The 115,343-nt window shown below is 40.7% G+C and carries 100 protein-coding genes and 2 tRNA genes (2 of these 102 running past the window's edge); 42 read left to right on the forward strand and 60 right to left on the reverse strand.

Annotated features, from left to right (window positions below; translation table 11 throughout):
* Window positions 1–455: the 5' end (the start) of a Gfo/Idh/MocA family protein gene (locus QE382_RS14595; RefSeq protein WP_307186547.1), read on the reverse strand. 904 nt of this gene lie to the left of the window's left edge; 455 of the gene's 1,359 nt are visible here — the first part of the coding sequence; the start codon lies at window positions 453–455; the stop codon falls past the left edge of the window.
* Between the two features lie 223 nt (window positions 456–678).
* Here QE382_RS14595 and QE382_RS14600 point away from each other — a divergent pair, with 223 nt between their 5' ends.
* On the forward strand, window positions 679–1,269 hold the full coding sequence (locus QE382_RS14600) for a hypothetical protein (protein ID WP_307186548.1): 591 nt from the start codon (window positions 679–681) through the stop codon (window positions 1,267–1,269).
* A 175-nt stretch (window positions 1,270–1,444) separates the two neighbouring features.
* Here the strand turns inward: QE382_RS14600 and QE382_RS14605 are convergent, their stop codons facing one another.
* The 4 genes from QE382_RS14605 to QE382_RS14620 form a co-directional block, all read right to left on the reverse strand.
* Window positions 1,445–2,542, reverse strand: coding sequence for a DUF2891 domain-containing protein (locus QE382_RS14605; protein ID WP_307186549.1), 1,098 nt, complete (start codon window positions 2,540–2,542; stop codon window positions 1,445–1,447).
* Window positions 2,543–2,565: 23 nt separating this feature from the next.
* The gene (locus QE382_RS14610; RefSeq protein ID WP_307186550.1) at window positions 2,566–3,255 is read right to left on the reverse strand and encodes an SIR2 family NAD-dependent protein deacylase; all 690 of its coding nucleotides are present in this window, start codon (window positions 3,253–3,255) and stop codon (window positions 2,566–2,568) included.
* Between the two features lie 74 nt (window positions 3,256–3,329).
* Window positions 3,330–3,785: a hypothetical protein gene (locus tag QE382_RS14615; RefSeq protein ID WP_307186551.1), complete on the reverse strand. Its 456-nt coding sequence runs from the start codon at window positions 3,783–3,785 to the stop codon at window positions 3,330–3,332.
* Between the two features lie 64 nt (window positions 3,786–3,849).
* Window positions 3,850–5,601 carry an alpha-L-fucosidase gene (locus tag QE382_RS14620; RefSeq protein WP_307186552.1) on the reverse strand — a complete coding sequence of 584 codons (1,752 nt, stop codon included), beginning with the start codon at window positions 5,599–5,601 and terminating at the stop codon, window positions 3,850–3,852.
* A 363-nt stretch (window positions 5,602–5,964) separates the two neighbouring features.
* On the opposite strand from QE382_RS14620, the gene rnhA reads away from it, so the two are divergent.
* Complete coding sequence (gene rnhA, locus QE382_RS14625; RefSeq protein WP_307186553.1) at window positions 5,965–6,459, forward strand: ribonuclease HI; 495 nt, start codon at window positions 5,965–5,967, stop codon at window positions 6,457–6,459.
* A 45-nt stretch (window positions 6,460–6,504) separates the two neighbouring features.
* Here rnhA and trxB read toward each other — a convergent pair whose 3' ends face one another.
* The 7 genes from trxB to QE382_RS14660 all read right to left on the reverse strand — a co-directional run bounded on the left by trxB (window position 6,505) and on the right by QE382_RS14660 (window position 13,452).
* Window positions 6,505–7,461: a thioredoxin-disulfide reductase gene (trxB, locus tag QE382_RS14630; protein ID WP_307186554.1), complete on the reverse strand. Its 957-nt coding sequence runs from the start codon at window positions 7,459–7,461 to the stop codon at window positions 6,505–6,507.
* Window positions 7,462–7,489: 28 nt separating this feature from the next.
* A complete protein-coding gene (locus QE382_RS14635; RefSeq protein WP_307186555.1) occupies window positions 7,490–8,443 on the reverse strand; it encodes a 3'-5' exonuclease in 954 nt (317 codons plus the stop codon).
* Window positions 8,444–8,516: 73 nt separating this feature from the next.
* Window positions 8,517–9,836, reverse strand: a complete 1,320-nt coding sequence (locus QE382_RS14640) for a M16 family metallopeptidase (protein ID WP_307186556.1) — start codon at window positions 9,834–9,836, stop codon at window positions 8,517–8,519.
* On the reverse strand, window positions 9,826–11,088 hold the full coding sequence (locus QE382_RS14645; RefSeq protein ID WP_307188033.1) for a M16 family metallopeptidase: 1,263 nt from the start codon (window positions 11,086–11,088) through the stop codon (window positions 9,826–9,828). Before QE382_RS14645 ends, QE382_RS14640 begins: the two co-directional genes overlap by 11 nt.
* A gap of 19 nt (window positions 11,089–11,107) precedes the next feature.
* On the reverse strand, window positions 11,108–12,004 hold the full coding sequence (gene hemF, locus QE382_RS14650) for an oxygen-dependent coproporphyrinogen oxidase (protein WP_307186557.1): 897 nt from the start codon (window positions 12,002–12,004) through the stop codon (window positions 11,108–11,110).
* A 19-nt stretch (window positions 12,005–12,023) separates the two neighbouring features.
* Window positions 12,024–13,028: an NAD(P)H-dependent glycerol-3-phosphate dehydrogenase gene (locus tag QE382_RS14655; RefSeq protein ID WP_307186558.1), complete on the reverse strand. Its 1,005-nt coding sequence runs from the start codon at window positions 13,026–13,028 to the stop codon at window positions 12,024–12,026.
* Window positions 13,029–13,116: 88 nt separating this feature from the next.
* A complete protein-coding gene (locus QE382_RS14660) occupies window positions 13,117–13,452 on the reverse strand; it encodes a Rieske (2Fe-2S) protein (protein WP_307186559.1) in 336 nt (111 codons plus the stop codon).
* 68 nt (window positions 13,453–13,520) lie between these two features.
* Between QE382_RS14660 and ychF the strand changes: the two genes are divergently transcribed.
* Entirely contained in the window at window positions 13,521–14,621 is a 1,101-nt protein-coding gene (ychF, locus tag QE382_RS14665) for a redox-regulated ATPase YchF (RefSeq protein ID WP_307186560.1), read from the forward strand.
* Window positions 14,622–14,906: 285 nt separating this feature from the next.
* On the opposite strand, the gene QE382_RS14670 is transcribed toward ychF, so the two are convergent.
* Window positions 14,907–15,203 (reverse strand): YgaP family membrane protein, encoded by a 297-nt coding sequence (locus tag QE382_RS14670; RefSeq protein WP_209579990.1) that lies wholly within the window; start codon window positions 15,201–15,203, stop codon window positions 14,907–14,909.
* A 132-nt stretch (window positions 15,204–15,335) separates the two neighbouring features.
* Between QE382_RS14670 and QE382_RS14675 the strand changes: the two genes are divergently transcribed.
* Complete coding sequence (locus tag QE382_RS14675) at window positions 15,336–16,181, forward strand: ATP cone domain-containing protein (protein WP_307186561.1); 846 nt, start codon at window positions 15,336–15,338, stop codon at window positions 16,179–16,181.
* 15 nt (window positions 16,182–16,196) lie between these two features.
* Here the strand turns inward: QE382_RS14675 and ispE are convergent, their stop codons facing one another.
* From ispE to QE382_RS14700, 5 genes are all read right to left on the reverse strand, one after another.
* Window positions 16,197–17,012: a 4-(cytidine 5'-diphospho)-2-C-methyl-D-erythritol kinase gene (gene ispE, locus QE382_RS14680; protein ID WP_307186562.1), complete on the reverse strand. Its 816-nt coding sequence runs from the start codon at window positions 17,010–17,012 to the stop codon at window positions 16,197–16,199.
* A 30-nt stretch (window positions 17,013–17,042) separates the two neighbouring features.
* Window positions 17,043–17,570 carry an adenine phosphoribosyltransferase gene (locus QE382_RS14685; RefSeq protein ID WP_307186563.1) on the reverse strand — a complete coding sequence of 176 codons (528 nt, stop codon included), beginning with the start codon at window positions 17,568–17,570 and terminating at the stop codon, window positions 17,043–17,045.
* Window positions 17,557–18,402 carry a ComEA family DNA-binding protein gene (locus QE382_RS14690; protein ID WP_307186564.1) on the reverse strand — a complete coding sequence of 282 codons (846 nt, stop codon included), beginning with the start codon at window positions 18,400–18,402 and terminating at the stop codon, window positions 17,557–17,559. The genes QE382_RS14685 and QE382_RS14690 overlap by 14 nt, the downstream gene beginning before the upstream one ends.
* A gap of 228 nt (window positions 18,403–18,630) precedes the next feature.
* The gene (locus QE382_RS14695; RefSeq protein ID WP_307186565.1) at window positions 18,631–19,935 is read right to left on the reverse strand and encodes an efflux RND transporter periplasmic adaptor subunit; all 1,305 of its coding nucleotides are present in this window, start codon (window positions 19,933–19,935) and stop codon (window positions 18,631–18,633) included.
* A 22-nt stretch (window positions 19,936–19,957) separates the two neighbouring features.
* The gene (locus QE382_RS14700; RefSeq protein WP_307186566.1) at window positions 19,958–21,322 is read right to left on the reverse strand and encodes a TolC family protein; all 1,365 of its coding nucleotides are present in this window, start codon (window positions 21,320–21,322) and stop codon (window positions 19,958–19,960) included.
* 55 nt (window positions 21,323–21,377) lie between these two features.
* Between QE382_RS14700 and QE382_RS14705 the strand changes: the two genes are divergently transcribed.
* A complete protein-coding gene (locus QE382_RS14705; RefSeq protein ID WP_307186567.1) occupies window positions 21,378–21,989 on the forward strand; it encodes a polysaccharide deacetylase family protein in 612 nt (203 codons plus the stop codon).
* Here the strand turns inward: QE382_RS14705 and QE382_RS14710 are convergent.
* The 4 genes from QE382_RS14710 to QE382_RS14725 all read right to left on the reverse strand — a co-directional run bounded on the left by QE382_RS14710 (window position 21,986) and on the right by QE382_RS14725 (window position 27,061).
* Window positions 21,986–22,783 carry a DUF4249 family protein gene (locus QE382_RS14710; protein WP_307186568.1) on the reverse strand — a complete coding sequence of 266 codons (798 nt, stop codon included), beginning with the start codon at window positions 22,781–22,783 and terminating at the stop codon, window positions 21,986–21,988. The two genes, QE382_RS14705 and QE382_RS14710, sit on opposite strands and share 4 nt — an antisense overlap.
* 6 nt (window positions 22,784–22,789) lie before the next feature.
* A complete protein-coding gene (locus QE382_RS14715) occupies window positions 22,790–25,114 on the reverse strand; it encodes a TonB-dependent receptor (RefSeq protein WP_307186569.1) in 2,325 nt (774 codons plus the stop codon).
* A gap of 138 nt (window positions 25,115–25,252) precedes the next feature.
* Window positions 25,253–26,176: an alpha/beta hydrolase gene (locus tag QE382_RS14720; RefSeq protein ID WP_307186570.1), complete on the reverse strand. Its 924-nt coding sequence runs from the start codon at window positions 26,174–26,176 to the stop codon at window positions 25,253–25,255.
* Window positions 26,177–26,179: 3 nt separating this feature from the next.
* On the reverse strand, window positions 26,180–27,061 hold the full coding sequence (locus QE382_RS14725) for a hypothetical protein (protein WP_307186571.1): 882 nt from the start codon (window positions 27,059–27,061) through the stop codon (window positions 26,180–26,182).
* 40 nt (window positions 27,062–27,101) lie between these two features.
* Here QE382_RS14725 and QE382_RS14730 point away from each other — a divergent pair, with 40 nt between their 5' ends.
* Window positions 27,102–27,995 carry a DUF4377 domain-containing protein gene (locus tag QE382_RS14730; protein ID WP_307186572.1) on the forward strand — a complete coding sequence of 298 codons (894 nt, stop codon included), beginning with the start codon at window positions 27,102–27,104 and terminating at the stop codon, window positions 27,993–27,995.
* Window positions 27,996–28,247: 252 nt separating this feature from the next.
* Entirely contained in the window at window positions 28,248–29,201 is a 954-nt protein-coding gene (locus tag QE382_RS14735) for a glycoside hydrolase family 43 protein (protein ID WP_307186573.1), read from the forward strand.
* Between the two features lie 81 nt (window positions 29,202–29,282).
* Here the strand turns inward: QE382_RS14735 and QE382_RS14740 are convergent, their stop codons facing one another.
* Window positions 29,283–31,502, reverse strand: coding sequence for an NADP-dependent isocitrate dehydrogenase (locus QE382_RS14740; protein ID WP_307186574.1), 2,220 nt, complete (start codon window positions 31,500–31,502; stop codon window positions 29,283–29,285).
* 273 nt (window positions 31,503–31,775) lie between these two features.
* On the opposite strand from QE382_RS14740, the gene QE382_RS14745 reads away from it, so the two are divergent.
* Window positions 31,776–32,615: an aldo/keto reductase gene (locus tag QE382_RS14745; protein ID WP_307186575.1), complete on the forward strand. Its 840-nt coding sequence runs from the start codon at window positions 31,776–31,778 to the stop codon at window positions 32,613–32,615.
* A 59-nt stretch (window positions 32,616–32,674) separates the two neighbouring features.
* Here QE382_RS14745 and QE382_RS14750 read toward each other — a convergent pair whose 3' ends face one another.
* Complete coding sequence (locus QE382_RS14750; RefSeq protein WP_307186576.1) at window positions 32,675–33,325, reverse strand: peptidylprolyl isomerase; 651 nt, start codon at window positions 33,323–33,325, stop codon at window positions 32,675–32,677.
* 208 nt (window positions 33,326–33,533) lie between these two features.
* On the opposite strand from QE382_RS14750, the gene mgrA reads away from it, so the two are divergent.
* Window positions 33,534–34,574, forward strand: coding sequence for an L-glyceraldehyde 3-phosphate reductase (gene mgrA / locus QE382_RS14755; RefSeq protein WP_307186577.1), 1,041 nt, complete (start codon window positions 33,534–33,536; stop codon window positions 34,572–34,574).
* Between the two features lie 57 nt (window positions 34,575–34,631).
* Here the strand turns inward: mgrA and QE382_RS14760 are convergent, their stop codons facing one another.
* From QE382_RS14760 to QE382_RS14770, 3 genes are all read right to left on the reverse strand, one after another.
* On the reverse strand, window positions 34,632–34,982 hold the full coding sequence (locus QE382_RS14760; RefSeq protein WP_307186578.1) for a hypothetical protein: 351 nt from the start codon (window positions 34,980–34,982) through the stop codon (window positions 34,632–34,634).
* A gap of 94 nt (window positions 34,983–35,076) precedes the next feature.
* Window positions 35,077–35,379 carry an MGMT family protein gene (locus QE382_RS14765; protein WP_307186579.1) on the reverse strand — a complete coding sequence of 101 codons (303 nt, stop codon included), beginning with the start codon at window positions 35,377–35,379 and terminating at the stop codon, window positions 35,077–35,079.
* A 202-nt stretch (window positions 35,380–35,581) separates the two neighbouring features.
* Window positions 35,582–35,655: transfer RNA gene (locus tag QE382_RS14770), tRNA-Arg, on the reverse strand.
* 185 nt (window positions 35,656–35,840) lie between these two features.
* Between QE382_RS14770 and QE382_RS14775 the strand changes: the two genes are divergently transcribed.
* Together QE382_RS14775 and QE382_RS14780 are read left to right on the forward strand one after the other, a co-directional pair.
* Window positions 35,841–36,359: a YceI family protein gene (locus QE382_RS14775; RefSeq protein ID WP_307186580.1), complete on the forward strand. Its 519-nt coding sequence runs from the start codon at window positions 35,841–35,843 to the stop codon at window positions 36,357–36,359.
* A gap of 55 nt (window positions 36,360–36,414) precedes the next feature.
* Window positions 36,415–36,499 (forward strand) — tRNA-Ser (locus tag QE382_RS14780).
* Window positions 36,500–36,602: 103 nt separating this feature from the next.
* On the opposite strand, the gene QE382_RS14785 is transcribed toward QE382_RS14780, so the two are convergent.
* From QE382_RS14785 to QE382_RS14805, 5 genes are all read right to left on the reverse strand, one after another.
* On the reverse strand, window positions 36,603–36,968 hold the full coding sequence (locus QE382_RS14785; RefSeq protein ID WP_293952650.1) for a response regulator: 366 nt from the start codon (window positions 36,966–36,968) through the stop codon (window positions 36,603–36,605).
* A 69-nt stretch (window positions 36,969–37,037) separates the two neighbouring features.
* Window positions 37,038–37,868 (reverse strand): CheR family methyltransferase, encoded by an 831-nt coding sequence (locus QE382_RS14790; protein WP_307186581.1) that lies wholly within the window; start codon window positions 37,866–37,868, stop codon window positions 37,038–37,040.
* Window positions 37,869–38,240 carry a response regulator gene (locus QE382_RS14795; RefSeq protein WP_307186582.1) on the reverse strand — a complete coding sequence of 124 codons (372 nt, stop codon included), beginning with the start codon at window positions 38,238–38,240 and terminating at the stop codon, window positions 37,869–37,871.
* Window positions 38,241–38,254: 14 nt separating this feature from the next.
* Window positions 38,255–41,791: a response regulator gene (locus QE382_RS14800; RefSeq protein WP_307186583.1), complete on the reverse strand. Its 3,537-nt coding sequence runs from the start codon at window positions 41,789–41,791 to the stop codon at window positions 38,255–38,257.
* A 52-nt stretch (window positions 41,792–41,843) separates the two neighbouring features.
* A complete protein-coding gene (locus QE382_RS14805) occupies window positions 41,844–43,331 on the reverse strand; it encodes a hybrid sensor histidine kinase/response regulator (protein ID WP_307186584.1) in 1,488 nt (495 codons plus the stop codon).
* Window positions 43,332–43,476: 145 nt separating this feature from the next.
* Between QE382_RS14805 and QE382_RS14810 the strand changes: the two genes are divergently transcribed.
* The 4 genes from QE382_RS14810 to pdeM are packed head-to-tail and all read left to right on the forward strand — an operon-like array spanning window position 43,477 to window position 49,206.
* Complete coding sequence (locus QE382_RS14810) at window positions 43,477–44,475, forward strand: ligase-associated DNA damage response exonuclease (RefSeq protein ID WP_307186585.1); 999 nt, start codon at window positions 43,477–43,479, stop codon at window positions 44,473–44,475.
* An 8-nt stretch (window positions 44,476–44,483) separates the two neighbouring features.
* Window positions 44,484–46,064, forward strand: a complete 1,581-nt coding sequence (locus QE382_RS14815; RefSeq protein WP_307186586.1) for an ATP-dependent DNA ligase — start codon at window positions 44,484–44,486, stop codon at window positions 46,062–46,064.
* Window positions 46,065–46,081: 17 nt separating this feature from the next.
* Complete coding sequence (locus tag QE382_RS14820) at window positions 46,082–48,544, forward strand: ligase-associated DNA damage response DEXH box helicase (protein ID WP_307186587.1); 2,463 nt, start codon at window positions 46,082–46,084, stop codon at window positions 48,542–48,544.
* The gene (gene pdeM, locus QE382_RS14825) at window positions 48,541–49,206 is read left to right on the forward strand and encodes a ligase-associated DNA damage response endonuclease PdeM (RefSeq protein WP_293952635.1); all 666 of its coding nucleotides are present in this window, start codon (window positions 48,541–48,543) and stop codon (window positions 49,204–49,206) included. Before QE382_RS14820 ends, pdeM begins: the two co-directional genes overlap by 4 nt.
* A 14-nt stretch (window positions 49,207–49,220) precedes the next feature.
* Here pdeM and QE382_RS14830 read toward each other — a convergent pair whose 3' ends face one another.
* The 4 genes from QE382_RS14830 to QE382_RS14845 all read right to left on the reverse strand — a co-directional run bounded on the left by QE382_RS14830 (window position 49,221) and on the right by QE382_RS14845 (window position 52,993).
* A complete protein-coding gene (locus tag QE382_RS14830; RefSeq protein ID WP_307186588.1) occupies window positions 49,221–50,183 on the reverse strand; it encodes a helix-turn-helix transcriptional regulator in 963 nt (320 codons plus the stop codon).
* 90 nt (window positions 50,184–50,273) lie between these two features.
* Complete coding sequence (locus tag QE382_RS14835) at window positions 50,274–51,065, reverse strand: heme ABC transporter ATP-binding protein (RefSeq protein ID WP_307186589.1); 792 nt, start codon at window positions 51,063–51,065, stop codon at window positions 50,274–50,276.
* A gap of 33 nt (window positions 51,066–51,098) precedes the next feature.
* The gene (locus tag QE382_RS14840; RefSeq protein ID WP_307186590.1) at window positions 51,099–52,130 is read right to left on the reverse strand and encodes a FecCD family ABC transporter permease; all 1,032 of its coding nucleotides are present in this window, start codon (window positions 52,128–52,130) and stop codon (window positions 51,099–51,101) included.
* A gap of 5 nt (window positions 52,131–52,135) precedes the next feature.
* Window positions 52,136–52,993: a heme/hemin ABC transporter substrate-binding protein gene (locus QE382_RS14845; protein WP_307186591.1), complete on the reverse strand. Its 858-nt coding sequence runs from the start codon at window positions 52,991–52,993 to the stop codon at window positions 52,136–52,138.
* Between the two features lie 311 nt (window positions 52,994–53,304).
* Here QE382_RS14845 and QE382_RS14850 point away from each other — a divergent pair, with 311 nt between their 5' ends.
* The 9 genes from QE382_RS14850 to QE382_RS14890 all read left to right on the forward strand — a co-directional run bounded on the left by QE382_RS14850 (window position 53,305) and on the right by QE382_RS14890 (window position 63,565).
* A complete protein-coding gene (locus tag QE382_RS14850) occupies window positions 53,305–55,683 on the forward strand; it encodes a TonB-dependent receptor (RefSeq protein ID WP_307186592.1) in 2,379 nt (792 codons plus the stop codon).
* 47 nt (window positions 55,684–55,730) lie between these two features.
* Window positions 55,731–56,486 (forward strand): HmuY family protein, encoded by a 756-nt coding sequence (locus QE382_RS14855; protein ID WP_307186593.1) that lies wholly within the window; start codon window positions 55,731–55,733, stop codon window positions 56,484–56,486.
* 29 nt (window positions 56,487–56,515) lie between these two features.
* A complete protein-coding gene (locus QE382_RS14860; RefSeq protein ID WP_115048471.1) occupies window positions 56,516–57,208 on the forward strand; it encodes a hypothetical protein in 693 nt (230 codons plus the stop codon).
* 222 nt (window positions 57,209–57,430) lie between these two features.
* Window positions 57,431–58,171 carry an HmuY family protein gene (locus QE382_RS14865; protein WP_307186594.1) on the forward strand — a complete coding sequence of 247 codons (741 nt, stop codon included), beginning with the start codon at window positions 57,431–57,433 and terminating at the stop codon, window positions 58,169–58,171.
* Window positions 58,172–58,212: 41 nt separating this feature from the next.
* On the forward strand, window positions 58,213–59,199 hold the full coding sequence (locus tag QE382_RS14870; protein ID WP_307186595.1) for a hypothetical protein: 987 nt from the start codon (window positions 58,213–58,215) through the stop codon (window positions 59,197–59,199).
* Between the two features lie 67 nt (window positions 59,200–59,266).
* Window positions 59,267–59,836, forward strand: coding sequence for a hypothetical protein (locus QE382_RS14875; RefSeq protein WP_182332226.1), 570 nt, complete (start codon window positions 59,267–59,269; stop codon window positions 59,834–59,836).
* Window positions 59,837–59,941: 105 nt separating this feature from the next.
* Window positions 59,942–60,925, forward strand: a complete 984-nt coding sequence (locus QE382_RS14880) for an SGBP N-terminal domain-containing protein (protein ID WP_307186596.1) — start codon at window positions 59,942–59,944, stop codon at window positions 60,923–60,925.
* 25 nt (window positions 60,926–60,950) lie between these two features.
* Window positions 60,951–62,120, forward strand: a complete 1,170-nt coding sequence (locus tag QE382_RS14885) for a cytochrome-c peroxidase (RefSeq protein ID WP_307186597.1) — start codon at window positions 60,951–60,953, stop codon at window positions 62,118–62,120.
* 197 nt (window positions 62,121–62,317) lie between these two features.
* The gene (locus tag QE382_RS14890; RefSeq protein WP_307186598.1) at window positions 62,318–63,565 is read left to right on the forward strand and encodes a S41 family peptidase; all 1,248 of its coding nucleotides are present in this window, start codon (window positions 62,318–62,320) and stop codon (window positions 63,563–63,565) included.
* A 96-nt stretch (window positions 63,566–63,661) separates the two neighbouring features.
* Here QE382_RS14890 and QE382_RS14895 read toward each other — a convergent pair whose 3' ends face one another.
* Both QE382_RS14895 and QE382_RS14900 read right to left on the reverse strand, forming a co-directional pair.
* Entirely contained in the window at window positions 63,662–64,516 is an 855-nt protein-coding gene (locus tag QE382_RS14895) for a hypothetical protein (protein WP_307186599.1), read from the reverse strand.
* A gap of 60 nt (window positions 64,517–64,576) precedes the next feature.
* Window positions 64,577–66,142, reverse strand: a complete 1,566-nt coding sequence (locus QE382_RS14900) for an MAC/perforin domain-containing protein (RefSeq protein WP_307186600.1) — start codon at window positions 66,140–66,142, stop codon at window positions 64,577–64,579.
* Between the two features lie 320 nt (window positions 66,143–66,462).
* Between QE382_RS14900 and QE382_RS14905 the strand changes: the two genes are divergently transcribed.
* Together QE382_RS14905 and QE382_RS14910 are read left to right on the forward strand one after the other, a co-directional pair.
* Window positions 66,463–67,026 carry a biliverdin-producing heme oxygenase gene (locus tag QE382_RS14905; protein WP_070566475.1) on the forward strand — a complete coding sequence of 188 codons (564 nt, stop codon included), beginning with the start codon at window positions 66,463–66,465 and terminating at the stop codon, window positions 67,024–67,026.
* A gap of 29 nt (window positions 67,027–67,055) precedes the next feature.
* Window positions 67,056–67,190 (forward strand): hypothetical protein, encoded by a 135-nt coding sequence (locus tag QE382_RS14910; protein ID WP_257786987.1) that lies wholly within the window; start codon window positions 67,056–67,058, stop codon window positions 67,188–67,190.
* Window positions 67,191–67,524: 334 nt separating this feature from the next.
* On the opposite strand, the gene QE382_RS14915 is transcribed toward QE382_RS14910, so the two are convergent.
* From QE382_RS14915 to QE382_RS14935, 5 genes are all read right to left on the reverse strand, one after another.
* Window positions 67,525–68,511 carry a metallophosphoesterase gene (locus tag QE382_RS14915; RefSeq protein WP_307186601.1) on the reverse strand — a complete coding sequence of 329 codons (987 nt, stop codon included), beginning with the start codon at window positions 68,509–68,511 and terminating at the stop codon, window positions 67,525–67,527.
* 27 nt (window positions 68,512–68,538) lie between these two features.
* Complete coding sequence (locus QE382_RS14920) at window positions 68,539–70,188, reverse strand: RagB/SusD family nutrient uptake outer membrane protein (protein ID WP_070567086.1); 1,650 nt, start codon at window positions 70,186–70,188, stop codon at window positions 68,539–68,541.
* A 94-nt stretch (window positions 70,189–70,282) separates the two neighbouring features.
* A complete protein-coding gene (locus tag QE382_RS14925) occupies window positions 70,283–73,321 on the reverse strand; it encodes a SusC/RagA family TonB-linked outer membrane protein (RefSeq protein ID WP_307186602.1) in 3,039 nt (1,012 codons plus the stop codon).
* A 5-nt stretch (window positions 73,322–73,326) separates the two neighbouring features.
* The gene (locus tag QE382_RS14930) at window positions 73,327–74,385 is read right to left on the reverse strand and encodes a FecR family protein (RefSeq protein ID WP_286769369.1); all 1,059 of its coding nucleotides are present in this window, start codon (window positions 74,383–74,385) and stop codon (window positions 73,327–73,329) included.
* An 83-nt stretch (window positions 74,386–74,468) separates the two neighbouring features.
* Entirely contained in the window at window positions 74,469–74,993 is a 525-nt protein-coding gene (locus QE382_RS14935) for an RNA polymerase sigma factor (protein ID WP_286769370.1), read from the reverse strand.
* 939 nt (window positions 74,994–75,932) lie between these two features.
* On the opposite strand from QE382_RS14935, the gene QE382_RS14940 reads away from it, so the two are divergent.
* The 3 genes from QE382_RS14940 (at window position 75,933) to QE382_RS14950 (ending at window position 78,892) form a co-directional block, all read left to right on the forward strand.
* Window positions 75,933–76,124 (forward strand): cold-shock protein, encoded by a 192-nt coding sequence (locus tag QE382_RS14940; protein WP_046676064.1) that lies wholly within the window; start codon window positions 75,933–75,935, stop codon window positions 76,122–76,124.
* An 846-nt stretch (window positions 76,125–76,970) separates the two neighbouring features.
* Entirely contained in the window at window positions 76,971–78,521 is a 1,551-nt protein-coding gene (locus tag QE382_RS14945) for a PAS domain-containing sensor histidine kinase (protein ID WP_307186603.1), read from the forward strand.
* Window positions 78,522–78,526: 5 nt separating this feature from the next.
* Window positions 78,527–78,892: a response regulator gene (locus QE382_RS14950; RefSeq protein ID WP_293952593.1), complete on the forward strand. Its 366-nt coding sequence runs from the start codon at window positions 78,527–78,529 to the stop codon at window positions 78,890–78,892.
* Window positions 78,893–78,987: 95 nt separating this feature from the next.
* Here QE382_RS14950 and QE382_RS14955 read toward each other — a convergent pair whose 3' ends face one another.
* The 3 genes from QE382_RS14955 to QE382_RS14965 form a co-directional block, all read right to left on the reverse strand.
* Entirely contained in the window at window positions 78,988–79,350 is a 363-nt protein-coding gene (locus QE382_RS14955; RefSeq protein WP_307186604.1) for a response regulator, read from the reverse strand.
* A 218-nt stretch (window positions 79,351–79,568) separates the two neighbouring features.
* Complete coding sequence (locus QE382_RS14960) at window positions 79,569–80,426, reverse strand: helix-turn-helix domain-containing protein (protein WP_307186605.1); 858 nt, start codon at window positions 80,424–80,426, stop codon at window positions 79,569–79,571.
* A gap of 122 nt (window positions 80,427–80,548) precedes the next feature.
* Window positions 80,549–82,732 carry an ATP-binding protein gene (locus QE382_RS14965; protein ID WP_307186606.1) on the reverse strand — a complete coding sequence of 728 codons (2,184 nt, stop codon included), beginning with the start codon at window positions 82,730–82,732 and terminating at the stop codon, window positions 80,549–80,551.
* Window positions 82,733–83,010: 278 nt separating this feature from the next.
* Here QE382_RS14965 and QE382_RS14970 point away from each other — a divergent pair, with 278 nt between their 5' ends.
* Window positions 83,011–83,259, forward strand: a complete 249-nt coding sequence (locus QE382_RS14970; protein WP_209579862.1) for a hypothetical protein — start codon at window positions 83,011–83,013, stop codon at window positions 83,257–83,259.
* A 438-nt stretch (window positions 83,260–83,697) separates the two neighbouring features.
* On the opposite strand, the gene QE382_RS14975 is transcribed toward QE382_RS14970, so the two are convergent.
* The 4 genes from QE382_RS14975 to QE382_RS14990 all read right to left on the reverse strand — a co-directional run bounded on the left by QE382_RS14975 (window position 83,698) and on the right by QE382_RS14990 (window position 89,507).
* Entirely contained in the window at window positions 83,698–85,557 is a 1,860-nt protein-coding gene (locus QE382_RS14975) for a TonB-dependent siderophore receptor (RefSeq protein WP_307186607.1), read from the reverse strand.
* Between the two features lie 166 nt (window positions 85,558–85,723).
* Window positions 85,724–85,942: a hypothetical protein gene (locus tag QE382_RS14980; RefSeq protein WP_307186608.1), complete on the reverse strand. Its 219-nt coding sequence runs from the start codon at window positions 85,940–85,942 to the stop codon at window positions 85,724–85,726.
* 327 nt (window positions 85,943–86,269) lie between these two features.
* Window positions 86,270–88,516, reverse strand: a complete 2,247-nt coding sequence (gene ggpS, locus QE382_RS14985; RefSeq protein ID WP_307186609.1) for a glucosylglycerol-phosphate synthase — start codon at window positions 88,514–88,516, stop codon at window positions 86,270–86,272.
* 1 nt (window position 88,517) lies between these two features.
* Complete coding sequence (locus tag QE382_RS14990; RefSeq protein WP_307186610.1) at window positions 88,518–89,507, reverse strand: NAD(P)H-dependent glycerol-3-phosphate dehydrogenase; 990 nt, start codon at window positions 89,505–89,507, stop codon at window positions 88,518–88,520.
* A gap of 167 nt (window positions 89,508–89,674) precedes the next feature.
* On the opposite strand from QE382_RS14990, the gene QE382_RS14995 reads away from it, so the two are divergent.
* A complete protein-coding gene (locus QE382_RS14995; protein ID WP_307186611.1) occupies window positions 89,675–90,994 on the forward strand; it encodes a mechanosensitive ion channel family protein in 1,320 nt (439 codons plus the stop codon).
* A gap of 63 nt (window positions 90,995–91,057) precedes the next feature.
* On the opposite strand, the gene QE382_RS15000 is transcribed toward QE382_RS14995, so the two are convergent.
* From QE382_RS15000 to QE382_RS15015, 4 genes are all read right to left on the reverse strand, one after another.
* Window positions 91,058–93,181: a cation:proton antiporter gene (locus QE382_RS15000; RefSeq protein WP_307186612.1), complete on the reverse strand. Its 2,124-nt coding sequence runs from the start codon at window positions 93,179–93,181 to the stop codon at window positions 91,058–91,060.
* On the reverse strand, window positions 93,178–93,750 hold the full coding sequence (locus tag QE382_RS15005) for a hypothetical protein (RefSeq protein WP_307186613.1): 573 nt from the start codon (window positions 93,748–93,750) through the stop codon (window positions 93,178–93,180). The genes QE382_RS15000 and QE382_RS15005 overlap by 4 nt, the downstream gene beginning before the upstream one ends.
* A gap of 114 nt (window positions 93,751–93,864) precedes the next feature.
* Window positions 93,865–95,868 (reverse strand): BCCT family transporter, encoded by a 2,004-nt coding sequence (locus QE382_RS15010; RefSeq protein WP_307186614.1) that lies wholly within the window; start codon window positions 95,866–95,868, stop codon window positions 93,865–93,867.
* Window positions 95,869–95,934: 66 nt separating this feature from the next.
* Complete coding sequence (locus tag QE382_RS15015) at window positions 95,935–96,783, reverse strand: mechanosensitive ion channel family protein (RefSeq protein WP_307186615.1); 849 nt, start codon at window positions 96,781–96,783, stop codon at window positions 95,935–95,937.
* 520 nt (window positions 96,784–97,303) lie between these two features.
* On the opposite strand from QE382_RS15015, the gene QE382_RS23590 reads away from it, so the two are divergent.
* The 6 genes from QE382_RS23590 to QE382_RS15040 all read left to right on the forward strand — a co-directional run bounded on the left by QE382_RS23590 (window position 97,304) and on the right by QE382_RS15040 (window position 101,796).
* Window positions 97,304–97,669: an alanine:cation symporter family protein gene (locus tag QE382_RS23590; protein WP_503167754.1), complete on the forward strand. Its 366-nt coding sequence runs from the start codon at window positions 97,304–97,306 to the stop codon at window positions 97,667–97,669.
* Window positions 97,584–98,096 (forward strand): alanine:cation symporter family protein, encoded by a 513-nt coding sequence (locus tag QE382_RS15020; RefSeq protein WP_370877879.1) that lies wholly within the window; start codon window positions 97,584–97,586, stop codon window positions 98,094–98,096. The genes QE382_RS23590 and QE382_RS15020 overlap by 86 nt, the downstream gene beginning before the upstream one ends.
* Window positions 98,089–98,586, forward strand: a complete 498-nt coding sequence (locus tag QE382_RS15025) for an alanine:cation symporter family protein (RefSeq protein WP_307188034.1) — start codon at window positions 98,089–98,091, stop codon at window positions 98,584–98,586. Before QE382_RS15020 ends, QE382_RS15025 begins: the two co-directional genes overlap by 8 nt.
* Window positions 98,587–98,951: 365 nt before the next feature.
* On the forward strand, window positions 98,952–100,055 hold the full coding sequence (gene msrB, locus QE382_RS23645) for a peptide-methionine (R)-S-oxide reductase MsrB (RefSeq protein ID WP_307186617.1): 1,104 nt from the start codon (window positions 98,952–98,954) through the stop codon (window positions 100,053–100,055).
* Between the two features lie 161 nt (window positions 100,056–100,216).
* Complete coding sequence (locus QE382_RS15035) at window positions 100,217–100,942, forward strand: ferritin-like domain-containing protein (protein WP_307186618.1); 726 nt, start codon at window positions 100,217–100,219, stop codon at window positions 100,940–100,942.
* Window positions 100,943–100,962: 20 nt separating this feature from the next.
* Entirely contained in the window at window positions 100,963–101,796 is an 834-nt protein-coding gene (locus QE382_RS15040; RefSeq protein WP_293888739.1) for a ferritin-like domain-containing protein, read from the forward strand.
* Between the two features lie 84 nt (window positions 101,797–101,880).
* Here the strand turns inward: QE382_RS15040 and QE382_RS15045 are convergent, their stop codons facing one another.
* Window positions 101,881–103,074 carry a DUF1501 domain-containing protein gene (locus QE382_RS15045; RefSeq protein WP_307186619.1) on the reverse strand — a complete coding sequence of 398 codons (1,194 nt, stop codon included), beginning with the start codon at window positions 103,072–103,074 and terminating at the stop codon, window positions 101,881–101,883.
* A 17-nt stretch (window positions 103,075–103,091) separates the two neighbouring features.
* Window positions 103,092–104,468, reverse strand: a complete 1,377-nt coding sequence (locus tag QE382_RS15050) for a DUF1800 domain-containing protein (protein ID WP_307186620.1) — start codon at window positions 104,466–104,468, stop codon at window positions 103,092–103,094.
* Between the two features lie 224 nt (window positions 104,469–104,692).
* Here QE382_RS15050 and QE382_RS15055 point away from each other — a divergent pair, with 224 nt between their 5' ends.
* On the forward strand, window positions 104,693–105,160 hold the full coding sequence (locus tag QE382_RS15055) for a DUF6265 family protein (protein ID WP_307186621.1): 468 nt from the start codon (window positions 104,693–104,695) through the stop codon (window positions 105,158–105,160).
* A 42-nt stretch (window positions 105,161–105,202) separates the two neighbouring features.
* On the opposite strand, the gene QE382_RS15060 is transcribed toward QE382_RS15055, so the two are convergent.
* From QE382_RS15060 to QE382_RS15075, 4 genes are all read right to left on the reverse strand, one after another.
* Window positions 105,203–105,895: a CPBP family glutamic-type intramembrane protease gene (locus tag QE382_RS15060; protein WP_307186622.1), complete on the reverse strand. Its 693-nt coding sequence runs from the start codon at window positions 105,893–105,895 to the stop codon at window positions 105,203–105,205.
* A gap of 68 nt (window positions 105,896–105,963) precedes the next feature.
* Window positions 105,964–106,545: a Crp/Fnr family transcriptional regulator gene (locus QE382_RS15065; protein WP_307186623.1), complete on the reverse strand. Its 582-nt coding sequence runs from the start codon at window positions 106,543–106,545 to the stop codon at window positions 105,964–105,966.
* Window positions 106,542–107,189, reverse strand: coding sequence for a histidine phosphatase family protein (locus tag QE382_RS15070; RefSeq protein ID WP_307186624.1), 648 nt, complete (start codon window positions 107,187–107,189; stop codon window positions 106,542–106,544). The genes QE382_RS15065 and QE382_RS15070 overlap by 4 nt, the downstream gene beginning before the upstream one ends.
* A gap of 124 nt (window positions 107,190–107,313) precedes the next feature.
* Window positions 107,314–109,542 (reverse strand): HEAT repeat domain-containing protein, encoded by a 2,229-nt coding sequence (locus QE382_RS15075; protein WP_307186625.1) that lies wholly within the window; start codon window positions 109,540–109,542, stop codon window positions 107,314–107,316.
* Between the two features lie 236 nt (window positions 109,543–109,778).
* Here QE382_RS15075 and QE382_RS15080 point away from each other — a divergent pair, with 236 nt between their 5' ends.
* The 4 genes in view from QE382_RS15080 to QE382_RS15095 are tightly spaced (at most 11 nt apart) and all read left to right on the forward strand, a layout consistent with a single transcriptional unit that may run on beyond the window.
* The gene (locus QE382_RS15080) at window positions 109,779–110,399 is read left to right on the forward strand and encodes a hypothetical protein (protein WP_307186626.1); all 621 of its coding nucleotides are present in this window, start codon (window positions 109,779–109,781) and stop codon (window positions 110,397–110,399) included.
* The gene (locus tag QE382_RS15085; RefSeq protein WP_307186627.1) at window positions 110,389–113,217 is read left to right on the forward strand and encodes a TonB-dependent receptor; all 2,829 of its coding nucleotides are present in this window, start codon (window positions 110,389–110,391) and stop codon (window positions 113,215–113,217) included. The genes QE382_RS15080 and QE382_RS15085 overlap by 11 nt, the downstream gene beginning before the upstream one ends.
* Before the next feature lie 4 nt (window positions 113,218–113,221).
* Window positions 113,222–114,433: a DUF4876 domain-containing protein gene (locus QE382_RS15090; RefSeq protein ID WP_307186628.1), complete on the forward strand. Its 1,212-nt coding sequence runs from the start codon at window positions 113,222–113,224 to the stop codon at window positions 114,431–114,433.
* A gap of 11 nt (window positions 114,434–114,444) precedes the next feature.
* Window positions 114,445–115,343: the 5' portion of a DUF6850 family outer membrane beta-barrel protein gene (locus QE382_RS15095; protein ID WP_307186629.1), read on the forward strand. Its footprint extends 649 nt past the window's final position; the window shows 899 of its 1,548 coding nt (coding positions 1–899); the start codon lies at window positions 114,445–114,447; its stop codon lies beyond the right edge, outside the window.

The following is a 115,343-nucleotide window of genomic DNA, read 5'->3' on the forward strand; positions in this document are numbered from 1 at the left end:
GCACGCCAAATCGCATCGCCCTCGAGCACATCAACACTGATAGGTTTTTGCAAATAAAGATGGGCACCCGAACGTATTGCGTCAATAGCCTGTCTTGCATGCCAATGATCTGGAGTTGCTATTAGAACGAGATCAAATTTGTGATTAGCCAGCATTTCCCTGTAGTCATTGTAAAGTTTCGGAACCTTTTTCGAAACCTGACGATCACTAATTAGGCGCCCCGCTTCATGTAAGTGATGGTTATCAACATCACATATCGCAACGACATCGACATCACGAACCTGAATTAAACGACACAAATCACTTCTCCCGTACCAGCCTGCACCAATCAGCCCAACCCGAAATTTTTTCACGATATCTTTAAATGACAAGGCTTTAACTTGCAAGGCTGACAAGGTTAGGACTGCTCCTGCTCCTTGGATAAATTTCCTGCGATTTAAATTGAAAGTACTCATAATTTAATGGTTTATTACCTAATATAAGAATAATAGGAAATAAACCATTAAAAATCTGTCATTAATAGCCCTTTACATGAATATTTAATTGCTTTTAAATAACACTTTTACTATCTTAGATAGCGATTAAGACCATTAAATAACCATTATGCTGACAAATAAGGTTTTCTGTTTTGCTCTACTCTACTTTTTACTTTAGCAGACACATGCTCAAAAAATCAAATTGACACCAAATAATGTATTGCCTTCGCAGGTAGCTACTCAGTTAACAAACTTCAAGGGACAAAATGCACTACAGGTAAAAGGACCTACAGATGGTGAAAAGACAATGGCACTGTTAAAAGATATCGACTTCCATAACGGAGTGATCGAGGTAAGCATTGCGGGCCAGCCAATGGATCAAGCCGGACAAGCTGCCCGTGGGTTTGTCGGCGTTGCTTTTCGAACAAGTACCGACATCTCAAAAACAGAAATCTTTTACCTACGTCCTACAAATGGCCGGGCTGAAGAACAATTGCGTAGAAACCATGCAACGCAATATATCTCTATTCCGGGATATCCTTGGGAAAAATTAAGGGAAGAGACTCCTGGAAAATATGAAGCTTACGCCGATATGGAACCTGGAGAATGGATAAAAGTAAAAATAGAAGTCAATGACGAAAAGGCAAAACTTTATTTAAATGAATCTTCTCAGCCAACTTTGATCGTTAATGATCTCAAACAGGGCAAAGACTTGCGGGGAAGCATTGGACTTTGGGTCGGCCCTGGTACTTTAGGCCATTTTAAAGATCTCAAATTAGTTAAAGCAGATTGATAGTACACCGTTAACTAAACGTAAAAAGCCCTAGAGCGGGGAACTCTAGGGTCTTAGCCATATATTAACCTATTTTATGAAAAGTATTTGTATTAATAACGTTCAAATCCTCTATTTATTTTATACAAAATAGCGATTTCTTACTTTTTATTTTACCAAAATTTATCTTCTAAAATCAATGCTTTGATAATGCATACAAAGCGAATGTACCTAGCCAATGCGAACCCATATAGTCATCATTGTTTGTAATATTAGGCAAAGAGTACATTAAATGTTTATTAGCCAATTTGTGTAAATAACTTAACTCAGGAAGAGCCGTTGCGATACCATTCAAACAATTTGCACGACTAAAATTAAGTCCGTCCAAATGAACTAAATGCCCATCTGTCCGGTCTTTCACAATACCGGGTTCAAGATTGAAGCCTGCACTAAACAGCTCTGGCATAAACTCCTTCAACCATTTGCGGTAATCCTCTTTCTGAAGTACCAAACTCATACATAGCGCTTCCTCAAGACAGGGAGAAAGAAAATCACTTCCACTTGGTTCAAAAGAAATGTTGCAGCCTTTGTCTTGGCTAAATAATCGTGAAGCATTAGTCATCAATGATTTTTCAAATGTCACATTCCCCGTGCTTCTCGCGTAATCTAAAGACAATGAAAGACCAAATGCAGAATTATCGTGGTATCCTGTTCTGATCGGATAAACCAATTTGGGCAGATACTCCACATATGATCTTACGACATGATTCACCAAAGGTTCAAGATTCATGGCCCAGCGTTTTGCATCTGCATCTTTCCAGGTTAACAACTCTTTATGTAACTGTAACAACCAAGCCCATCCATACGTACGCTCAAAATTTTTATTATTCTTATCTTTGAAAAAGGCTAGTTCGATCGCAACATTTTCTGCTGTTATATTTCGGTTTAATTTTCGCCGAATTTCTCCAGAACTATCCAGATTGGGAAACTCCTTCAAAATATGGACGATTGACCAATAACCATGTACAGAAGAATGCCAATCAAAACAACCATAAAAAATTGGGTGTAGTATGCGCGGTGATTTCAGATCGAGATCATTACCTAGCACCTGTCCGAGTTTATTGGGATACTCCACTTCGATGCAATGTAATGGTAAACTGAGCAAGTGCTTCGCTTGCATACTATCCAAAACTAAAGGCTGATTATATGTGCTTGTGTTTACTTTAATTTGCGAATTATTATGGCAGGCTATAACAGCAAATGATACACAAAGAATTCCTATTGCTTTTTTCATATTTTTTTTAAACTGTCCGTTAGCTAATCAAGTAATTCCTTTACTAATTTGGGAACAGCGACAGTAGCTGCCTCCTCAAAAAAGGTTATATTATGCAAGAATTTATTGTTCGGTATTCTTTTATCGATTAAGAATGTTTTGCAATGATTGGGTGCAAATTCCTTGAGTCCCGCTGCAGGATAAACTTGCAACGAGGTGCCTACAATTAACAAAATATCAGCCTCCGAAACGAAAACGACAGCCTCCTCAATCGATGGTACAGCCTCTCCAAACCAGACAATATTAGGTCTCAACTGACTACCTTTTTGACACAGATCCCCCATTTTGATCTCATCACCGACAATTGGATAAACCAGTCGGTCATCAATAGAGGACTTTGCCTGGTCTAGGCGACCATGCAAATGAATAACTCGAGATGACCCAGCTTGCTCGTGTAACAAGTCAACGTTTTGTGTGATAACAACTACATTGTATTTAGATTCAAGTTTTGCTAAAGCAAGATGCGCGAGGTTTGCTTGTGCCAACGAAGCAGCCCTCCGTCTCAGATTATAAAACTCTTGGACCAGTGACGGATTTCTACGCCAGCCCTCAATAGAAGCTACTTCCATCACATCATGCCCCTCCCATAATCCGTTTGCATCCCTAAAGGTTGGTATACCACTTTCTGCCGAAATACCAGCTCCACTTAATACTACGATATTTTTCTTTTTCATCTCAATTTACTTCCTAATGGATTTAAAAATAGCCCTCTTAGATGACCATCTGGAGGAAGAACGCCTGCCATCGATCATTCCGCTATCAGCAAAGTCGCATAGTCATTGGGAAGCTTTAACCGAATAGAATCTTTACTCGTCGCAGCCCGCCGATTCATTTCCTCAAATGAACGTTGGTAATAGACAAAAGCTTTATTTGGAATATGCAATTGCCTGGCATTTTGAATATGAAACCGATACCGATTGTTCTCCAGTTTAACATGCTGATATATTCTATAGGTCACCACTTGAATTTGTATTTTATCAAACTTTGAAATAATCTTTAAATTTGCAGGCTCATAAAAATATTTATCCTTAAAATACATGAATTCATTAGACTCTGCCAAACTTAATAAAGATAAATTTCCTTGAACCACTTCCCTCACCAAAGAATCAGCCCGCAAGCGTTCAGTCTTACTTCCATCTCCAGAATAGCAACAAATAAAAAGAAGAGCGAAAAGTGGAATTAATGCAATTTGAAAAACATTCATAGGACTAAATTAATTAAAAATGCTATCGTGTCACAAACCAGGGGAAATATCGCGTACCCCTAGTTTAAAGATTACTCTCAATAGCACCGACTTTCTCCCGATAGAGTTCTATAGGGGCATCCAATAATATAGCAATAACCGTCATGTTTTTATCTAATCGTTCTGCAGGAGTTTCGATATAGATAATCCCGGGAATAGTACTCCAGTATAGCTTATTAAAGACTTCATGGTTGATCATTGAGCCTTGGCCAACTAAACGCACTCTCGCTACGCCATTCTTGATGCCTTTTAGCGCAATTGGTCCTGTTGGTTTCCCCTCGACAAAAAGATATAGGGTCTGACGATCTTTGGAATGTGTACTGAGCCCTTCGTAATGTCCCTCAGGCAATCCTTCTCCAGTTTCGTAAAGTGCTTCGGCATGATCTTTAATCCAATTCAGTACCGTTGAATTGATCTCACTGTTACTCCCTAGTTGGGTATCCATACCATCCACAGTCAATCCTGAATTATTAAAAATATTGTTACCGACATGCAGTGCTGAGGCAATCTGAAGCAACGCTCTATCCGTAACCGGGTTATCCAACACAGATTTCAATGTAACTTTGGTATCTTTCGGTGCCTCCCAACGAAGCGCCTCGGCAAAATTCAACTCGAGTACGGTAACATCCTGATCGAAATTTACCTTGGTCAAATCCAGCTGAACAACTCCATCCGCTGATTTAAGGTTCACTTTCGAGGCTATATCTCCAACAACTGAAACAGTTTTGATGGCTGTATAATTGACCAGACCTTTGAGCAAAAGCTCAGGTTTCTTTTCGTAAACATATAGATAAAGTGTTTTTCTGTCTTTCGATAAAGCAGACTTCCCACTGTAGTTTGCAAACGGAATACCAGCCCTTGTACCGTAGATTGCGTCGGCATGTTTACGTGTCCATCGTCCAAGCTGCTTTAAAATCTCTAATTGCTCCCCAGGAATCGTTCCGTCAGCCTTCGGACCAATATCCAATAAAAGATTTCCTCCCATGGAAATGCAGTCTACCAATGTTCGAATAATCATATTGGATGATTTGTATCTCTTATCAAAGGGTTGATATCCCCAGGAATCATTCATGGTATAGCAAAGTTCCCAAAACTTGCTATCTGGACGCGTTACCGGGATCCCCTGCTCAGGAGTTTCGTAATCGCCATGATGGTTCAATCGCGAGTTTATAATAATATTCGGATTATATTTTCGCAAAAGATTCAGCGTCTCTTGCGATTTCCATTCTTCTGCCGTATGTTCCCAGTCACCATCAAACCAAATTAAATCCGGTTTAAATTGTTCAGATAATTCGCTTAGTTGCTGTTGGTAGTATTTGACGTAGTTATTCCAACGGCTAGGCTCATTTGTCATCTGATAACGTTTTCTATAACGCGTAAAAATGTCATAATATGGATGACTCCAATCGGGTAATGAATAATACAGTCCAGTGTGTAATCCTTCTTGCCGTATCGCATTGACAAATGGTGTGATTAAATCTTCCTTTGTTGCTGCATCTTGCAATGTAGTGATTGCTTTATCTGCTTTGGTATTCCACATCGAAATTCCGTCATGGTGTTTAGCGGTAATCACGCTATATTTGGCACCAGCTTCTTTAATCAATTTCGCCCATTCCTTAGGCTTGTATTCCTTTGCTGTAAACCCAGCAAGCTGTTTGATATAATTATCATGACTCATGTAATTATTAAAAAAAGACCAGGACTCTGAGACGCCGTCCACTGAATAAATTCCCCAATGAATAAAAATTCCCAGTTTAGCATCTTCAAACCAATCCATTTTTTGCATTGGTCTATTGTCTTGAGCAGATATGTCTAAATACGCGGACACAAAAAAAACAAAAAGAGAAATCTTTCGATAGTTCATAAGGTAATTTTACAGTTTACATGACAAGTTTATGCCGGAAAAGTACATATAATTTTACAGAGTTATATATTTTAAGAGATAAATTGTGCATACAACAAACAAATTGCTTCAATATTTTACAAGCAGCACAATTTAATCTCGTATTCCAAGAATCGCTTACAATTAGCAACATATGGATAATAAACACGAGGATATCCAGAAAGTTACTTATAACCTATCGCAATAGATGTTCCTTATTATTGGATATAAAAGCAAATTTATCTATGTTTGAGGGGTATGATCGAATTATATACAGATGGTGCTTCAAGTGGGAATCCAGGCCCAGGAGGTTACGGAACTATTTTAAGAACTATTTATACGGGTGATAATGAAACCTTTAAAGGCAAACTTATCGAAAAGGAGTTTTCGGGCGGTTACCGCAAAACGACCAATAACAGAATGGAACTAATGGCGGTTATTGTCGGACTTGAGGCCTTAAAAAACTTGCATCAGCAAGTTACAGTATATTCTGACTCCAAATATGTTATTGATGCCATTGATAAAAAGTGGGTATATGGCTGGATTCAAAAAGGTTTCGCTGGGAAAAAGAATAAGGATCTCTGGTTACGGTTAATGAGCGCTTATAAATTGCACAACGTACGACTTATATGGGTAAAAGGTCACGCTGGTCACCCTCTAAATGAGCGTTGCGATCGTTTGGCTGTTGCTGCAGCCAAGGACAAAGCGAACTGGAAAATTGACAGTGTCTTTGAAATGGGGGAAGGCAAATAAAAAAGGGACATACTTTTGCAATGCCCCTCTTTTATTTCAATTTAATTATTCGCCGCTTTCTCTAGCCGCTAGATATCTTTCAGCTTCTAAAGCTGCCATACAACCTGTACCCGCAGCGGTGATAGCCTGACGGAAGACATTATCCTGAACGTCTCCACAAGCAAACACTCCTGGTATATTGGTAGCTGTACTATCGGGTTTGGTGATCAAGTAGCCTGTTTCATCCATATCCAATACACCTGTGAAAAGCTCGGTATTAGGCTTATGCCCAATAGCAACAAAGAAACCTGTTACTTCGAGATCTTTTTCAGACTGATCCTTGTTGTTAATAACACGTATTCCGGTCACCACTTGACCATCTCCTAGAACTTCTTTTGCTTCAGAATTGTAGTGAACTTCGATATTTGGCGTGTTCATAACACGATGTACCATTGCTTTAGAAGCACGAAACTCGTCACGGCGCACCAACATATGTACTTTTGAGCATAATTTTGCAAGATATGTTGCTTCTTCTGCCGCTGTATCCCCAGCACCTACAATCGCAACCTCCTGGTTTTTAAAGAAGAACCCATCGCAAACGGCACATGCAGAAACACCAAAACCATTATATTTTTGTTCAGATTCCAGACCTAACCACTTTGCGGTTGCTCCTGTTGCGATAATGACTGTATCTGCAGTAACTTGTACAGTTCCGTCGATCTCAATACGGTGTACCTCGCCTGTAAAATCCACTTTAGTCACATATCCAAAACGAACTGAAGTACCAAAGCGCTCGGCTTGTTCACGCAGATCTTCCATCATCACGGGGCCTGTAATACCTTTTGGATAACCTGGAAAATTGTCCACTTCAGTGGTTTGTGTCAATTGTCCCCCCGGAACAATACCGGTATAAACCACTGGTTTCATATCCGCACGTGCTGCATAAATTGCTGCTGTATAGCCTGCTGGCCCCGAACCAATAATCAAACACTGTATATGCTCAACTTCTTGTTTGAATTCCATAATACTTTTTCTAAGCTATTAATTAAAGTTATTTTTTAAATTTATCTTGCAATCCTTTCAACATATCCAAAGAAATGCGCTGTGGCGCCTCTTCATTTTGTTTGTTGAACTCCTTTTTCGCAAGTTTTTTATCTTCTGCAGAATGAGCTACAGCCACTTTAGTTTTTTGCTCATTCTTTTCCTTTTTGTACCTCTTCCAGATGTTTTCTAGCACTTTTTTGGTATACAATGGAAAATCTCCATTTTGCATCCAAGCGTAGTAGCTCGGCTCCTGCTCAAATACCTCTACAATTGGTTTTCCTTTATGTTTTCCAAAATTGATCGTTTCCAACCCGTCGGCATTGTAAACAAGACGTCCGGCAAAATCCACTGGCTTACTTAAATTTGTAAATGCATGTAACGCTTCCACATCGTTGACGACAGGATGAGACACCACACCATGTTTATCTTCAAAAGGTACACCTTCATACTTAGTCAGCTGAGCTTTCAAAACTTCGTAAGTTGCGCGTACATCCGCTTCAGCAGTATGTGCATTTTCGAGGTTTTCATCGCAATAAAACTTGTAGGCAGCTTTCAAGGTCCGTTGTTCCATTTGATGAAAGATATTTTGAACATCCACAAATGCCCTACCCTCCAATGAAAAATCAACACCAGCCCGTAAAAACTCCTCCATCAACATCGGCACATCAAACTTATTGGAGTTATATCCCGCTAAATCTCCATCCGCAATGAAAGAAGCTAGTTCGACTGCTATCGCTTTAAAATTAGGAGCATGTTTTACATCCTCATCGTAGATACCATGGAAAAAAGAGGATTCTGCCGGAATAGGTATCTCCGGATTAATCTTCTTAGTATAGACTGTTTCTTCTCCACTGGGCATCACCTTCAGAAATGACACTTCAACAATACGATCGGAAGCCACATTAACGCCTGTAGTTTCCAAATCGAAAAATACCAATGGCCTTTTTAATTTTAATTCCATGCTGGATAGTTCACTTTTTTTTGTCAAAAACCAAAAATACAAAGTAGTATTCGATTTTCGTAGTCTAAGAAATTTAATTTACAACCGCTTGATGAATTGGTTCTTTCTGGCTTATTTTACCAACAACAACTTTCACCATTGCGTTAAAGTCCAAATATTTATTGGCAATATCATACACCTTTTCAGGTGACATATTTCTAATCTGATCCATATAATAAGAATAATATGTTAACGTCATCTCATTTAACAATACACTTTTAAACTTATCAGCATGCGAAAAGATACTTTCCAATGATCCTAACATTGAACCTTCCATATAGGTTTTAACAAGATTTACCTCGTCTTCTGAGGCCAATTTTGCTTTCAGCAAGTTGATCTCCTTTTCAATCTCTTCCAAAGTCGCTTGCGTTACATCCACCCCAACTTCGGTTACAATGGTCATGAAGCCTGTATGTTTGAGGGTAGCTACGGCTGAACCAATACTATAGGTGTAGCCTTTTTCTTCTCGAATATTACGCATGAGACGGGAACCAAAAAAGCCTCCTAACAAGGTATTAACAAACTGTAAAGCAGGATAATCAGGATGAGTTCTTGAAATGGTTTGACAACCTAAGCGAATAGCAGACTGCAAAGCGCTATCTTTCTCCACATAGGATAGTTCAGAGGAACCTTGGACCAATACAGGTTTCTCTAACGATACCGAAGGCACCCCATGCCACTCCGCTCCAAAAATCTGCTCGAGTTCTTGTAAAAGCTCGTCGGAAACGTTTCCAGAAACAATTAACGTGCAATTGCCAGGTACAATTTCTTTCTGGTACAATTCGATTAACTGCATGCGAGTAATTGCGTCATAATCTTCTAGCTTCGGTGTCCGTCCATAGCGATTACCCGTACCGAAGATCAGGTTATAAAATTTACGCCGGGCCAGATAATCATTTTTCTGAATAGAAACTTGAAACTTCTGTTTGTTGTTACGTAAATAGGTATCCAGCTCCTGCTGTGGTATCGATGCCTCCGTAAGAATATCTTTTACAAGAGGCAGAAGTATTTGGCTATGTCTATTCAAGGTATAAAGGGATAGAGAAGTCACGTCAAAAGAGTATTCTGGAACTAGAAATGCGCCATAAAAATCCACTTTATCCGCAATCTCTGCACTGGACATGGAGTTGGTCCCCTCTTTAAGCAAAGCACTTAAAGCGCTATTTAACAAAGGGTTCTCTATCTCTCCATCAAGATAGGCATTTTCAAAAATCCATTCGATACGCACCAGCTCTTGCTCAGGAGACTGGAATATATAGACTGGCAAACCATTTCCAAACTGTTTCTTTATCGGTTCTTTTAAACTGATGTTTCCAATTTCTCGAAACACAGGCCTTTGCGTTCTATCCAACATGTATAGCCTCCTCCTCCATTTTTGATTTATATAGTAATATCGAAGCATTTTCAGGTCTAAAAATTGCTTGCGCCTGGCGCTGAACCTCCGCGGCACTTACCAACAGGTATTTTGAGACCTCTGTGTTGATACCATCTGCATCGCCTAGCAACTCATGGTAAGCTAGATTCATCGCTTTATCCAAAATGGACAATTCCGCAAAGACATTGGTCGATTCGATCTTATTTTTCACCTTTTCCAACTCATTCTGAGTTACTAATTCGGATTTTAAAATGTCCAATTCAGACCACACCGCCCGCTCCGCTTCTTCTAGCGAAATGCCCGCAGTTGGTTTTCCTTCTATAATGAAGAGGTTACTATCGATGCTTCCCATTACATAAGCGTTTATCTCGCTAAATAACTTTCCTTCCTTAACCAACCGTCGATACAAACGTGAAGAAGAACCTCGAGATAAAATATCTGATAAAAGATCCATAGCAAAATAACCTTCTTCCAATCGTGACGGCCCATGAAATGCTATGTAAAGTGCATCCAAAGGTACCTCCGCCCAAATAGTTTCACGCCGCATTGCTTTCTGTTCTGGTTCTTTCGGCAATTGACGATTATATTTTACACCGGGTTCAATATCACCAAACCATTTTTGGGTTAAAAACTTAACTTCTTCAAAATGTACATCACCGGAAACAACCATTATTGCATTCTGCGGATTATAATGTAATTTGAAAAAGGCTTTCACATCTTCCATTGTAGCTTCTTCGATATGACTCAATTCCTTGCCGATCGTTGCCCATCGATAAGGATGTACCTGATAAGCTAAGGGGCGCAACTTAAGCCATGCATCCCCATAAGGTTGATTCAAGTAACGCTGCTTAAATTCTTCGATCACTACATTCCGTTGTACTTCAAGACTCTGTGCTGAAAAAGCCAAACTCAGCATCCGGTCCGACTCTAACCACAACGCTGTCTCTAGATTTGATGAGGGCAATGTGATGTAATAGTTGGTGATATCGTTGCTTGTGAAAGCATTATTCTCTCCTCCAACTTTTTGCAGTTCAGTATCAAAATTAGGAATATTGATACTGCCGCCAAACATCAGGTGCTCAAATAAATGGGCGAATCCGGTTTGCTCCGGCGACTCATCCCGTGCACCCACATCGTATAAAATGTTGACACAGGCCATAGCCGTATTGTGGTCCTCGTGAACCAAAACACGGAGCCCGTTTTCTAATATAAATTTTTGATAAGAAACCATCTCATTTTTTTCGGCGTTTTTAAATCCAGTTAATACCTTTTCGTAATAATGATAAGGTCTTGGCTTCTTCAGAGCCGGCTTCAGGATGATAATCATATGCCCAATTGGCTTGGGCCGGTAAACTCATCAATATCGATTCTATACGTCCATTCGTTTCCAACCCGAATTTAGTACCCGAGTCCCATACAAGATTAAATTCGACATAACGACCGCGACGTATTAGCTGCCAATTTTTTTGTTGTTCGGTAAACGTTTTATGCCGGTTCTTTTCAACTAGTGTTGTGTACGTCGGAGCAAAAGTGCGGCCTAGATCGCATGAAAAAGCAAAAATCTCATCCATACTAAGCCCTGTATTTTCACTATTTAACTTGTCATAAAATATCCCCCCCACGCCGCGCGTTTCTTGCCGATGACGAATATAGAAATAGTCGTCGGCCCATTTCTTAAATTTACCGTAAAATGTGCTATCGTGCTTATCGCATACCGCCTTTAGTTGTTGATGGAAATAACGGGCATCTGTCTCATCAACATAGTGCGGTGTCAGGTCTATTCCTCCACCGAACCAGCGAATCTGATCGTTTAACTCAAAATAGCGAATATTCATGTGTATAATCGGCACCAGAGGGTTATTGGGATGAATCACAATCGAAACACCTGTAGCAAAAAAATCATCTTCATCTACTCCGAACGATTTTTTAAGCGTTTCAGGCAACTTCCCATAGACAGCAGAAAAATTAACTCCGCCTTTTTCTAAGATACGACCATTTTGAATAATTCTAGTACGACCGCCCCCGCCGCCTTCTCTCTCCCACAATTCCTCTTCAAAACTCGCCGAACCATCTAATTTTTCCAGCGTCTGGCATATTTCATCCTGAATTTCTTTATAAGCTAAAGCAATTGCTTCTTTTTTTATCATCTATTTTCTTACAAAATTTTTATGTTAATTTTTCGCTCAAAGCTTGAATAATTTTAGACGAAGGAAGATGCTCATATAAAATTTGATGTACAGCATCACATATGGGCAGTTCAACATCATATTTTTTAGCGTATTCCTGAATACAAGCAGAAGCATAGTACCCTTCAGCTACCATATTCATTTCTAATTGAGCAGACTGTACGCTATACCCTTTTCCGATCATATTCCCAAAAGTCCTATTTCTGCTGAACTGAGAATAAGCTGTCACTAAAAGATCTCCCAAGTAGGCTGACGTATTTACGTCACGAGAGGTATCTCCATCCACTTTGCCCACAAATCGTCGCATCTCCCGGATTGCATTGGACACCAATACAGCCTGAAAATTATCTCCATAACCTAATCCATGACAAATACCGCCAGCCAAAGCATAAATATTTTTTAGTACTGCTCCAAACTCTATTCCAAGTACATCGACAGACAAAATGGTTTTGATAACACGTGAGGATAAAAACGAAGCGACCAAAGCCGCACTATCTAAATTTTTGCATCCGAAAGTTAAATAAGACAATTTACCTAAGGCCACCTCCTCGGCATGGCAGGGACCTCCTACCACACAGATCTGATCTATATTAACCGAATAGCGCTGTTCCAAAAACTCACCGATGATCAAATTATCTTTAGGAATGATCCCTTTGATAGCCGAAACAACAATTTTATCACTGAAATCTTCTTTCGTGACATTCGCTAAGGCCTCTTTCAAATAAGCAGCGGGAGTATTCAAAATCACTATATCTGAATTCGCAATCACGTTTTTTGCATCAGTATCAATCGTAGTAATGTTAAGGTCAACTGATACGCTGCTCAAATACGTAGGATTGTGCTTAAACTTCTGAATATATTCTGCATCCTCCTCTTTTCTTACCCACCAAAAAATATGTTTATCTTGGTCATTTTCGCATAGCATCTTGATCATAGCTGTAGCCCAGCTTCCGCTACCAATTATACCAATCTTTTTCCCCTGCATGTCTTTAATTTGTTTTCGGAAGCAAATATACTTATTTACTGGCTAGATATATGATTCACGCGGCGAGATATGATATTTTAGTTACTTTCTACGTAAATAAACCTTGCCAAAAACCAATCTCCAACCCTACAAAATACTCGTCATCCTCCATTTTTATAGGATATATATGTATAAAATTATATTGTTCCGGATTGCCCTTTCCCGTTGTGAGGTCGAATTCATGGCGATGAAAAGGACAGATTATTTTTCCTCGCTCACACCAGCCATTTTTCAACATAGCGCCAGCATGTGGGCATTTTCGAGAGAAAGCATAGATTTGATTTTCGAACCAAGTAATACAGATAATTTTCCGACCGAATTTATGCTCGCTGACACCATTATTTTTTAGAATTTCGGCGTGTTCAATTTTGTACCAATGAACCATGTGACAAGATAGCTAAAAATTACGGTGAATTTTCTATCTTTGTGGAATTTCAAAAATTTGCACTATATATGGCTTTACAATGCGGTATCGTGGGTTTACCAAACGTCGGTAAATCAACATTATTTAACTGTTTGTCGAACGCGAAAGCGCAGGCAGCAAACTTTCCATTTTGTACAATTGAACCAAATGTTGGGGTTATTACCGTACCGGATGCCCGTCTTAATAAATTAGCTGAATTAGTCAACCCACAACGAATTGTTCCAAATACAATAGAAATCGTCGATATCGCCGGTCTTGTTAAAGGAGCATCAAAAGGTGAAGGATTAGGCAATCAGTTCCTAGGAAACATTCGTACGACCAATGCGATTATACATGTTTTAAGATGTTTTGACGATGGTAATGTTATTCACGTCGATGGCTCTGTAGACCCTATCAGAGATAAAGAAATCATCGACACTGAATTACAACTCAAGGATTTGGATACGGTTGTAAAACGTATTCAAAAGGTTGAGAAAATGGCTAAAACAGGTGGGGATAAGGATGCAAAAAGAACGTTTGATATTTTATCAATTGTGAAAGATCATCTCGAAGCCGGAAGATCTGCACGTACGGCAGCGATCGACACGGAAGATTTTGAGTTTATACAGGATCTAGCGCTGTTGACAGCCAAGCCAGTACTTTATGTATGCAACGTGGACGAAGGATCAGTCAATACAGGAAATGCTTATGTAGAACGGGTTAAAGAAGCTGTTAAAGACGAAAAAGCCGAAGTATTGGTGATTTCGGCGCAGATCGAATCGGAAATTGCCCAACTGGAAAGCTATGAAGAGCGAAAGATGTTCTTGGACGATCTAGGTTTGGAAGAATCTGGTGTGCATAAATTGATCCGTGCAGCGTATTCTCTCTTAAATTTAGCGACGTATTTTACAGCTGGCGTACAGGAGGTTCGTGCTTGGACGATCGAAAATGGCTTTACAGCTCCTCAAGCTGCAGGCGTTATCCATACTGATTTCGAAAAGGGATTTATCCGGGCTGAGGTAATAAAATACGACGATTTCGTCACACTCGGATCAGAGAGTGCCGTGAAGGAAGCTGGAAAATTATCTGTAGAAGGAAAAACATATATTGTCCAAGATGGTGATATAATGCACTTCCGCTTCAACGTGTAAGTCTATGCATTTTAGAGACATTAAAAAAATAGGCGGTAAATAATTCACCGCCTATTTTTGTTTTTACCGCCCACGTCTTTTTAAAATAATTAGTTTACACTACATTTCCAATTAATGAGAGTACGTCGGCGAGCGTCTCATTGATCACTATACCCCATACGGCCGAATTTATGGCCCATAGCACTATAATTATAATACCGGCTTACCTGGCGAACGTGCATCACCCTAAAATTCTAGCATGCGTATCTTAAGAGCTTCCTTTGAGTGAGCTTCACCATATGATGGTTATTTTACAAAATAGCGATGTTCGATTACCTCAACTTTTTTTATGTCTTTGTCTTCCAAAACTTTTTTCACATCGCAATGACCAGTTACTCCTCGGTAAATCAAAGCGCCACCAAGTGTTAATCCAGAAAATCCTGTCAATGGCGACTTAATTAATTTTTTGACACCCATACCTAATATAAAGCCTCCGGCAATCACCGATAAAACCCGTTCAGAGGTACCAATATTCTCTTCGATGCAATCGTCTTCTATCTTCGTCTTGATCTTGTCAAATGCAAATGTTAGTAGGTTACTCATAATTCTCTATGTTTTTAAATCTGTTTATTATATAAACAAATCACAGTCCAAAAAAGTTTAAGAATAGCATATAGATTTTATGTTGTTTCTCCAATAACAACTCTTATATTCGTATTTAACAATTTGAAATACATGCAAATCAAAAAATATTCAGGTGAAATAGTACCTTTCAACGGTGAAGCTTTACGCAAATCACTGACTCGTTCTGGTGCCGATATGGATCAGGTCAATCAAGTTTACAATAAGGTTCTCAACGAAATATATGATGGAATTTCAACTAGAGAGCTCTATCAGCTTGCATTTGACACGCTGAAAACTGTTCGAGCATCCTATGCAGCTCGCTATAGTTTAAAGAAGGCACTTCGAGATCTTGGACCAGAGGGTTTTTATTTTGAAAAATACATTGCACATCTTTTACAGTCAATGGGCTACGAAAGCACGACCGGACAAACCGTGCAGGGGCATGCTGTTTCCCATGAATTGGATGTTGTGGCATATAAAGATGGAAAATTGATTACTGCAGAATGCAAGTTTCGCAATGATATTGACGCTAGAATTTCGGTGACAACTCCGATGTATTACCTGTCAAGATTTAAAGATATCAGCAATATCAATTATCAGTTCTTTGGAAAACAGCTGCAGTTTCATGAAGGGTGGCTGATCACCAATGCGTACTTTACCTCCGATTCGATTGATTTTGCCGAGTACTATCAAATTAACTTGCTATCTTGGGATTATCCGAAAGACAATAGCATCAAAAAAAGAGTAGACAAAGCTGTCTTCTATCCGATTACATGCCTAACAACACTTTCTGACGCAGAAGAGCAGCAACTACTCAAAAACCAGCTAATTTTGGTAAAGGACCTTGTCAACAATCCGGAAAAACTTGACCTCTTAAATCTCGCAAAAAATCGCAGAGAAGAGGTTTTAAATGAAGCTCATGAACTCTTGAACTACGAAGTGGAAGAAGAGTATTAGTAGTTATTATTTTTTCTACAGCTTGGTAGGATGGTAGATCTTGCCATATTTCTCAAGTTCGGTTAAATCCGTCTTTTTCCAAAATATACCATAAATAGCCGCTCCTGATCCAGACATGGAAGCGTACACTGCACCTTTTTGATATAAGGCTTCTTTAATTTCTTTCAACAATGGGTAACGCTCAAATATACCATCCTCAAAATCATTTCGAATGTGAAACTTCCATTCCTGAATAGGCAGACGTATTGCTTCTTCCAATTTAATTTCGGACATTTTAGGTTGTACACCTGAATAGGCTTCAACAGTGGAAATATGGATATTAGGCATGATTACCGCGATATGGTAGGCATCAAGGTTCAAATCCAAAGGCTTAAAATCAGTACCGATGCCTGTTGCAAAAACAGGATTATTCGCAACAAAAAAAGGACAGTCTGCGCCAAGTCTTGCCGCATAACCTTCTAGCTGCTCATTGGTAAGATTCAAATGGAAAAGCGCATTAAGTCCTTTTAATACAAAAGATGCATCTGCAGAACCTCCACCCAATCCCGCTCCAATTGGAATTTGTTTGATCAAATCGATTGAAACACTTGGAATATCATGATCCTCTTTTAGCAATAGAAAAGCTCTTAAACAAAGATTGTCAACACGATTTCCTGGAATATGTTCTCCTTGCATATTTAATATAGTTTCCGCCGAGCCAATCTCCGATAATTCGATAATGTCGTAAATTGGCAGCGGATAAAGAACACTATTCAGCTCGTGATAGCCATCTGGGCGCTTAGCAATTACTTGCAGACCGATATTTATTTTTGCGTTTGCAAAAAGTATCATTTGAGTTTATCTAGATTCTATATTTCAAAATTAATAGCTCACCAATGAATAGATGTTGTCACTAAACCTGGATAATCTACCTTTCGCTTTTAAAAAGTCTAAAGAGATAATAAAGCTATAAGCGACAATCTCTCCTCCCAATCTTTCAATAAGCTTACTAGCTGCAACTACTGTTCCCCCTGTAGCCAAAAGGTCGTCATGAACCAATATTCGGCTTCCTTTTTTGAATGCATCTTCATGAATTTCAATTGTAGCTTGACCATATTCCAGTGCATAGGACTCAGATACTGTCTTAAAAGGTAATTTGCCTTGCTTTCTAATTGGAATAAAAGGCAAGCCCAATCTGTTTGCCAGTAAAAACCCAAATAAAAATCCTCGGCTCTCAATTCCAGCAATCGCATCAATCGCTACACCTTTTAATTGATCAACAATCGAATCAATCATTTCACTGCACAATGCCGCATCTTTCAATAAAGGCGTGATATCTTTAAATACAATACCAGGTTTAGGAAAATCCACTATATCCCGGATTTCCAGTTTCAATTTATCTTGAATCATTTTCAAATATTAAATAAGGTGCGATCTTGGCAATAGCTAAATCGGAGAGCGTTCCTACTTTTGTCAGATCCTCTATATTAACATAATTTCCATGCTGATCCCGATAATTGATGATCAGTTTCGCATCTTTGCCGCTAAGATACGGATGTTTGGCCAATGAAGTTGCATCTACCTTATTAATATTGATTTTTTTGATTCCATCTAAACTTGATACAATGATATGATCTTTAATTAGATCGTAAGTTTCTGCTGGAACGCCATAAACTTCTTTTAACTGTTCAATACGGTAGAATCCTCCCAATACATCTTTATATTTTAAAATGCGTTTGGATAGAACAGAACCTATCCCTTTGAGAGTCATCAAAGCCGTAGTGTCACAGGAGTTTATATCAATAAGTTCAGCTGTATTTCTTTCGAATTTATCATACAACAAAGGCGTTCTTCTTTGCTCTTTGGTTATTGCTGTATCGGGAATTGCTTTGATGCGGATATAGGGTTCTAGTCGTCTGTAAAGTCGGTCATTAATGGAATAGATCTTCTTTAGATCAGTCTTTTGTTTAAATCGTCCTCCTTTATTTTCATAGTTTTTCAATACCGCAATCTGTTTATCTGAAAGCCCCAGTTTATGCCAATCAGCATGTGGTAAACCATTTGGGTCGAAATAGAATAGTTTTCCTTCATCTAAAATGTTATTTGGATTTACCGAGAACTCGCTTTCATTATTAGTTAAATGGGCTGCATTTTCCACCTCTTTTTTTGTCGAACTTGATAGCTCAAGAGAGTCATGGAAGGATTGTTCGAATAACTTCGCCTGATTTGGAATCGTATCCATTGTATTGGTTTTAAGCAAGGCATAAATTGTAAAAAACAATACGATAATCACCAAAATAATGAAAAACCCATTTTGTTCTGTTTTATTAAATTTAAAATATGTCAATAGCCTCTTCATAAGCCGCTGATAATTGGGTTTTTTAAATTTAATAAATTATAAGGAAAATAAAAAGGGGGTTATTAAAATTAATAAACTCCCCTTTTCAACGATTATTATCTACAAAGAGATTTACAATTTTGATTTATCCACTTTCTCTACTTGGCTACCATCCTTTAAAGTCTTTGAAATTGCATCAAATGGTCTGGAAACAACCTCATCTCCTTTTTTTAATCCGGAAATGACGATGATATTTTTATCATCCTGAATCCCTGTTTTCACCAAAACCTGTTTAACCGCTTTATCTTTTAACACAAATACATACTCTTCAACTTTCTTATTAGTAGTTGTAGAATCCTTGTCATCAGAGCGTACAGTTACCGATTGGATGGGAACGACCAATCCTTTTGCATGTTTTGTAAATATCTGAACAGTTGCCGAAAGCCCCGGTTTAAACGGAGAAGCAACATTCTCTCTCATCAAATCCTGATAAGATTGTGCACTGATGCGAACCTTTACATTAAAATTTGTCACTTGGTCGGTGGACGACGTAGAAGCGGTAGTCGTTGCTATGTTTTTAGATGAACTAGCTATTTCGGTCACTACGCCTTTAAACTTTCTGTCCTTAAACGCATCAACTTCGATCTCAGCTTGATTGCCTACCCTTACATTATTGATGTCATTTTCATTTACATCAACATTCACCTCCATCGAACTCATATTGGCTATGCGCATAATTTCGGTACCTGCCATCTGTGCCGTACCCACCACACGTTCTCCTTTTTCGATAGATAAAAGTGATATGATGCCATCAGATGGCGCATAAATGGTCGTCCGATTCAGATTGTCCTGCGCTTCTTTTACCGAAGCTTGCGATTGGTCAATACCAAACTTCGAAGACCGTACTGTTTCCCGCTGCGCCTGAATAGATGCCTGTGCAGCGAAATATTCAGCTGAACTTTTATCCATCTCCGCCGCAGAAATAACACGCTTTTCAAAAAGTTCCTGATTCCGTTTATATGTAGCGGCCACATTCTTAAAGTTCTCTTCCTGTTGTTTTAATTGCTGTTGTGCCGCTGCTAGGTTAGCGCGCTGTGAATTCATAGCTGCTACAGACCTATCGTAGCCAGACTGCAATATATCGGGTTTTATGCGGCAGAGAACTTGCCCCTTTTTAACTAAATCACCTTCTTTTATATTAAGTTCAACCACCTCGCCTGACACTTCGGAACTTAACTTCACCTCCACTTCGGGTTGAATTTTTCCACTTGCGGAAACTAACTCATCGACATCCATTTCTTTTACCACATCGACTGCGACTTTAGTAATATCTCCTTTACCAAACCATCCTACTTTAAAACCTATAAAGCCAAGGATCGCCAGCAGTACGATCACGATCAATATAATTTTTCCTATGCTACGTTTTTTCTTTGCCATTTCTTTTGTTGGATCAAATAGGTTAATTGTTATCGAATTGAATTGGATTTCCTACGTAATAATCGATGATCTTTGATCGGAATATTACATTATATTTTGCTTGAATAAGATCAAATTCAGCTTTGTTTCGTTCCGTTTGGGACGTAAATAACTCTAATGAATTCGCCATACCGATATCATAACGCTCTTTGGTTGCTTTAAATGCTGTTTCAGCGCTCTCAAATGCCACAGTTGCCGAACTGTAGCGTTGCTTCGCTGAATTAACATCCAAAACAGCTTGATTTACAGCTTTGTTCAAATTATTTTTCGCTAACTGCTCACTGGCTTCAGCTTGCTTAAAACCAATCTTTGCTTTAGCAACATTCACTTTGTTTTGATTATTATTGAAAATTGGAACTGTTAGATTTAACGTCGTACCCAACGCTTTGTTTCGCCCCAATTGCTCATTAAATGATAGCCTTTGTCGCGTCAAATAGTCTATCCCTTCTGAGGAATAGTTTGTTCCATAACTTACGTTGAAATCCAACGATGGATAATATCCCCCTTTTGCAATTTCTATTTGTTTAGCAGCAACATCTTTATCCCATGCCGCTTTCTTGATGTCCGGTTGATAGCGTAATGCTGTTTCATATACTTCAACTGCATTATTATTTTCGACCTTTAGGATAGAAAATTCAACATTTGGCCTAACCAACGAGATTTCTGTCTCCGGTGACATCTCCATCAATTGCTTCAAAGTCAAAAGAGAAAGCTGATAGGAATTTTGTAGATTAACACCGTTTAGTTGGTCTGTTGCTACTTGATTTTTAGATTTAGCAATGTCAGCTATTGTTTTATTCCCTACAGCAAACTGAATGGAATCCAATTTATATTGCTGTTGAGAAAGTTTAAGTTGGCCTTCACTAGCGGTAAAGAGTTCATAATTAGTGATTGCATCAAGATAAGTAATCAAGACATTTAGAACCAGATCATTTTTTATCTTTTCAACCTGAGTTGCAGCGGATTCCAACTGTGACTTTGTCGCCTTAATCTGATTAACTTGTTGAAAACCTTTGAAGAGATTTACACTAGAACTGATGGACCCACCTGCTGAATTCGTCCATTGATTTCCATTAATGGGTTGACCTGCAACTTGATCAAAGAAAAATCCGTAATTTAAACGTTGTGTAATTCCAGCATTTAAGTTCGGATACAAATTAGACTTTGCCTGAAATACATCTTGAGCAGCTAAATCTTTATTCAATTCCGCTTGTTTTATTTGTACATTGCGTTCCAGGGTCATACGAATAGCATCAGCAACCCCAACCACCTGTTGCCCGCGAACCAAGTCATTAGTTCCTAAAAGTAATCCAGTAAATACTACTGCAGAATAATAAAATCTTTTCATGTCCATATGTAGAACCATACATTTTTTCTTTAGATTTGAGCTTCATTTATCGGTTATGTATTTTGTCAAATCTCCATTCTTCCTAAGATGGCTATATTCCAAATCAATATGGCATATGCCACGCCACGATAAAAAAGTCTACCTCACATTTGATGATGGTCCAATTCCTGAAATTACACCTTTTATACTCGATATCCTAAAAAAATATCAGGCAAAGGCAACATTTTTTTGTGTTGGTGAAAATATTAAAAAAAATCCACATTTGTTTCAACGAATTTTAGCTGAAGGACACCAGGTGGGCAATCATACTTACAATCATCTTAAAGGGTGGGAAACAAATGATGAACAATATTTGATGAATGTTGCGCAATGTCAGGAACTGACACAGACCGATCTTTTTCGTCCTCCTTATGCCAAAGCAACAAAATCACAACTTCGACAACTCTATCAAAGCTATAGGGTTATTATGTGGGATATTATGTCTGGCGACTTCGATCTGAATTTGAGTCCGCAGAAATGCCTAGCAAACGTTTTACCAAATATTAAAAATGGCTCTGTTATCATTTTTCATGATAATATCAAAGCCATTCCCCGTGTCAAATATGCCCTCCCTAAAACCATAGAGTTTTTGTTAAAAAACAACTACCAGCTTGCAAGGATAGATTAAGGTTTACCTCGGGCGAAAGTGACCTCGGATTCGTAGTACTTGCCAATACTGACACTAAAATAACCCAGCGCATTATTGCTCAGATTTGAAATAGGATTCGACGGTGAAGCCGCACCAGGATTAATCATCTGAAAACTATTCCAGTAATTATAGGCCCCTACATCGATACACTGACGGAGAATACGTATCCGATCACCAACTTTTAGATCTCTGTCGCGGTCTATTATATCGTGCTGTACTTCAAGTCCATTATTAAATTTATCGCTAAAAACATCTATAAAACGTAATTTGCCACTATTCACCGACATTTTATACTTATAATAATTACCTTTCTCTGGTGGATCAATAAATACAAGTGTCGGGTAGTAAATTGTGTCTGTAAAGATAACCCGTTCCGATAGCCCTATAGAATCCACATCTACATAACTTGGCACCTTTGATGTTCCAACGATTTCCTTTCCATCGGCTGTCCGTACCTTCATCTGGTATGTGACCTTCTCTTGCAAACGTAAGCTCTTATTGGTATAAACCCCATCTTTCCCCGCCAAAAAGGTGTAAGTGCGATTATTCTGCATATTTGTAATGATCACCTCTGCGTCAGTTATCGGTGAAAACAGAGAATCTTTGATGCTTACGACCTTTTGAATACTAATTTCATGCTGCTGATCCGAGACCATCAGGTCGGCTGTAATAACCAACTGACCGGTATTTTCTGGCACCTGCAGATCGATCTTATCCTCACAGCCCCATAGTGTGACTAGGGCAACAACGACCGCACCTAATATCTTCTTCATTCTTTGCTAAAATTTAAAGTTCCAAGTAATCGATGGTATAGTCCCAAATAATGCTATTCGATAAATCTCCGTGACATTGGATTGTCCTTCTTTTTCTCTAAAGTCAATCAAATAGGCATTTTTTCTATTATAAGCATTGTATAGCCCGAAAGACAAGCTGGAATAACTATTCTTTGTGCGCTTGATATCATACGTTGCCGCCAAATCGAGACGATGATATGCAGGCATCCGCTGACCATTCCTTTTATCGTAGTAAAAAATTGTACGGTCGTCAACAAAATATTTACCCGCAGGCATGGTAACGGCATCCCCTGTATAGTAAACGAAATTAGCACTAAGGTTCCACTTCGGATTTAGTTGATACTGTCCGACAAGGGCTATATTATGGGTTTTGTCCTGACGTGCGTTAAACCATTCGCCATCATTGATCTGCTCAAATTGTCTTTCACTTTTCGACAAAGTATAACTAAGCCAACCACTGAATCGTCCTAATCTCTTTTTCAGGAACCACTCAATTCCGTAAGCTCGACCTTTTCCAAACAACAATTCTCCTTCCAACAATTCATTTGCCTGCAAATCGGCTCCGTTTCTATAATCGATCTGATTTTTTAACTCGCGATAATAACCTTCCACAGAGAATTCATATCTGTTGGAGGCGAAATTCCGAAAGTAGCCAAGCGAATACTGGTTAGATAACTGCGGCTTAATGGTATTGTTACTTAACACATATTGATCAGTTGGTAGACTGCTCGTGGTATTACTCAATTGATGCAGATATTGAACATTTGTATTAAATGAAGCCTTTAGTGTGGCTAAATTACTCATAGCGTAATTCAGCGATACACGAGGTTCGAGATAAAAATACTTTTTTCCTATTTTGTTGTTACCTACGTAGGTCGAGTCTACAGCCTCTCCATTATTATCGAATGCATAGAAAGTTCCTGGCCCCAAAGTGGCATAAGCAGAAGCCCGCAGCCCGTAATTTAATTTTAAGCGGTCGGTAACGGACCAGTCATCTGCTAGATAAACAGCTAGATCTGCTCCCTTGCGATGTTGGATTTGCAGCGAATTAACTTTCGAGTCCTTGCCGGCTTCGATACTTGCTGGTCGAACCTCTTGTAACGCTCCCTGCAATCCGAATTTCAGATTGTGACGATCTGAAAGACTGTATTGAAAGTCTTGTTTAAAATTATAATTATAGATGTCAGAACGAATTTTAAAGTTGTTATCATTTTCAATTTTGACCTGATAATTAAATTTGCTAAAAATAAACGTCGTATTGCTGAACAATCTATTGTTCCAAACATGGTTCCAACGCATCGTTCCGGTAGCATTTCCCCAATTGAAATCAAACAAATCATGATAAGCCATAGCATCCTTGCCAAAATATCCCGAGATGTAAAGGGTATTTTTATCATTGATTCGATAATTTAATTTTGCATTTAGGTCGTAAAAAAATAATGCACTCTTCTTTATATTTTCATCGTTTGAAAGTTTTAAGAAAAGATCTGCATACGTGCGCCTCCCGGAAATCATAAATGAGCTCTTCCCTTTTTGGATCGGCCCCTCCACTTTAAGTCTCGAAGCGATAAGCCCCAAGCCCCCTTCTACATTGAAATGCTGATTATTTCCATCTAGGGTTGTTATTTCCATTACAGATGATATTTTACCTCCATATTGCGCAGGAACACCTCCCTTATAAAAATTGACATCTTTTATTGCATCTGAATTAAATGTAGAGAAAAAACCGAACAAATGGGAACTGTTGTAAACAGGAGCTTCATCCAACAAAATGAGATTTTGATCACCGCCGCCGCCCCGCACATAAAAGTTACTACTTCCTTCTCCGCCACTTGTCACTCCTGGAAATAACTGAATAGTTTTTAGAATATCCTTTTCTCCAAAAAGCACAGGAACTTTTTCAATCTCTTTTGGACTGAACTGAGTAAGGCCGGGAGTCAAATCTTTAATTGATTTTCGCCTACTCCCTGTCACTGTGACTTCCGCTAGTTGATTGTCCTCTGGAACCAGCTGAACGATATACGTTGAATCCCTATTAAATTGAACAGAAATGGCCTTTGTCTTATAGCCAACAGACGATACTTCCAGCAGTTTGTTTTCATCACGGATAGAGAAACTAAAGAAACCATATTTATTTGAAGCTGTAGACTTCTTCTCCGTATCACTTCTTATAACAGCACCAATAATATTTTCACCGCTGATACTATCCCTTACAAATCCTGAAATAGATTTAGACTGTTGACCATACGTCTGCTGTACGCAAAATACAAGGGAAGAAAAACAAAAAACAACCTTTATAGGTCTAAACATAATCGAGTAAAATCAAAAATTTTGCTGAAAATAGTAAAAAAGCCTCACAATTCGTAAGGCTTAATAATAAGTTTATAATTTGTTAGTTAAGGTCTGTTTAACAAAAATAGTAATTTATTCATTTAAGCCAAATATTTATTATTTTTTATTTGTACTTTTTTTAGATTCATCAAAATACTTCTTAAAAAAAGCCATCTGATAAACGATTGATCTCGACCAGTATTCCCAATTGTGCCCCCCTTCACTTGTAATAAAAGTATGATTAATGTTGTGGTACATCAATTTATCGTGGAGTGCAACATTAACGCCATAGAAGAAATCCTCTTTTCCACAATCTATTATTAAGCGAAGTCTGTTATTCACTAATTTGGGAATCATATTGATAACAACACGATTATCCCATTCTTGTGGCACATCGGCATAATTCCCAATACGGTCTTTAATTTCCCAGTTTAACGGAAAAGGCCTAAAATCTACTCCGCCGGCTGTACTGCCTGCTGCACCATATGTATCTTGATGCCTAATCGCCAATGACATAGCCCCATGCCCTCCCATGCTCAATCCCGATATTGCTCTTCCACTACGGCTTTTGACCGTAGAATAATGCTGATCCATATATGCAATTAACTCTTTTGACACAAAAGTTTCATACTGATAATTCTTATCGTTCTGCGCATCCCAATACCAGCTTCCATAACCACCATCTGGACATACCACCATATATCCATAGTAATCGGCTAATGTGCTTATGCTGGAGTTTTTCACCCAATTACTGTAATTCCCTGAATATCCATGTAACAAGTAAAGCACTGGATAACTGACTTCCTCCGAATAATTTTGAGGAAGAATGACAACAGTTTTAATCGATTTATTCATTGAGGCACTGGGAATAGACAAGGTATCCACTTTGGCCGCATATGACAACGTACACGAAAAAAAGAAAACAATAGAGGCCAGAAGTATTGCAACGACCTTATTCTCACGGGTAAACCGATTTTCAGCAACATCGCCAATACGAAATCGATCATCTGAATTTGCCGAAATAAATGTAGTGTTTATCATAAATTATAGCGTTTGTTCAAAAAAATAAAGATAGGACTTTAAACCAAATGGGCGTTCACTTATCGTGTAAAATCCGCTTCCCTTACTGTCAAATGTGATGGCTTCTCCCTGTGGCTCCACCTGATAAGGTAAAATAGTGGGCCTTCGCTTAAACACCTGCTCCCAAGATTCCTTAGTTTGCCTCCGCCAGTAGAATATATGTGTAATGTTCTTTACAAGAACTTGAGTCCCTGTCGGATCTATAGCCGCTCCTGTTGCAAAGGTTAAGGGTAATTCGACGACTTTATCCAAAGTAAAATATTGCCGTTTAGTATTATTAAATACTGGAGCACTATAAACAGTCGATCGAAATTCACGTTTAGATATAACATACAACATGTTGTCTATGGGATCTATCATCACCGATTCTGCATCCAAGCGTTGGTGATTGGGAAATTTTAGATAAATTACACGAATTGATTTTTTGGGAATAAGTTCAGGATCTTCCGCCTGGGGCTCAGGAAACACGTAAAGACATACCCATGTTCTTTTTCCGAGATTATTGCCGATATCCGCAAGAACAAGGAAATAGGTGTCACCAATCTTCACCCGATCAATATCCTCGCAATCAACCACAGACATCCCTTCGAGTGTTATTTTTTTTAATAGCTGTGCTTCACGATTAATTAAATAAACATGTGCCCCATCGCCACTATCGTTATGTACCCAAAAATTCCCTAGACCAGTGGCCGGTGTAATACCCGACACTTCTTTCAATTGTGGATCGGTTAGTTCTCCAAGGGCTATTTGTGTTTTAAAATAATCCTTCCTATTTTGGCTATAGACCTGCAGAACTAACAGAAAAAAAATGAAAAGCAGGTATACTTTCACTCGTGCAATATTCATGTTTAAAGATACGTTTTTATTGATATTTACTTTACAGTTTATGAAGAAGTCCTCAATACAGCATTTGTTATTAATGTTTTTAGCGCTCTTATTACCATACCAAAATTTACTTGCCCAACGCTCTTCTTTTCGGTTAAAAGTAAAATCAGGCCTTTCGAAAGCCCCACCTTATCTTGTCAAATACTACAATAGCAATCAGTGGGAGAAATTCTATGCTAAAATTCTCAAGTTTGATTATGACCCAAAATTTGAATACCATATCAAAGTCCTTAAGCACAAAAACGATTCGCATCCACGATATAGCTTGATGAAAATAATCTCCAAATCGCTAATGCAAAATACCGAAGTCCGCATATGGGAGGTTGGAGAAAATTATGTATATGCGCCAAAGCATGAACAAATGAAATGCCTTCAAATAAAATCGGACAAATCGAATAAGTGGGAATATCTAAGTGCACCAATTCATGGTTTTGATTATCAGGAAGGCTACCGCTATCGTGTTCGAGTAAAGAAAACGAAACGAGGAGATACTGATTCTTTTAATTACAGTTTAATTGACATCCTTTCCAAAGAACGTACAAATGAATTGCCCAGTGTAGCGGCCTTTCTAGCTCGGTTTAAATGGAATTTACTTCAATTGAATGGAAAGGATGTGAGCTCAAGTAAGGCGAGTATGGGCTTCGATGCCAAGAATGGTACGATCGAAGGCACGACGGGCTGTAACATTTTTTGGGGCGCATTTCACATTAAAGGCAATAAAATCACCTTTAACCACATAGCAAGTACTATGCGTTCCTGTAATACCATACATATAGAAAATGAGTTCTTCCAAATATTCGAACAAAAGAAAATCCAATTCGATATCGCTGAACAGACTCTAAACTTGTATTATGACGGTAAGCTAGTGATGATGTTTGGGTTGGAGCGAGAATAAAAAACACCCAAAGTCTGGGAAACTTTGGGCGCCTTAGCCATATTATTAACCTATTTTATGAAAAGTATTTATGCCATTCGGAAACGACATAAACAAAATTGTGAAATAAATCGGAAACAATCGAAAGCAGGACTTTATTTTAACAAAATTTTAACAAAGAGGTAGCTTGTGAGACAAATGAGCATAAAATTGATCCATTTTGTTAAATCACTATCAATTGGATTCTGTATCTTTTCCATTTAAAACCATACAATGATTAAAACACTTTTAACATCAACAGCACTACTTTTATCCGCTACAGTTTTTGCTCAAAAGAATCCCGTTATAACTGGAAATTACGCTGATCCTGAAGGCATTGTATACGGGGACAAATATTGGATATTTCCAACCTATTCGGCACCTTATGAAGAGCAGATATTCTTCGATGCCTTTTCATCATCAGATTTAGCTTCTTGGACAAAGCACAGCCGCATTTTGGATAACAGTAACGTAAAATGGGCAAAAAAAGCCATGTGGGCACCCGCAGTATTGGAAAACAAAGGCAAATATTACCTGTTTTTCGGAGCCAATGATGTACATCAGGGTGAGATCGGCGGCATCGGGGTTGCTGTGGCCGAAAAGCCAGAAGGTCCCTATACCGACCTATTGGGCAAACCCTTAATCAACGATATTATCAATGGCGCTCAACCGATAGATCAGTTTGTTTTCAAAGATAAAGACGGAACTTTCTATATGTATTACGGCGGCTGGAAGCATTGCAATATGGTTAAGCTCAAGCCAGATTTCACAGGCTTGCTCCCTTTTGATGATGGTAGCTTTTATAAAGAAATCACCCCTAAAGATTACGTCGAAGGACCATTTATGTTCATAAAAGATGGAAAATATTATTTCATGTGGTCGGAAGGCGGCTGGACAGGCCCCGACTACAAAGTCGCTTATGCCATCGCCGATTCGCCATTTGGGCCTTTTGAGCGCATCGGGACCATATTAGAACGAGATCCCGAAGTCGCTGTTGGAGCCGGACATCATTCGGTTATCAAAGTACCTAATGAGGACAAATATTTTATAGTTTACCACCGTAGACCACTCGGCAAAGATGGAGCTAACGAGCGAGTAACTTGCATAGAAGAAATGAAATTTGACAAAAATGGCCACATCATACCTGTGAAGATGACCTTTACGGGTGTCAAATATCCATTAAAATAGGAAAATACCCGTTTTCACAAACAACAAAAAAAGCCCAGATCAATCGAAATGGGCTTCTTTTTTTACATCAGCAATTACCGCTTAAATGCTAGAAATTGCATTATTTAAAGTTTCAGATGGACGCATTGCTTGTGTTGCCAATTCATCGTTCGGAAAATAATATCCACCGATGTTTTGAGCACGACCTTGCGCAGCGATCAATTCTTCATTGATTTTCGCTTCATTTTCTGTTAACACGTTTGCAACGGTCGCAAATTTCTTAGCTAATTCAGCATCTTTTGTCTGTGTTGCCAAAGCTTGGGTCCAGTATAACGTCAAATAGAAATGTGATCCACGATTATCAATTTGACCAACTCGACGTGCCGGAGATTTATCGTTCGCTAAGAATTTTTCTGTTGCTTCATCCAAGGTCTCCGCCAATACAAGCGCTTTGGGATTATTCTGCGTTTGAGACAAGTGTTCTAACGAAGCACCAAGTGCTAAGAATTCGCCTAATGAATCCCAACGCAAGTAACCTTCTTGAAGAAATTGCTCAACGTGCTTTGGAGCCGAACCACCAGCACCTGTTTCAAATAGACCACCGCCATTCATTAACGGAACAATAGATAACATTTTAGCAGATGTACCAACTTCCAAAATTGGAAATAAATCCGTTAAATAATCACGCAATACGTTACCTGTTACCGAAATCGTATCTTCTCCCTTACGGATACGGTCCAAAGTGAGCTTCGTCGCTTCAATAGGCGATAAGATTCGAATATCTAAACCTGATGTATCAAATTCAGGCAAGTATTTCTCTACTTTTTTGATGATCTCTCTATCATGAGCGCGGTTTTTATCCAACCAGAAAACAGCAGGTGTTTCAGACAAACGAGCACGATTTACAGCCAATTTCACCCAGTCCTGAATCGGTGCGTCTTTGGTCTGACACATACGGAAGATGTCACCAGCATCCACTTTTTGTTCCATAAAAACACCACCTGAAGCGTCTACTACTCGGATGACCCCATTTCCCGCAGCCTGGAAAGTTTTGTCATGTGAACCGTACTCCTCCGCTTTTTGCGCCATCAAACCTACGTTTGGCACAGAACCCATTGTTTTTGGATCTAGAGCACCATGCTCCTTACAGTCTTCAATTGTTGCTTCGTAAACGCCAGCGTAACAACGATCAGGAACCATCGCAATAGTATCTTCTTCTTGACCGTCTTTATTCCACATTTTACCACCAATACGAATCATTGCTGGCATAGAAGCGTCAATAATAACATCAGAAGGCACGTGGAAGTTGGTAATTCCTTTGTCCGAATTAACCATCGCTAAAGCAGGACCGTTTGTAATAGCATCATCAATGGCAGCTTTAACTTCGGCCTCTTTTGAATGACCAGCGATTTTAGCATACACTTCCCCCAATCCGTTGTTTTTGTTAATACCCAACTCCTTAAACAAGTCACCATACTGCGCAAAAACATCTGCAAAGTAAGTTTCCACAATAGCACCAAATATAATCGGGTCAGAAACTTTCATCATTGTGGCCTTTAGGTGCGCAGATAATAATACACCTGCCGCTTTCGCTTCTGCGATAGCATCTGCTACAAACCCTTTCAATGCTTTTAAACTCAAGGTTGAAGAATCAATGACCTCACCAGCTTTTAACGGTGAAAGCCCCTTTAATTCAGTTACTGCACCTTGTTCATCTACAAACTCAATTTTAAATTGACCATCATTTTCAACAGTTACAGATTGCTCGGAACCATAGAAATCACCTGACGTCATCGAAGCAACCTTTGTTTTGGAATCTTTCGCCCAAGCACCCATTTTATGCGGATTTGCTTTTGCATAATTCTTAACTGCTTTAGGCGCGCGGCGATCTGAGTTTCCTTCACGTAATACGGGATTCACAGCAGAACCTAATACTTTCGCATACTTAGCTTTTGCTGATTTTTCCTCGTCTGTTGTTGCTTCATCCGGATAATTGGGAACAGCGTACCCTGCTTGCTGTAGTTCAGCGATAGCACCTTTCAACTGCGGAATTGAAGCGGAGATATTGGGTAATTTAATGATGTTTGCCTCAGGAGTCGTTGCCAACTGCCCTAACTCGGCCAATGCATCACCAATTCTTTGATCTTCTTTTAAAAATTCTGGAAAGCTAGCAAGAATACGGCCTGCTAAGGAGATATCTCTCAATTCAACATCGATATCAGCTGTAGCTGTAATCGCTTGAACAATAGGCAAAAACGAATAAGTCGCTAATAAAGGAGCTTCATCTGTTTTTGTCCAAACAATTTTTGATTTGTTTGACATAGTAATCTATTAGAAATATGTTTAATTTTTAATGCTATGTGAATTCTCTGAAAAATCTGAATTTCTCAAAAATTCGCCTAAAGATAACAATTAATGCCATATTTAACGAGAAATCGCACCCCTTTTGACAATAAAATTGTGAAAATAAATATATTTTGGCAATACAGAATAAGTCGCCCCTCCTCTGCCCAAAAGTATTTCCTCTTGACATTTCAGTGACCAGATACTACAGGCGAAACCCTATTTTAGCTTCAATCAAAAACAAAACAGACTATGAAATCAATTCAATTGAACAATGGAACTGAAATTCCATCCATTGGCTTTGGAACATGGCAAATTCCAGATGGAGATGAAGCTTATCAGGCAGTCAGAGAAGCACTTGACGCTGGCTATACACATATTGATACCGCAGCTATTTATGGAAATGAAAAGAGTATTGGAAAGGCGATAAAAGACAGCGGGATCGACCGCCATTCGTTATTTGTTACCACAAAGCTCTGGAACACTGAGCGCGGATACGACAAAACGATTGCAGCTTTTGAAAAATCGCTAAATGATCTACAAATGAACTATGTCGACCTTTACCTGATCCATTGGCCAGCCAATGAGACACAATTTGAGCATTGGGCCAAAATCAATGCCGATACATGGCGAGCCTTTGAAGATTTATATGAAAAAGGGAAGGTAAAAGCCATTGGCGTAAGTAATTTTCCAAAAGACTACCTTGAAAAATTATTGGAGACAGCCAAAGTAGTACCTGCCGTGAACCAAATTGAATTTCATCCGGGCTATCTTCAGAAGGATACTGTAGCGCTATGTCAGTCCAATGGCATTCTCGTTGAGGCTTGGTCGCCGCTCGGTTCTGGAAGAATATTGCAGGATGAAACACTACTTGAACTGGCAAAAGAAAAAAATACGAGTGTTGGACAAATCTGTATTAAATTTGCGCTGTCTCAAGGAATCTTACCCCTGCCAAAATCGACCAATCCAGATAATATAAAGAGAAATTTAGTGATCGACAGTTTCGATCTGACAGAAGACGATATCGAAACTATTCGCTCATTGCCAGAAATTGGATTTTCTGGATCGAATCCTAAAACAGTCGCCTTTTAACTTCACAAAGGGTCCTTTGCTGGATTCGCTCCATGCGACATCCAGTAAGGGTTATACAATTATTTACTTATCTCGATAATCTCGAAAGGCACCTTTTGAAGTGGATAATCTTGATTGTCCGTTTTTAGCTGGCTGATTTTCATGATTACCCCAAAACCTTCATAAATTTCACCAAAAACAGTAAAATCGTGATCCAGTCTCGGCTGCCCACCCTTGGCAAGGTACTCTTTCCTTTGTGCAGCAGTATATTTTATACCTTTCTTTAATTCCAAATTATGGAGTTCCGCTGCTGTAATTTTCTTCCCGACAACAAAATAGATCTGATTTAAAAAAGATGCCTTTTCAGGGTTCCCGTCGCGTCCGGCGCCAAGTGCTCCCATTTTATGAAAAGCACGATCGTCAAATTCCGCCGCCAGTCGCGGCTGTTGATGAAGAGGATCTGCAGCCTCACGTTTTGCAATATCTACATCATGCTCTCCGCCCTGAACAACAAAATTTTCGATAATCCGATTAAATAAAGCGTCGTGATAGACATGATCTCGAATTGAGCGCAACATTAAATCACGATGATGAGGTGTATAGTCATAAAGAACAGCTTTAAAATTACCGAATTCGGTCTTAAAAAGCAGATGTTTTGACTGTGCATAACCATTGAATACAGTAATCAAGACAAAATATAGCGTGATTTGAACTTTCCTTATCGCTTTCATAAAACAGTTTTTTAATTTGTATAAAAATACATTAAATTTAGTTTTGCGAAAGCCAAATTCGAACAGTTTTCTCTATGTCTCGTAACAAAAATAGCACACGATTTATCCTAAAGTTTCCTCACTCCAAAAACTTGCGAGCCAAGCTTGCAATTAAAATTTGCAAATAAGCAAAAATTTATCTTAGTTTATAGGAAACTTATTCAATACTATGCAGTATACACCAAATCCAGACCGATACCATAATATGATCTATAACCGCTGCGGCCAATCCGGCCTTTTATTGCCAGCAATATCTTTAGGCATGTGGCATAATTTCGGAGACGACACTCCGCATCAAACCAAAGTAGATATCTGTACGACGGCATTTGACCTCGGCATTACGCATTTCGATCTTGCAAACAATTATGGACCACCTGCTGGAAGTGCTGAAAAAGCCTTTGGACGAATTTTACATGAACAATTTCACGGCCTACGGGACGAAATCATCATTTCATCAAAAGCAGGTTATCACATGTGGAGTGGACCATATGGAGAATGGGGTAGCCGTAAATATCTAATCTCAAGCTGCGAACAATCACTTAAACGACTGGGTATCGACTACGTTGATATCTTCTATTCCCATCGTTTCGACCCTAACACCCCATTAGAAGAAACCATGTTGGCGCTGGATCATTTGGTCCGTAGCGGAAAAGCGCTTTATGTAGGTATTTCATCTTATAATTCCCAAAGGACTAAGGAAGCTTATGCGATCCTAAAATCATTAGGGACACCCTTCATTATTCACCAGCCCAGCTATTCCATGCTTAATAGATGGGTAGAAACTGACGGCTTACTTGATACCTTGGAGTCGATTGGAATTGGCTCTATTGTATTTTCGCCACTTGCGCAAGGCATGCTCACCGACAAATACTTGCATGAAGTCCCTCAAGACAGTCGTGCTTCGCAATCTAAATCACTTCATAAAAAATTCCTAAATGAAGAGAATCAAAAAAATATCCTTTCTTTACATGCTATCGCACAGCGTAGAGGACAATCTTTGGCGCAAATGGCTATCGCTTGGGTCCTACGTAAGAAACAGGTAACATCTGCGCTGATCGGTGCATCAAAACCGCAGCAAGTTAAAGATTGTGTAGCTGCACTAAAAAATTTGTTTTTTAGTCAAGACGAGATTCAAGAAATTGATCTCTATGCAAAAGACGGTCATATTAACATCTGGGCACAATCCGCAGAGATTGATCAAGAACGATAAATCAACACTGAGAAAAGTATTGAAAAGATAAAGAGCCCAATTAGAAATGGGCTCTTTTTATGATTCGCCCATTTTTTTCAATATCTTTCCAAAAGTATTTATATTACGGCTTGTCAATTTATTTTTTAAATTCTTTTTCCCCAACACATTTTCAAACGCCGAACCCAATGTATTCCCTTTGGGTACTTGCCAATAAAAAATAGCATGAACTATTTCAGCGTTCTCCCCTGGCAAATGGATTATATTGTTGAATCCGTCCATCAATATCCTTTCGATGCCGTAGAGTCCAACAAAAGCATATACATTACAATCGTCAGGCATGTCGAAAGGAGTATTTTTCTCGAGCAAACACACTTCTTCCTTTGACCGGATAAACAAGGATGCATTATAGAATAAATGTGTCGACATGCATTTTTCCATTAACCGCTTCATCCGCCATCTTCATAGTAGTTCATTTCACATTCACTCCAAGTAGAGAAGCACAGTATCTCATTTCTTTAAATTAATCAATTAATTCCTTCATTGGATCCCAGAAAAACTTTTTAAAATCCTTAACTCGAGAATTCTGTACAACGAGTCCTTCCGATTCCAAACGTTCCTGAAATCCAGGCACTGCTAGCACCCCGCCACTTGAAATCACTCGGTGGGCCGGAACATCGGCCGGGCATCCACCCATTGCCTTGCCAACATGCCGCGAATGATTGGGATAACCTAAGGCCTTGGCAATCGTCCCATAGGTGGTAACCCGTCCCTGTGGAATCAGTTTAGCCAATTCATATACTTGTTTTTTGAATTTCTCCTCCATACTAACGCCCTTTTTAGTAACCCAAATATTAATATGGAGAGTCAGACGACAGCGCTCTATATACGACACATCAATCATTTCGCCAAAACTTTTGATATGATCCTAATGATCCCCAATTCTTATAAGATTTGAAAATATTCGGCAATACATGATAGTAATATACATAAAAAGCCCCTCTATATTAAATAAAGGAGCTCTTTAGTACGCCAATCAGGATTCGAACCTGAGACCGTCGGTTTAGAAAACCGATGCTCTATCCAGCTGAGCTATTGGCGCGTTTCTTTTGGTAATGCAAAAGTAGACATTTGCTTCATATTTCCAAAATATCACTTCGATTTTTTTGTGGTTTGTCAATAACTAGTTGCATTTCAACAAGATTATTTTATTGATGTAGGTCAAACAAAATAAATAAAACAGCTGTTACCTTTGTGTTATTAAACAAATAATAAAAACATAAAATTATGGCACAAGGAAAATGGGAATTAGACGCAGCACATAGCGAGATAGAATTCAAGGTAAAACACATGATGATCACAAACGTTAAAGGGAACTTTGACATTTTTAAAATAGAGGTTGATGCAGCTGGAGAAGATTTTAAAAATGCGCTTGCGAAAGTTGTTATTGATACGGCATCTATCAACACGCGTAATGAACAACGCGATGGCCACCTAAAGAGCGCCGAATTCTTTGATGTAGAAAAATATCCTGAGATTACTTTCGAAGCAACGAGTTTAGAAAATGATGAGATTAAAGGAAATCTGACAATACGTGATGTTACTAAACCCGTATCATTCGACTTAGAGTTTGCAGGCCTACAAAAAGATCCTTGGGGCAACACCAAAGCTGGATTTATCGTAGAAGGTAAAATAAAACGTTCGGAATTTGGACTTAGCTGGAATGCTGCACTGGAAACGGGCGGCGTGATGGTAAGTGATGAAGTAAAATTTAGTGCTGATATTCAGCTTATAAAAGCTCAATAAGCTCAATTTGTAAAATAAAATTTGGTGGAAGAGTAAAAATTCGTACTTTTGTCGCGGAGAGTTGGCAGAGTGGTCGAATGCGGCGGTCTTGAAAACCGTTAACTGTCACAGGTTCGGGGGTTCGAATCCCTCACTCTCCGCAGAAAAAGCCTTTCAGAAATGAAAGGCTTTTTTATTTTGTAAGGAACTCTGCCAAGTAAACAACTAAACCATAGCTGGTAGCAGATCCGCATACCAATTATGTCAAGCGATATATTTATGTACAATATTTTCCAGATCTTCCAAATCAAATGGTTTAGATAGAAAATCATCTGCTCCGGCGCGATCAGCCAGCGATTGAATATCGTTGTTGGCTGAAACATAAATTACGGGAATATGGTTAAATCGAACATCGGCTTTCAGCAACCTAGTGGCTTCCACACCTCCTATATTAGGAATCCAATTGTCCATCAAGATGAGATCAGGTTTAGAGGATTCTACCCGTGGGATAATATCATGAGAAGTTTCGGAAACTTCAACATTCAACCCTAAATCCATTAATACGACAGTTATGACTTCCAAAATAATGGTATCGTCATCAAATATTAATACAGTCTTTGTTTTACTCATAAAATAGTTAAAATACTTTGCTCCCTACGTTTAATATCGGATAAAAAATTCATATCTACATGCATACAGCTACAAGGTATAAAGTTTTTTCCAAATTTTTTGATTGCCAACAGCCGTAAAGTTATGCTGAATGCTAGAAAATCGTATCGTTTCTTTACTACCTAAACCCAAATATCCTAAATTTTCAAGACTCGAGTCGAATAATTTAAAAACTCGTTCCTGCAATTCCTTGTTAAAATAAATTAATACATTGCGGCACAAAATTAATTGAAAACTGTTAAACGAAGTATCTGACACCAAATTATGCGTTGATATAATCATCTTTCTTTTCAATTCATCATCAAATTTTGCACACTCATAATTGGCAGTATAATAATTCGAAAAGTCCTGCTTTCCCCCTGATTCCATATAATTTTCGGAGAAAGTCTTGACCAAGCTCAATGGATAAACGCCATTACGCGCAATCTCAAGAACCCTCGGGTTAATATCTGTCGCATAAATCAACGACTTATGGTATAGATTAGCTTCTTTTAGCAAAATGGCCATTGAATATGCTTCTTCACCTGTAGAGCAGCCAGCAACCCAGATCCGTATTAAAGGATAGGTACCCAATTGAGGAAGAATTTCTTCTCGAAGTTCACGAAAAAACAGCGGGTCCCGAAACATCTCTGTCAAATTTACCGTAATCTCTTCAACGAAATGTTGTAGAAATTCGGCATTGTCTTTCAAAGCAAATCGCAGTTCAGCAAAGCTTGCCAATCGGTCGTTGGTCATTATTCGATTGATCCTTCTCTTGATGGAAGCTCTACTGTACTGCAAAAAATCATAGCCATATTGACGGTATATATCCTCAAGCAAGATATCAACCTCATGGTCTCTTATCATATTATAGCCCAACATCTAAATCAGTCTTTCAATTTCAAGCGTCAATTTATCAACGTCAATAGGTTTCGAAACATAAGCTTGCGCCCCGGCGTTTAAACATTTTTCCCTATCCCCACTCATCGCCTGTGCCGTCACAGCTATAATAGGTAACTGACTATTGGAATTCAACTTTCGGATTAACTGTATTGTTTCATAACCGTCGACCTCAGGCATCATCATATCCAGTAAAACGAGGGCAATCTGATGGTCCGTTTCCAATAGTCGGATCGCATCAAGAGCAGAATTACTGCTCAACACCCGATATCCTTTGGCCTTTAGAGTCAAACGCAACGCAAAGATATTTCGCTGATCGTCATCTACAATTAGTATCACTTTATTTTGATCCATATATTCAACTTTCCTTAATTATCATATAACCACACACGTAATAAAGACAACAATTGATCAATATCCACCGGTTTGGAAATATAATCAGACGCACCAGCCCGAATGCATTTCTCCCGATCGCCAGTCATCGACTTTGCCGTAACAGCAATAATTGGTAGTGCTACGTATTGGGCATCCTGACGGATATTTTTGATTGTCTCATAGCCATCCATCTCCGGCATCATCATATCCATCAGTACGATATCGACGGATTCCCCCGAAGCAAGGACATCTAGGGCCTCTTTGCCATCCATTGCCGGAACGACCTTTACTTGAAATTTCTCTAAAGCTTTTGTCAAGGAAAAAATATTGCGAACATCATCATCAGCTACGAGTACCTTCTTTCCTTTCAACACATCACTTAATGACCCTAATCCATTATTTTTTCTTTTTATATCATCTACATTATTGACCTCTATTAAATGCAAAAACAACCCGACTTCATCAAGAATACGCTGATAGGAATGTGCAGTCTTCACCACAACGGAATCTGCATATTTCTTTATCTTGAGTTCTTCAGATTTAGACAGATTTTTTCCGGTAAAGATGATGATAGGTAAGTTTTCAAGACCTTCATGCTGCTTAATAGCCTCCAAGGTATTGTACCCCATTTCATCGGGCACCCCCATATCCAAAATTACACAATCAACATCTGCGGTGCGCAAAGCCTCGATACTGTCTTCAACATTATTTTTAACTTCAAGGGAGATATTAAAACTACTTAAAAAATAAGATAGTGCACTGGCATGTTTGGGATTTTCCTCCACAATAAGTACCTTCTTCGGCGAGGACTTTAGAGCCAATTCAATCTTTTGAAATATGTTTGTCATTTGCTCTAAGGCAACAGGCTTATTTATGAAATCAATCGCTCCTTTTAATAAACTTTCTTTTTTTACCGCTAGGGAGGACATGATATGCACGGGGATATGACGTATTTCCCTGTTCTCCTTCAATCGATCCATCACTGCCCATCCATCCATTACGGGCAATTGTATATCCAATAAAACAGCAGCAGGTTTGTATTTTAATGCTGCCGGCAAAGCGTGGTCACCACGCACCACCACCACTCCCTTATATGTTTGTTTGCGTGTATACTGCAAAAGGGCCTTAGCGAAATTAACGTCGTCCTCTACAATCAATATTACCTTATCCCCCCCTTTAATCGTATCCCGGTCATCAGGTATTTCCTCTGGGATAGGAATCGTTAATGGATCATAACCATCCTCTCTAATCAGCTCAATGACATCCTCCACCTCTGAAGATATCTCATCAACGAGCTGCTCTTCTTTCGACAGTACCTCACTGACCTCAATTTTATATTTTGGAATAACAAACAAAAATCTACTACCTTTACCCTCCTCACTCTCCAACCTAATTTCTCCACCCAAAAGACGAGCAATCTCGCGGCTAATAGACAGTCCTAAACCTGTACCACCATACTTTCTTCTTGTCGATCCATCGGCCTGTTGAAAAGCTTCAAAAATTATTTTTTGTTTATCAAGAGGTATACCGATACCAGAATCAATAACAGCAAAAACCAATTTATCCTTATCTTGGGAATCTTCGTAAATATCCAAACGTACCTCACCTTCCTTCGTAAATTTAATTGCGTTCGATATCAAATTGCGAAGGACTTGGTCTATCCGAAGACGATCGCCATCAAATCTTGCAGGCACCTCCTCGCTGATATTCGTTTTGAAAACCAATCCCTTTTCTTGGACAACTGGCAAAAATAAACTATTTAAATCTGATAAGATATCGTTCAGATCCAACGTCGTATATTCCAAAGTCATCTTGCCAGATTCAATTTTAGAAAGGTCTAAGATTTCATCAATAAGCGTTAACAAACTTGATCCCGAACTCTGAATGACTTTGGCAGACTCAATCTGATCTGAATTCAGATTTTCGTCAACGTTCTCTCCCAGTAACCGCGAAAGTAGCAAAATTGAATTGAGCGGCGTACGGAGTTCGTGCGACATATTGGCTAAAAATTCCGATTTATATTTCGTACTCATTGCCAACTCTTCAGCCTTCACTCGGATTTCCTTATTGCGTTCTGCAATCATGAGATTTTTATCCTCAAGCAATCGAGAACGCTCTTCCAGTTCTTGATTGGATTGTATCAGTTCCTCCTGTTGAACTTTCAATTCCTCTTCCGAAGACTGAAGGCGTAGCGTTTGAGCCTCCAGTTCTGCATTTAAATTCTCGAGTTCCGCATGTTGTGTCAACAGCTCTTCAGACTGTACTTGGGTCTCTTCCAATAATGCCTGAATCTTTGCACGTCCTTTGGCAGACATAAGCGCAATGCTTATCTGCCTTGCACACTCATGGAGAAATGTCAGTTCAACGGCAGTAAAATTATTCATTTGACCGATTTCTAATACCCCTAGCACTTTATCTTCAACCAATAAAGGTAAGAATTGAATATACGGCACATTAACTTTTCCATTGGCAAAACTTACTACATATTCCCCCGTATTAATATTATTTAGTGCTTTTGTTTGCCGGTCAATATACACCTGACCAATATACCCTTCGCCAGGTAAAAAAGATTTCTGCACCTGACTATCCAGTCCATAGGTACCCATTAAGATCAATCTCTCTTCATTAAAAATATACATTGCACCACTAACCGCTTCCATATAGCTCACGAGGGTTTTAATGGAATCAGCAGCAATAGCATTTTCTTTTTTATTCCCCATTAATCCTATATAGAGTTGAGCATAACCCGCATGCAGCCAGTCATTATCGGTAAGTTGTCCAAAGGATTTTTGCAGCGCTTTAGACATCCTGTTAACAGATTTCGCTATCGCTCCAAGATCGTCATCCTCCACCTCTTCCACCTTTACATCGTATTCCCCCAAGGCGATACGATTAGTAATCCTTTGGATTAAATTTAAACGTTTTGAAATTACTTCATCCTTTTCCCGAAGTGATTTTTCAAGCGTTAGGCGCTTTTTGAAATCTCTTCGTAACCGAACATAAAAATAACTGGTAATAATAAGAGAAAGTAAAGCACTAATTACAATAAATAATGTCGTAATTAAAGAGGAATTATCCACTTTGGCCGATTTTCGGTCAATATTTTCATCCTCATATTGAATAATTTCATCGATAATCTGACGGCATTTGTCCATCACCATTTTACTGCGATCCAACTGCGTAGCACTAACCACCCCACCCTTTCTTTTGGTAGCTACCGATTCCTTTAAAATTTCCAACCTCAAGGTTGCTGCTGTTAGGAAGCTATCCACCTTAACCCCTTGTACCGGGTTCTGATGAGTTAGTATCTCCATTTCCTTTAATTCGGCAGGTAAATTTGCTAATGCATTATTAAAGGGCTCTAAATAGCTCTCCTTTCCAGTTAATAGAAACCCCCGATTCCCAGTTTCAGCTCCTTGCAAAGAATTAAGGGCGCTATTCGATAGATTGATAATCTTTCTTGTCACAGCAAGCTCCCGACGATACCTGTTTTGTTCCTGAATTCCGATATAGGAAGCCGTAGAACTCATGAGCAGCACTATCAAAGAAAAACCGATTCCCCAAGTTATATTACTGATTATCTTAGCATTTGGCATCCTCGGGTTTAGTTACAGGTAAAGTAAAAGAAAACGTAGCTCCTTGTCCACCCGAACTCTCAACAGAAATCGTTCCTTGGTGAGCACGAATAATTTCAGCACAGATATAAAGCCCTATACCGAGTCCCTGAAAATCAAAAGACGTTTCTTCTACACGATAAAATTTCTCAAAGACATCGGCCTGCTTTTCCACGGGTATTCCTATTCCGAAATCAATTACACTGATTTTTACAGTATCGCCAATAACAGTACAGTCGACAATTACTTTTTCCGTACCAGCAGCATATTTATAGGCATTGGTCAAAAAATTTACCAGCACCTGTTCAAGGCGGATCTCATCACCATAAATCTGTACATCTGTAATATCACCTGTTCGTAGCAGTTTCATATTGCTTTGCTCATGCGTCTGAACAATGGAGTCTATCGCACTTTTCACCATATGCTCAAGCGGAAATACTTTTTTATTAATCAACAACTTCCCATTATCGATCTTTGAAAGATCCAAAAGGTCAGAAATTAGACTATTAAGTTTGTCTACCTGCCCCTGCACCCGAGTTACATATTTTGCTTCGGCACTCTCTTCATCTAATTTTAGCTTTCGATCCAGTAATTGCATGTATGCCTTTATGCTTGTCAATGGTGTTTTCAACTCGTGACTCGCGATACTAAGAAACTCATCTTTTTCCTTTTCTGCCTTTTTCTGTGCGTCAATATCTGTAAATGTTCCTACCCATTTACTTTCGCCTTTTTCTAAAATAGGCCACACACGCAAGAGTTGATACAGATATTCACCACAAGTACGTCGTTGAATACGAACCTCCATTTCCAGTGGTTTTCCCGAACGAAGACTGGCATGAAGCTCCTGCTCAATAGACGGATCGCCAGGATATGTCTGCGGAAACTTTACAGCATCATCAGAAAACTGAAACCAGCGACCATTTACAAAATCAATAGTCCCCTCATGATTACATGTAAATGCAATTTGTGGTAGAGACTCTAGAAGTGTATGCAAATAGTCTACCTTCGAACTTAACTCTTTCTGTGCCTGCTTTCGCCGTTCCACTTCCAGTTCTAATGTTTGTTGAACATCTTTAAGTGCTTGCGTCTGTTCATATAACCGATAAAATGTCTTTACTTTCAACAGGAGAATATCAGGATCAACAGGCTTGGTCACATAATCCAAACCGCCCGAATTGTACCCTTTCGTGATAAAACGCTTATCCGTATTTACAGCCGACAAAAATATTATCGGGGTTTCTTTCGTTTTGCTAAATCCTGCAATATTTTCAGCGACTTCAAAGCCATCCATATCCGGCATCTGAACATCCAGTATAATTAATGCATAATTATATTTTAAAATCTTCTTTAAAGCTTCCTCCCCAGAATGAGCGGTATCAACTTCAAATTTTTTGGATTCAAGTAACTTTTGTAACGAGTAAATATTATCCGGATTATCATCAACAATTAATATCATAGTGTATTTGAACTTAGCATCAAGGTTAACAAATCTAAAAAAATTTAACTGAATACCACTAATCGAATTGAGGAATCCCAAAAGCATGATATATAGGAATGAAATAAGTAAAACTTTAGTCTATCAATGGCTGTTTTATTGATATATGATACGTTTTACATCGAAAGGTATATATTGTATTCCGGGTAAATTTTATCTTGACCCCTGGAAACCTGTTGATCTGGCAGTTATCTCCCATGGTCATGCAGATCATGCTCACTGGGGAATGAAAAAATACCTCTGTCATCATTTTACAGTAAATATCCTTCGAAGCCGTATAGGTCCTGATATTCAAGTTCAGGGACTAGCTTACAATGAACCGATACATATTAATGGTGTACGTGTTTCTTTGCATCCCGCGGGGCATATTATTGGCTCCGCCCAGATCCGACTCGAATATAAAGGGAAAGTGGTTGTATTTACGGGGGATTATAAATTACAGGACGACGGCCTATCGACACCATTTGAACCAATTAAATGTCATGAACTTATTACAGAAAGCACCTTTGGTCTACCTATTTATCGTTGGGAGCCAGTTGCTACGCAAAATGAACGCTTGCAGTCTTGGATTAAAAACAATCAGAGCAATAAAAAAACTTCAGTATTTATAGGTTATTCACTCGGAAAGTCGCAGCGCATTTTAAATGCAGTTCATGAAATGGGTCCAGTATTTGTTCACTATAGTATTGCTAAACTTAATGAAGCATACCTTAAAGAAGGAATAAAATTACCGCCCTATCAAATTGTAGATCTAAAGGAAGGACTCAAAGTACTGGACAATCAGATTGTGTTACTTCCACCCGCCTTATTGGATAGCCATACGCTTCACAAGATACCGAATATGGCTTATGCAATCTGTTCGGGCTGGATGCAAATCCGCGGTGCACGACGATGGCGTAGTGCTGATGCAGGATTTGCAATCAGTGACCACGCCGATTGGTCTGGTTTACTGCAAGCTGTACGCGGAAGTGCAGCCGAAAAAGTATATGTCACACACGGCCAGACGGCAACATTCGCCAAATACCTCAATGAAATCGGTATCGAAGCTGAAGAAGTCACGACTCAGTACGGTGACGAAGAAGATCCTCAAGCCCAAACGACTTAAGATAGCCCATGAAAGAATTTGCGAATTTAATCAATGCACTGGACAGCAGCAATAAGACGAACTTGAAAAAAGATGCTATTTTGGAGTTTTTTAATCGAGCCTCTGAAAAAGACAAACTTTGGTTTTTAGCCCTGATGACAGGAAAAAGACCCAAACGTAGCATTGCAGTAAAGGATCTCAAGACTTGGACATTAGAAATAACGGAAATTCCTGAATGGTTATTTGTCGAATCTTACGCAGCTGTAGGAGATTTGTCCGAGACCTTATCCCTACTTTTACCACCTGCATCGCAACTGATAGAAAAAAGCTTAAGTGAATGGATGGATGAAATTAGCGCCCTGCAGCATGCCACCTTTACGGAAAAGAAAACTTTTGTTCTACATTCTTGGAATGCCCTGACTACAGTCGAGCGTTTTATCTTTAACAAACTTCTGGGCGGAAGCTTCCGTTTGGGGATTTCCGCAAAAGGCCTTATCAATACCATAGCGCAATATACAGGTACCGAAGCCAGTGCCGTAGCACATAGCATTATGGGCGAGTGGAATCCGAATGAAGTCGAATTCGAAAAGCTTGTTCGCGGTGCATATAGTGACACAAACTTGTCCAAACCTTACCCTTTTTGCCTCGCTTATCCCATTGAAAAAGATGCTGAGCAGCTCGGAAAGATTACCACATGGCAAGCTGAATATAAATGGGATGGTATCCGTGGACAACTGATCAAACGCAATGAAGATATCCACATTTGGTCTCGTGGCGAAGAGCTCGTCACGGCCCAGTTTCCGGAAATTACAGCAGCACTTAGTCAATGGGAAGGAGATTTCGTGCTGGATGGAGAAATTCTTGCTGTTAAAGACGGACAGGTACTCAACTTTTCCGAACTTCAAAAACGGATCAATCGCAAAACCATTCCAAAAGCGCTTCGAGACGAAGTTCCTATTTCAGTTTACCTTTATGATCTATTGGAACTCCATGGTAACGATCTCCGCGATGAGCCGCTAGCTTATAGGCGATCCTTGCTAGAACAACTCCATACAGAAAATCGGGATACCATCTTACAATTGTCACCCTTGATACATGCTGAAAACTGGACAACACTCCAGCACATTCAGGCGGCAGCACGTGAAATCAACAGTGAGGGTATCATGCTTAAGAGAATTGATTCCACGTATCATGCAGGCCGCAAAAAAGGAGATTGGTGGAAGTGGAAAGTAAATCCCATGAGCATCGATGCCGTACTCATTTACGCACAAAAAGGAAGCGGCCGCCGAAGCGCTCATTACACAGATTACACCTTTGCCGTAAAGGATGGAGATCAGTTAGTCACTATTGCCAAAGCTTATTCAGGACTTACCGACAAGGAAATCCTTGAGGTAAGCCGATTTGTGAAAAAGAATTCAATCGAAAAGTTTGGCCCGGTGAGAACGGTTAAACCCGAACTAGTTTTTGAAATTGCTTTTGAAGGAATAGGTTACAGTAAACGGCACAAATCAGGTGTAGCATTGCGATTTCCGAGAATACTACGCTGGCGAAAAGATAAAACTGCTAAGGAGATCGACGAATTGGATAACGTTAAAAAATTGATACAATAAAAGTTTGATAGCATACTGTGAGCGATAAAATAGTACATAGCGAAGGGTTTCGAATTGTAAATAATTATTTTGAATCCCAAGGAAATAGCCCTTTTAGCTTTCAGACAAAGGCCTGGGAGAAGTATGCACAGGGATACAGTGGACTGGTTATCGCCCCCACAGGATTTGGAAAAACCTTTTCGCTATTTATGGCGGTATTGATAGATTTTTTAAATAAGCCAGAACGCTATCAAAAGGGATTAAAACTACTGTGGATAACTCCGTTGCGCTCGTTAGCGAAAGATCTTGCCCGCGCCATGCAAAAAGCCATAGACGATATCGGACTGGATTGGGTAGTCGAGGTTCGCAATGGGGATACCGATGCCAAGGTGAAAGCCAGGCAGACACGATCGATGCCTGATATACTCCTTGTTACGCCAGAAAGTTTGCATTTGCTACTCGCGCACAAACAACGTGAAAAGTATTTTAAGAATCTCAAATGCGTAACAGTCGATGAATGGCATGAACTTATGGGAAATAAACGCGGTGTTATGGTCGAGCTCGCTCTCGCATTCCTCAAATCACAATATAGAAAAGTGCGTGTTTGGGGTATCACAGCGACAATTGGCAATCTCGACGAAGCAATGGAAGTTCTATTACCGACAGAAAAAAAACGCATTCGAATTATTGCCAAAGAAAAAAAACGGATTGCAATCAAACCGATTTACCCCAGCAAAGTAGAATTACTGCCCTGGGCCGGTCACTTAGGAGGAAACCTGGCCGATCAAGTCGTTCCTATTATACTTAACAGTAAAAGTACCATTCTCTTCACCAATACACGCAGCCAAAGTGAGATGTGGTACCAGCTTCTTTTACAGGCGCACCCCGATTTTGCCGGACAAATTGCCCTCCACCACAGCTCAATCGATGCGCACATACGTGAATGGATCGAGGAGAATCTTAGTAGCGGTAAACTTAAGGCTGTTGTATCAACCTCTTCATTGGATTTAGGCGTAGATTTCAAGCCTGTGGATACAGTTATTCAAGTAGGATCAAGCAAAGGTGTAGCTCGATTTATGCAACGCGCTGGCAGAAGCGGACATAGTCCTTTCGAAACATCAACCATCTACTTCGTTCCAACACACTCACTGGAGCTGATCGAAGTTGCAGCGCTGAAAGATGCTGTGAAAACCCAAACCATTGAAAACCGCGACCCGATGGTGCAGACGTTTGATGTGCTTGTTCAATTCATGGTAACGATCGCTTTGGGCGGAGGATTTCGTTCGGAAGAACTGCATGCGACTATTGCTAATACCCATGCCTTTAGATACATGGAAGAGCAAGAATGGCAATGGTGCATGTATTTTATCACCGCAGGCGGAAAGATCGGTAAACGCTACGAAGAATTCCACAAAGTTATACAAGATGAAGACGGAAATTGGATTATCAAAAACCGTCGTTTGGCTTTGTTGCATCGACTCAATATTGGTGCCATCGTAGGCGACGCCATGATGCGTGTCAAATTTCTTTCGGGCGGCTACATTGGAATGATCGAAGAATACTTCATAAGCAAACTCAAAAAAGGTGAGCGGTTCATACTCGCAGGACGAATCCTAGAACTTATTATGGTTAAGGACATGACTGTATTTGTAAAAAATTCATCCGGAAAAGCCATAACGCCAAGCTGGCTTGGCGGCAGACTACCGCTGTCGTCCAATCTCAGTCACTTTCTTCGAAAAAAGCTCTCCGAATCTCAAACTCCCCCCTCAAACGAAAAAGAACTGCAATTTTTAGCTCCTCTTATAGCAAAGCAATCCTCCCTTTCTGCAGTACCGAGTGAATCGGAATTCTTGGTTGAGCATATCAAAACGAAAGAAGGTTATCATCTCTTTTTCTATCCTTTGGAAGGTAGGTTAATACATGAGGTGATGGCTGCCCTCGTCGCTTATCGTATCAGCAAATTGTATCCCATCAGTTTTTCCATGGCCATGAATGACTATGGTTTTGAACTCTATTCCGATAAAGAAATTCAACTGACCCAGACTCAGCTCGAAGCAGTCTTGAGTCGTAAAAACCTAATGGAAGACGTTATTAGCAGCATCAACTCTGCCGAAATGGCCAGCCGCAAATTTAGGGATATCGCTGTTATTTCGGGATTGGTTGTTCAAAACTACCCGGGCACACAGCAAAACAACAAATCCCTGCAAGCATCATCAGGAATTATTTTCCGCGTACTGATGGAACACGATCCCGACAATTTACTACTTAAACAAGCTTTTAGCGAAGTATTTAATCAGCAGTTGGAAGAATATCGTTTAGTAAAAGCGTTCGACAGGATTAATAATAGCAAAATACGTTATACCTTTGCCGAAGAATATACGCCATTAAGCTTTCCCATTAAGGTAGACAGTCTCCGGCAGTCGTTGTCGAGTGAGGCACTGATTGAACGTATTCAACGGATGGAGAAGAGCAACGCGCAAAAAAAGAAACGTAGAAGATGAAGCTTTCTGAACAAACAATCACATTCAATAAACAACAATTAACACTTAACAATCAAAGGTCTATATTTTGGCAAGCAGAAAAAGCATTGATCCTATCAGACCTCCATCTTGGCAAAGCTGCACATTTCAGAAAAAACGGCATTGCCATCCCTACTGATACAGCTATTGCCGATCTTAAACGACTTGAAGGCTTAGTAGATCACTATAAACCCGATCAAGTTATTGTGGTCGGTGATCTCGTTCATGCAAGTATCAATAGTGAAGTCCTGTTACTGGAAGAGTTCAGGAAAAGATATACAGGACTCAAGCTCCACCTGGTCAAAGGAAATCATGATCGGCTATCGAAAAATATCACCGAGCAATTTGCTATCCAACATCATGACGAAGTTTTTGCTCTACAGCAAATACAATTTAAACACCATCCTTCCGACGCAATCGATCCATCATCGTTCCGGATTAGTGGCCACTTACATCCGGGGGTGAGTATCGTTATACCACCAAAGCGACAACTTCGCCTACCTTGTTTTTTAGTCTCTGAGCATCAGATCATACTACCTGCATTTAGCAAATTTACAGGAATTGACAGCAGGGAACTATCCATTAAATATAAATGTTACGCAATCTCAGAAGACCTCATTTTTCCTATTCAAAAAGGCAGGTAGCAATGAAAATTTAATTACATTTTGAGCTCGCCAGGCGAAATCCCATAATATTTTTTAAAAGCGCTGCTAAAGTTATTCTGATGTCCATAGCCCGTTAATAATGCAACCTCGTAAACTGTCATTTTGTCTTCCAAAAGATAGCTTTTGGCCTTTTCCATTCGTACCCGTATAAGGTAATCGTGGATAGTAACCGAAAAATACTCTTTAAAATCCTTTCGGAGTTTACTCTCACTGGTGAGTACCTCTGCAGCGAGTTCCTTTTGGGTTGGTGGATTTGCAATGCGTTGTTCCAAGATTTGCCGAGCCATCTCCAGGCGTTGCACGTCCTCTTCGTGGAATAATGAGTTACTACTTTCCTTCTTCTCGTTATATTGCTCAAATTGGTACATCAATAATTCAACAATACGCGATTCAGTATGCAATCGGCGGATCTCACCTTTCTTTTTGGATTCAATCAATTCAGCTATGGTATGCTGCATCTCGTAAGTTGCTATCAGGTCCTCTTCTGAGTACGATGTATACTCTCCCTTTTCGATCTCGCGCACAAATTGTTGGTGCAACAGCGAGTCACGTTTAATCAGATTGAGATAATATTCCTTGGATATAACGGCTATAAAGTAAGTATATTCGATTCCAGGCTCTACCTCATGAATAGATTTAATCGAAGGAATATAACGGATATTGTGTCTGCTCATACCATAGGGTAGTTTACTGTCTGTCGGCTTAAAAAATATAAACTGACTTGTGATTGTCTCCCCTTCAATCTCCGTAAGCACTTGTACAGGCCGATCAAACTGCATCTTTGAATGCAAGATAAACAATCCTGAAGTGGATAGCTGGAAATTCTTCATATGCACAGGATCCTTGGATATGAATACTCTATTTTCCACTAAAGGTTTGTCAGGAACATAACCATCCGGAATCTCCTCTTCAAAAAGCCAATCTGATAACTCTACTATTTTACTTTTAACCAACATGATTACAAATCCAAAATATGTCCGAAATACACAAAATTAAAGAAATAAGTTGGCACGTTAAAATTATTTATAATCTTTCTAAATAAAAACCTAACCCAGATCAATATCCATTTCCTCCAACTGAACATACGGTTTCAGTGTTCTTGGATTCATAATGACGTTTGATTCCACCGAAAAGATGGTATAAATTTCCTTTTGGGCGAGCACCTCTACAGGCGTTCCATGAAAAAGCTTACGCCCATTTTTTAGCATGAGGATACGATCGGCATACATTGCCGCAAAATTGACATCATGCACAATCAGCACTACCATAAATCCTTTACGGGCAAGCGCACGGGCTATCGCAAGGACTTTCTGCTGATAGTGTAAATCGAGGGCAGAGATTGGCTCATCCAATAACAGCAGTGAATCCGGATTGTCCCAGACCTGTGCCAAGATGCGTGCAAGATGGACACGCTGCTGTTCGCCACCCGATAAGCTCAGAAAATCCCGCTCAGCGAAAGCCGACACCCCACAAAGCTTCATGGTTTCCGCAACGACACTATAGTCATGTTCCTTCGGTGTATTCTTGTAATGAGGATACCTTCCCATCAGCACAATTTCCTTCACGTTAAAGCTTAGCGTCATCTGCTGCTGCTGGCTCAACAGCGCCCTGCATTTAGAGAGCGTCGCTGGGTCATATGTCGATAAAGCCCTTCCATTAAGATGAACAGCTCCCGAATCAGGCTTCTTTTCACCACAAAGCACCCCCATCAGCGTCGATTTACCAGCGCCATTGGCTCCGAGGATTGCCAGAATTTCACCTTTACGTACCTGAAAGGTAATATCCTTCAGGAGCTTTCGTCCGTTTACTTCGTAGTTGATCTTCTCTACACGTAGCATAATGCAATTATTTTTAAAGCCTCTGCCAAAAGACTATTTATCTTTGATTAAAATATACAAAAATACCGGTGTACCCAATAAAGCTGTAATGACGCCGATGGGCAATTCAATGGGTGCAACAGCAACCCGGGCAATCACATCTGCCAACGTCAGCACCAACGCCCCCAATAACAATGAACCAGGAAGTACAAATCGGTGATCCGCCCCGCCCATCAGACGAACGGTATGAGGAACAATCAATCCCACAAAACCAATGATCCCCGATACCGCAACGGATGCTCCCACAGCAAGTGTGGATAAAACAACCACCCAGCGTTTGACGCGATCGGTACGCATACCCAAAAGATCCGCCTGCAACTCCCCGAGGGAAAAGGCATTCAGCGACTTTCCAAAAAAAGGTAAGATTAGCACCGGGATTAAAATAAATGGCGCCAAAGCCCTTAAGTTATCCCAAGTAGCCCCACCAAGACTACCCAGCATCCAAAAAGTGATGGTACGTAACTGTTGCTCTGTAGACATATAGGTCATCAAACCTGTCAGCGCACCCGCAAAGGCATTGATGGCAATACCTGCCAACAACATCGTCGTCACATTGGGGCGGCCATTTTTACTGGCAATACGGTAAACCAAAAAAGCGGTCAAACCAGCGCCCACAAAAGCGCCAAAAGCCAATATATAATAGCCAATCCAAGCAGCCAAAGAGGTAAAGAGAAAAGTCTCAAAGGCAATGATCAGTACCGCAAAAAGAGAAGCTCCAGATGAAATGCCAATTAATCCGGGCTCCGCTAAGGGATTGCGGAATATACCCTGGATCGCAGCACCCGATATACCCAATGCTGCACCCACCAAAAGTCCGAGCAAAAGACGCGGCATACGAATCTCAAAAAGAACATCTTCGTGCATATTATGCACACCTCCCGCACTTCCGAAGTGCAATTTTTGCGTCAACATCCTCAAGATATCAGCGGGTGGAATATGGTAAGCCCCCATCCCCAAGGCAACAATACTGACGACACCCAATACCAGGCCCAAAGTCAATAGAATAAATTTCTGTTTCTTTTGCACCGGCTTTATTTTGAATCCATCATTTCTCCAAATCCACGGTGCAATGCTAAGATTGCGTCTGGCAGCCGATTACTGAAATTGACCAGCAGCGAGGCATTCATCACCAAGATACGTTCGTTTTTACCCGCATTCGTAATACGCATCCCCGGCAATTTGAGGATAGCATCCTCACCGCCAAGACTACTTGCGCCAAAATCAAATAGCAACACAATATCTGGATTGGCCTGCACCAGCGCTTCCGTTGTATAGGGTTTGAAATCCGAAAATTCCTGAACCGCGTTTTTACCACCAGCCAGATTAATCATCGCATCCAGACTACTGCCTTTACCCGCTACACTCATGGTACCCGTACCACGGGCATATAAAAACAATACTTTGGGTGCCGCTTTACCCTGATTTTCCTTTTTCACCAATTCCATGGTATGATCCAAGCTTACTTTCGTGCGGGAAACCAGATTTTTACCTGCAGCAGATTCACCGACGGCGTCTGCGACCTCCTGGATGTAACGAAGTGCACCCGGAACAGAATAGTTTGGTTTAATGGAGACAAATTTCACACCAGCCGCACGAATCTGCTGAATGACCGATTTGGATACATCTCCCTCATTCGCAATAACGATGCTTGGCTTAAAAGATAATAAACCTTCGGCCGATACCGAACGGTTCTTGCTTACCCTCGGCAAGGCCGCCGCTGCTTTGGGCGATATACTTGTCACATCGGTAGCGATCATGCGCTCACCTATTCCCAGTCCATAGATCGTTTCGGTCAACGAACTGTTTAACGTAATGATTCTCTGCTGTGCCCTCGCCCATCCACCGATTTGCATCACAAAACACAGTATAATAACATAAAATCTACTCATTGTAATTCTTTATCTCCACTATGGCGATAGCGGATCACCAGGAATGGTTTTACCTCTCGCCGTTCAACTTGAGTACAAAACAAATCAATAATCAGTCTAAATACAAATTATATTATTTCTTTTAGAACAGCATACTTCAACATAAAAACCCTGACAAACCATTAATAAACAGCAACATACAACTAAATCCAAACTACTTTTCAGTCCATAAAAAACGGATTAAATAGAATTTATGACATTTTGCATAGAGAAAAATCCAATAGGATTACCTTTTTTTGTAACATTATTTAGAATTATTAAAAATAAAAATAGTGTTTAAAAACAGCTCACCTATTCGAACAAGCACCCTGATCGCCCTTTGCGCCTGCCAGATCTACACTGTGCAAGCACAGGAAAAATGGAAAATCTCCGGTGTATTGAAAAACGAATCCAATAAAGGCGTCGCCAATGCGACTATCTATCTTTATCCAGATAAATATGCTTTTAAAACAGATACTGCAGGGAGATTTCAATTCTCCCAACTCTATGCGGGGCGCTACGAATTACAGGTACAGGCCATGGGTTATCAACAGTACCGTCAAGTTATCGATTTGGAAGACAAAAATCAGCAATTGACCCTTGTGTTAAAAGCTGAAGAACGGCAGATGGATGTAGTTGATGTGCAGGGTAAAGTGCAGGCTGTAGACAATCTCGTTAAGGCTGAAAATGCAGCCATGCCCGTTAAAGTTATTACCAAACGGGAGATCGAGCTTATGGGCAGCCGTCGTCTGGATGAAGTTTTAAAAGAACAGACGGGTATCGCCATTGTTAACGATATCGCCGGAGGCTCCAGAGCTGTCGGTGTGCAGATCCAGGGATTCAGCAGCAACTACGTGATGGTTCTGGTAGATGGGCAACCTATGCTGGGGCGCAACAGTGGCAACTTTGACCTGTCCCGTATTTCGGTGACCAATATTGAGCGTATCGAGATCATCAAGGGAGCTTCTTCCTGCTTATATGGAAGCGATGCATTGGGTGGTGCGATCAATATCATTACACGCCATGGTGCTATCACACCACAGGCACAGGCTTCCCTCCTCTATGGCAGTCTCAATACCGTCGATGCCACTTTGGAAGCTGAGACACCTTTTGCTAATCAACGCGGCAGCGCAGTGTTTTCGGGCAATTACTACCGCACGGATGGTTTTAATACCGACAAGCAATACCTGGACTCCAAGAGCACCACTTTTCCGCCTTATACCAACTATAGTTTCCAGGGGCGAGTGCGTTATCGTACAAGCAAAAATGGCACCTTGGGCGTTACAGGGCGTTATGCAGCCCGGGAATCTGAAATGATCAATGCATGGTCCGAATCGGCCACACTACAGGATAAACAAAAAGATCAGGACATCAACCTTTCGGCAAGTTACGACCATAATTTCGAGTCGGGACTGCGCAGTATGACACGTTACTATTTCTCGCGTTTCCACTCCCAGATTGCCGCACAATGGTTGCAACAAGGTATTGTTGCCAGTGCCGAGCAATTCGGTCAAAATGTACACCGCATTGAACAGCAATTTGCGTATAGCCCCGCACAACAGGTTAAACTCACCGGTGGTATAGGCGGTAGTCTTGAACTGATGGACAACCAGGATCTGGATGCCAAGCGCTCTTTGAACAGCGCATTCGCCTATTTGCAGACCGAATGGAAACCTGTAGACCGCTTATTGACGACGCTGGGTCTACGCTACGATCAGACCAATGTCTACAATGGCCATCTGAGTCCAAGTTTCGGCCTGCAATATCATCTCAGCCCTAAGCTTTTGATCAAAGGTGGTATCGGAGCAGGATTTAAAGCACCCGACTATAAGATGCGCTATCAGGTCTTTTTCAATCCAGCAGCCAACTATTTGGTCGTGGGCTCAGAGCGCGTAGCCGATGTGATTGCAGCTATGGATCAAGCCGGAGAACTGAGTTATAAAAACAGTTATATACTCAATTTGGTAGCGGGTAATCTCAAAGCCGAAACCAGCATTTCAAACAATATTGGACTTACCTGGAGTCCGTCCAATAGATTTCAGGCCGATTTCTCGGTCTTCTACCATAGGATCAACAATCAGATCAACACAGTTAGTGTAGGTAACGGAACCAAAGTCGCACAGATCTATAGCTACCGCAACCTGCCGAAAGCCATGAATAAAGGTTTCGAAGTTTCATTGACCTATCAGGCAACCAAAGATCTGCAACTGTCGATGGGCTATCAATATTTGATTGCCAAAGACCTGAGTGTATTGGATAGTATTGCCAAGGGAAGTTATCCCTATAACCAGATCAACGATCCCGCTACAGGCGAATATCGCCAGAGTAAAAAATCGGATTATTGGGGTATTGAAGACCGTTCGAGACACATGTTCAACGCAAAAGCCCAATATGAATATAAACCCTGGGGCGTTAATGTCAATGCGCGTGTCAATTTCAGAAGTGCCACACCTTTTCAGGAATATAATGGCAACCAGTTTATCGACAAATATGACATCTTTATTCCCTATCACACATTGGTGAATATGACGGTAGAAAAGAGTCTGATGAACCGCAGATTCACACTGCGTCTGATCGGTGACAATCTATTCAATTTTACAAGCCGTTATCTACTCGGGCAGCCTGGACGGGTTATTATGGGTGGTGTCAGCTACCGTTGGATAAAAGAATAATAAGCACTAATGAACAAGAATTTAGCACACCAAGTACAAGATAAAAGATGAGAACGATTCGCATGATTATAGGAGAATGTAGCATCTGGCTTTCCTTTCACAAGATTGGCCGTTGTATTTTTTCAGCACTATTGCTATTGACAGTCGTATCCTGCGGGAAAGACAAAGACTATACGATCGGATTAGAAGATGGCAAAAGTACTCTGATCAAAGATCTTGCTGGCGATACCGATGCAGCCATGGGAGAAGGTACTGAAGGAAAAGAGCAAAGACCATTTTTTATGTTTCTTTTTCGTTTTAAAGACCAAAAGCAAATATGGGTTAAAACCAAAGCCGATTCTGCGCAGTGGCTTAAAACAAAAGATTGGGATATTGCCTTTACAGGTCCTTACAATTCGGAGATCTATGTGAACAATTCCCAGCATGAATACAATCCAGGTTATGGCGGCCAGGCAAATAATACCGCTGTGGTTTTACTGCGACAAGCCTATCAGAGTGTCACTATAGCCCCCTCGGATGAAGAGTTTAATAAAAGTGAAGTAAACAAAATTGGCTGGGCAGCAACCGATGGTTCTGATGGATGGTTTCGCTATAGCTTAAGCACCCATATTATGCAGGCGCTCCCCAATCGTACCTATGCGATTCGCTTACCCGATGGCAAATATGCCAAATTGCAACTGATCAATGCCTATAAGGGAAATCCAGCGGCGGTAACCAACCTCAATTGGCCTGCCCCATACTATACATTTAAATATTATGTACAGCAGGATGGCAGTAAAGATTTAAATACAAACACATTATAATAAGGAAAAATTACACAATTAAATTAAAGATGAATAGATTATTTACAACAGCAGCACTACTATGTGCATTGAGTTTAGGTTTTACTTCTTGTAGCAAGGATGATGATAAGGTGGAGCAAGTCGAGCCGGAATACCAAGCTAAGGTTATGGTCAAAGACGGTGAAACTGTTGATTTAACAAAGGTTTCCAAAACGATCAATACACAAGGAACAATCAAGCGTACAGGCAATACCTATTCACTTCGTAACTTTAAACAATTTACAATCGGTGAAGATGGAAAAGCAACAACAACTGCAGCGCAAACCTATTATTTTGATTTTAAAGAGAATGATGGCTTAAATGCGAGCGATTTTATTGTTTCTTTTAACGCGAAAAGCTCCAATGTAGATTTAATAACAAATAATGTTAAAGGCTACACCTTATCCTTTATTGACAAAGCTTTTGAAGATGTAAAATCTACCGACCAGTTTACGTCTGCTTCAAATAATCTTTTAGGACTTCAATCGTCTTACGCCCCAAATGTAATTGGTTGGGCGAATTATACAGGACAACCAAATCACCAAGTTCTAGCTGTAGCAAATCGAACAATTATCATTTCAAAGGAAGGTAAACCCTTTTTTAAAATTAGGATGAATAATGTTTATGAGAATGAAACGATGAATCGTGAAATCGCACCAAACAATTATTTTTTCTACTCCATCGATTACCAAGAATTTAAATAGTATCAAGATAGCAGCTGGTATAAAATTCCAGCTGCTTTTGTTAACCAAAAATCAAAAACCGAAAAAAATATATTAAATACCAATTTTCATACACACTTTATCAGCAAAAGATTTTATCTTTACTATTATTTAGAATCAATTTAAATAAAAATAACATACTAATACGCCTACTGCATGTATAGAAAAGGGACAAGTTATCAACTAACAAAAAAACGAGTAACAATGACAATAAAGAAACGCAGTAAACTATTAAAATTCATACCGGTATTGGCATTTTTAATTGTGTTGGGGTCTTGCAGCAAAAGCGAGCCCACAGCAGTAGAGCCTGAACCAGATCCTGTTGCACCAGAAGCTATGTTCAACCGCTTGATTACGGTTAAGAATTTTGGCGAAGACTTACCTGCTGGAAGTGCACCAACCACGGCGCAATCACCAATATATTACAGCCTGGAACAGAACAAAGCTGTGACACCGGATTATAAACTAACCGCACGATGGGATATCTCCTGCTCAGAAATATACCGCAGTTTTATCAATTGCAATAATACAGCAAACGGATTTGGTAAAGGTGGCCCAGGGAAAGGTGGTATACTCATTGTGAAGAAAAAATTTGAAGATGTAATCGATATCCCTTCAGACGCCGAGTTCCGCAAAGGTGAAAAAGCATATGGTACAGATGATTCAGGAGCATTTGGTGAAGGTCTAGGTTGGTATTTATATGATTTTGATGGCGTAATCAAAGGTGGTGGAGCCGAAAACAAAAAACACGTTTGCTATCCCATCGAAAGCAATACATTGATCGTCCGTACAGCTCAGGGAAACTATGCCAAGATCAAGATACAAAGTATCTATAAAGACCTCTTGGATCCAAAAGATTGGTTTAAAGATTCACCAACACCATTCTTTACATTCCAATATATGCTTGCCAAAGCTGGCAGTACCAAATTTGTGATTGCTAACTAAATAATATAAGCTAAGCATTCTGATTTAGACACTAAACTAACATGAAAAGAATATACAGCATTTTAAGCTTCCTTTTTTTAGGATTGCTGCTAACCCGCTGCACCAAAACGGAAGAATTAGCCTTACTTCCTGCAGATAAGATACTCGAATACAAGGTCACCAACCTCCCTAATGATGAGGTTATCTATGGCGCTATAGACAATGAAAAAAATGTCATTACGGTATATCTTCCCTATTATTATGGGTTGCTCGTCATCGACCCTACTATTAAGGTCGCGAATGGTGCTAGTTTAACAGAAGAAATTTTGCCTGTTAAAACAGATGAAAAGAACCAGACGTATACCGTAAAGTCCGCTACAGGTACCACAAGAACCTATAGCTTAAAAATTGAATTACAAAGTACACCATCTTTTGAAGCGACTTTTGCATCGACATCTTCTATTTCGCTTACAAAAGGCCCTGGAGCTGGTTTTCCAGCGATAAATGGGACCTTTATGCATACCAACCCTGCATTGGTGAGTATTGCACTGATTAATCAAGAAACGAAAGAACGGTATCAAATGGCTACGCCGAATAGCCTGAAAGTATCGGGGATTGGATACCAATTAAGCTATACGGGTACCGAACGGGAAAACCGCATTCCATCCGATATTAAAGCAGGTACCTATGATGTAGAGGTAACCAACATCAACCATATAATTACATTAGCCAATCCGCTCAAAATTACATACCGTCAACCTGACGTAATTGTTAGCTTATTGGGTCTAAATTTCGCAAAAAATAAAGATTGGACCATAAAAGCTGGCCTAGATAAGGTTATTCTAGATCCTACGGCCGTTATCATGACACTCAATGGAAAAGATTATCCATTGACTATTAAATCTTATAACCGTACCGAAATGACAGTTTCATTACCAGCGACTCTTCCAATCGGAACCTTTGATAATTTGCAGATCAAATTCCAATTTAAAGACTGGGCCGATGTTGTAAAGACACAGTTGTCTCCAAGTACAATAACGGAATCATAAACAAGCATCCACAGTATGCCATGGTGGCATCAAAATTAAATAAATTAAAACAAGAGGAGATCTCAACATGAACTCAAACATCAAAACTATCTTAAAATCAGCGATGGCCGTGACTGTGCTATCGGCAGCAGTATGGGCAGCAGCCCCAACAACAGAATCAGCAACAGCTCCTTTAGCGCTGAACCAAGCTAAAGCAAATAGTAACTACACTGTTGTAGGTCAATGGTGGAGCCCAGCAGCTGCAGCAACTTGGCCTGCAGTATATGTCGACCTTGCTACAGGTGCACAAAGCTTGAGTAGCTCTGGTCAAGTTGCATTCTTTAGCCATGTAAATGGTTCGATCAAGGCTAATGGATCTTATTCGATCAGAACGGTAGCAAAAGACATCGCTTCCGTTACAGCATCAGATTGGGCAACAGCGACTTCAGTATCATCACAGGGTAGTGGCGAATGGTATGAATATGATTTAGATAGCCATGCAAACCAAGCAATCCAACCTTTGACCGTGTTGGTCGGAAATTCTTCCGGAGCTTCGTATGCTGTTAAGTTAATTAATTTTACAAATGTTGGCCAACAAGTAGTGGCAGGTCAATTACAAGTAAAAGCAGATACCAATATCGAAGTTAAGGCATTATAGTCCCTCCTATTTAATGAATGAAAGATTCCGCAACCTGGTGGATGGGTTGCGGATCTTTTTAGCCTAATCAACATCCGCATAACGATTTTTTTAACCAAAAAAATTATGCAACACTCATTTTTGAAAAAACAAATACATATCCTTCAATTTCTAGCGATTTTTATGCTAGCACTAACATGCTGGTCCTGTAAAACGGAATACCCAAGCCTACCCTACAATGACATTGAATCTTTTAGCATTCAGGATGCTGATGGCAAAATCTTGTCAGCCAGCATTGTGAATGACCAGATTATCTTATATTGGCCTCCATTGGTTGAGCAGCCCGAAAACATTACACCTACGATTAAAGTTTCGGAATTAGCGACTATTACGCCTGCATCGGGTACACCGATAAAACTCCAATCCGAAAAACCCATCACCTATACTGTTCGGGCACAGGACGGATCCAGCAAAAACTATACATTGACCTTCCAATACAATCAGCCCATAGTACAAGCTACATTTAACAGTTTATCGTCTGGTCAATACTATATCACTGATCCGAATATGTTTACTTTTATTGGAGAAAACATTATACCCAACGAGACACAAACTAAAGGCTATTTAATAGATAAAGATGGAAAAGAAACATTACTTTCGTTTAGCAAAAATATAGTACCCACTAATTTTGCTGTTACTTTTGCTGCTCCAGATGACTTCAAAGCAGGTATTGGCTATAAGGTCAAATTGGTGTCAGGCCGTTATTCCATCGTAAGCGATTCATTTGAGGCTGTCTTACCTAGCATCCTCAATCTATTAATAAAGAGTAATCTGTTATATAGCGTTAAAAAAGGAGAAAACTTTGTGGCTCCTTTGCAAAGTAAAGTCCTTTACGAGCGTTATTTTAAAAGCGATTTTGACCATTTCATCGCGGTGGACAATCTGAATAAAGAATATACTATAAACAATGCGGTATTTGATGTGAACGCAATGACGGTTACCATCCCTATACCGTCCAATGTAGCGGGTAGTGGAATCAACAAGCTAAAAATGGTAGACAAATCAGGAAAAGTATTATTAGAGGATACTTATTATATCACGCTAAACTAATACGCCTTACCAACTCATTTTAATCGTGTTTGTCGCTAATCAAACAAAGCAGTTTATCATAATCGCATTAGCAGCTATCATTGTATACAGCTGCCGCAAAGGTAAGTCTACACCAGAAGAGCCAATGATTGTCCCTCAACCTGAAGAAACCTTACGCCAACAATATAGTAAATCGGTAACGCAATGGCCAGCTGCTGCTTGGTACAGCAATATCAAGGTACATGAACTGGCCGCTTTACCCGAAAACCCATCGAAAGATAAGGCCGAGCTAATCGCACTTGGCAAAGCCTTATTTTTCGACCCCCGCACCGGTAATGGCATGAAGACTTGCGCTTCATGTCATCATCCGGACACCTACTGGATCGACCAAAAAACAACGGCAGATGGTATCGCACTGCATCACCGCAATACACCTTCCCTAGAAAATGTCTGGTACCTGGAAGGCAAACTCTTCCACGATGGCCGCGCAAAGACTTATCGGGAGCAGATTGCCGAAGCCATCAACTCCCCGATCGAAATGGGCGGAAATACGACTGCTTTACCCGCTAAGCTGCAAGCTATACCAGGCTATCTTCGTTTATATGAGGCGGCTTACTCGAGCCAGACGATGAGCGTCGAAGGATTGCTAGATGCCATAGCAGCGTATTCAAGATCAATTAGCAGTGGTGAAACCGTCTTTGACCGTTTTATCAAAGGAGATTACCAGGCATTAAACGATGCACAGCTCGAAGGTCTCCATCTGTTTCGCACAAAAGGGAAATGCATCAACTGCCATAATGGTGCCTTCTTTACTGATCTCGATTTTCATAACCTGGGTTATGCTAATGGTGCCTTCTTTACTGATCTCGATTTTCATAACCTGGGTTATGCTGTTACCAGCAAAGGTGCCTTGGACAATGGTCGCTTTGAGGCGACAGCACTGGAAACAGACAAAGGTAAATTTCGCACGCCAGGTCTGCGCAATGTGATCCATACTGCACCCTACCTGCACAATGGTAGTATTTCGAGCTTAAGTGAACTGATCAACCTACTGAGTCAAGGGATGCCCCAAAAGACAGGACAACAGGTAAATGGCACCTTATCGCCACATATCCAAAATGTCCGATTAAGTAGTAAAGAACAGGAAAATATCTTGGCTTTTTTGGAGAGTTTATCCAATGTGCCAAGCAAAACAGAGCGACCTGTATTACCCTAAAATAAAAAATCCCAAAGGGGATACCTTTGGGACATTTTGAGTACTCCACAGTAGCGGAGGCATCAAAAATTAAATAAATTGGCACAAAATTAGGCTTTTATATGAAATAAAAAAGTAAAAAAGTATTAAATTTCAGATAATTACCCATTTTGTAGCGAAGCTACTACGGACATAAGGAACAAAATGCGCATCAAATCATGAGTCGAATCCGCCCAATAGTTGGTCTATTAGTTACAATAACTGCTATAACAGCTTGTCAGAACGGCAGTAAAACAACAACTCTGCCCGATGAATTTATTAGTCCAAAAACAGGAACAAAAAAAGAATTGACGCTCGACTCAATCTACCTATACGCCAAACAGCTATACCGCTGGCAGGAAGCTCTCCCTTCATATACTACTTTTGATCCGCGGACGAAATATGCACAGATAGACCCCGAACAAACGGCTTATGAGCGGGCACTTTTTGCCCTCAGCCAATACGCTTTGCACAAGAAAGATAGACCTTACGAATTGTCGACCATCCCCAATAAACCCAAATATTCATATCTGGAGCGTCGTCGTAACGACAAGAAAAGTAGCGGTCACATGGCCAGCATAGAAACACCCTACAGGTATGCTACACACCTGTCCTACTGGTCTGCGGGAAACAAACGGATTGCTTATGTTTACATTCCCTCTTTTCCTCAGCTCCAGACAGTGAAGGCCGAACTGGATCAACTTGCGGCCGAACTCGCACAGCAGCAAGTTACTCACTTAATCCTCGATCTACGACATAACGGTGGCGGTTATGTGGAAACGGCAGAATATTTAGCCAACCTCATTAGCCCAGCCAAACTGGATAAAAAAGTTATGTTCAGCGAACAATTTCATCCGACTGTACAGCAAGGCAAAGCAAAACTACTCCTCAACCAACCCTATCTGGATGCAAGTGGCAACGTGGTCCAATACAAAGGACGCCCTGCCACCCTCGCCGATGTGGATTATAGGGAAAAAGCCAATACGCATTACTTTATCAAAAAGGGACATTTCAATTCTTTACAGCAGCTGTCATGCATTGTATCGGAACGCACGGCTTCGGCAAGTGAATTACTGATCAGCAGCTTCAGACCTTATATTCCGATACGCCTTATTGGTCAGCAGACGTTTGGTAAACCCGTCGGCTTTTTTTCCATACGCGTAGGAGCTTTCGATATTTACCTAGCCTCATTTCTCATCCGGAATGCTGATGGATGGTCCGATTATTTTGATGGCATACCTGTAGACCTGCCTTTAGCTCCGGTCGAAAGCTCCCGCCATCCCGGAGACCCAAAGGAAGCCTGGCTTGCAGCAGCGCTAAAGGACATTACAAAAGATGAAAATCTCACAGCAGTTTCGTCGGCTACTTATTTTTCGATGCCAGCAGACGAAAATTTGCTACTTAAAACAAATTTTAGGTTAAAGTAGTTAGGAGCAATCCGAGTTTAGATGTTAATATTAAAAATGTGATTATCAATATGGACAATCACATTTCTCACTACCGGCTTAAACCAAGAGGAGGTCTTAGTTTTTAAAATAAACAGAGTATAACACTGACAGTCCAGCAGATATGGAATGAGACTTAACTTCATTTAATCTCGTAAAACTTATATGGCCATCATTGTAATACAATTTATCTATTCCTTTGCCAATATTGTTATAGCTAGAAAAACCAGTAAAAACGCCAATCTTTAAAAAATTAGTGAGTCTGTAATTAAGCCTAACTTCATTATCCCATTCCACAATAGGTATATCATGCTCAAAACTTTTCGGATGAGCAAAATCACTTCTTGAATTCCAATTTGCATCCGCATTATATTGGCTCATTCTAGCTTGAAAGAGGATATTGAAGTCAAACGAACCAGAAAATGGAAGAAAAAAAATTGCTCCGATACCAGCACCTAAAATTCGGTTATTATAAGTACTAGATAACTTTTCCATGTTATCAATAAGGGAATAACTGTTTTTTTGTAGTTGCATAACAGCGTAAATGTCTAGCTCTTTACGCTGCATGTGTACATTATACCCTAGCTTTATATTAAAGGTCTGTCCATTTCCCACATCGCTATCATAGGTTTCATTACTAGTTATTCCTTTACGATTATCTGCAGAGTAATCGATATCCCTAACTATTCCGGATCTAGTTTTTGCAAAATCATAAGTAATTTCAGCTGTAAATTTTCTTTTTAACTTAATCCCTAATTGTAAATCAGCGCCAACACGCATGTTATTTTTCCACAACAATTCTGACAAAATATTTGGCTTCTCACCTTGGGAATTGCCGGCGATATTCCACGAGAAATTTTCACGAGAAACTTTAGGCCTTAATGAGTAATCTAAAACTACTTGTGAAAAAGAATCTTTCCAAGTTATGTTCATTAGGAGAAAACAGAGTAATATTCTAAATATCATAACTAGGAAAGATGGACGATTTTAAGCTTAAAAAGATTTGCCTATTGTAGCAGTTCCTGTACTAGAAATCTGCTTTAAATATTGTTTACTAAATCCATATCGAGCGATGTCGGCATCCACTATAGGGTACAAAACTTCGATAAAATTTTGATAATCATTTGCATTAGCCTTAGTATACTGTCTCCAACGAACATAATATTTACTTGTAGAAATAACTTGAACTAAATCCAATCCCCAATCTTTTTGTGGGAAAATATTTAAATTGAATTGGCTCATTAATGATATTATTCCGTTAGACTGAAACGTTTTATCAAGATTGTCACCTGCTTCAAACCACTGTTCCAATGAAAGTTGGCTATCAGATGCATTTGCAGGAATCAATGCATTAAGAAATGGATCTTTTACATTGTACTCAACATTATTAGCCCCAAATAAATCAACTTTTGAAAAGAAGCTTTTATTAAAAGTGTGAGTGTGACTGTTAGTATAAGAAATGAACTTATAGCCATCAGGGAAATTTAACAATAAAAAATGATGAGGAATATTGACTGGCCAAGTCGTTTGTTCATAATAGACCATTTCACCTACATTAAGAAAATCAACTGTCCTAGTTAATTTATTGATATTTTTCATAAAATATTCCTTTACCAACACGCCTTTATAACCTGGTACTAGCTCATATATTGGTATCAAACCATCTTGTGCTATATCAATTAAATGCGAGTTACTTAAGTCAACACTATTTTGCCAAGCCGTTAAATCTATTGTAGGTATTGTGGTTCCTGGAGCCAAGTTTACTGTACCAGCAATATTTATTGAAGGGTTTCCACCCACTGCAGAATAAGTTAAGGTTTGATTTTTATTCTCAGTCAATTCACTCTCATTAATATTTGTACCACCCCCTACGGACATTCCTAAGCCAAAAACTTTAAATACGCCAGCTTTTACACCAATTTCTACTTTGTGCTTTTTGTCACTACTACTTATTTGGGATCTATAGGTCGCGGAAATTTTCCCGCCTAATGTAATATCACGCAATACATGTGTCCCATAATATTTAATAATATCTTGCGGGCTCATTGTCTCACAGTCACTCAAAAAATTGGCAGAGAGATAATTACTTTTTATTTCATCTATCCCCATAATAATAGCCAATTTCTTTGTAATTACTAGCTTATCAACCGAAGCATAAGAATAAGTGGTTTCAGTAGAATCGTAATCCGTAAATGTGCTTCTCAGCGTCGAGCTAAATAGTAAATATTTTGTATCTATATTTATTTTAGTTAATATATTCTTAATATACGTTCTTGAGTCTTCAGCCGAATTGACATTAAAATTTTGATAGCTTAATGTCCCTACTTCAATTCTATTCGCTTGTTCAGACCTGATTTTCTTTACATCAATTACCAATCCTTTTCCATCCTGCTCATTAGCAAATCTACCTAAAGCATTGTATCCATGCCCTAATAAATCAAGATCTTTATCCCCTGCAGACCGTTGGCTTGTTCCGATTACATCACTAGGAATGTCCTTTTTACAAGAACTAAAACATGATAGCATAAGCAATGCTACACCAAAAAATATCCTTTTCATTGTTTAAATAATTATATGTTAACTTGGTCAAATATACACTTATTTATAATCATTCCAATTAAAAATTAAATTAAAATAACATTAAATTATCACATAAATTTAATAACACTAAAATATATATATACATATCCTACTTTATTAAAAAAAATAGTTTATTAAAAATAAAAACTCCCTTACATTAATAACATCGAATATATAACAATAATATTTCCAATTTAAATTAAAAGCGTTTTTCATAGATGATAAAGCAGAAAACAGCATACATTTGTAGAAATAAATACGAATCTTTGTATAGAATCGTTATAAATAAAAACAAGAACATGTTAAGTCAACATATCAAAGAGCAAACGCACGCAGCTCACCAAAACGTAGAAGGAACGATCGTGCGCCAATTGAAAAATATTCGTTCAGAAGCAGATTACGCAGAAGTATTGAAAGGCTTCTATGCTTATTTCCGTGCTGTAGAAGATCGCATCGCTCCTTTCGTAACCGCAGAAGTATTGCCAGATTTGGCCGAACGCCGTAATTCATCGTACATTAAAAGCGATATCGAAGCTTTGGGTGGTAACGTAGACAACCTTCCAGAAGCAAACGCTCCAGCGGTAGCCAATGTACAGGAAGCACTTGCATCATTATATGTTTTGGAAGGTTCAATCATGGGCGGCCCGTATATCGTGCAGATGCTCAATAAATATGGCGTTACCAAAGGAACTTCTTTCTTCGAAGGTTATGGCGAAAATAGCCGTGACATGTGGGCTGGATTTACAGCGGTATTAAACAAATATTCAGAAGATCCGGCAACTTATGATCGCGCAGTAGAGATTGCTAACCAAACTTTTTATAACTTTGGCGAAGTATTCACTCCTATTGCCAGTGCGAACTAAAATTGGAGTGTTCGTGTTTAATCCCATAAATGGAGCAAAAAGACAACAAATCTAAATGGCTTAAGCGTGCCGGAATTGGAGCATTTCTCTTCTTTCTGGCCAAAGGACTTGTATGGCTCGCTGTATTCTTTTTCGCAGCGAAGTCCTGCAGCATATCTATTTAACACAACGTATGAAGCATTCATCTAACGCTCAAAAAAGTATGTTAGATGAATGCTTCTATTCAATCAGACCTTTTTCAATCCAATCCGCTTTTTTAGCCCAGACTAGTCTGTTTTTTTTACCTCAAGCGCCAATGTATTCGGGTTGTATTCGTATTGTGTTCGGACCACCTTCGGAGCTCCACAATCTGCTGATCATTATTGACCAAATTCTGACCAGGTAATTCCTGTTCAGGGTCTGTACAATAGCTGTTCAGCAGCTGTACAATATCTGTATCGCATCCGAATAAGGTACGAAGCAGGTACGAATCTGCTCCACACCTCCTGCCCTCTGACCTTATACTTTTGTAAGCACTGTCCGATACAGCTCCATCCCCTCATGACTGATAACCTGACAAGCTATTTCTTCGCTACTGATCGAGAAAGAGAAGAACCCGTATTGATCTTTCGCAAAACGGCCATACGGTAGATCTGTCTTCACCGGGGTTACTTCGGATCCCGCTCCCGAGATAAACTGATGAAACTTCTTGCCTTCAACTTTCAAATGCTGCAGGGAATGCTCATGTCCAGAAAGGTAAATATCGACTCCCCGCTTTTCAAAAATAGATTCCAGGACCTTTCGTACAGCCAGCGTATCATAATTCGTTGTACGCGGTCCTGCCGTATACAAGGGATGGTGGCCGATGACAATTTTCCAATGTTCATCCGAATTTTCCAGTAGCTGATCCAGCCAGGCCAGCTGTTTCTCCGGTTGCTGTCCCGCTACATGCGGTCCATACTCGCTGTTACTGTAAAATTCAGGAATCATCGGGTTAGTATCGATAAAGGCCATCAGTACTTTTTTTCCATCCTTAAGCGCAAATGTCTTGCTGTAATAACGCGCAGGCATCTTCCAACGTCTGCTGATCGTACTATAACGTACCTGTGCATCGGGATCTGATTTATAATCGTGGTTTCCCAAAATGGGATACCAGTCCCATTGCAGCGAAAATGCGGTATAGATATTTTCAAACGAATAATGCCACAAGGGATCATGTTCGCTTACCACGCCGGAAGGATAAAAATTATCACCGGTAGAAATGATAAAATCATTGGGATGCTGATCGGCCCATTTGCCCATCTGTTCTGCTACGGCCAACTGATGGTCAGCACCGTTACGTCCCCAGTCGCCTACAGCCATAAAATGAAGATCATAAGCATCTTTGGGCTTTAAAAGCTGTCGTATATCTTCGCTTTCAAGTTGCGTGGGTTTTGTCAGCCCCAAGCTGCTGAGCGTAATTCCTCCCAGGCCGGCTGTAATCGCCGTGCCCAGGGAATTTTTCATAAAAGTTCTGCGTTTCATCAATAGATCTTAATAACCCGGATTCTGTTGCCAGTGGGTGTTTACGTTTAATACAGTTGTCGGTACGGGAAAAATACGACGGAACTTCTCGCTCATGCCGGCAGGATACAGCGATCGGAATCCCCAGTTATCTTCAAATTTTCCGTAACGGATCAGATCATTTCTACGCCAGGACTCATCGGCAAACTCTCGTGCACGCTCATCCAATAGATCTTGCAGATTTGGGGCTGCCGTGAGTACAGGTGCATTGACATAGGTACGGATCTGATTAATCAGGGATTGTGCAGTCTGACCATTGGTGGCAGCAGCCCCACGGAGTATAGCCTCCGCTTTCATCAACAAGATATCGGCATAGCGAAATACAGGTACATCATTGCTCTGATTACGCTGATTGGCTGATGTAACGGCTACGTCCATATAAAACTTAATGGATCTGTACCCCATTGAGCGCCCCTTTTGGTCGTTACCCACATTCAGCGTGGCCGCACCATCCGAACGCAAAGTAATTTCTTTAGTGGTCTCCAGGTGCCAATCAAACTGCGCATCTGCATCCGCAGCATTATAATCCTGATCTATGCCGCGTTTGGAAGTTCTGATCAGAAAAGGCCGAGTCTTATCTTCTGTATAATTTGACCAATAATATTGCTTACCACCGATGTATGAGGCGTTCCTTTCGTCGCCTGCCAGATTAAATTTCTCCAAATAACTCGGTAATACACGAAAAGTCCCCCCAACACTTTGAGGCAATGTTGCAAACTGATTTTGAGCACTGCGATGTATCCAGAAGCGCGAATAAGTCATACCCTGCTGTTTTTCACGATCATAGGGTATGGCAAATATAAAATCCTTTACCTGATAACCATTATCGGGGCGAAACTTGGCCATAAACTTATGGCTTGTCAGGTTAAACTGTCCTGAGGAAATAATCTGGTCGCACATCGCAACCACATCATTTAATTTTTCATTTTGTGTACTTGGATTGTAATTGGCTACATCGGTAGCCGTATAAACAGCCCAGTTGAGGTACAACTTAGCCAGCAATGCTTCGGCCATATATTTCGTTGCTTTTCCATAGGTTGCTACAGAAACCGTGGTCGGTAACAAATCCTTCACCGCAAGCAATTCGGCCTCAATAAAACGGCAAATTTCAGCACGGCTTGAACGTGCGGGGACAGCATCAACAGGCCCTGTGATCAACGGTGCGGCGCCAAAATTATCCATCAGTATAAAATAATAATAAGCACGGATTGCGCGAGCAGGTGCCGTCAGCTTTTCTTTATCTTCCCCGAATAATGCAATGGCATTATTGGCTAAGGTGATTCCAGTGGAAGCATCGTTCCAGATACTTGGTAAGAGGCCGTTGTCTGCGTTCCAATTGTGCAGATGGAATTCGCGGTATCGACCGCCATCAAACCAGTCTGTCCCCATGGAAACACTCACGGCCTCATCTGCTGAGAGTGTTTGGGCCATCCAATGATCGCGCCCCATTGCGCCACGGTAAGCTGCATATACATCAGCAAGAATTGCCTCCGCTGCACGTTCCGAATCTGGAAATTCCGTCAGCTGTGATTTTATATCAACATCCAGATCGGTACAAGATCCCAGCGAAAAACTCAATGCCGATAAAGTAAATAAGCGAATAAATAGTGTTGGTTTCATATAAATTATTTCTTGTTCTATAGGCCATGTGGCATACTCCATTTATGTCAACAGGATTGTTTCGATAAGAAGTTTTCCATCCCACAGCGCCGTCTTATAAATTAAAATTAAGGCCAAACATAAACGTACGTGTACGTGGGTAGGTCTGGCGGTTATCGATCCCCGGTGTCAAGCCTCCCAAGCCCACCTCGGGATCAATGCCTTTATACTTCGTCAGCATAAACACGTTATTCATCGTTGCATATACCCTTAGGTTTTTAATCGGTATATTTTTCATCGGTATCGTATAGGCCAACGTAACATAAGCCAGGCGCAGGTAGCTTCCATTTTCCAGGTAACGATCCGATAGGTAATGTGCATTGATATCCGTCATGCGTTCGGTTTCCACGACGCTGGCAAGCACGTTTTTCTGCCCTGCATTACCGACAACGTTGGAATGACGCGCCCGGGTAGCGTTCATAATTTTCTGTCCAAAAGCACCTTGAAACATTCCGTTTAACGAAAAATTCTTATACGAAAAACTATTGTTCCAACCCAGTGTCAACTTGGGCTGTGGACTTCCCGTCACAGCCTGATCTTTCTTCTGTGGCGTTGTGGTTGTTTCGCCTGTACGCTCACCCGTTTTCTCATCTCGGGTATAGAATACCGACACACCTTCATCGTTGTAGCCTGCCCATTCCCAGGTATAGAACTGACCGATAGGCGCGCCAGGTGTTAGTCGTTGTTGAAAAATATTGGTCTGGCCAGCTCCCCCAAGATCCGACAATTCGACATAATCCTGCGTAAACTGCTCGTTAGCAATGCTCACCACCTTATTGGTATTGTGCGATAGCACCAGTCCGGTATTCCATTTGAAATCTTCTTTATCAATGGCCTTTGCATTTAGACTCAGTTCGATCCCCTTGTTCTCAATTTCACCGACATTGGCCGTCAGCGTTGGGTAAATATATTTCGATTTGCTTACCTGATAATCATAAATCAGGTCGCTTGTTTTCTTTTTATAGACCTCCAACGATCCTGTCAGGCGATTTTTCAAAAATCCGAAATCCAAGCCTAGATTAATCATGCTGGTGGTTTCCCATTTGAGGTTCGGGTTACTATTGCGAAGCACCATCAAAGTGCGCAATGGGCTTACCTGACCATCGGCACTGACATAATCGAAAAACTTGGATGAGGCACCGCGAACAGACTGCGCAGTAAAAGCATCAAAACCCAGCGAGTTGCCGCTCACACCATAACCTGCACGTAACTTCAAATCATCAATAATTCCGCTTTCACGGATGAACGATTCCTCCGACAGGCGCCAAGCTGCAGAAACCGATGGAAAGGTCGCCCAACGATTGTTCGACCCAAAAGCCGAAGATCCATCACGTCTTACCGTCGCCTGTAGGAGATACTTGCTATTATAGGCATAATTCACACGGCCATAAACAGATATCATACGCAAGGTGGAAAGATAATAGTTCCCAAAGCCCAACAAATCAACGACATTCGCCATCCCAGGGTTATAGTAACTTAAATCATCGTTATAATAATCGGAAGTCGTCAATTGAAAGCCATCGTTATTGTTGTTCTCCTCCCATGAATAACCGGCCAGTGCAGCTACTTTGTGCTTTCCGGCAAATGTCTTTTCATAGCTCAGGTTCATTTCCATCACTTTGCGTTCATCTTCTACTGCGGCACGGATAGATTTGCCATTTTGGCCACGTGCAGCCATCGAAGACATCGCGTAGTATTGCGCGTTATTGAACTGCCTATTTTGCAACGAAAGGTCAATATTATAGGTCAGCCCCGGCAAGATCTCATAGCCCAGTTTGGCATGTGCCTGAAGAACCTTCGTTTTAGAAAAATTTGTATTCTCCTCAATTAAGGAAAGTGGATTGGCATATTGCGAACGGTCGGGTTTTTCAAACCATGAGCCATCGGCATTTCGGATCGGCGATACAGGCAGATAATAGTACATTGCATCATATACGCTGAGTCCTTGATCCAAAGCGAGCACATCATTCTGCTTGGTGATACTTGCGTTGATATTGAAAGATGCTGTCAACCGGTCATTAAGTGCCTTGGTCTGCAAAAATGCGCGAGCAATCTGACGCCCCATATCTGTACCTTTGATAACCCCATTGTTTTTGATGGTATTGAGACTAATGCTATACTGTGTTTTTTCTGCACCGCCAAGAATGGATATATTATGGTTGTTCGATACCCCTGTCCGCTCCACCGTTCTTTGCCAATCGGTATCTGCCCCCAGGTCGTCAGTTGGTTCCATCGAAAATCCATTGTCATTAACATAGGACCTATATTGCACTGCATTCATCATCTCATAATGCTTAGCCACCTTATCGATCGCCAGATAACCGTTGTAATTGATGTTGGTCTGCCCTGATTTCCCACGCTTAGTTGTGACAATAATCACCCCATTGGCCGCTTTTGAGCCGTAAATTGCGGTTGCTGAGGCATCACGCAGTACGTCAATCGAGGCAATATCATCTGGCGCCACCAAGGCCAGGGATGCGCCCGGGACGCCGTCGATCACATAGTAGGGCTCCATCGCTTCACCACTACGCAAAGTTGAAGCTCCCCGAAGACTAACGGAAGGTGTAGCATTGGGATTGCTGTTATTGCTCGAAATTGTCAGGCCGGCAACTTTCCCCTGCAGCATCTGTGCTGGCGAAGTAAATACGCCAACGTTAGCATCTTCGGCTTTAATAGTGCTGATGGAACTCGTCAGATCCTTTCTGGATACACGGCCATAACCAATAACGACCTCATCCAGTTTAACTGCACTCTGCTGAAGCTTCACACTCAACGACAAAGGCTTTCTTGCTTCGACGACATAACCCGATAAGGTATCGGACTGAAATCCTACAGCCGAAAACACAAATTGATAGCCTGCATGTTCTACTAAATTCTGAAAATGGAATAGTCCCTGGCTATTCGTACTGGTCGTCACAGTTGGACCTCCATTGACCTGAATTGCCTTAACGCTGACACCAGGGAGAAACTCGCCCTTTTCATTTTGTACAGCTCCCTTCACTTGTTGCTGCTGCGCATGTACGTTGGTAAGTCCAGCGGAAAGCAACGCAAAAATAAGCAGGTTCTTTTTTTGTGGATTTTTCTTGTTGAGCATATCTGTTAGTTGTTTAGATGTTCGGTAATTGTATTTTCCTGTTTGTAAAGCGTATAGCTGCCATCGGCATTGGCGACAAAGCGCAATTCATTGATCAGGCAGATTGTAGTCAAGATATCTTTCAATGAATCGTGATGCACATCGATCTCACCTGTATAATGAATAGCAGCAATTCCCTTGTCACCCAAATGGATCTGTTTTTTAAATGCTGTTTCCAACGCCTGTAGCACAGCTGGCATTGGTGTATTTTTCAGCTTTAACAGTGCTGGGGCCGATAGACCTGGCATGCTCAAGGTCTTTTCTTTATTGACAACATCAATTGTTGTTGCCCCTCGTGCATCAACTGTCAGTTTTTGACCTGGGTCAGCTAAAAAGACCTGTTTGAAACCGTTTGTTAGCGAGGATACAAGCACCTTACCGGTATGTAATGCCACAGACACGGCTTTATGCTTCAATTTGGTATTAATCGTAAAGGATGTACCAAGCGCTGTTGTTTTGGTTCCGCTGGCAAGCACTGAAAATGGACGCTTCGGGTCCGAAGCGACATCAAAGTAAGCTTTCCCCGTAAGTTCTATATCACGGGCATTGTCAACAAAATTTTTCACATAGCGAATATGACTTTGAGCGAACAAGCGTACATGTGATCCATCGGGTAGATCCAGGATTATACTGCGGGGATTTTTATTTTCTATTGAGGTCCAGACGGTATCTTTATGTTCGATAACAGGCTTAGCTGCGGACCGCAGAGCATTCGGCTGTACAACCGAATCTTTCGTCCACCAGGTAATAAAATGAAAGGAAAAGAAAAGGAGAACTGCAGCTGCGGCACTGTAACGCAGTAATTTTACCAACCGATACCGACGTAATTCCTTGCGATCCTGCGCTTTTTCCTGATTTTGAATGGCAGTATGGATAAACGTTTTCATCGTTTCCGTAGGCACAGGCTCCTCCATTGCCGTACCATCAAATTTTCCCCAGTCTTCGTCCTTGAAAAGTTCGTCCACGAGGAAGGGCATTTTCCAGATCTTCTTTTTGATCTGATGCTGCTTTTTATCATGCTTCATACTCCTATTACGCAGGCCAGCACGACATCCCTTAGTTCTTAACAATTATTTAATAAGGGGCGTCAATCCTTAACATAAAGGACTTATAGCATGATTGAATAAAGATGTTGTTTGAGCTGTAGAAGTGCTTTACTGATATGCTGTTCTACGGTTTTTGTCGAAATGGAAAAATGAGCAGCAATCTCTTTATGGGAAAGACCTTCTTTACGGCTCAGTTCAAAGACCTTCCGACGCATCGTCGGCATATTTTGGATATCTTTTTCCATCATACGCAAGAGGTCTTTATTTTCAATTGCCTTGATCAGACTATCGGTAAAAGGTGTCGCCGCTGTCTGCCCCTCATATTTGAAACGTGTCGCCTCCTTGCGCAGCAGATCGATCATGACTTGCCGCGCCATACCAAAAAGCTGCAACAGAATACTGAGCTGCTCGTCGAGCTTCTCTCTTTGGTTCCAGAGTTTGATAAAGGTCAGCTGCGTTACCTCCTCAGCAATATAATCCGATTGCGTACGCTTGAGTACAAAACCGTAAATCTGTCGATGGTACTTTTCGTATACGAGATTGAAGCTTTTCTGACTGGAAGATTTGATAGGCTGAATGTGTTTCATTGCGCTGTCAAAAATAAAAGCACAAGGTTTCCTCAGTATTAAGTTAAAATCAATATTAAATTAAAAAAAAACAAATACACAAGCATCTCATATAGCGCAATTCATTCTTACTTGAACAAATTTTATGTAAAAGAAAGCAAAAATCTACCTAGTATTGCATGCTGGAATATATCATATAATAAGCAGAGTCCGTAATTGTTGAAAAATCGCTGGCAAATAAAAGTACAGTCCATCACCCAAGTCCGGTAAACGTGTTCGACGAATACTTAACCAGGTGATTATTCATTTTATATTATGATAAATTTGGCAAAGATTACGATAGCGCTTTATATAAGCCTCTCTTAGCATGTTTCTCTAAGCAGAGTTAATCCTATTCCGAGTCTCGCTATTGGCACAAAAACGCTATTACGTGTGGCTTATTCTTTCGATGGGGATTCCATAAGCTACGCCTTGTTCAATATGACGGCACATGCTGATGTGATGCCGAAGACTATTCATAATGCTATCCTATTTGCTTTTTTAGGCACTTCACAAACATAAACGCTTTCCGTTATCACGTTAAAAAAAAAGATGTGCCAATTTATTTTGCCTTTAAATCCAACTTTAAGACGACTTAATGGCAGAATTACTCATTCATATTAATAAAAAGTTTTTATATACTATGATTAACAATATATTATAGCTATATTTGATAAATAATCGGCTCCATTTGCTTATCTGAAATCGAAAAGTTACCACACTTCCCGCTCAGTTTCGCATCTTCAGAAGCACTTTTTGTTGTCAAAATAATAGGTGAAGTACCTTTTTGAACTTGAATATACCCAAGCACATTAAACTACAAACATCATTTCTTGCATACAAATCGATTGAATAGGGTTAAGATATCCGTATCGTAACGCGAATTTATTTATAGAATACTTTAATATAATATATAAAACAATGCAAGAAGGAACTATTAAATTCTTCAACCAAACAAAAGGATTTGGTTTTATTACTCCAGCTGCTGGTGGAGATGACATTTTCGTACACGTATCAGGATTAATCAACGAAGTACGCGAAAATGACAGTGTAACATTTGATGTAGAAAACGGTAAAAAAGGTGTTAACGCTGTTAACGTACGTATCGCATAATTAAGTAAACACACAAGAAGATATCTATTTATCTTCTTGCGAAGTGCAGCGGGCAACCGTTGCACTTTTTTTATATATTAGCCATACCACAACGCTATTTAATTCGTCAAAAATATTCAATAATGTATATTTAAATCACCCCACCTTCAAGCAACCTTCAGGCTTAGGCAACTTTCTTCGTCACGTCATAATGACGGTCCTGACGTCGGAAATTATTTATATTTTCAATAATCAAACACCTTAATTTACAACTTACACACTTAATGAACATAAAATACATATATAGCTGTAAATAATAATTATATAGATTTTTATTCAAGAATTCTATTTTCATTTATTTGCTGTATGGCTCAAATTTTTGATGATTATTCAAATAGGATTGTTCCTACATGGAATACTATAAGACTATAAGACCAAAAAGTACATTATGAGGGCCTCCATGCGATTTCTTTATACTTATAGATCAAGCCATAAGACAATGGAATTGACATTATTTACCCGCTAAAATCTACAATATTAATAAAAATAAAAATTTGAAAAAAAACACATTAAATATATCCATATAAACTCATAGTTATAATACAAGCACATCAAAACCAAGCCTATCGTCTATGTTACACCTCAAGTTTACACTGTGCGTCAATATGAACTTTGTTCCTTCATTAGTTTACTCGATAATATTTCTAAAATTATAGGGTAAAATGCAATAACCATATCGATTATTGTTACCGAGTATTTTTGCCCGCATTTATACGGTATTTAAAATTAGTTATTACAGTTTTCCATTTTATTTCGAATTTTAAATTAAATTCGCGCACCATGGTTAAGCATGGTATACTATAGTATATGAGAAAAAATCCTTCCGGAAACAGCAATGCAAAGCAACGTAGCGAAAACAAGAACAATGATATAGATCTTTATCTAAAAGCATTGAATTCTGCCTATTCGGGAATTATTATTACGGACAATTTGCAGCCTGACAACCCTATTATTTATTGTAACAAAGCTTTCGAAACCATCAGTGGATATTCACAAGATGAAATAATTGGTCACAACTGTCGCTTTTTACAGGCACAAGATCGTTCGCAAGAAGAACGTAAAATTATCAAAGAAGCGATTCTGCGGGGTGAAGAATGCAAAATCGAAATTCGTAATTACCGCAAGGACGGATCGCTTTTTTGGAACGAGCTTTTTATTTCCCCGGTAAAGAACGATGAAAATCAGGTAACCCATTTTATCGGTGTTCAAAATGACATCAGTGACCGCAAAAAAGCTGAGCACGATCTTCGTGAAGAAAAGTCACATGTTGAGCTCAAAATACAGCAGCGAACAAAAGAACTTCAGGACAAAGAAAGCTTTTTATCCAGCATTATTGAAACAGTTAGAGAGAGCCTGTTGGTATTAGATGCCAATTATATTGTAATAAGCGCCAACAAGCATTTCTTAAACTCTTTTAAAGTGACCACAGAGGAAACGGTAGGAAAGGAGTTATTTGATTTGGGTAATCAGCAATGGGATATTGCTTCTTTAAAAGAGATGCTTACACAGATACTGCCTACCAATAACCCAGTGATCGACTATGAAGTGGATCATACGTTCCCTTATATTGGGCGAAAAGTGATGTTGCTAAACGCCTATCGTGTTGAATTCGAAGGAAAATACAAAGACCGAATCCTCATCGCGATCGAAGATATCACTGAAAAGAAAGAGCAAGATCGACGTAAAGATGATTTCTTGTCTATCGCAAGCCACGAACTCAAAACGCCATTGACAACCATCAAGGGGCTTTTTCAGATTGTACAGCGACTCAGTGTCGACAATACAGATCCAAAGTTTATTTCTACATTAGATAAAATAGCAGCCTACATCGATCGGTTGAACCTGCTTATAACAAAACTCTTGGATACTTCTAAAATTCAATCTGGAAATTTGGAACTGCACATGGAACCATTTGAGATCGATAAAACGATACAGGACGCCGTAGAGAGTATGCGACTTGCCGTTCCTGACGCTGATATTCATTTTTCAGGTAGTTCGGATAGTATCGTGGAGGGCGACGAACTACAGATTATCCAAGTGCTCAATAATCTGCTATCAAACGCTATTAAATATTCTCCAGAATCTAAAAAAATTGAAGTTAGTATCCATAGGGTTGCTACCTTTGTCAAGGTGTCTGTGCGAGACTACGGTATGGGAATAAGCTATCAGGACAGATTAAAGATTTTCGAACGATTTTTCCGCGTCAGCCATATACAGAAAAAATTCCCGGGGTTGGGCATCGGTCTCTACGTTTCACACGAGATCATTGTCAATCACAACGGTACATTGTGGGTGGAAAGTGAGCTGGGTGAAGGATCTACTTTTAATTTTACATTACCCATTCTAAATAATAAATAAAAAATATGCAGACTAAAAAGATAATGATCTGTGATGATGACCGAGGGATACTCGAAATGCTGGAACTTTTTTTAGATATGGAAGGATTTAATGTCATATGCGAATCGAATAGTACCAACCTGACAAAGCAATTAATTTCCCATCAGCCTGACCTATTGTTATTGGATCTTTGGATGCCAATAATTTCTGGTGATCAGCTGATCAAAATGATCCGAAGCACACCCGAAATCAAAGACACCCCCATCATCGTGCTTTCAGCTAGCGTGGATGGACCAGAGATTGCAAGCGGTTTAGGTGCCAATGGTTTTATCGCAAAACCTTTTGATCTGGTAGATATCACTCAAAAAATTGATACTATACTAAAGAATTAGTTTAAATAGGCATTGAAATACGCTCACTATATTTCATAAAAGCACTTTTAATCAAAAGTGCTTTTATTTTAAATACAAATAGTATATCAGCGAATTTATCGTCGACTTAGTTTATCAACCAATAAGAATAGATCGTCCAATTCAAATGGCTTGGACAAAAAGGCATCAGCTCCACATTCGGACGCAATCTGCTTTCGCTGCAACTTCGCAGACATCAAGATTACCGGAAGATCGGCATGTTTCTCCGAGTTTCTCAGCTCGCGTACGATATCGTCACCGGATAACCAAGGCATATCAATGTCCAATATTAGAATATCAGGGCATACTTCGTCCACAATGGCTAAAAGTTCCCTGCTTTTTATAACGGGATAAACATCGCTTAGTTCATTTTTTAAAGCCAGCTCTAATACGTTGAGGATAAGTACGTCATCATCACAAATAACAATTTTCTTTTTCATTTTTTGATTGTTTATAAACACCGCAATGATTGAAAAATATGGTCTAGGAGAGAATAAAAAAATAGACCTAAGCTGGGCAGATAATTGGTTACCAAACCTATTATATCATCTTTCTTTGAGATTTCGACAAGGTAGTCAATTTATGGGATAAACAATTGCTTTATTTAATTAAACATTCTATCAGCAGCGTCGGACGCTGCTGCTGATAGAATGTTTAATTAAATAATGGAAATCCTAAAATCGAGCGGGGTAATTTGTGTTTTTCTTTTGAACAATCGGGTAAGCGACTGCGGATGCTCAAACTTCATTCGTTCCGCTATTTCAGCTACAGAAAGATCCGTTTCAGCTAATAGCTGCTTGGCAGCAGTAACGATAAAATTTTCAATATGATACTGTGCTGTCTTTCCCGACACCTTTAGCGAGATATCATTAAGAAATCGTGCAGTACAATTTAATTTTTTCGATAATAATGTAGCGGTCGGTGGTGCTAGCATACAACGCCTCTCCTGGTCGAAAAATGTATACAGCTCCTTTAAGAATTGACACTGTAATGCATTAATTTCATCCGATTTATCTTCCATGAAGCGTTGGTAGAACCTTTGCATATGGTACAACAGCAGATTCAGATAGGAAGCGATTATTGTCGAATGAATTTCACTTTGAGGCATTTTGGTCTCTTCAACCAATAAGTTGAAGAGCTTCGCAATAAGACGCTGATGGTTGTCTTTCAGAACCAATGACTCCTGCATTGAGTATTCGAGAAATCCAAGATCCTTTAATCTGTTCCGCAGGCTATAACCTTTAAAAAGATCCGACCGAAAAGCAAAATAAGCGCCTTTTTTTAAATAACCTTTTATTTCGGAGACTGGAAAATAATACTGATTGAAGAATAATAATTTGTCGTACAATTCATCTGCATCATTAGTTGTTCCAAAAACTATGATGAAGCATTTATCTTCAATCAGTTTTTGAGTAGCATTCAGAAATTCATCATCATCATTAAAGTCGTCGAAATAATAGGTATGATTCAACTTAAAAGCATATTGCAATTCACTCATCTTGTCAGCACTCAGCATATATAATTATGTAATGGTATAAATTCTTAATATAATGATTCCAAAAAAGTCTCATATCATTATGAACCCATACATAATAGCGATTGTTTCCATTTTTTCAAAATTCACATCGTCCATTGTCCCTATATAGCTACAGGGACATTATTGAAGGTGACTGAAAAAGTAGTACCGACGCCAAGTTCACTTTCCACATGCAATGTTGCTTTGAGCTTATTAGCGATTTGCTTCACAATGGATAGACCAATGCCCGAACCTTCATAACCTTCGGTATTCGACATACGTCCAAAAATTTCAAAAATTCTATCACTCTCCTTCAGATCTATGCCAATTCCATTATCTTTTACATCATAACGAACGGTATCCCCATCCCTAAAGCTATTTATAGAGACTTTTGGATTTTCCTTCTTACTGCTGTATTTTATCGCATTGCCGATAAGATTCAGAAACAATTGATATATTAAGGTTCTCTCCCCCATAACCTGTAATGTCTCTCCCATATTAAATTCCAAATGGGACACCTGATATTGCTGCTTACAATTCTCAACGATATTAAGAATCTTTGACCGCGGATTGATCGGTTCAAAGACAAAGTCAACATGGTTTACTTTAGACATTTGATACACTTTGTCCATCATATCATTCATTAGTTGCGTTCCTTCCAAAATATTTTTCATTGACTTTTCGAGAAACTCCCGAGAGACATCCTTTTTATATAGCAACATCTGAGCCGTTAGCTGAATGGTTGTCAATGGATTTTTAAGATCGTGGGTCAACGTATATCCAAAAGTATCAAGTGCATTATTTGAGCGCACCAGTTCCCTGTTCAGTTTGTCAATTTCTCCGCCACGTTGCGCAATAGACTGCTGAATGATATGCGTCATATTTTCAATAAAAGCAAGTTCTGAAGGACGCCATTTTTCGGACTTGCCTTTTGTTATCTTCTTCCACGCTTCAAACGAAGTGCGTGGCGAAGGAAAAGCAATCTTTTTTTCGGCGTCAATCTGCATCACTTTTTCTGGTTTCCCCGCCCAAACTTCTTCAATCAAACGCTCCTTTCTGAAAACATATAGGTACCAATTCGTTACAGGTAAAATGCTAATACGCAAAACACCAGGAAAAATCTCCACATCGTCACCAAAGCCAGTACACTTAAATCGATCGGTGACGAAAAACTCCTTAGTTCCAATCTCCTCATCAATCTTTTTGAGGATCTTTCTGTCCGGCACTTCACCAACAGTCATGATCGCCCGATCGCGTTTAATGATGAGCCCCTGCCCATTCATGACCTCCATGATCCGATTAGCATAATTTTCTAACACATCATACAAGTCACGTTTGACCAACAAGTCACTTTTTAAACTATGCTCAAGCTGAGAAAGGCTTTTATGCAAACGAACTTGTTCTTTCTGAAAATCTGCGAGGTAGCGGTTTACAGCATATTGAGTCAGCAATGTACATAAATGCCGTTGCGAGAGATCCACATGCATAGGTTCCCGATGCTGACATGCAACAAGTCCCCAGAGTTCATTATCGACAATGATACTAAAGCTAGCACTGGCCTTTACGCCGGCATTTTTAAGGTATTGCAAATGCATGGGCGAAAGTGCCCTTAAGCTACAGCGTGTCAGATCAAAATTTTCTGCAGCCTTGCCCATAATTGGAATTGCTCTTTCATCAACATCAGCCGTATGCCGCGCGTGGAAGATACGGTAAAGTTCTCGAGCCTGTGCTGGAATATCAAACTCCGGATACCTATAGTTTAACAGCGATTCTAATTCCTCGCTCCTACTTTCCGCAATCACCTGACCGCTATTATCCTCCATAAAACGATAAATCATCACCCTATCAAAGTGGATGATATCTTTTATCAGTTCGGTCAATGCCTGCCAACAAGATTTCCCTTCACGTTGGTCTTCTAAATGCTTGGCGTAGTAGTATAATTTCGTTGTTTTTACGGCTTGTGGAGTACAATCTTCAATCTCAAGATATATTTTTCCATCATACCGGTATAAACTGAGAAAGTAATCTTTTTGATGAATCGTCACACGTTCGACAAATCTGGCGAATAGACTTTGGGAAACTGCCTGTTCAATTTTATCGCCACGAAGCCCAAACGACGGTGCGACATGATCCAGAACAGCTTCAACGGTCATACCTAACACCGTAGAACTTGCTGCCCCCATAATCACGGCACAATTTTCACTTACACCAACACACTTATCATCCTCGAAGATAAATAGATAGCCAAAAGACTGAATATTACCACAAAGATGAATCTTTTCATCATGACAATTAACTTCACGCATACACCTACTATTTCATTAAATAAAAATATGGTAAAATCAATAGTTCTATTCTCCATCAATGCTATCATATGATGCTAAATTAATAAAAATTATTAGAATGTTAAACTATCCTATTTACATCACAAAACTATGCAGAAATCTTCATCGGCATCTGGCAGTTTTAAACCCAAAAGCGCACTATATCAGGCATCGCTACCGTCGGTTGTAACAATGGTGTTGGCATAGTTTATTGCTAGGGATAAAAGGGCTTTCATATTTTTTTTGTATATTGTCTCACTATGAAGATAGTAGATATAACAAAAGACACGCTAATCAGTGCTCAGAAAGAAGGATTTACAGTATTAATAACGAAATTTAATTCAGATCCATTAAACCCAACATGGATTGTTGATAAGGTGGAAAAAGACAAGATAGAATCTAGCAAAAAAATACTGAGCGAAAACTATCAATTATGCTATTCCATTAAAGAAGCGATAATGACAGTTGATAGCCGCCCATTTATTGGGAAATTACAGCTGAATAACTAATAGCATTTAATCTATTTATAATTTCTAACGTATTATTTTAAGCCTTAATAGCTACGTACTACATATAGTAATTCACTTATATCACAGTCAGTCACCCAAGCGATTGACTGTGATATAAATAAATATATATGCCATAATAATTGGAGCGTTGCGTTTAAATTTAGCTATCAAAAATGCAGTGACATCGACAAGATACACTGGCGCAGGCTCCCTGGGCTGATAAAGCCTCTTCCCCCGTAATAATAGCGGGTATTAAATAGATTTTCGGCAGTCAGATTGCATTTAAGTTGTCGGTATGCATAACCAATATTACCATTACAAAGGATATAGGAATCAGTATAAAAACTCCCCGCACTTCGGCTGTTAATGATTAGATCCTGACCCACATAGTTCCCCCCCAATCCAACATTCCACCTACTTTCTTTCGCTAAAGGCCGGTCATAACTCACATACCATGTGGAAGACCATTTGGGGCCCAGCATTCACCGGTCTCAAACCCTGCACTGTAGCGTCAGCAACCGTTATTTTGCTTATGTTGTGAGCTCCCCCTACATGTATAAAGAGATTGGGTAAGGGTTCTGACTGTATATCCAGCTCCAGACCGCGGCTATATTGCCTCCCCCCCTGTGTATACTTCGTGGCATCGTTAGGATCTGTCATTACGGTGTTCCGTACGCTGATGGCATAATAACTCAATGTCAAATCGAGTGCATGATCAGGAACCGCTATTTTGACCCCAGATTCGAGCTGACTACCGTATTGCGGTTTTAAATTATACAAGACACCATTTATGCTCGTTGGCGCAAGATTTTGAAAGCCGCTCATATAATTTCCAAACAATGTCGCCACTTTTGGAAGAAGCTGATAAGTGAACCCTATCTTTGGGGTAATAGTTGATTGCTTATAATCCGCAGTAGTCGTGCCTGTTAGCAAATCTTTCGTCCCCAAATTGATCAGTCTATCATATCGCGCACTGAGCATCAATGTCAACGCATCTGTTGGATGGATAATATCTGAAATGTAAGCCGAATAACTGTTTTGCGGAGCAACGGAATTGCTGGGCTGTTTAGAAAGTACAAGATGACGGATCAGGTCTGCATTCAATAAATTTGCTGTAGCCGAAGGATTGGCGATGGATATCGTATCGACATAACCGGCATTTTTATAATTCGCAGCATAGCTATAGCGGTGGTAATCAAGACCGACCAGCAATTTATTGTCCAGCCCCACTATATTAAAATGACCGATAAAGTTTTGTTGCACCTGATAATTACGCATACCCTCCTCATCATAGTGCAATACCCTCCTTGTTACGGCAGTATTATTTTTGATCAATAAGTTTGTTTGATAATCGCCGCTCGATGTACTATTTGTACTGGCCAAGTTTGTTTCAGACTGCCAATCCGGAGAAATGGTGTAACTTATCTTTGCATAAAAATTCAACGAAGATGTTTGCCATAGCAAAGTGTTGTCGGTGTAAGATCTAAAGTAGTCCAAATTCAGGCTGCTAGAATGCTCAACATTGCTCAAAGTTCCACCGACGAGTGGATTCGCTGGCGTGAACAAAGGACTATTTGTCGTATTCCTGCGCAAGAATTCTGCCTCTAACCTCACCTTAAGATCCGGACTTAACTGATAACTGAGACTCGGAGCGAGAAAAATAATTTTGTTTATTCCTGCATCCTGAAAACTCTTTCGGGACGTATAGGTACCAAACATTCTGAACAGTGACTTATGGGTTGCATCCAAATGCGTATTTAGGTCAATATTGATGCGCTGCAAAGCATTGTTGCCTGTAGCCAGCGAAAAATTCATAAAGCTACTATCAATGGGTGCATACGTAAGTACATTGATCAGCCCGCCAAAAGCCATATTTGTTCCTCCAAACAATGTACCGCTCGGCCCCTTTATCACATCTATTTGCTGGATATTGCTATTTTCATCACTATACTGTAAATAAGCATTCAAGCCATTTCTAAAATTGCTACGCGTCCGGAATCCACGAATAGTAAAGTAAGGTGCCACTCCGGCCCAGCTAGGTGTTACACCCGCCGCATTCGATAGCATCGCCGACTGGGATGTGTAGTTTCTATTTTTAATGAGGTGTTTACCCACGCTGGCAGTTACCTGTGGATTTTCATAGTCAGGGATATTCATGCGGGCAGACTGGAAGCTAGCTTTATCTTTGGCGCTGAACCGTGCGTTAACATAAACAGAGTCAAGCTGTTTGGGCAATAGTGAATCTTTGTATTGCGCCCATGCAGTGCTGCTACAAATGGTAAATACAAGCGTAAACATGAATACGTACGCTAAATATATCGTTTTCAAAAGCATTATAAGTTAAAGTGAACCAATAATAAATGTAGATTAAAACTAGAATCCAGTATAGCGAATCCCGGACAAACCGAAAGTCGTCATAAAGAATAATAGATTTTATCTCAAAAAATGGGATAAACCGTTAGAATTATGCTAATGAAACAATGGGTGGTCTGAGTATTTTAGGAAAGAAATCAAACTTAAGAAACAACGGAGTCCGCGCCTTGCCAACATTGCGCTCAGCATTTGGGGTAAACATTTTTGGCAAAGTTGTCGAAAAATAGTGGTGACAGAAAAAAACCGGTGTTTTGGAGAAATATTCGTGAACATCTTTCTCCCGTTGGGCCTCCTTTTTCAATATGCGCATAAGAAAGCATTTACCATCACAGTGTAAGGATGAGTTCCTTTTATTGATACAATAAGTATTGGCAATTTCGGTACGATTCGCATAAAAGCTTAGCACAATAAAAATCTTGCTAAAACTCATCAGCACGACGCATAGCAGCAACAGATTTATTGTAATCGATTTGAAAATTCTCGCAACCATTGTTATAGCCGCAAATATAGCGATTCTTCAGCGAAAGGGGCCAAATTTTTATCAAATTTGCCCCTTCTAATCTGCGCGAATTCTTCAACGGCAACGATATATCCGCAATATGATGTTTAGGATATCAATTACCTAAACGATCGCCCATTAATATTTAACAGATTTTTCGAGTTCTTTCACAAAATCTTTTCCCCAATAATGGATATCATAATGCTCGATATGCTCATAAAGCCGACGAGCCCTCACTTGAGCCTCGCCCGGTTCCATCACCAAAGCTTTCAATAAGGCATCTTTCATACTCTTACGATCATAGGGATTTGTCAAAATGGCATAGGGCAGTTCTACCGATGCTCCCGCGAATTCCGAAAGTACAAGTGCTCCCGAAGTGTCCAGTAATCCATGAGTGGCAATGTATTCCTTTGCGACAAGGTTGAGGCCATCGCGCAAAGGTGTGATCCAGGCAATATCGCTTAACGCATAATGTTTGATAACCTCCTCAAAAGGAAGCGCTCTGTAAAAATACTGTATCGGAGTCCAATTCATCGTTGCATATTTTCCATTGATCTCACCCACTGCCTGATTCACCTGATCGCGGATTTCATCGTAGATTGTCATCCCCTGTGATGGCGGTGTACACACGTTCACCAGTTCAATCTTACCCCTAAATTCTGGGTATTCTGCTAAGAACTCTCCAAAAGCCTGAATTTTCTCCAACGGGCCTTTTACATAATCTAAACGCTCGATAGATATAATACGCTTTACTCCTGATTCGTCTTTGTTTCTTTTGAGCGCATTGATCTCCAGCCTCACCTGATCATCCATCAAAATCTGTTCGATATGATCCTTGTTTACGCCGACCGGTTGAGCTCCCAACCTGATCTGTCTACCGTCTACTTCAATGACCTTCGTCATTTGATCTACTCCGAGAGCGCAGCTATAAGTCAGAAACTGATTGGCAACATTGACCTTTTTGATCACCTTAAAAGGTGTATGGCTACGGATTACATCCACAAAATTCTCTACGTAACGCGGAATATGAAAACTAATAAAATCGCAAAGCAGCAGACTTCCGATAATTTCTTTGCGCCACGGAATAATATTAAAAATGTCAGCCGCCGGAAAAGCGGTATGATGAAAGAAACCAATTTTTAGATCGGGTCGCATGGCCTTTAAAAACGACGGTACCATCCATAGGTTATATTCATGAATCCATACGAGGGCTCCATCGTCGGCTTCTTTTGCTATACGTTCGGCAAAGTACTTGTTAATCATCAAATAGTGGTCCCAATCTTCGTGATTAAACTTTGCACGGTCCACAAAAGAAAAGATAGTTGGCCAAAAGGCCTCTTTTGAGAACACGCGGTAGAATTTATCAATGTCTTCTTTTGACAACGATATGGTGGATGCTACCAGGTTGGGATACCTGCTTTCATCTACCAGCTGATTAGGAACCGGCTGACCATCCGGCTGCAAAACTTCCTCGCCGATCCAAAGACCAGAACGCCCCTTTTCAAATAAGCCCAATAATGAAGGAATAATTCCGTTTGGACTTTTCGGAGACACCCGTACGGTCTTGCCATTGATCGATTCCTTTTCAAAAGGCAGTCGATGATACACCATCACGAGCTGATCCGATTTTTTAGCTCTGCCTTTTTGAGGTACTATTTTCTGTTCAGTACGGATGAGTTGCTGGAAAGGGCGATACTTGCTCATATACTCTAATATCCCACCCGCTCCGGCGGCCTCGGCAGTGTAAGCTGTGTCCATTTGACCAACAGCTTCAAGCAAACTGCCCTCCGACTTTCCTACGGCAACACCGCGAAAACCGATCTCAAACAAGGCGAGATCATTAAGGGTATCTCCAGCTACCATTACATCGTCCGCCTCGATATCCAAAAATTCAATCAGCTTTTTAAGCGTTGTACCTTTGTTCACACCCTTCGGAAGCAAGTCCAGATACTGATCAGCCGAAGTAATCATATCACACTCATACCTGTCGGCCACCTGCTTTACTAGATTGAGGTCAACCTCAGGTTCATAAAAAAAAGAGCTGCGCCGCTGTTGTGGTACATGTTGGTAACGCAATTGCGGAATCTCATCCAGCGCTGAACGGATCGCATAAGTCTGCGGCCATTTTTCCTCAATTTCGCTCTGTAAAGGCTCAATTGCTTCCAGGCTGTGGCCATTCACCACTGTAGCTCCCACATCAGCTATTATAAAATCTGGCACCGGAATAAGTGGATCGCTCAGCAAAGGCAATACAGACTCCAAGCCTCTCCCTGTCACAAAAACCAGTTGCATATTCGCACTAGCCTTTATCAATCGATATAATCTGAGGCGGTCTTCCATTTTACCCCCCAAAAAAGTTCCATCTAAATCTGTTGCTAATATCATATTATCTTATATTCCTTTCTAAAAGTTTAAATTCATCTTTTGCTGCCATATGGTTATATAGCACCCGATAGGCAGTCTGTAAAAGGGGCATATTGAGTTCGAGACTTGATACGGTATTCATTAGCCCCTTTGTCGCATAATAACCTTCGGCAACCATACCCATCATCCCACGAGCCTCAAATGCCGAAAATCCCTGACCGAGATACTGACCAAACTTCCGGTTGCGGCTATGTCTGGAGTATCCCGTCACCAATAAGTCGCCCAAATAGGTCGAGTTACCTAGCCGAGAATTGGGTACACCAACAGCTTGCAGCAACAACCCCAGTTCGTCGATTGCATTCGCTACCAACACAGCTATAAAGTTGTCGCCATAGTGTAATCCTTCAGCCATACCGCAGACAATACCGACCACATTTTTATAAATGGCCGCGTACTCCACGCCGATCATATCAGCGCTATAGTGTACCTGCATATAGGGTGATGCAAATGCATTCGAAATCTTTTGAATAACGCTTTGATTCGACCCGCATAAGGTTATATAAGTTTTTTTGTTTCTTGCAATTTCTTCGGCGTGGCAGGGGCCCGCGATAATCGCCTGCTGTAGGTCAGTCAGTTCAAAATGCCGGGCAATGAAAGCACTGGGTAGCAAATTCTCCGGCCCTACGGTTCCTTTTATTGCGGTAATCACGAATTTGTCGCGCATATCATTTTTGGGGATTGCTTCGCAAACTTGATCCAGTTGCGCACTGGGAACAACAAACAGGATCACCTTAGAACGCGCCACGAGCATATCCAGCTGATCAGAAGCATAAATTTTTGTATTATCAAGTTTTAAAAAGGATAGGTAGTCGGGGTTGATAGCATCGTCATTGATCGAGCGTACTTGTTCGGAACGTCGCATATACCAATTTACATGGATGCTATTTTCTGTTAGAATTTTAACCAGGGCCGTGGCCCAACTCCCACCGCCAATCACACTAATCTCATTCAAATTATTGGGGGTTTTAAAGATGTAAAAACAGCGATTTTTTGCTATCGGGTTATCTATTAATTGACAAAAGTAATGAAAAATTAATCAATAAGCAAAAAAAGTATTAAAAACGTATTTAAACGTAAAAAACCACGTGTTAATATTTTTTCTTAAATTTGTCTGTTCATATGAAAAATTCAATTATGCTAAATCTCAGTGAACAATCATCAACTTCAATCTATCAGTACATTTTCGATTTCTTCTGTAAATTAGGCTTCCCCGAACAGCAGTCCCATATAGCAACCGCAGCTGGGCTCCTTTTGACCGCAGCATTACTTCTCTATGTGCTCGACTATATCATGCGTCGCGTATTTTATACAGCACTAAATAAAATTGCCCTTCGAACTTCAACCAAATGGGATGATTACCTTTTGAGCAATAAGGTACATGTCCGTCTGAGTCGCACTATTCTCGTTTTGCTGGCACGCCAGTTTTTACCGATAATTTTCATGGGCTTTCCGGTATTAACCGCTGCTTTGGTAAAATTTTTGGATTTAGTGGTGTTGCTGACGATCTATCATCTTGTAAATAGCCTATTGAAAACCTGCCGTGATATCTTCCGAACTTCAAATGGTTTTAAAGATAAGCCCATCGACAGTTACCTACAGGTGGTACAGATCTTTTTAATTTTTGTGATCGGAACACTGGCTGTGTCACTTCTAACAGGAAACTCACCATGGTCCTTTCTCGTGTCACTGGGCGCAGCTTCCGCAATTCTGATGTTGGTATTTAAAGATACAATTTTGGGATTTGTAGCCAGTATTCAAGTGTCGGCCAATGACTCCGTGCGTGTTGGTGACTGGATTGAAATGCCCAAATATGGTGTAGATGGTGACGTGTTACAGATTAATCTTAACAATGTCAAAATACAGAATTGGGACAAAACCATTGTCACTATACCGACCTATACGCTTCTCAGCGATTCATTCAAAAATTATCGCGGAATGCAAGAGACTGGTGGTCGTCGTATTAAGCGCGCACTGAATATTAAAATGTCATCAGTACGGTATCTTAGCGAGGAGGAAATAACAGCATTGAAAAATATCCGAATACTATCGCCTTACATTGATCAGCGCGAACGCGAGATTGCCGCATATAATAAGACATGGAATACAGACAATTCTTCGCCAGTTAACGGCCGAAGAATGACGAACATTGGTCTATTTCGGGCTTATGTCCTCGCATACGCAAAAAACAACCCTAATATCCACCAAGAATTGACGTTATTGGTACGTCAGCTGGCTCCGACTGAATATGGCATACCCTTGGAGTTATATATGTTTACTAAAGGAACACAATGGGTATATTTTGAAGATACGATGGCCGATATTTTTGACCATTTGCTCGCAGCAATCAAACACTTTCACTTACAAATCTTTGAATTGCCGGCGGCAGACGATTTGCGTTTGCTTGTATCGAAGGAAGAACGTGCTGAATATAGCTTGTAACAACCAACGAATAGTGCCTAATGGTCTTCGTATAAAACCATTGGGCACTTATCATTAAACCGTTTATCGGAATACCCGCTGGATCAGTTTACCGATCTCAGCAAAATCTTGGTGATTACTAATCGCGCGCTTTTCTGACACATCATTGTTATTCTGAGTAAAGGGATAAATCAGTAGATAATTGTTTTCAATCTGATTTTCGTTGAGGTATTGGGTAATGGTATGAATTGGCGACTTATACGAAAAACGGTTACGGTCGGCCATTAGCACAATTAACCCCTGATCAACTGTTAGTTCTCCAATAACCTGATCCACTTCTTTCCAATCGGATATGGTAATAAATGACGCTTCCACAGCCGACTTTTTGATGATTCGATGGAGAATTTCGATGATATCCGTTGTACTGTAGAATACAAGCGGTGCGCTCGAATTGCACGCAATATTCCATATTTTTGATAGCGCTTCAAAAAAGCCGGATTCCCTGTATGCCAATGGAGGGATGAGCACAACATACTCTTTTACAGTTGATATCGGTTGAATGGCACGGTACAACATCAGATTGACATGCTCATTTTTTAAATAGCCGTTATACAGATTATACATAAAAGACGTTGAAAAGCCCTTATCTTTATCTAGGCCAATGATTAGATCTGATATGGATTTTTCTTTGATCACATTATTTATTCCGTCAACTACTCCGCTGTCATGTCGGGTAATGGCCTGTACCTGCACATCAGCCGATGCTCCCAGTTTCACTGCGGATTCAAGAATCCTTTCTGCATTTTTTACTGAAGATTCATTCTTATCCTCACTGATGATATTTAAGGCAAAGAGCTGGTCATCTTTTGATTTTGTACGGATCAGCAGCCCCAAATTGACCATCTTTTCAGTCATCTGTTCGGTATTGATCGGCAATAGAATATGAGCATCGGGCAGCTTATCGCCTACTATGGTATCTTCCCGATCTGCCTCCGCAATGCGCTGCGCATTAGACATTGACACGAAGGATGAAATGGTACACGAAATCAGAATCAGCAAAATACTCCCATTCAGCACATGTTCATTGAGTAAACGAATGGGTTCACCATCTGGCGTTTGGCCAAGGATAATATTATAACCGACCATAACTGCAGCCAATGTGGCGGCGGCAGAAGCCGAGCTCATGCCAAATATAAGCATCCCCTCTTCCCCGCTAAGACGGAAGGTCTTTTGCGTTAGCATGGCGGCCATATACTTACCACCAATAGAGGCCACGAGCATGATCGCTGCCACACCCAAGGTTTCCCAGCTTTTTAAAAAAGCCGAAAAGTCAATTAGCATCCCCACGCTGATCAGAAAGAATGGAATAAATATAGCGTTTCCAACAAATTCGATCCGATTCATCAAAGAGGAAGTATGTGGAATTAGGCGATTCAGTGCCAGTCCGGCAAAGAAAGCACCAATAATGGATTCAATACCGGCCAGCTCGGCCAATATCGAAGCCAGATAAATCATCACTACGACAAATATATATTGCGATATCTTGTCCGATACATTTTTAAAAAACCAGCGCGCTATAATCGGAAATACCAACAAAACAACAAGAGCAAACGCAATCATTGAAGCACTTAATCGAATCCAAAAGACAGTGCTTACATCCCCCTGAGAAAGGCCGACAATCACCGCCAATACCAAAAGCGAAAGTACATCTGTAATCATTGTCCCGCCAACGGTAATATTGACGGCAAGATTCTTTGATATGCCCAAGCTACTGACCAATGGGTAAACGATCAGTGTATGCGACGAGAATAAACTGGCAAATAGAATCGACGTTGAAAGCGAAAAATTTAATACATAATATCCTCCGATAAATCCTAGAATAAAGGGCGCCAAAAAAGTATAGATTGAGAATGTGATACTTTTCCATTTATTCTTCTTAAAGTCACCCATATCGATTTCTAGACCAGCTAGAAACATGATGTAAAGCAGCCCTGTCGTTCCCGTCACCACGACACTGCTGTCTCGCGAGAGCATATTGAAGCCGTAGGGCCCAACAATCGCACCTGCGACCAGCAAACCTAACAGATGTGGAACTTTTATTTTATTGAGTAACAAAGGCACCAGCAGTATAATGAGCAACTCGATAAAAAACTTAAGTAAAGGGTCTTCAACCGGAAAAGTAATGTGGTGAATACTGGCTAGGATCATCTTTCAGTGGGTGTGAGTTCAATAGAAAAGTTTGCTTGGCAATCCTCTTTCGTGCCGATCGTCTGTGTTCCGCGGATAATCTTAGAACCAATCAGATCAAGGTTCATCTGAACCCTCGCCTTACTTTCATCCATACTATCTTGTACTTGGACCAGACTAATTCGATTATCCAATAAAGAGCCTTTAAAGAGTCGCATCGTTTTATTTTTGGTATAGGTCTTTACATAAATACCTGTAGCATCAGCCATAAATTCCCATTGCTCGTTCCTTTGGTCACCAATTACATAATTGTTGCAATTCGACGAACGGCAGACCAATCTGCAGCTCCATTGTCCTGCGATCGAATCTGGCCAATGCTGAACGACGGTGTCGGGCTTTAGTCGCTTGGATTCTGTTGCGCGTAGGCTATCCCGCATGGCTAATAATGCATCGTATTCAGACTCTCTCTGCGCAAACTCTTGTTCTTTTTTTACAAGTTGTTCTTCGCGATCTTGCAAATCGTTTCTTCCATGCTGACCGCAGGATACGATGAGAACAGAAAGAAATATCATGTATACTATATTCTTCACTTTAATCTAAATTATCTATAAATAAATTCCACTACGATATCACGTTTATACAAACATTCAATCTTAGATAACGTGCAACAACCTTAGGAGAAATCAACCGCTATGACTGTTACCTCATCGTAGATTCTTGTTCGCATTACTACTAATAAACATTTCATTTTTCTCCTCCGAAATGATTTCCAGAAAGCGGTCGTAATGCTTTAATACATCGCTGATCAATTCATTTCTTGTAAAGTACTGAATATCATACCCCTCACGTGCATCTCCAAAATAAGATTTAGGAAAATAAGTTTTTTTATCATCAAATTCCGGGAGATTATCTTCTTCAACCACATAATCAGAAACCACTTTGACCTGGCTTTTTACGCCATAGATAAAATTGTTGATTACGTCATGCTGGATTTCAATTTGTATCCGCTTAGGTTGCGCTAACTCTTGAATCTTTGCTTCAATACCATTATGCTTGAATTCTGCCTGCAGATCCTCAAAAGCTACCATCACGGTGTTCTCCATAAACTCTTCAACAGATTCGCGACTTTTAAATGAGACAATTTGTTGCAGGCGATCTTTCCAAAATTCACCCGACCAGGGGACCGTACTGACCGAAAAATCACGTTCATAATAACTCCGATCAATGGTCAATGCTTTGACCAAACTCACGCAAAAAAGCAGCATAATCAGCGAAAAAGGCAATGCAGTGATAAGTGTCATAGTTTGCAATGCCTGCAATCCACCGGCATTTAACAACATAAGCGCTAAAATAGCCAACAGAGCTCCCCAAAAAACCATTTGCCATTTCGGTGACTTTTCCGCATTCTTAGTGGAAATGCTATTCATCACAAAGATTCCCGAATCGGCTGAAGTCACAAAAAAGATAATGATGATAAGAATGACCAGATAGCTTACTATCTCGGAGAATGGCAAATAGTCCAAAAACCTAAACATCAGGGCATCAGGATTATCAGCCAAGGCGCTCAATGCACCTTTGGCAAAGTGCATATCAAACCACATCGCACTGTTGCCAAACACGGACATCCAGATAAAATTAAATATGGTCGGAATAATAAGTACGGCCGCAATAAATTCGCGAATGGTCCGCCCTTTGGATATTTTAGCAATAAATAACCCTACATAAGGAGACCATGATATCCACCAGGCCCAGTAAAGAATCGTCCAATTGTAGAACCAGGGCAATGTAGCTTCGTCATACACATGCGTATCAAAAGTTAAACTAAAGAAATTGTTTACATAATTACCTATCCCTTCCGTAAAACTTCCGATAAGGTAAACCGTTGGTCCTAAAAAAAGTACAAACAATAGCAAGATAACTACGGTAATTATATTAATGTTACTCAATAGTTTTACCCCCTTATCAACACCCGATGTAGCTGATAAAATAGCTAATAGTGATAACACGGCAACAATAACAATCTGATAGGTAAAATTATTCTCAGGCACAAGTCCTAAAGTTTGCAAGCCTGCATTCACTTGCACCACGCCAAAACCGAGCGTTGTCGTAATGCCAAAAAACGTACTGCAGAGGGCAAACACATCAACGGCATTACCCCATTTTCCATTAATCTTATTTTTTAATAGTGGATAGAAACAACTTCGAAGGGACAGCGGTAACCGATAGCGGTAAGCAAAATAAGACAGAGCCAGTCCCACAACGCCATAGATTGCCCAAGCATGTATACCCCAATGAAAAAATGTATACAGCTGGGCATTTTGAGCTCGATTGATATCATGATGGCCAGCAAATGCGTCTGTTGAAAAATGCTGCATCGGTTCAGCAACGCTGAAATACATCAACCCGATCCCCATACCGGCGGCAAACAACATAGAAATCCATGAAAAAAAAGTATACTCGGGTTTACTGTCGTTACTTCCTAGCTTGATATTACCAAATTTGCTAAACATCAGGTAAAGGAGAAAAATAACAAATAGTGTCACAGCCCATACGTAAACCCAGTTGAGGTTAACAAAGATAAATTGCTTGGCAGTATCTAAAATACGTACAGAAAGGGTCGGAAAAAATACCGACAATAGGCAAACGCCTATGATAAAGATCAAACTAGGAATAACAATTCCTTTATTAAATGTCGATTTTGACAACATCACTAAAATTAAATTTGTTTACAATGGGGTGCCAACAAAGCCATCTTGAAACCAATATACACTACTTTATGCATTACTACGGATACGGATATCACGTTGCGGAAAGGGAATCTCAATACCAGCCCGATCCAAAGCTTCTTTGCAGTTAATAATCAATTGCTCCTGCATCGTCCAGAAGTTTTCATTTGAAGTGGTCGCGCGTACAGATAGCGTGATTGCGCTATCTCCCAACTCATTGACCACAACCTGCGGTGCAGGGTCTTTGAACGCATACTCATTATTTTGAACAACCTCCAATAGTATCTGTTTAGCTTGTTTTAAGTCAGCACTGTAAGATACACCAATGTCGAACCATGTGCGGCGTGTCCCCAAAACGGTGTAATTAGTAATACTACTGTTAGATAGCATACCATTGGGAACAACAAGCTGCTGATTTTGCGGTGTATTTAATTTTGTGTTGAAAATATCAATTTCAATCACAGTCCCTGAGACATTCGAGCTCGAACTTATATAATCGCCCACACGAAAGGGCTTCAGCAGTAAAATCAATATTCCGCCCGCAAAATTAGATAAAGAGCCCTGCAGCGCTAAACCGATAGCCAAACCCGCAGCACCAATAATAGCAACAAATGCTGAGGTTTGAACACCCAATTGTGTAACGACAACAATAAATAGTAATATATTTAAAATCCAACCAATTAAATTACTGAGAAAACGCTGCAAAGAAACGTCCATTTTCCGGCGTTCGAAGGCTTTGTCGATCATACGCTTCAACAAACGGATAATCCAAGATCCAATTAAATATATCAGTAATGCTGAGATCAGGGCTGTAATAATACGTGGCGCCCAGGCAATTGCAGAAGCAATAAAATTATTCCAATGTGCCTGTATGTCGTTCAATTCTAAATCATTCATAGTGCTTGTATTTAAAAAATGTAATACTGAATTTTCAATATAATCTAATATTGATTAAATACCAAAAAAGAAAGTGGATGTTATTTTTAACAACTAAGTAGCACGATTGTTTCTAAAAAAGTACTGCATGCGGATTTAACCTCATAATAATAAATAGAATTTGTAGCGGATATACCACAAAACAGCACCATAAAGACGAACAATTTGTCCAATAAAAATTGAGCAATAAATACTATACCATTATTGATGAGAAAATGCAGAGCTCCAAAGCGGATGTAAAAAGCTAGAATTAGCTTTTTGGAAGAAATTAAGCAGCCAGGAGATGATAAATTATCCAACATACATTAGCCATATTACGAAACTAAAATGCAAAAATAGTCGATATGGATATTGTAACACACATATATAAATAAGATATATATATAGGTTTACATAAAAATAAACAAAATCTATTCAATATTTCAGATAGTCTTGACTCGTTTTACCTACTTTTAGCCGACCTAAAAACTCAATTCACAAGATGGAAGATTTGATCAATAGAATTTATAATATTATTTGGAGTGATGCGCTTGTCTACCTTTGTCTGCTTACAGGTATATACTTTACCGTTCGCTTTCGCTGTCCTCAACTGATGCAGGTTCGGGAAATGATCCGTTTGCTTTTTAATGGCAGTAGTTCCGACAAGGGCATCTCCTCTTTTCAGGCTTTCTCTTTGGCTATTTCAGGACGTGTGGGCACGGGAAATATCGCAGGTGTCGCGACCGCAATTGCCATGGGGGGGGCCAGGGGCTATTTTCTGGATGTGGGTAATTGCATTTTTAGGCAGTGCTTCAGCTATTGTAGAAGCGACTCTTGGCCAGATGTACAAAGAGGTAAACGATGGTGAGTATCGCGGTGGCCCAGCATTTTACATTCTTAAAGGACTTAAATCCAAAACTTTTGCATGGGCTTTTGCAATCGTCACCATCATAAGTACCGGTTTTTTACTACCCGGGGTGCAGAGCAATAGCATCAGTTCAGCAGTTGAGTCTGCTTTCCACCTATCTCCCAGCGTGACCGGTTTGGCGATAGCCGGCTTGCTCGCCATTATCATTATAGGTGGGGTAAAGCGTATCAGCACCGTAGCGGAATATGTTGTACCCTTTATGGCTGGCGCCTATATCCTTATGGCTTTGGTTATTATTGGGCTCAACTTTACAGAGATCCCTGCGGTTATTGCTTTGATCGTCAAATCTGCCTTAAACATGGAAGCCACATTTGGTGCTGTAGCAGGCATGGCAATTTCTTGGGGTGTAAAAACGGGGTATATATAGCAATGAGGCCGGCCAGGGCACCGCCCCACACGCCGCCGCCGCCGAAGTATCCCACCCCATCAAGCAAGGTCTCGTACAGGGATTTTCGGTATATGTTGATACCATGTTTGTGTGCACAGCAACAGCCTTAATGATCCTCTTTACGGGTCAATATAATGTCGAAAATCCAGCTGATGGATTTATTGTACAGCACCTTCCGGCTACAGAAATGGGACCAGCTTTTACACAACAAGCAGTATCCCATCATTTCCCAACTATCGGAAATGCCTTTGTTGCATTAGCGCTTGCCTTCTTTGCGTTTACCACTATCATGGCTTACTATTACATCGCTGAAACCAACATTAGTTTTGTTGGTCAAAAAAAACAACATAAAACCTTACTTATTTGGATTTTGCGACTACTGATCTTAGTATCGACCTATGTAGGCTGTACCAGCACAGCTAAATCTGCCTGGGCATTGGGCGATATTGGAGTCGGACTGATGGCCTGACTCAATCTGATCGCCATACTTCTGCTGCATAAAAAAGTACTTACGCTCTACGCGGATTATTGCGAGCAGCAGAAATGCAAAATAGACCCAGTATTTGACAGCAGTAAATTTCAATTTCCCAATCTGGACTTATGGTCCAAAAAAAATAGACAGCACGATGAGTCAATTGATTAACCTTACCGTATTGAAAAATTTCTTCAAATCAAGTAATGCTGGATAGCAGGTGTTATGGTCGCCATGACAATCCCAACAAATAGCGAAACCTATCATAGCGATAATGAAGTCAAGATCCTAAGTTTTTAAATTGATTAAAACCAATTCGGGTCTTTACATCGTATATTATCAAACAAGAATGGACAATCACTATGAAAAAAGCATTTTTATTACTACTACTGGGGCTAGGCTTATTTACGCTGAGCAAATTTGGATTTTCACAGAAATCAGATCCATCCAAACCGATTGAGAAGCAATTGGCGGCCCCTATAGCCGAGCATGATCAGGTTATTTATTTTGCCGGTGGATGCTTTTGGGGTACCGAGCATTTTTTCAAACAAGTACGAGGCGTTACGGGCACGGAAGTAGGTTATGCCAATGGTAATTTAAAGAATCCGAGCTATGAGCAGGTTTCTACGGGAAAGACAGGTTTTGCTGAAACTGTCAAAGTCACCTATGACCCACGAATCGTTGAACTTAAGCTTCTCGTGGATTTGTTTTTAAAGACAATAGACCCCACCTCCCTCAACAAACAGGGAAACGATATCGGAACACAATATCGTACCGGTATTTACTATACCGATAAATCAGTTATTCCAGTTATTAAGAAAAGCCTAGCCGAACTGGACAAGAAATATCCGGCAAAAATAGTTGTCGAACTCGAGCCCTTACAGAATTACTACGATGCGGAGGCCTACCATCAAAAATATCTAGACAAAAACCCGGGTGGCTACTGCCATATTGTTCCGGAGATGTTTGATCTGGCGCGCAAAGCCAACCCTGCCCCCAAGGACTCTACTGCGTCGAAAAGTTATCACAAAAAAGATAGAAGTACACTTAAAAAGGAACTTACACCACTGCAATACGATGTAACGCAGAATCAGGCCACGGAACGTGCCTTTGACAACGCATACAATGATGAGTTTAGAGATGGTATTTACGTGGATATTACAACCGGTGAACCACTATTTGTCTCGACAGATAAATTTGAATCAGGTTGTGGATGGCCCAGCTTTTCCAAACCGATCAATCCCGACTTAGTCGAAGAATTATCTGATAACTCCCACGGTATGCGCCGCACAGAGGTACGGAGCAAAACCGGAGATGCTCATTTGGGCCATGTTTTTGACGATGGTCCAGCGGACAAAGGCGGTTTACGCTATTGCATCAATAGTGCATCGCTCCAATTTGTTCCTAAAGAAGAAATGAAAGCCAAGGGTTATGAAAAATATCTGTCCCTACTCGTCAAAAAGTAAACGAAACACTCAACTGCTACTTTAAAAAACTGGTGCAAGTCTGCATCAGTTTTTTTTTAAAAAAAAATAAAAAAAAATTAGGGTTTAGAAATCCAAGCGTTCCAAAAAGTCGTAAATGGTTATAAGTACAGAAAAATATTATAAACTAAAAGACTTTTGTTATGGAAAAGATAACAACTCCCCACAACGATTCGCTATTGACTCCCAATGGTGAAATAGACAAAAAGGATCTCCGCAGAAGAGATTTTTTAAAGTTTGCAGGCGCCAGTGCAGCATCGCTGGCCATCCTCGGTTTGTCGAGCTGTAAAAAAGACCATGATGATAACATGGATAACGGCGGAAAAGGCCTATATTTTGGTAGTGGCGATATCGCTATCCTCAACTATGCCTATGCGCTCGAGCAGCTCGAAGCTGCCTTCTACATTCAATTGGTCAATAATCCCTACTCAGGCATGACCGATATGGAAAAGGCCTTCTTTACCGATATCCGTGATCATGAGATTGCCCACCGCGAATTTTTTAAAGTTGCGCTGGGTGCCAAAGCAATCTCCAGCCTTGAATTAAATCTATCAGCGATTAATTTTAGCAGCAGGGAAAATGTACTGGCAACTGCCAAAACATTTGAAGATCTGGGGGTATCCGCATACAATGGTGCTGGATGGCTTATCAAAGACACTAACTACCTGTTGTTGGCCGGAAAGATTGTGTCGGTAGAGGCACGCCATGCGGCTTGGGTAAGGGATATGATCGATAACGGCAGTTTCGCCAACCAGGAAGTTGTTGATTCCAATGGACTCGATGTTGCCAAAAGTCCCAGTGTCGTCTTGAGCGCCGCCGCACCCTTTATCAAATCTAAAATTGATGTATCGGATCTACCCACTTATTAATTCACCTAATTCAGATTATCATGAATCTTTTAAATGTTTTTGACCAAATAAATGCTGTAGATCCTGAGTTCAGTGATCGCATCAGCCCACGTCGTGAAGCTATTAAAAATCTAGCTTCCATGAGTAAAAAAGTAACCTTAGCGGCACTACCGTTTTTTGTCAGTGAACTTTTCAAAAAAGCTTACGGTGCTACCGCTCCTACAGATGTCAACGGCGTCCTCAATTATGCACTCACGCTCGAATATTTGGAAGCCGAATATTATACGATGGGGGTTGCTAAGTCTGGACTTATTCCTTCGGGTAAACCACTTGGCGCTATTACGACCATACGGGATCATGAAGTCGCCCATGTCAACTTTTTGAAACAGGTATTGGGCAGTAAGGCTGTATCGAAGCCAACATTTGATTTTACGGCTGGTGGCACTTTTGGAAATGTATTTAGCGATTATGACACATTTTTAGCTGTTGCACAGGCGTTTGAAGATACTGGTGTACGCGCTTACAAAGGCCAAGCAGGCATTTTAGTTGGCAATCGGGTTGTCCTTACTGCAGCATTGCAGATTCATTCGGTTGAAGCTAGGCATGCATCACATATCCGTCAGATGCGTCGTGCACGCGGGGGCGCTGCAGCAAATCAAAAACCTTGGATCACTGGAGCAAATGATTCTGGTATCGGTACCGTGGTCGACGCTGTATACGCTGGTGAAGATAATGTAAAGCAAGCAGGCGTTGATATTACGGCACTCAGCAGTTCCATGGGAAAGATCTCCACCAATGCCGCTACCCAATCTTTTGATGAACCATTATCTGCAGAAGCTGTACTTAACATTGCAGGTTTATTTATCAAAGCTTAATAAAAGTCAAGCTACCTGTTAAAACAGCCCTGGTCTGCTATTCAGATCAGGGTTTTTCATACTATATTTCATACAAAGTAGATTTCATATAAAATCATAAATCCCATTTTTCCAACCTAATATTTTGTCAGAATCCGCATCAAGCCAGCTTTTAAGTAAAGTAGCATACACCTTTCTAAAATCTTCGGCATACTGGAGATCACCCTCATTGAGTTGGGTCAGATCTGGCAAATCATTCAGTAATCCTTGCTTTTTTAATCCGCCCGAGAGCAGGAAAAGCTGATTGGCTGTACCGTGATCGGTACCATTGCTCGCGTTCTGTGCCACCCGCCGACCAAATTCAGAAAAGGTCATGAGCATGACATGCCGAAAAAGGCCATCTTGCTTTAAATCCTCTACAAAAGCTTTTAAAGCATCATTGATCGTGCGAAATAGGCTCTCCTGCCGTTGATTTTGGTTGATATGCGTATCAAAACTACCGATCTGTAAATAATAAACCTGCGTATTGATATCCGATTTAATCAGCGAAGAGACCGTCTTCAGATCCTTCCCAAGCTCCGAGTCGGGATACGTCGCTGCAGTCTTTCTGGCTTTGCTCTGTTCAAAGATATAATCGGCATTGCTGAGGGTATCCCCTAGTGTCTGGTACAGATAAGCAACTGTTTCGTCTTCATGCTGATGCTGATGTTCCTGATACAGCTTTTTAAAATACGATTCACGACTGGTCTGATACAGCTTTTTGGGATCTTTAAATGCGAATGCTTTTTGTCGCCTTCCTTTGAGCGCGAGGCTAAGCATATCATTCACCTCCAAAGCTTGCGTAGGATAGTCGCAGTCGTAACAGACCTGATCAAGATAGCGCCCTATCCAGCCGCTCTCCAAGTATTCATCACTTCGGCTCGCACTATGCCAGATATCCATGCTACGAAAATGCGATTTGTTTGGATCGGGATAACCAACATTATTAAGCACAGCCAGCTCCCCACGATCAAAAAGCGTTTTAAAAAATGGCAACGCCGGATGAATACCCGCTTCATCCGTGAGCCGCAGCGCATTATTGATGGCAATCGTCTGCCGCTCGCGAAAGTAAATATCATTACGGATCGGAATGATCGTATTAAGCCCGTCGTTTCCTCCGCTGAGCTGTAATATCACCAATACCTTATTCCGATTTTCCAGCGCAGGGGACGAAGATAGGGCTTTTAAGAAATTAGGCAACATTAGCGATGCCGACGCGAGTGAACTCGCTTTGAGAAATTGCCTTCGTTTAAGGATCATAGTAGTCGTTCTAACGGTTAACAAAGCTGATATTCGGGAGTGCTCATGGCTTCAATAATTGCCAATCGAATGTTTTCACTGTCATATTCATCCCGTAATGCTTTTTCAAAGGATAGCTGCCGCTGCAACAAAATACGAAAAGGGTCTCTCCCCCCAAAAGTAACTTCTACAGTGGACCAGTCAATGGAAATTTTTGGATTCTTATAGGCTTTTGCAAGCGCCCTCGACTGTTTCAGCCCCATGTCGAGGTCATCGTCATTATGGACATCAAGTTCGAGCGGCCGCAATCCGGTCCATATCTGCGGCAGCTGCATGCGGAGCAACAAGGTAGAGCTGTCTATCCATGCTTTTCCCAACGGCCAACCCGACACGTTAGGCGGATACAAAAGCATCTGCCCCAATAATTTCTGATAAATAATAAGGTTTTCCGGGTACGCGATCTCCATGGGTAATATGCGCATAATACCAGCCATAAGTTCTATAGGTGACTTTACTTTGTTGCCTATATGTTTAACATCGTAAAACCAGTCCGCCGTAAATATGCTGTTGACCAGTTGCCTGATATCATATCCTGAATGATAGAAATCACGGCTCAGTAAAGAGACAATTTCCTCATCCACCTGTTCGTTAACCAAAAAACGGTATAGCTTTCGCGTAATAAACTGGGCTGTAACTGGCTGCTCCAATATACTATCCAAAATATCATTTCCATCAAAATTTCCCGTTTTCCCCAAAAATGTTTTACTGCCGGTGTCATGAAACTTTTTGCGTACCAAGAACTGACCATCCTTATCGTAAGACCAACCTGTAAAGGCGCGCGCGGCCTCCCTAACATCCAATTCAGTATAATTATCTCGTCCCATTGTGAAGAGCTCCATCACTTCCCGCGCGAAGTTTTCGTTCGGATGCCCCTTTTTATTTTGCTGGTTGTTGAGGAAGCTGAGCATAGCTGGGGCTTTAGAAACGGCAAATAGCAGGTCCCGAAAATTTCCTAGGGCATGCTCTCTGATTTCATTGAGGATGTGCGCACTAAAATTGGCATTGATGACCCTGCTCGCAAAGTGACCATGCCAAAAAAAAGCCATTTTCTCCCTGAGCTGATCCTCACCATGCACCATTGCTTCCAGAAAATTAAGATTGATGTCAATATTACGCTTCCGGTTGAGTTGCTGTACCAACTTTTTATCTGAAGCATTCAAATGAGATAGAGCCGTATAGTCAACTGCGCCCTGTTCCGAACTGAAACTGATCGCGTGTAATGGATGCGGCTGCGCATATAGCTTCCATATTGCTTTAGGAGATTGCTGTTCAAAATCCGTAATCTGCTGAAGGCTCATTCCAAACCCCGCTCGATTGGCCAGATGCTTATTTTTTATAAAATCAGAAATCATCATGCTTCCATTTACACCTAAATAACGAATTATTTATACATGTTAGCATAAAGCTGCGAAGATTTAACAAACATTAAGTTAAATTAACAGTTTAACTATCAATCACTTTCAGGACTTCTAATTTTTTATTAAATTTAATCAGAGATGGGCATACGGTAATTTACCTTAGCATTTCATACATACTTTACGATCTACTAGTCGACAAACCTTTAAAAACCGAATATCATATGTTAAAACTAACCAAGGTATGGGTATCATTATCGTTTCTTCCAATTTTCATACAATGCGTGGGAAGTCAAAGTGAGCCGTCCGAAAATTTCGATTGGCTCGTAGGAGAATGGCAGCGCACCAACGAAGCCAAATATAAAAAGACCTTTGAATATTGGAAGAAACTCAACGATTCTGAATATGCAGGCTTTGCATTTACATTGCAAAACCTGGATACCATTCATCAGGAAACCATGCAGTTGCTAAAATCTGACGGCAACTGGAATTTAAGGGTTAAAACGCCTGATGAGAAAAATTTTATCGCATTTTCCATGACCATGATGAAAGATGGCCTATTCGAATGCAATAATGACTCGCTTCCGTTCCCAAAAAAGATTTCTTACTGGCGGGACGGTGAGAAATTGAAAGCAAATGTGGCAGGTGATAGCCTCCAGATTCCTTTCGATTTTAGTAAGATTTCCAAATAGGGAGCTCTACAATCCTTTACGTTCAAAGCCAACTGAAACATGTCAGTTGGCTTTATACACTGATGCCGCCAGTTTCATCTTTTTTCGAACCACCAAAGCAATCACCCAAACAAGTAGAAGAATACCTAAAATTGCGCCGCTTTTGGCGTTTATACCGGGAAAGAAATTATTGAGGGAATGAAATGCACTAACAGCAACGAGTGACCCCGTTGCATCGGCGACTTTACCTATTCCCCAACTTCCCAACACCAAAATGGCGAAAAATGAGAAGTGAACCGGCGTAAAATCAAAATTGAGATGCCATAAAAACCATAGTAATGACAACAGCAATATGTTGTAGATGGGCTTCAATGTTTTAAACTCCTGATAGAGAAAGCCCCGCCATCCAATTTCTTCCAGCAGACCGTAGATAAGCACAGTGAAAACAGTCAAATATGGAATAGTACCTTTTGAAAAATAAGACACCGTGCTGATCAAAACTACCGGAAATATCCAATATAACGTAATCGGAAAAAGGAGACTCCTATAGTTTCCTTTGAGTGAGAGTATGGGCTTTATCTTAAAAGTCACAAACACAATCCCAGCTCCAAGTGCAGGACCCATTCCTGTTAGTATGGATGTTAAATACGGATTGTCGATGGCATGTAGTAATTCAGTTTTGTTGGTCAAATAGCGGCATGCGATGGCAATAATATAATAAACAATAACGGCCCAATAATTGATTTTTCTTTTCATCCTGTTTGTATAGCTTTTTTGCAATGCCCAAAAATAACTGCATTAAAACGAAAAACACTTGACGAAAGTTAAGAAATCTTTTTTCTTATTCTGCTCAGGCTCTCCGGTGCTATCCCCAGATAGGAGGCGATAATTTTAAGCGGTGTACGCTGAAAGATATAGGGTCGTTCTTTTATCAATTTCTGGTATCGTTCGGTGGGCGACAAAGTCAGCAAATTAATCTGCTCAGATTGCTTAGCTGTAAACATGATATCCGAAATCGCTTTACCGATAAGAAGTGATCGATCGGACTTTGCGTAAAGCTCCTGTAAATTCTGATGGCTTACCGACCAAAGTTCTGTATCTTCGAGGCATTCCGTTTTGATGACAGTAGGTCTCTGTGATATAAAAGAAAGGTAATCGCTGAATAGCTGGTTTTCATAATATAGATTAATACAGATGTCTTTATGCTGATAAGGCACAAAATGTCCTACCGAACCTGAAACGAGGATGTTGATAAACTTTTCGGTCTTATCGTATCCCTTCACGATTTCATTTTTTGCAAAACTCCGACGTTCCACCACTTTTGCAAATTCAACCCAAAATTTAATGTCGACGGAATAATAAGTATCAAATACCGCTTTGATGTTTTCAGGAGATGGACCCTTCATATCGCTTTGCTTTTATAATACGAAGTATCGCTCATCCGCCTCATAATTCTCTTTCCCATTTCTGTTTGGTACAGCAAAGAAACGCCACCACTGACGCCGTATAGATCCATTGTTTGAAGGCTTTCCGCCGGCAATCCAAGCCACATGACATTGAAGATACTTAAGCTATCTCCGTGCGAGACAATGATAATATTTTCTTCGGTACTACCTAATATCGTTTCATAGAATGGTAGCATTCTTTGCCATACATCAAATCTGGATTCAGCATCACTAAAACATTTATCATAGATCGATATTTCTTCCTGCTCAATATTATCCCTAAGCCATTGAACCGATTGCCCCACCGCTCGTCCAAGGTAACGTTCTTTTAGCGCGGTTGCCCATTGGGGAACGACATTAAACTGTTTTCCAATGATATCAGCGGTCTGGGCTGTTCTGCTGAGCGGTGAGGTATACACAGAAAACTTCGTATCCCGAAATTCCGACTTTAAATTAGCAGCGATATTTTCCGCTTGTTGGATCCCTTTTTCCGTTAATGGCCAATCGTACCAAGAACCAATCATGCCATTCGTATGATGCACGGATTCCGGATGTTGTATCGTGATGATATTTTTCTTTTGAGACATACGTATATGAGTAGGCATTTAAGAAAAGCTGACGGCAACCAAGTTGCCGTCAGCTTACACTTTATGCTGTCCACAATGGATAGCGCGTGGTTCAAAAATACCGAAATTCTTGTGAATCCATCAAAGGTTTCAACAACAACGTTTACTTTCTGGAATAGCCATCCATAATATTCTTTGTTTTCAGGCCTTGATATTTTACCGTTTCAGGAGCATCTGATTTTATCACTTCCTCACAAGCATCGTATATGGCGCGACGCTGATACGAAAGTGGAAACCAACTCAGTGCCTCTAGCGCTACGACACGTATATCCGCCGAGTTACTTTTATCCAGGGCAGTCTCAATCAGTACCGGCACCATGCGGTGATAACGATACAAACGCATGGTACGGATATCATTGAGGCGCTCCTTTTCTTTTTCTTCCTTGTCCAAGATCTTTTTGGTCAGACTCTGGGTTGATTTTTCGCCAGAAAGAACAATTTGATCCAGTTTTTCCGCGAGAAGCTTCGCATTGCTCAGGCTGGAATCTTGTCGAATCTGACGATCGATCTCCTGCTTGACCAGCGCTGGCTCCATAAAACTAAGCGAGGTTCGCAGGCGGTAACCAACCCGTTCGGAATGGGGATCGCTCAAATAAAGCTGGATCATATCTTTGACAAAATCATTTCCCCCAAACTCCGCCAGATCATATACTGCCAAACGACGGATTAATTCATACGAATCGGATTTCGCAGCATGCAATACCGCAAAGTAATCTGGATTCTCCAGTTGACGCAACTGTATAAAGGCCTGCGTACGTACGGTTTCAAATGCCGATTGAAAGTAATACTGTTTCAATAACGGGCTTACTTCTTTTTCAGTTAATATACGCGATAGATAAACCAAAGCCAGCGCCTGCAGGTCGGCATCGTCTTCTTTAAGCAGCTTGCGCCAGTATCCTGCATTTTGATCATGCAAACCAATTGCCGTATTGATTTTCAACCGCTGATCGGCCTTACCTGTAAAATGATAGGTTGGATCTCCCAGAATATGGGTTTCGAGGTAAGCCATATGTTTCACCCAATTCCCGACGCGTACACCATGCTGCAGCAAACCCATAAGTTCACCCGGCCACAGATCCTGCAGTACTCCCACCGAATTGGCCACCGCCGCAATATTGTCATTATCCGAAAATGGATAGTAGCCCGCCAAATAATTGGGGAGTTGAAAGGATCCTGTCAGACAGGAATTGAGGTAAACCAACGGGGCTTTGATACGTGCATCTTTGATATCGTGGATCTGCATATCCATATCGTCATTGAACAGGGAATCGGCCACGATACTTTTGGGGTCAAACGCATCAAGCATCCACTTCTCATTCACGCCAAGGGATTCCATAAACGATTTTTTAACCGATTCCACATCCCTTCCATCCTCTTTTGTCGAGCGTAGCTTGGAGCGGAGGTAGCGTGCCACATTCTCCATGGAAGGCTGCGGATTGGAGGCCAATGGATAACCATTTAACAGCTGCAACGTGGCTGTACCATGTCCGGTCATATATGCAAAATCCAATCCCTCCCGCTTCAGTTCATTCAATATATTGAACTTAATGAAGTTGTCGGAGCGAAAATTGATAAACTTGACTGAATTTCCCGGAAGAAACAAAGCGGGCATTTGCGATCTGAGTGCCAGCGCATCGCCGATTGTCGCGTTGACCGAATTGGAGTTATAGCCGTGACCGGTTGAAGCGATCATATCATTTAAGGGGTTGGCCTGTGCTTTCTGCTGAACGACCTTTTTTAAATATGCCTTGATTTTCGCAATAGGATCTTCTCCATTTTCCAAGGGCGGCTTGATCCGCGCCGAATAGATATCCATCTGTATATACTGCGGCGAAGCAGCACTTAAGCTATAGTAAAAATAATTGGACCTCGACTTGGCCGTATCCTGTTTGATAAAATCAAATTGAAGGTCAAAATCATCGTAGTACCGGTCGGATGGTACCGATGACTTATCCCAGCGGATATTTTGCGACATCTTAAAGGCCGAAGTCAAAAACTGTGCATCCCGTAGCATGGGTATCGGAATATCACCGATCAGTACCGTGCCCTCCAGGGGTTGTTTTTTTGCATACAGGCTCTTCAATAACGTCCGGATCTCGTCCGGTTTGGCCCATTGACTCGAAATAATATAAGTCCCTAATCCATCTTTTTCCACTGCGGCACGATAAGCATCAATCTCAGGTTTCGCCTGATCGTAGGTATGCTGATCCACAATGATCGCAAAGGTGGTGGGGCTTTTTACAGTAGGCTCCTGTACGGCTTGCGCGTGGAGCTGCTCCACAGCGAACAAACTCAAGGCGATAGATAAGCTGGTAAACGTAGTAGGTTTCATATTAAGATGTATTAAAATACGCATAAAGATGCACAAATGTACAGCAACTTTATTTAAAACGATTAAAAATAAAACATTTTACATTAGAATATTTTATTTAACGTACTATTAATCGTATTTACTTGAAATAATATTTTAAAATTCACTTATTTATAATAAATCTAAATACATATATTTGCAACATGCTAATATCAACAAGCAAAAACAATTAGTCATTAATCGCTAAACGAATATCTATGAAACATCTTATCATCACCCTTGCGCTATCGTGGGGTACCCTGGCTGTGTTTGGACAAAAACAGGAACGCAGTCCACTCGCAAAAGATCTACAGATAAAAATTGCATTACAGGCAGCCCCGGCAGACCAACGTGAAGGCGCCAAAGTATTGGGTTATAACGAAAAAGGCGAGTTTATCACCTTACAGGAAGGCTCCGCCACCAATAACCTGATCTGCCTTGCACCGGACTATAAATCTTCCGTTTTATATGCGTATGCTTATCCAAAAAGCTTAGACCCCTTTATGGCGCGCGGCCGCGAACTGATCGCCGAAGGCAAACGCAAACAACGCGATGAAATCCGTGAAGCGGAACACAAAGCGGGCAAATTACCCATCCCGCAGACACCAACTATACTGTACGGCTATTGGGGACCATCAGCCAAACTGAACAACACAACCGGAGAAATCGAAGGTGCACAGCGACGTTATGTGATCTATGTTCCTTATGCAAAAGCAGCCGATATCGGCTTGTCGAGCAAACCGGGTTTACCTGGAATTCCCTGGTTAATGGACGAGGGATCTTACAAAGCACACATTATGATTAACCCCGAAAATATGGGACATAGCCATGGAAAATAACGAACCAGCGTTGATACGGCAAAGATCTATCCTATTCTTTGCCCTACTGACCTTATCAGCATCGCCAACTACGTTCGCCGCTACAACCACCAACACAAAACCGTTGACTGAACGCTATTTTCAGGACGGCGATATCCGTGGCATAATCACAGAGAAAAGCACCGGCAAGGCACTCAAAGGAGCTACCGTACAAATCAGGGAGCTGGGTCTGTACGCCAAAACCGATGAAAACGGTCGCTTTACGTTCGACCGCACTCCAAGCGGACAGTACACTCTTGTTGTCAGCTACCTTGGGATGCTGACAGTAGAGCAGACCGTGACTGCCAGCAAAGAGCCTATTGTGATAGCATTGGCCGAAAACTCCATTGCCCTGGCAGACGTTGTGGTCGTTGGTCAGGAAAACCGAAAAGAAGGTGCTACCTCGACCATCATCAACCGTAAGGCCATTGAACATATGCAGGCGACCAACCTGGGTGAAGTCCTACAGTTGCTACCCGGTGGAATGACAACGAATCCGAGTTTCACCAACGTCAATAAAACGGGCATACGGAATGTGGGCAATAGCAACCAGACCAACCGTTCTTCAGATTATATGAGCTCCCTGGGTACATCGCTTATCATTAACGGGGCACCAACATCCAACAATGCTAATTTGCAGTCTTTGGGTTCTGCGGCGATATTAAACGGTACTTCTGGATCCAGCGGTTCAATCGGCAGCTTTTCCACTTCCCAGGGTTTGGGTGCCGATATGCGACAATACACGGCCGATAATGTCGAATCCGTTGAAGTCATCCGCGGCATTGCCGGGGTCGAATATGGCGACATGACCTCGGGCGCCATTATCGTGCAGACAAAAGCTGGCAAAGAAGACCTGCAGATCAAAGGACGGATAAACCCGAAGCTTACCCAATTCTGGGCAGGTCAGGGTTTTGATCTCGGAAAAAACAAGGGAACTTTATTTATCGACCTTGACTACACCCGGGCGAATGACAAGCAGACATCGGCCTATGCCGCCTATAACCGTATAACCGGTTCAGCGCAGTACAGCAAAACCTTTGGTCAGGAAAAACCATTGTATACCAATACCTATTTCTCCTTTGGTAGCAACCTGGATAACGTCAAAATTGATCCGGATGCCAATGCTGTTCCGCAGCTCAACAAGTCGCAGGAATACAGTTACCGCTTTTCGACCAATGGAAAATGGAAGGTCAATAAGGCCCTGGCCCGACAGTTAAACTATACGGTGTCATTGAATTATTCGCTTCAGAAATCATATATGGAAAATGCTGGAACTGCTGGTATTTCAGCTGTGGGAAGCTCGTATACCGATGGTACATTTGAGGCCCCCTATCTACCTGCCAGCTATATCAATAAAGCTTGGGTAGAGGGAAAACCGGTCAATTTATTTGCCAAGATATCGGATGAGTTTTATGCCAAAACAGGCCTTTTTACACACCGCGTCCTTGTCGGTACAGATTACCGAATGGATGCCAACAGTGGAAACGGAAAGACCTTTGACCCCAACTTCCCCTACCGCACCAATAACCTGAACGGATACCGTGCGCGGGCCTACAAAGATATACCCGCACTGAATCTGCTCGGTGCCTATGCAGAGGACCGTATGACGGCCCGATTTGGAAAACGCGAACTGGCTATACAGGCCGGTGTGCGTATGGATCAGCTACAGCCTTTCAGTGGCGACGGTAAAACCGCTGTGTCGCCACGGATCAATGTGAGCTACGACCTCCTGCCTGCCTTTACCCTACGCGGAGGCTATGGCATCGCCACCAAGTCTCCTACCTTGAACATGCTGTATCCTGAAAATGCGTATTTCGATGTTTTCAGTTTAAACTATTACAAGCAGGATCCCAACGAGGCACTAGCGCTCCTGACCACACGCGTCTATGAAACAGGCAACGATAAGCTCAAGCTGGCCAAATCCTATAAAAAAGAATTGGGTATCGACTGGAAAGTCGGCAAAGGCCAGCGTTTGAGCATTACCGCTTATCACGATAAGATCGACAATGCCTACGACTATATGACCACCTTAAACAGCTTGCAGTATGCGCTTATTCCGACGTATACCGTGCAGCAGGAAGTAGCGGGCGGAAAACCGATTTTGAGTGATATTGTGACCAATACGCCTTATGTATTTACCTATGCCACCCCTACCAACGGTAGGCAGATCATCAACAAGGGGGCTGAATTTGATTTTGATATGGGCCGCTTCGACGCTATCCGCACTTCTTTTCAGCTGACGGGGGCCTATCAGTCGACCAAATCAACGACCACCATACCTTATATCCTTGCACAGGAGGTGCCCAACAAAACGATGACACGCGTGGGTGTATTTGCGCCACGCGGAACCGACAGCGAGCGACTCATGACCACTTTAAGGGCCATACACCATATTCCCGAACTACGGTTTATCCTGACCCTGACGGCACAGACCATCTGGATCGATAAGGAGCGTAATGTCGACTACTCCAGCCTGCCGATCGGTTATATCCCTGTAGGATCCGACAAACCCATGGACATCGTCTATTTTTCAGAGGCAGAGCGCCAGCAGATAACCTCGGCCGACCGCGATATTTACCTCAGTCTCAGCGACGCAACCTTCCGCACCGAAAGTTGGAAACCAGTCTGGCTGTTCAACATGAAATTGACCAAGGAGTTTGCCCAAAATATGGGCTTCTCGTTCTATGCCAACAACTTCATCAACAACAGACCGTTGGTACGGAGTACACGCAATCCCGAACAGTTCACAAAACGAAATATTGATATCTTTTTTGGAACCGAACTGTCTATTAAATTCTAAAAAAATGAAGAAAATCAATTGTTATCTCTACCTGGTTGCGTTGCTCTGTTTATTGAGTGGCTGCCGCAAAGATTTTGCGACGGTCAATACGCTTTCCTATTCCCTGGCTGTCCACTATCCCAGCAATTATATTGAATCTTTTGCCGCGAATGCTACGGTAACCCTTAAAAACACCTTCACAGGTCAACAGTCCCAATTCACCACCAATGCAAAGGGCGAAGTCGATCTGCAGGATATTATACCTGGTATCTACACCGTAACGGTAAGCCGAGAGGTGACCGAAGAGGAAAGCATCAGCATCAGCGGACGCCTGGGCAAAGCATTTTTGAATGCCTCCATCCCTTCCCTGCGTATTCAAGAATCCGGAAAGACCGACATTCAGCTGAGCGGCGGGGCCATCGGTGGATTTGTCATCAAGGAATTTTACTATACCGGTAGCCGCACCCCAAATAATTCGTCTTATTTATACGATGGTTTTGTAGAAATCTACAACAACTCGACCGACACCCTATACGCCGGCGGAATCTCCTTCGGAGCGACAAAAGCGGGTTCAACACTAGCCACCAAATTTATCGAAGATCAACAAAGCGTATATCTTGCCTCCCTATGGACCATTCCGGGTACCGCAGGTGTAGATCACCCTGTAGCGCCGGGCAAATCCATTGTCATTGCTGTTGACGGAATTAATCATAGGACAGATCCAAAAGGCAATCCCAATGCACCCACAGATTTGGGGGCGGGAATAGCCGATTTTGAGACCTATTTTAATCCGCCCGGAAATTCAAACGATACCGACTCGCCAGACGTACCCAACGTAACACTGATCTATAGCTCATCGTTAACCCTATTTGACTGGCTGCCCGGTGTCAACGGCTCTGGACTCGTTATCCTCTCGCCCGACGACTATGCAAACTACCAAACTGTTACCGAACCCGGAGCAACTGCTTCAACACGTTATGTGAAAGTTGCTGCAGACCAAGTTATCGACGGCGTGGACTGCGTTGCCAACAGCACCATTACACTGGACAAAAAGCGTTTACCGCTCACGATTGATGCTGGAGTAGCCTTTGTTGGCGGCGGAGCCGGTACCGGAAAATCGGTTATCCGGAAAGTAAGGGAAGAAATCAATGGCATCAAAGTATTGATGGACACCAACAATTCCTCCAGCGACTTTGCGATAAACGATACCCCTAGTCCCAAAAGTTATTCCAAATAAGCAGGCGCATCATGAACATAAAATATATTTTTTCCCTGGCATTTACAGCCTCTTTCATGCAGCTGCAAGCGCAGGAAAATACGAATATCAGCTACTCCAAAGAAAAGGAAAGCCTGTTAAAACTCAAAAGCAGCGCTTTACTAGGCGAGCTTGACCTACCGGCTGTAGGAAACACCACCCTAGGCTACTTCTATGAAAGCGGAGATTTTAGACATCCGTTTACAGGCAAATCGAAACAAGGACTCAATTTTTCGACAGAGAAATTTCAGCGTTCCGGCGACTGGACGCTCTATGGTCGCTTTGACTTTACCACATTGAAAGAGAAGGAGCTGGCCTATGCATCCCTTGTGAATCCATTTATCGAAAATCCCTATCAGCTAGTCGACTCACTAAAGGGCGACTGGAATAAGCAGTTTTATACAATGGGTCTCAAAGTAGCGAGCCCCAGCTTTGCCGGTGGCCGCATGCGTGCCGGCCTCGATCTCTCCTATCAGGTCGCTACGGGCGCGCGACAAATGGACCCACGTTCCCTGGATACGGAAAATAAAATCCAGCTAGCACCGAATATTTCCTACAAAATCAGCAAGCAGCATCAGCTTGGGCTCGCAGCCATTTATAATTATCAGAAAAATGATCTGAATCTGGTACGTGCCAACGGAAGTCAACAATACAACGTCTATAAACTTCTGGGCTTAGCCGAATACCTCGGGGCATCACCTTTCATTATGACGGCAGATATGGAACGCAGCTATCTTGCGCATGCGTATGGCAGCGAACTCAGCTTTCGTTATACCGCCGATCAGTTCAGCTGGTTGCTGTCCGGAAGCTACCTTCATCATGAGGAAAAGGCTACCGACGGCAGCACTTATCCGATGAAGGCTGGCAAACATCAATACGATCAGTACACAGT

Origin of the sequence: Sphingobacterium zeae (assembly GCF_030818895.1) — a bacterium.
Classification (GTDB): domain Bacteria; phylum Bacteroidota; class Bacteroidia; order Sphingobacteriales; family Sphingobacteriaceae; genus Sphingobacterium; species Sphingobacterium zeae.

Coding starts and splice junctions, on each gene's coding strand:
- QE382_RS14605 (WP_307186549.1), bottom strand. CDS start 2,542: ATGAAAAAAGCAATAGGAATTCTTTGTGTATCATTTGCTGTTATAGCC.
- QE382_RS14610 (WP_307186550.1), bottom strand. CDS start 3,255: ATGAAAAAGAAAAATATCGTAGTATTAAGTGGAGCTGGTATTTCGGCA.
- QE382_RS14615 (WP_307186551.1), bottom strand. CDS start 3,785: ATGAATGTTTTTCAAATTGCATTAATTCCACTTTTCGCTCTTCTTTTT.
- QE382_RS14620 (WP_307186552.1), bottom strand. CDS start 5,601: ATGGATTGGTTTGAAGATGCTAAACTGGGAATTTTTATTCATTGGGGA.
- rnhA (WP_307186553.1), top strand. CDS start 5,965: ATGATCGAATTATATACAGATGGTGCTTCAAGTGGGAATCCAGGCCCA.
- trxB (WP_307186554.1), bottom strand. CDS start 7,461: ATGGAATTCAAACAAGAAGTTGAGCATATACAGTGTTTGATTATTGGT.
- QE382_RS14635 (WP_307186555.1), bottom strand. CDS start 8,443: ATGGAATTAAAATTAAAAAGGCCATTGGTATTTTTCGATTTGGAAACT.
- QE382_RS14640 (WP_307186556.1), bottom strand. CDS start 9,836: ATGTTGGATAGAACGCAAAGGCCTGTGTTTCGAGAAATTGGAAACATC.
- QE382_RS14645 (WP_307188033.1), bottom strand. CDS start 11,088: ATGGTTTCTTATCAAAAATTTATATTAGAAAACGGGCTCCGTGTTTTG.
- hemF (WP_307186557.1), bottom strand. CDS start 12,004: ATGATAAAAAAAGAAGCAATTGCTTTAGCTTATAAAGAAATTCAGGAT.
- QE382_RS14655 (WP_307186558.1), bottom strand. CDS start 13,028: ATGCAGGGGAAAAAGATTGGTATAATTGGTAGCGGAAGCTGGGCTACA.
- QE382_RS14660 (WP_307186559.1), bottom strand. CDS start 13,452: ATGGTTCATTGGTACAAAATTGAACACGCCGAAATTCTAAAAAATAAT.
- ychF (WP_307186560.1), top strand. CDS start 13,521: ATGGCTTTACAATGCGGTATCGTGGGTTTACCAAACGTCGGTAAATCA.
- QE382_RS14670 (WP_209579990.1), bottom strand. CDS start 15,203: ATGAGTAACCTACTAACATTTGCATTTGACAAGATCAAGACGAAGATA.
- QE382_RS14675 (WP_307186561.1), top strand. CDS start 15,336: ATGCAAATCAAAAAATATTCAGGTGAAATAGTACCTTTCAACGGTGAA.
- ispE (WP_307186562.1), bottom strand. CDS start 17,012: ATGATACTTTTTGCAAACGCAAAAATAAATATCGGTCTGCAAGTAATT.
- QE382_RS14685 (WP_307186563.1), bottom strand. CDS start 17,570: ATGATTCAAGATAAATTGAAACTGGAAATCCGGGATATAGTGGATTTT.
- QE382_RS14690 (WP_307186564.1), bottom strand. CDS start 18,402: ATGGATACGATTCCAAATCAGGCGAAGTTATTCGAACAATCCTTCCAT.
- QE382_RS14695 (WP_307186565.1), bottom strand. CDS start 19,935: ATGGCAAAGAAAAAACGTAGCATAGGAAAAATTATATTGATCGTGATC.
- QE382_RS14700 (WP_307186566.1), bottom strand. CDS start 21,322: ATGAAAAGATTTTATTATTCTGCAGTAGTATTTACTGGATTACTTTTA.
- QE382_RS14705 (WP_307186567.1), top strand. CDS start 21,378: ATGTATTTTGTCAAATCTCCATTCTTCCTAAGATGGCTATATTCCAAA.
- QE382_RS14710 (WP_307186568.1), bottom strand. CDS start 22,783: ATGAAGAAGATATTAGGTGCGGTCGTTGTTGCCCTAGTCACACTATGG.
- QE382_RS14715 (WP_307186569.1), bottom strand. CDS start 25,114: ATGTTTAGACCTATAAAGGTTGTTTTTTGTTTTTCTTCCCTTGTATTT.
- QE382_RS14720 (WP_307186570.1), bottom strand. CDS start 26,176: ATGATAAACACTACATTTATTTCGGCAAATTCAGATGATCGATTTCGT.
- QE382_RS14725 (WP_307186571.1), bottom strand. CDS start 27,061: ATGAATATTGCACGAGTGAAAGTATACCTGCTTTTCATTTTTTTTCTG.
- QE382_RS14730 (WP_307186572.1), top strand. CDS start 27,102: ATGAAGAAGTCCTCAATACAGCATTTGTTATTAATGTTTTTAGCGCTC.
- QE382_RS14735 (WP_307186573.1), top strand. CDS start 28,248: ATGATTAAAACACTTTTAACATCAACAGCACTACTTTTATCCGCTACA.
- QE382_RS14740 (WP_307186574.1), bottom strand. CDS start 31,502: ATGTCAAACAAATCAAAAATTGTTTGGACAAAAACAGATGAAGCTCCT.
- QE382_RS14745 (WP_307186575.1), top strand. CDS start 31,776: ATGAAATCAATTCAATTGAACAATGGAACTGAAATTCCATCCATTGGC.
- QE382_RS14750 (WP_307186576.1), bottom strand. CDS start 33,325: ATGAAAGCGATAAGGAAAGTTCAAATCACGCTATATTTTGTCTTGATT.
- mgrA (WP_307186577.1), top strand. CDS start 33,534: ATGCAGTATACACCAAATCCAGACCGATACCATAATATGATCTATAAC.
- QE382_RS14760 (WP_307186578.1), bottom strand. CDS start 34,982: ATGTCGACACATTTATTCTATAATGCATCCTTGTTTATCCGGTCAAAG.
- QE382_RS14765 (WP_307186579.1), bottom strand. CDS start 35,379: ATGGAGGAGAAATTCAAAAAACAAGTATATGAATTGGCTAAACTGATT.
- QE382_RS14775 (WP_307186580.1), top strand. CDS start 35,841: ATGGCACAAGGAAAATGGGAATTAGACGCAGCACATAGCGAGATAGAA.
- QE382_RS14785 (WP_293952650.1), bottom strand. CDS start 36,968: ATGAGTAAAACAAAGACTGTATTAATATTTGATGACGATACCATTATT.
- QE382_RS14790 (WP_307186581.1), bottom strand. CDS start 37,868: ATGTTGGGCTATAATATGATAAGAGACCATGAGGTTGATATCTTGCTT.
- QE382_RS14795 (WP_307186582.1), bottom strand. CDS start 38,240: ATGGATCAAAATAAAGTGATACTAATTGTAGATGACGATCAGCGAAAT.
- QE382_RS14800 (WP_307186583.1), bottom strand. CDS start 41,791: ATGAGTTCTACGGCTTCCTATATCGGAATTCAGGAACAAAACAGGTAT.
- QE382_RS14805 (WP_307186584.1), bottom strand. CDS start 43,331: ATGATATTAATTGTTGATGATAATCCGGATAATATTTACTCGTTACAA.
- QE382_RS14810 (WP_307186585.1), top strand. CDS start 43,477: ATGATACGTTTTACATCGAAAGGTATATATTGTATTCCGGGTAAATTT.
- QE382_RS14815 (WP_307186586.1), top strand. CDS start 44,484: ATGAAAGAATTTGCGAATTTAATCAATGCACTGGACAGCAGCAATAAG.
- pdeM (WP_293952635.1), top strand. CDS start 48,541: ATGAAGCTTTCTGAACAAACAATCACATTCAATAAACAACAATTAACA.
- QE382_RS14830 (WP_307186588.1), bottom strand. CDS start 50,183: ATGTTGGTTAAAAGTAAAATAGTAGAGTTATCAGATTGGCTTTTTGAA.
- QE382_RS14835 (WP_307186589.1), bottom strand. CDS start 51,065: ATGCTACGTGTAGAGAAGATCAACTACGAAGTAAACGGACGAAAGCTC.
- QE382_RS14845 (WP_307186591.1), bottom strand. CDS start 52,993: ATGAGTAGATTTTATGTTATTATACTGTGTTTTGTGATGCAAATCGGT.
- QE382_RS14855 (WP_307186593.1), top strand. CDS start 55,731: ATGAGAACGATTCGCATGATTATAGGAGAATGTAGCATCTGGCTTTCC.
- QE382_RS14860 (WP_115048471.1), top strand. CDS start 56,516: ATGAATAGATTATTTACAACAGCAGCACTACTATGTGCATTGAGTTTA.
- QE382_RS14865 (WP_307186594.1), top strand. CDS start 57,431: ATGACAATAAAGAAACGCAGTAAACTATTAAAATTCATACCGGTATTG.
- QE382_RS14870 (WP_307186595.1), top strand. CDS start 58,213: ATGAAAAGAATATACAGCATTTTAAGCTTCCTTTTTTTAGGATTGCTG.
- QE382_RS14875 (WP_182332226.1), top strand. CDS start 59,267: ATGAACTCAAACATCAAAACTATCTTAAAATCAGCGATGGCCGTGACT.
- QE382_RS14880 (WP_307186596.1), top strand. CDS start 59,942: ATGCAACACTCATTTTTGAAAAAACAAATACATATCCTTCAATTTCTA.
- QE382_RS14890 (WP_307186598.1), top strand. CDS start 62,318: ATGAGTCGAATCCGCCCAATAGTTGGTCTATTAGTTACAATAACTGCT.
- QE382_RS14895 (WP_307186599.1), bottom strand. CDS start 64,516: ATGAACATAACTTGGAAAGATTCTTTTTCACAAGTAGTTTTAGATTAC.
- QE382_RS14900 (WP_307186600.1), bottom strand. CDS start 66,142: ATGAAAAGGATATTTTTTGGTGTAGCATTGCTTATGCTATCATGTTTT.
- QE382_RS14905 (WP_070566475.1), top strand. CDS start 66,463: ATGTTAAGTCAACATATCAAAGAGCAAACGCACGCAGCTCACCAAAAC.
- QE382_RS14910 (WP_257786987.1), top strand. CDS start 67,056: ATGGAGCAAAAAGACAACAAATCTAAATGGCTTAAGCGTGCCGGAATT.
- QE382_RS14915 (WP_307186601.1), bottom strand. CDS start 68,511: ATGAAAAATTCCCTGGGCACGGCGATTACAGCCGGCCTGGGAGGAATT.
- QE382_RS14920 (WP_070567086.1), bottom strand. CDS start 70,188: ATGAAACCAACACTATTTATTCGCTTATTTACTTTATCGGCATTGAGT.
- QE382_RS14925 (WP_307186602.1), bottom strand. CDS start 73,321: ATGCTCAACAAGAAAAATCCACAAAAAAAGAACCTGCTTATTTTTGCG.
- QE382_RS14930 (WP_286769369.1), bottom strand. CDS start 74,385: ATGAAGCATGATAAAAAGCAGCATCAGATCAAAAAGAAGATCTGGAAA.
- QE382_RS14935 (WP_286769370.1), bottom strand. CDS start 74,993: ATGAAACACATTCAGCCTATCAAATCTTCCAGTCAGAAAAGCTTCAAT.
- QE382_RS14940 (WP_046676064.1), top strand. CDS start 75,933: ATGCAAGAAGGAACTATTAAATTCTTCAACCAAACAAAAGGATTTGGT.
- QE382_RS14945 (WP_307186603.1), top strand. CDS start 76,971: ATGAGAAAAAATCCTTCCGGAAACAGCAATGCAAAGCAACGTAGCGAA.
- QE382_RS14950 (WP_293952593.1), top strand. CDS start 78,527: ATGCAGACTAAAAAGATAATGATCTGTGATGATGACCGAGGGATACTC.
- QE382_RS14955 (WP_307186604.1), bottom strand. CDS start 79,350: ATGAAAAAGAAAATTGTTATTTGTGATGATGACGTACTTATCCTCAAC.
- QE382_RS14960 (WP_307186605.1), bottom strand. CDS start 80,426: ATGCTGAGTGCTGACAAGATGAGTGAATTGCAATATGCTTTTAAGTTG.
- QE382_RS14965 (WP_307186606.1), bottom strand. CDS start 82,732: ATGCGTGAAGTTAATTGTCATGATGAAAAGATTCATCTTTGTGGTAAT.
- QE382_RS14970 (WP_209579862.1), top strand. CDS start 83,011: ATGAAGATAGTAGATATAACAAAAGACACGCTAATCAGTGCTCAGAAA.
- QE382_RS14975 (WP_307186607.1), bottom strand. CDS start 85,557: ATGTTTACGCTTGTATTTACCATTTGTAGCAGCACTGCATGGGCGCAA.
- QE382_RS14980 (WP_307186608.1), bottom strand. CDS start 85,942: ATGCGCATATTGAAAAAGGAGGCCCAACGGGAGAAAGATGTTCACGAA.
- ggpS (WP_307186609.1), bottom strand. CDS start 88,516: ATGATATTAGCAACAGATTTAGATGGAACTTTTTTGGGGGGTAAAATG.
- QE382_RS14995 (WP_307186611.1), top strand. CDS start 89,675: ATGAAAAATTCAATTATGCTAAATCTCAGTGAACAATCATCAACTTCA.
- QE382_RS15000 (WP_307186612.1), bottom strand. CDS start 93,181: ATGATCCTAGCCAGTATTCACCACATTACTTTTCCGGTTGAAGACCCT.
- QE382_RS15010 (WP_307186614.1), bottom strand. CDS start 95,868: ATGTTGTCAAAATCGACATTTAATAAAGGAATTGTTATTCCTAGTTTG.
- QE382_RS15015 (WP_307186615.1), bottom strand. CDS start 96,783: ATGAATGATTTAGAATTGAACGACATACAGGCACATTGGAATAATTTT.
- QE382_RS23590 (WP_503167754.1), top strand. CDS start 97,304: ATGGAAGATTTGATCAATAGAATTTATAATATTATTTGGAGTGATGCG.
- QE382_RS15020 (WP_370877879.1), top strand. CDS start 97,584: ATGTGGGTAATTGCATTTTTAGGCAGTGCTTCAGCTATTGTAGAAGCG.
- msrB (WP_307186617.1), top strand. CDS start 98,952: ATGAAAAAAGCATTTTTATTACTACTACTGGGGCTAGGCTTATTTACG.
- QE382_RS15035 (WP_307186618.1), top strand. CDS start 100,217: ATGGAAAAGATAACAACTCCCCACAACGATTCGCTATTGACTCCCAAT.
- QE382_RS15040 (WP_293888739.1), top strand. CDS start 100,963: ATGAATCTTTTAAATGTTTTTGACCAAATAAATGCTGTAGATCCTGAG.
- QE382_RS15045 (WP_307186619.1), bottom strand. CDS start 103,074: ATGATCCTTAAACGAAGGCAATTTCTCAAAGCGAGTTCACTCGCGTCG.
- QE382_RS15050 (WP_307186620.1), bottom strand. CDS start 104,468: ATGATGATTTCTGATTTTATAAAAAATAAGCATCTGGCCAATCGAGCG.
- QE382_RS15055 (WP_307186621.1), top strand. CDS start 104,693: ATGTTAAAACTAACCAAGGTATGGGTATCATTATCGTTTCTTCCAATT.
- QE382_RS15060 (WP_307186622.1), bottom strand. CDS start 105,895: ATGAAAAGAAAAATCAATTATTGGGCCGTTATTGTTTATTATATTATT.
- QE382_RS15065 (WP_307186623.1), bottom strand. CDS start 106,545: ATGAAGGGTCCATCTCCTGAAAACATCAAAGCGGTATTTGATACTTAT.
- QE382_RS15070 (WP_307186624.1), bottom strand. CDS start 107,189: ATGCCTACTCATATACGTATGTCTCAAAAGAAAAATATCATCACGATA.
- QE382_RS15075 (WP_307186625.1), bottom strand. CDS start 109,542: ATGAAACCTACTACGTTTACCAGCTTATCTATCGCCTTGAGTTTGTTC.
- QE382_RS15080 (WP_307186626.1), top strand. CDS start 109,779: ATGAAACATCTTATCATCACCCTTGCGCTATCGTGGGGTACCCTGGCT.
- QE382_RS15085 (WP_307186627.1), top strand. CDS start 110,389: ATGGAAAATAACGAACCAGCGTTGATACGGCAAAGATCTATCCTATTC.
- QE382_RS15090 (WP_307186628.1), top strand. CDS start 113,222: ATGAAGAAAATCAATTGTTATCTCTACCTGGTTGCGTTGCTCTGTTTA.